This window comes from Burkholderia sp. AU44665, from assembly GCF_030504405.1.
Lineage (GTDB): Bacteria > Pseudomonadota > Gammaproteobacteria > Burkholderiales > Burkholderiaceae > Burkholderia > Burkholderia semiarida.
This window is the reverse complement of record NZ_JAUJRI010000006.1, coordinates 228,237-343,579: the sequence shown is the minus strand read 5'-3', so window position 1 is coordinate 343,579 and position 115,343 is coordinate 228,237. Positions and strand designations below refer to the sequence as shown.

Sequence of the window (115,343 nt, the reverse complement as noted above, 5' to 3'; positions counted from 1 at the left end):
CCGCGTCCCCTATCACTCCGACCGCTTCGGAAGTCTATCAAGTGGGCGGAATTCGCTGATGCGCAATTTCCAGAAGATCGCAGAGGGCGTCAATGTAACGCCCTTGCTTAACGCACTGTACCGGAAGCCTGAACTTTGGAAGGCCGACGACTTCCTGCGTAAATATCCGCAGGGGCCTTTTGGCGACACCGACACGATCTATTTGCGGTTTCAAGATCACGTTCAAGTCTCGTCTGCCGAAGAAGAAGAGTTGTACAAGCAAAACAAGCTTGCTGGTCACGACCTGCATGAATGTCCGTGGCGCCAGGAAGTAAATGAGCTTCCTGAAGCACGAGCCCACATCATGGCGCTGATGACTGCACTTGGCGGAACGCGTCTCGGTCGGTGCATGGTGAATCGCCTTAAGGCCGGAGGTCGGATCTTTCCGCATGCTGACTCTCCTTGGCACGCGGAATACTGGGATAGGTATCACCTTGTTCTGCAATCCGAGCCGGGTAACACCTTCCGCTGTGCCGATGAGCAAGTGTGGATGAGGCCAGGTGAGATCTGGTGGTTCGAAAACTCGCTAGAGCATGAAGTCGTGAACAACAGCGCAGATGATCGGATTCACCTTGTAATTGATGTGAGGTTCTAGTGATCACATTCGCGATCGAGCGTTTCAGTGATGTGTACGGCGAGCTGAAGCCGTTGCTTGAAGAGCACTATGGCGAAATTTCGACGCATATCCATCATGGGATCGCGCTGGAGCCGCAAGAAGAAGTGTATCGAGCCCGCGAGGCAGATGGCTCGTTGATGATGGTAATCGGTCGTGAGGCTGGCGAGATTGTGGCCTACTTCGTGTGCTTCATCGCGCCGGGGCTTCATTACCGCTCATGCCTCACATGCTCGCCGGACATTTTCTACGTAGCTCCGGAGCGGCGTACCGAGTTGGCCGGCATTCGAATGTTCCGGTTCGTGGAAAAGGAATTGAAGCGCCGCGGCGTTAAGAGATGGGCTGTTGGCAGCAAAGTGCAACACGATGCATCGGCTCTGTTTAAGTTTTTGAAGTTCGAGCCCGTCGAAACGACATACGAAAAGTGGCTGTAAAAGGGAGTTGATATGGTAGCGGCAGCAATCGGTGGTGCGGCGGTAGCAGGCTTGGCGGGTTCCGCCATGCAAGCCGGGGCGGCCTCGGACGCTGCTAGCTCTCAGGCAGACGCAGCAAATAACGCGGCTAATCTTCAGTGGCAGCAGTTCCAGCAGATGCAGAAGAACTTGCAGCCATACATGAACCTTGGTACTGACAATATCCAAGGGATGCAGAATCAGCTTGCTAAACTGGGAGGGATGCAGTTCAGCTTTAACCCCACGCAGGCACAGCTTGAACAAACGCCGGGATATCAGTTCACTCTGCAACAGGGGATGAAGAATACGAACAATGCCCTTGCTGCAAAAGGCCTTAACCTCTCAGGTGCTCAGGCTAAAGGGCTGGCCGACTACACAACCGGCCTTGCAGATCAGACATTCCAGCAGCAATATCAAAATGCCCTTCAGCAATTTGCGACGAATTACGGCGTGAATACCGATCAGTTCAATCGGTTGTCGGGCCTTGTCGGTCTTGGTGAGAACGCTGCGGCGGGAGTTGGCAATGCGGGGCTTCAGACTGCATCTAATGCAGGCAACATCCTTATGTCTGGCGCAAATGCTCGTGCTGCTGGTACGGTTGGTGCCGCAAATGCTATCGGAGGCGGATTATCGTCGCTTGGAGGTAATGGACTGCTCTATTCACTCATGAATAACAGTGCCGGTAGCGGTGGAGGATTCTATGGCGCGAATTTCAGCACCGGCATTAATCCTGCCGACGCTGCGACTGCCTCAATGTCCGGCCTTGGTGGCCTCGGCTATGGGTACTAGGAGATAACATGCCGCTCGATCCGAGTATCCCCCTCCAAATTCAGACTCAACAGAACCCGTTTCAGGCGATCCAACAGCCGATTCAGACTGCTGCCGGCCTACTCGCGCTTAAACAGAATTCGATGAAGTTGAACGCGAATCAGGCGATCTCGGACGCCTATTCGCAGTCTCTCAATTCGGATGGTTCCGTAGACTTCAACAAACTACAGACGCTCGCAAGCCAGAATGGCGCGGGCGCTTTCCTGCCCGAATTCATGGGGCAGATTGCACAACAGCGCAATAGCCAGCTTCAGTATGATACTGGCAAGCTCGATCTTGCATTGAAACAACAACAGGATATCCGCAACCGCATTGGATCGCTTGCGCTTGACCCAAATCTCGGGAAAGCGGACATGTCAAGTTCCATCGTGCAGCAGATTACGCAAGCCGTTCAGAACGGAACGTTGCCGCTTGACCAAGGAGTCCGAGAGATTCAGTCGATTCCTTCCGATCCTAATGCTCAAGCCGGATGGGTTCGCAATCACCTCATGAATTCGCTGTCTGGCGAGGCTAAGATCCAAGCACTTATGCCGAAGGTGCAGACGATTGATAGTGGCGCCCAGGTCAACATCGTACCGCTTAACCCGATGACTGGTGCCCCACAAGGGCAAGTCACGACTATCAGCAAGTCGCTTACTCCGGGTGAGGCAGCGCAAAACGTTGATGTCGTTGATCCAAACACGGGCGCCCATTATGCGATCACGAAGGAACAGCAGTTGGGCATGGGTGGTGCGGGCGGCTATACGGGGCGTTTCCCACGCGAAAACGGACAACAAGGCGGCGTCCCTGGTGGCCTTCAAACGTCGCTAGGACCGGGCCAGCAAACGGCTTTGGCAGCCCAGGCGGGAACATCCAACACTGCGGCCCAAACGCTTCACGATGCCGCAGCTGATGCCCCTATGCGCCTCAACCTGCTGTCGCAAGCTCGCGATGCGCTCGCCGGCATCAATACCGGACCAGGATCTGACTGGCGCAACCAAGCGAAGTCTTTTTTCAATGCTCTGGCTCCGGATACTGCGAAGGCGATCGGTTTCACTGGCGAAGTAAAGGATTACGACGAGTTCAAGAAGATCCTGACGAACTACGCGTCTTCGGTATCTGGATCGTTGGGCACTGGCACAGATGCGCGCCTGAATGCTGCCGTGACGGGTAACGCAAACCCCGGAATTTCGAAGATGGCGAACGAAGACATTCTCGCCAAGACGATGGCTGCCGAAAAGATGCGTGCTGCGCAGGACTACGCGTTCCAAAACTCGGGCTTGACGACTGACAAGTTTAACCAGTGGCAATCGCAGTGGAACAAGGCTGTTGACCCGCAGGCATTCGTCTACGACTCGATGAGCCCGAAGCAACGCCGCGCAATGCTTGAACGCATGTCGCCTCAACAGGTTCAGCAACTGCGTAGCAACTATAACTCTCTCGTCGGTCAAGGGATCATTCAACCGGGAGGCGGTCAATAATGGACCTGAGCGGCATCATCTTCGCATCTGCGCGCAAGCACAATCTTGACCCGAACTTGATCAATGCTGTTGTTCAGCAAGAGTCGAGCGGGAACCCTTCCGCATGGAATAAGAGCGGGGGCGGTCAAGGTGCGGCCGGCGCGATGCAGGTGCGTGCCCCTGCTCTCTCCGATTACAACACCGCCAATGGCACGAAATACACCATGCAAGACCTCACCAATCCCCAGGTTGGTGTCGAGGTTGGGTCGTGGTATCTCGGCCAGCAACTTGATCGATTCAATGATCCGCGTAAGGCCGTAGCAGCATACAAGGACGGTGCTGGATCGCAGCAAGCGCAAACGGGTAACAGCCCTTATGCGCAACAAGTTTTCGGACGGCTCAATATGCCTCAGAAACAGCAACAGTCATCGCTTCCGGGAATACCCGTGATGCAGGCTGCATCTTCGCAGGGCGCCGATCCGTTTTCGAGCCTGGCGGTTGATGGTCAGAATAAGGCGGCCGCCCCTGCTGCCGGTAATGATCCGTTCTCGGCGCTACCTGTTGAACCGAAGCAAGGTGCTAAACAGGCTATCCAACCGACTACTGCTCCACAACCGGCAGCATCAGGTCAGCAACCCGGCGGCCTTGAATCGTTCGCCGCTGGCTTGGGAAAGGGATTTGGCTCTACTGTTCTCGGAGCGCAACAGTTGCTTGGTCACGGGCTGCAATCGCTCGGCTCAAATTCGCAGGGCATGACGCAAAGCGGTAGCGATCTGATGGGTATGATCGGACGCGCAGGTAGCTGGCTTGTGAATGATGCGAATTCGGGCTTGAAGAATCTGAACCAGCAATATTCGCCATACTCTCAGGCTCATCCGATTGCGGCCGGCGCTGGCAATCTTGGCGGCTCGCTAGTTGCCACCGCACCGCTTGCGGCAGCCGCTCCTATCGCTCGCGGATACCTTGGTGCGACCGCAATTGGCGCGGGGCTTAGTGCGGCGACGGGGGCATTGGCACCTGTCGAAAATGACAATCCAGCCAATTTGACTTCGCTGGTTGCGGGTCAGCAACCTACCGATTTTTGGTCGGAAAAGCTGAAGCAGATCGGACTCAGTGCGGCCGCAGGTGGCGTAATGTCGCCACTTGCGATGCTCGCAGGACGAGTCGTCTCCCCGCAAATCTCTGACGATGTGCGCACTCTTCTGGATTCCGGAGTGACGCCCACCCCGGGCCAGATTATGGGCGGGGGCTTTGCTCGGACGGAAGCGAAACTGTCTAGCGTTCCGGTTCTCGGCGATCTTATCAAGAACGCTCAGCAGCGCGCTGTTGGTCAGTTCAATGAAGCGGCCTATAACCAAGCACTTGCTCCGATCGGAGAAAAGTTCGCTGGGAAGGTCGGCCAAGAGGGAATCGAACAGGTTGGGAACAAGATCGGTGCCGTCTACGACAAGATTCTGCCCCAAATGCAGATGCGCGTTGATCCTCAGTTTCAGAGCGAAGTGATAAATCTGGGTCAGATGGCACAGTCTTTGCCACAATCCCAACAGAACACATTTATGAACGTTCTGAAGACCCAGATTTTCGACAAACTTGGCCCGCAAGGGAATATGGACGGCCAAACTCTCAAAGGCGTCCAAAGCGAACTTGCGCGCACTGCCAAGGGATACCTCGGCGACCCTTCGTTCGATAATCGACAACTAGGCGCAGCCATCAGTGCTTTGCGGGATTCGGTGGACGGAAACTTGACGCGTGTGAATCCACCGGCATTGAGCCAACAACTTTCCAATGCAAACGAAGCTTGGGCAAATTTTGCTCGTCTTCGAGCTGCGGCTGCCTCGACCGGCGCAATGAACAACGAAGGAGTATTTACAGCCGCCCAACTCCAAAGTGCGGTGCGCAGCGCAGACAAGTCAGTCGGGAAGGGGGCAACAGCCACGGGTAATGCCTTAATGCAAGACCTTTCCGGGGCTGGACAGCGCGTATTGGGTTCGAAGTATCCGGACTCTGGAACGGCTGGGCGCGGTCTAATGGCGCTCTTGGCTCCGGGTGGGATAGCTGCTGGACTTACAACGGCCCCAGGCCCCACGCTCATGACTCTCGGAAGCATCGGTCTTGGCTCGCTTCCATATACGCAATTGGGGCAGCGAGCTACTGCCGCACTACTTACGTCTCGCCCACAGTTTGCCCAACCGGTAGCCAACGCGGTAACGAAGTTCGGTCCGAAAGTCGTAGCCGGGAGCTTGCCGGCGTTGCTTTCGCTCGGCCAATGAACATTTGATGCCATAAATGGCAGCTGTACCAACCGCCATTCCAATGGCGTGAAATTCTGATTCAGTCATAGGTCTAGTCGTACCTCAAATCGACGGTGGCCCGTCAAAGAGTCTCCCGAGGGCAGAGACAGGTAAGCGAACCGGAGTTCGCTTGCGTGATTCTACATCTCTGCGTTGAGACTTACATGAAAGATCCGGCCGCAATCAGCACGGCAGCATCGACGCCCGCAGTGGCAGTTACGGCGGCCCATTGGTTCGGGGCGCATATCCCTGAATACGTGATGGTCGCTACGGCCGTCCTTACAACGATCAATCTCGCAGCATGGGTCTATAAGTTGGCGCGCTGGGCTGCCGGCAAGGGGACGTTGAATGGCAACGATTGACGCCCAGGCTGCGGGTGGTAAAAACCGCGTCGCGTTGCTGGATGTGATCGCGGTCAGCGAGATTGGGACTGCGCTTCTGGCAATGCCCCAAACCGATGATGGGTATCTGGTCTTGGTCGGTGCCACGCCACAAAACCCGCTGACGTTTAGTAATTTCGCGAAGCATCCAAACATTTACAACGCGCAATGTGGGTCTACGGCAGCCGGTAGATACCAGATCCTCTATCGCTGGTGGGTGATTTATCAGAAGCGCCTTAGCTTGCCTGATTTCTCGCCATTGTCTCAGGACAAATACGCTCTTCAACAGTTCAAGGAGCGCGGCGCCCTTCCCCTGATTGACGCTGGAAATTTGCAAGGCGCTCTGGCAAAGGTCAACAACATTTGGGCTTCCCTGCCGGGTTCGCCTTACGGACAACATACCAACGAATATGCGCAGCTCGAAGCCGCATATCTGAAAGCCGGGGGCACTCTCTCAAGGTAATTGATATGGACAAAACCTCCAGCTTTGTTACTGGCGGCGTCACATTGAGCGCCGCGACCATCGAACCTCTCGTCGCGTGGGGAATGGGCGGATTCCATGCGCCGGTTCCCGCATCGGTTCCGCTCGTGGTGGCGTCCCTCGCAATCACGGGCCTACACGCCACATACAACCTCCTGCGCGCCCGATTCGCTGCGAAAGCAGCAGATAAGGCCGCGCCTCAACAGTAAGGAAAGGAAATGAAGAAGCTTCTCGCAATTGCTGCTCTCATCGCGCTTGCGGCATGCACCGCAGCCCAACAACAGAACGTCGCCACTCTGGCGGCAAATGCCCAAAAGCAAGTCGGCAATGCATGCCTGGTCGTACAGCCGACACTCGCCGATTTGAGTGCCTCGATGCCGGGTGACGAAAAGCTGGCGAAACTCACTGCCGCAAACGCCAAGATTTGCACCGCTGTTGCGTCGCTGAACGCCGCCAATGCGCAAAGTCTGATCGATACGGTTATTCCGCAGGTGATCGGCCTAGTATCGCTGCTCCCGATCGATCCCGCAACTCAGACAACGATCAAGATCGCGCTGGGGGCTGCCTCGTTGGCGCTGACCAACTGGCTGATGGTCTATGGTCAACCAGCGGCCACCGTGACTCCTGCGTCGGCATGATCGATTTCGATCAAATCCTCGCGGCGGCAGAACGTGCCAATGCAGCGTATTTGGACGCGACAGACAAGGCGCGCACCGCATTCGTCACTCTCGGCCTAGAATTTCTAGGTCAGTACCAGAATGCCTCGCACCAAGCGTGCCTGTCCCGCGATGCTGAAAACGTCTATCTGTCGATCTCCGGAACGCGCTTTAGCCAACGGAAATTTGGTGACCTGTTCAGCGATATCGACCTTGATCCGATAGACGTAGGAGAAGGCGCGAAAGTAACCGCTGGAGCCTATGAGGGTATGGCGGACATGTGGGAATGGGCGCGCGACATCGTGAATGATGATGTTGTGTGGAATGTCGAGGGGCACAGTCTAGGAGCATGGCGCGCGCGTTATACCCCGCTATTCGTCAAGCCCGAGAAGATCGGCATGCTCCATAGCTTTGAGTCTCCCAAAGGCGCGAATCGAGAATATTGGCAGAAATACGAAGGCGAACTCGCCTCGATGGTTTCTGTTGTCAACGGTCGGGATTGCTGGGTCAGTTGGCCGTTCAAAATTATCAACGATTGGGCCGTTCATCCTGATCGTGATTTTATCTGGCTGAGCTCAGACTCATTCTCGATTTCAACACCAGATGCATGGCCCGGCGGCTTTTCCGCGCGCGATCACGATATGGACTTGGTAGTGAAAAGGATTCGAGCCCTTGCGCAAAGCAGTAAGGAAGCAGCATAAGCAGTAGGTCTAGCCGACCTAATCGGCGGTAGCCCGTTAAGCAGTCTCCCTAGGGCAGAGACAACCGGATTGTCCGGCATAGGGCGCCAAGCGCCATGTTTCTGCGCAGGTAAAAAATGACGGCTACTCTGCTGCCTAACGCCAAAACACAATTTCTAGACGGGAATGGTAAGCCATTAGCCGGCGGGTCTGTGTATTTCTACATTCCGAATACATCGACCAAAAAAGATACTTATCAGGATGCGGCACAAACCATCCTGAATACCAACCCGATCATTCTCGATGCTAGCGGCGAAGCTATTATCTGGGGCGCCGGTACATATCGACAAGTAGTTTATGACCAGTACGGCAATCTCATTTGGGACCAGATCACTTCCGACGTGACGGGTGGATTGCTCGGAGATATGGTCGATGACGTGTTCATCGCCGGGGTCGATTTCACGCCGGGAACTACTACAGTTCTTAATCTTACCGCCGCTCCCGGTTCCATCCCGAACACGTGGATTTATTTCGATGCTGCGTATCAGGATGATGCGCAAGCAACAGTAGTCGGCAAGGTTCTCACATTCGCATCGCCCATCCCAGTCGGCGTCGGAAAAGTAACGGTAAAAATTGGATCTACCGTTGCAATCGGTACTCCCGGCGATGGAACCGTCACTGACGCGACTGTGGCTTCCGGCGCAGCGATTAACTCATCCAAACTTTCTTATAACGAGGGTGGCTCAGGGGCTGTAACGCGTACGGTTCGCTCTAGACTTCAGGATTTTATTAGTCTCAAGGACTTCGGCGCTAAGGGCGATGGCGTAACAGATGACTCCGCAGCAATTCAAAACGCTACAAATGAAGCCAGCACCAACGGGAAGAAATTGTTTCTTCCTGCGGGGAATTATTGCCTTAAGTCTTTTGTGACATGGCCCGCTGGAACATCATGGGTTGGTGAGCCAGGCACACAAATCTATCTTGACCCGGCGATGACGCTCGGCATCAATATAGGCGGATACAATCGTGGTCTATACAACACCGGGGCGGGGTCTCTTTCTCTTGACGGCATTGTTTTTGCAAGTTCCAAGAACGGGCTTACTCAATCTGTTTCTATAGCGTTAGATCATGCAGTAGGTGTTCGCATTACGAATTGTTCATTCCATGATTTTGGGAACGCCACTTATTATTCACAGGGGTTTATTGCATTCCAAACATCTGATATCCGTCTTCTGAATAGTCGGTTTTATAACTGTTCTGGTGACGGCGCTGCGCTTGCAAGCAACGTCGTGAACTTCAATGTCTCCGGATGTGAATTTTCGCAAAACGGCGACTGGGGACTTGCCCTTTCAGTCGGGGTTACCCAAGGCACAGTTCAAGGTAACATGTTTATCGGAAACTTTGGTACTGCCGTAGGCGCAGACCGGTGCACCGACGTAGCATTTATCGGCAACACGATGGTGAATAACGCGCATGGTGTGCGCGTATGCAAATTCGGCGCAACGCCGGATGTGAATAGAAATATTACGATCTCTGGTAACAACATCGTCAATGCAGGAAGTATCGGCATTTCTGTCGAGCAATCAGGAGATTTTAATACTGGCGCCAATGCCAACATCACAGTAACCGGGAATACGATTACCGGTTCCGGTGGTCAAGGTATCAACGTGAATGACTCGACCGATGTCGCCATCGTCGGCAATGCGGTTTTCTCGACCGTGAACGAGGGCATTCTAATTAATGCGCTTACCGCTGGGTGGGAGACTGGTCGAATCACGGTCAGCGGAAACAAAGTCGATACCTGCTCGTATGGGATTCGTCAACTGTCCGGTTCTGGTACGGCGTCGCGCTCTACTGTGGTAGGGAATGATATTACTGGCGCATCGGTTTCTGCTATCAGCTTCCCCAACCCGGCACTCGTTGATTATATCGACGGGAATAGCAATGCCGCATATTTCGATATTTCTAAAACCATAAATATCCCATCCGGGAGTATGTCTACGTCGGCATCGTCCGGCGGACTCGCGCTGCCCGCGCAAGTGTGGCAGTACTTGCCGATCTACATAGGCGGCACGCTTAAGAAAATACCCGTTTATAACGCCTAACCAAATTCCTGCATAGATCAAGGAATAGAAATGAGAAACGCTTCGGTCGTCGCATTTATTGCCGGATTGCTTTCGGCATCTGCATTCGGCGCAACATATGTGCCGCCTCAACTAATCAACCCATCAGGGTCTATCTCTGGGCAAGCCATTGTCTCCAATGGACCATCTGTCGGCCCGACGTTTGGAACGGTGGGGATTTCTGGTGGAGGCACAGGTGCTACAACTGCACTTGGGGCGACCTCCAACATTCAGTTTCAACAGAGTGGAACTGGAGCTGCGGCGCGATCTGTTCAGAGCAAGCTCTCTGATATCGTCAGTGTTTTGGATTATGGCGCAAAATGCGATGGTTCAACCGACGATACGACAAAGTTCACAAACGCTCTCAACAGTTTTGGCTCTAATGGTGGAACACTGCTTCTTCCTCCCGGGACGTGCATTGTATCCAGCATCACCGCTCCGATCGGAGTAACCATCGCAGGTTGGGGGGTTGGGGCTACTACATTAGCAACCAACAGCACCACTGGTAATATGCTGACTTTCAGCAGTACCGGTGGTGGATTACGCGATATCCAGCTTGCATCAACTGTTACCCGCACTTCGGGCGCTTACGTTACATCACAAAATGGCATCACTGTTAGAAATGTCGCATCGAAAGGGCATTTCGTTGGGTTCAATATTTCCGGTGCTTCATCTTCGTCCCTTGCAGTAAATCCTTCCTTCACGAACATCAATATGTTTCTGCCTGCAACCGGAGCCGGTTCGGCAGCGATGATTTTCCAGAATTATTCGAATGCCGTGATTAAGGGTTCTGTAATTACCGGAACTCCGTCAGGACAACAGCCTGACTATGGGATTTTGTTAAAGAATGGCGATACTGCATTCATTTCCGATACGAATGTAACCAGAAATGGTTACGCTCTTGCGGTTACCCCAGGTGCCGGAGAAAACAATTATTCTTTGAACGTTTCTAACAGCGATTTTGATAGCGCCGGCGTTATCAGTGGCAGCATTAACGCAGCATCGTGCCTAATTCAACCTATCGGTACTGGAAATATCTACGAATCGCATTTCACAAACGTCTGGTGTGGCTTGGCCGCAGGGGATGGCGCAACCATCGGTTCAACTGGGACGGGTTTTATCGATGGGATGCACTGGGTCGCGGGCCTATTTGATGGCAATGGCGGGAGCGGCTTCCACGTAACCAACAACGTCAAGAACTGGAGCACGATTGGCGGTCATGCCGCAGGCAATGGCGGAGCTGGCTATTACGTGTCGGCAGCGAGTACCGACTGGCGCATCATCGGTGTCCAAGCAGGCCCGGTATCCCAACGCGGTTCGAATACGAGCACAGGCATCAATGTGGGCGTCGCAGCCTCGAATAATTACATCATCAGCCACAACGACGTGTGCGGGAATGCAGGTGGCACGATCTTTGACGGCGGTACCGGCGCGACGAAGTACGTCACGCAGAACTCATGCTACAACCCGCTGAACGGATCGGTAACGGTCGGAGCATCGCCGTTCACATGGACGAACTCAACCGGCGCGGCAGTAACCGCGATCGTTAATGGTGGTACGGTTTCGTCGATCACGCTCGGCGGCAGTACAGTAGCCACGGCGACCAATACATCTGTTGCTGTGCCGCCGGGGCAGACTATCGTCATCACTTATTCATCTGCCCCCACGCTATCGTACAAGGGTTTCTGATTGCCGATTCGGTCGATTAACAATACATCTTGATGGACCGATGTATTTCAATAAAGAAACTGCAACCCCCACAGAACGATCGTCTGTCGAACCGCGAATCACATCAGAAATTCGAATCTGATCACACTGGATCGACAGACGCCCCGCGTCCGATGCCCCCACGATCACGGGCTGAGCGCGTCCGGCCCGGATCTTGATTTTTTCCAGACACTCGCCGCGTGCAATCGTGACATTGCGATCGATGGGCAGGAAGTTGTGAAGCGTAAGTTCGATTGATTCCGTGCGCCTGGAATCGTCAATGCCGATCGATGCTGATCCCCTCGTCCAACGAGCATTTCCCTCGCCGGGATACCACCCATCGTCTCCGGCCGACGACTCAATCACATACGACGGATCGGCAACGTTTACTGCATCGCCGTATTGTTCCGCCACGTAAATGTCGCCGCGGGCTGTTGCATGGCACTTCGTGAACTTGACGAGCCAACCGGAGCGCATCATGCGCTCGACGAAGTACTCGCGCTGGAATCCAAGTTCACACCAACCGTAATTGCGCATGGCGCGCAACGATAACCCGTCAAGCCTCGGCCCCCACGCAAACGGAACGATCTGGCGCCAGTAGTCATTCTGCGGAATGACGGGCTCCCCGGCGAGCAAAATCTTTCCGTCCGGTTTGACCACAGAGCGCAGGCGAGCCAGCACGTGGGCGTGGTCTAGGCTATGGTGGAAAGCCTCGTAGAAGAGGACGCGATCAAACTGCTTTCCATCGATGCCGTCGCCGAACAAGCCTTTGACCGTGTTGATGTTCACGCCAAGCGCTTTCGCCTGCCTTTGGATGATTTCAAGATATCGCTCATCGATGTCGATGACCCAGACATCGCACCCCATCCTGGCAAGAGCAAGAGATATCTGCCCGTCTCCGGCGCCGTACTCCAATACGCTATCGCCCTTCCGAACATTCATGATCTGCAATATCGAGCCCGCCGCGCTGAACGAATCCCCCAGCATTCGGCTGTCCTCGTACCGGTATACAGACGGAACGTAGTGATCTCCGGAGAATCCATCGAGAAAGTCAGATCGTTCGCTTACCTCCGGAGAGTAATTTTCTCCACCTGAAATAGAACCGAGAAAATCCTTGCACGCCTCTCGATAGGCAACCGAAAAAGGGTCGCCGCTGAGCAGTGACGCTGGAACCGCCTCGGGGGAAAGAACACATTCGCAGAATGCGTCTATTCGATCCATTTCTCGTGGAAATCTTTCGATCTCTGCGGCTACAACAGCGAACTCGTCAAGCGATTTTATGGCTTTTTTCATGGTCGATATGGTTATAGTTGAATAGAAAATCGCGTACCATTTTGCGATGCGCCATAACCCCTATTCTCCGGGCCACCAAGCCTTGTGCGCTTGATCAATCAAGTACGCGTCCAGATTCTTTCCCTGAAGCCATCTTGGGCGCGGCCCTTTCCCTGACCACTTCTTCCCAGACGACGGGTCGTAATACTTAGCCACGGCGCGTTTTCGAGGCTTCATGAAGCCAGCCGCGCGTAGTAGTTCGTCTTGACTGATACCGAGTGTTTGAACGCGTTCCGCGACCGTCGCGAGCCATTCCCGACGCTCTTGTGCTCGCGCCTCCGCGATCTGCACGTTCACTTCCCTGAGCTTGGCCTGTAGTTCTTTGAGTTCCATGTCTGTCTGGAATTTTGGTTGCCTGGGTGCCAATACGGTGCCACCAGAACTTCAACACCATCTAAGCACTTGATTTCTATGATGGTTTCCAGATGTGCGGATTCCATCGATGATTGTTCTCGTTGCGTTGACTGATGGTGCACGGCATCAACATAGAGGTGTCCGTCTGACAGTTCTATATTGACGGCGGCGGGTCATTCTATCACCCGCCCGTGTCGCCAAATGTCGGGAATGCCGCCCGCAGGCGCGGCGACGGCCGGTTTGCGATGCATCGCAAAAAAGTGTTGACAGGGATAATTGGGGCGCTATAATTTCGCTTCTTTGCAGCAAGCAGCTCCTGCAAAACGTGCCCAGGTGGCGGAATTGGTAGACGCACTAGGTTCAGGTCCTAGCGGTGGCAACATCGTGGAGGTTCGAGTCCTCTCCTGGGCACCATCTGTTTTTAAAAAGGTCGGCTTCTAGCCGGCCTTTTTTCATTTTCAGCCCAAGAAGCAAAGTGCTTCCGGCATTCAAAAAGGTCAGAGAAAGCCGACCTTTTTCGTTTGCCCGGCGGACGCCGCCGGCCGTACCGTGCCGTACGCGGTCCCGCCCCAGCCCTCCCTTTCACCGGCTCAGGCGGCACGCGAGCAACCTGTTGCGCGTCGACACGAAACGCCAGACATCTGGCTGGTAATGAAGTGCAGCGGAAGTGCAGCGAGAATCCGGCCACCATCGTGCACAGGATCAGGACCGCGAAGATCCAGTAGAGTGCACGGGAAAAGCAATCGTCGCTCTGGATCTTGAACTCGCCTTTGTTCGAGAGGGCCGCGGCCGGCAGCGACATCCCCGCGACACGAATCGCCTGCAGCCCGACATGCAATAGTTCGTGGTCCGAATTGCCGGTCCTGACCACGGACCGCGGGGCCGGCTCGCGTCGATACGGAACCACGGGACCGGAACCTCGCCGCAACTGGGCGCCTCCGATTCGTCGAGGTGCGAACGTGCGATCGAGCGCGACTGAATATTTTGGGGGCTTCGATGAAATTGTGTTGACAGCCACTCGGGACCAGCTATAATTGCGGTCTTTCGCATCGCAGCAAGCGTAAACGTGCCCAGGTGGCGGAATTGGTAGACGCACTAGGTTCAGGTCCTAGCGGTGGCAACATCGTGGAGGTTCGAGTCCTCTCCTGGGCACCATCTGTTTTTTAAAAGGCCGGCTTCTAGCCGGCCTTTTTCATTTCAAGCCCAGGAAGCAAAGCGCCTGCGCGCTTTGCGCGAGGACTCGAAAGGCTGCGCTTGCAAGCGCAGCCGGGGTCGCGCACGGGTGACCGAGTCCTCTCCTGGGCACCATCTGTTTTCGAAAAGGTCGGCTTCTAGCCGGCCTTTTTTCATTTCAAGCCCAGGAAGCAAAGCGCCTGTCTTCGGCCCTTATGTCGGCCGCTCCGATCGATAGCAGAATTTATCGGTTATCAATCACCCTCTCCCGTTGTTACGTTAGCCGCCTCGCTTTCAACGCATCCAACGAGGAGCCCCCTTCATGACGTCGATGAACCGCCGCGCGTTCGCACGCGCAATGCTGGCCGCAGGCCTCGCTGCCGCCGGCGTCCGCGCGCACGCCGAGAATGCGCCGGGCACATTGCGCATCGGCTACCAGAAGTCGTCGACGCTGATCACGCTGCTCAAGACGCGCGGCACGCTCGAGCAGGCGCTGACGCCGCTCGGCCTGCGCGTGTCATGGCATGAATTCGCGAGCGGATTGCCGCTGACCGAAGCGCTCAATGTCGGCGCCGTCGACTTCAGTGCCGATGTGGCCGATACGGTCCCGGTCTTCGCACAGGCCGCGCATGCGCATTTCGTGTACGTCGCGCAGGAGGCGCCTTCGCCGAAAGCGCAGGCGATCGTCGTCAAGCAGGACAGCGCGCTGCGCACGCTCGCCGATCTCAAGGGCCGGCGTATCGCGGTCACCAAGGCGGCCGGCAGCCACTACCTGCTGCTTGCCGCGCTCGCACGCGCGAAGCTCGCGCCCGCCGAGGTGGCGATCCATTACCTGACGCCCGCGGACGGCCGCGCCGCGTTCGAGCGCGGCAGCGTGGACGCATGGATCACGTGGGACCCCTATGTCGCGTCGGTCGACCGGAATCCCGACGTACGGATCCTGGCCGACGGCAACGGACTCGCGTCGTACCAGCGCTATTACCTTGCATCGAGCAGCTTTGCCGCCGCGCGCCCCGACGTCGTCCAGATTCTGTTCGACCAACTGTCGCTGGCCGGCGCGTGGCTGCGCGACCATCCGCAGGAGGCCGCGAACACGCTCGCACCGATCTGGGGGCTCGATGCCGCGACGATCGCGCGGGCGAATGCGCGACGCAGCTACCTCGTCCGCGCGGCGACCACGCAAAACTTCGGCGAACAGCAGAAGATCGCCGATACGTTCCTGGCGGCTGGACTGCTACCCGCCCGCGTCGATACGAGCCAGGCGCAGCGCTGGAATTTCGCCGCGAAGCGTGCGGAACCGGTCGGCGCGTGACGGGCTCGTGGCGCAATATTTTTATCGTCGCGAATGAAATTATGTTGACAGGCTCAGTCAGCGCGCTATAATTTCGGTCTTTCGCATCGCAGCAAGCGAAACGTGCCCAGGTGGCGGAATTGGTAGACGCACTAGGTTCAGGTCCTAGCGGTGGCAACATCGTGGAGGTTCGAGTCCTCTCCTGGGCACCATCTGTTTTTTAAAAAGGTCGGCTTCTAGCCGGCCTTTTTCATTTCAAGCCCAGGAAGCAAAGCGCCTGCGCGCTTTGCGCGAGGACTCGAAAGGCTGCGCTTGCAAGCGCAGCCGGGGTCGCGCATGGGTGACCGAGTCCTCTCCTGGGCACCATCTGTTTTCGAAAAGGTCGGCTTCTAGCCGGCCTTTTTTCATTTCAAGCCCAGGAAGCAAAGCGCCTGCGCGCTTTGCGCGAGGACTCGAAAGGCTGCGCTTGCAAGCCTGTCGCACGCAGGCCCGAGCGGCAATCGCGATGCGCACCCAGCCGCAAATTCATCCGACCAATCCGAAATTCCCGGCCTCGCGGCGAGCCGCGTGTGCCCTGCCCGGCGCGCCTTCCCGGCCGCAACCGGGATTTCCCTAGGCTGACAGGTCGCCGCTCACGCGGTTAAATAAATCAACGTGATTTATTTAATGCGCCGCCGCACGGCGCGCCATGGAAGGAGACGCCATGAGAAGCCCGCACTTCGGCCAGGGGAGCAATTCGGCCAACGTGCGCCGTTACAACGAGCGCCTGCTGCTGAAGACGCTGCGCCGCGCGGGCAGCGCATCGAAGGCCGATCTCGCCCGTCTCGCGAGCATGACGGGTACGGCGGTTGGCAGCATCATCGCATCGCTCGCCGACGCGAAGCTGATCCAGTTCGCCGGCCGCACCGAAGGCCAGCGCGGCCAACCCGCTTCGCTGATCCGTCTCGATCCGCGCGGCGCGTTCGGCATTGGCGTCCATCTCGACCGCATGCGCATCGAGACGGCGCTCGTCAACTTCGCCGGCGACGTGCTCGGCCGCCGCTCGCACGACACGCTGCTGCCCCCGCCCGCCGACGTGCTCGAAATCGTGCGTCGCGACATCGACGCGATGCAGGCCCTGCTCCCCGACCATGAACGCGCGCGCCTGACCGGCGTCGGCGTCGCGCAGCCGTACAACCTCGGCGCGTGGATGCGCGAGCTCGGTCTCGCGCCCGACACGTTTCACGCCTGGGAAGACGTCGATTTCGCGGCCAACCTCGGCCGCACGCTGTCGCTGCCCGTGTTCGGCGAAAACGACGGCAACGCGGCCGCGATCGCCGAACTGTTCTACGGATACGGCCGCCAGTGCGACGACTTCGTCTACCTGTTCATCGGGCCGGCGATCGGCGGCGGCATCGCGATCGACGGCGACTGCCTGCGTGGCGTGACCGGCAACGCGGGCGACATCGCGGTGATTCCGGTGCCGCCGAGCCGGCTGGCCTCCGCGCCGCCGCCGCGCGGCCCGTGGGACATCCTGCTCGCACGCGCATCGCTGCATGCGCTCGTGCGCCACCTGCGCCATCACGGCGAGACGGTCGAGAACCGCGCCGATCTCGAAGCATGCATCGCCCGCGGCCTGCCGGCCGTCGACGAATGGATCGACGACTGCGTCGACGCGCTCGCGCCGGCGTTGCGCGCGGTGCTGTGCGTGATCGACGCGCCGGTGGTCGTGCTCGACGCCGACACCGACGCGGGCCTGCTCGACGCGGTCACGACCCGCCTGCGCGCGGCGCTCGTGGCCACCGCGCCCGAGGCGCGCGGCACGCCGGTGCTCGTACGCGGCACGTTCGGCGCCGACGCCGGCGCGATCGGCGCCGCCACGCTGCCGATGTTTTTCAACTTCTCCCCGCGGGCCGGCATCCTCAAGGGCGCCCGCACCGATTCGCAGGAGGTCCACCATGTCGCGTTCTGAGTCGCCCCGTCCGCTGCTCGAAATGCGCGGGATCAGCAAGACGTTCCCGGCCGTACGCGCGCTCGACAACGTCAGCCTGACCGTCTATCCGGGCGAGATCCATTCGCTGATGGGCGAGAACGGCGCAGGCAAGTCGACGCTGATGAAGATCCTGTCGGGCGCATACCGCGCCGACGCCGGCGGCGAGATCCTGATCGACGGCGAACGCATCGACATCGACGGCCCGCTCGCCGCGCGCGATGCCGGCGTCGCGGTGATCTACCAGGAGCTGTGCCTGTCGCCGAACCTGACCGTCGCGGAAAACATCTACGTCGGCCGCGAACTGCGCCGCGGCAACCGGCGCTGGGGCACGATCGACCGCGCGGCGATGGCGCGCGGCTGCCAGGACGTGCTCGCGCGCCTCGGCGCCCCGTTCGGGCCCGACACGCTCGTCGACACGCTGTCGATCGCCGAACAGCAGCTCGTCGAAATCGCGCGCGCCGTGCACACCCGCGCCCGGATCCTCGTGATGGACGAGCCGACCACGCCGCTGTCGTCGCGCGAAACCGAACACCTGTTCCGACTGATCCGCCAGTTGCGCGAGGAAGGTCTCGCGATCATCTACATCAGCCACCGGATGGCGGAGATCTACGAGCTGTCCGATCGCGTGTCGGTGCTGCGCGACGGCACGTACGTCGGCACGCTGGAGCGCGAGGCGCTGTCGGCCGACCGGCTCGTCGGGATGATGGTCGGCCGCGACATCTCCGGTTTCTACAAGAAGGAACACGCACCGTACGACCCCGGCCACCTGCTGCTGTCGGTCCGCGACATCGCCGACGGCGCGCGCGTACGCGGCTGCAGCCTCGATCTGCACGCAGGCGAGGTGCTCGGCATCGCGGGGCTCGTCGGCGCGGGCCGCACCGAGCTCGCGCGGCTGATCTTCGGGGCCGAGCCGCGCGTGCGCGGCGACGTGAAGCTCGGCGAGCGCACGTTCGGCGCGCACTCGCCGCGCGACGCGATCGACGCGGGCCTCGTCTACCTGACGGAAGACCGCAAGCGCCAGGGCCTGTTCCTCGACATGAGCGTGCGCGACAACATCAACATCTCGGTGTGCAACCGCGATGCCCGGCTCGGCGCGCTCGACCTCGCGCGCGGCGCCGAACGTGCGCGCGACGCCATCGCATCGCTGTCGATCCGCGTCCCGCACGCGAACGTCAACGTCGGCGCGCTGTCGGGCGGCAACCAGCAGAAAGTGCTGCTGTCGCGCCTGCTCGAGACGAAGCCGCGCGTGCTGATCCTCGACGAACCGACACGCGGCGTGGACATCGGCGCGAAATCCGAGATCTACCGGATCATCAACGAACTGGCCCGCGCCGGCGTGGGCGTGATCGTGATCTCCAGCGAGCTGCCGGAAATCATCGGCGTCGCCGATCGCGTGCTCGTGATGCGCGAAGGCGAGATCGCGGGCGAACTCGGCGGACACACGCATACGCCGATCACGCAGGAAGCGATCATCGCGCTCGCCACCGGCTCGCAGGCCGAACTGGCCGACGCGCACTGAGCCGCCCTTTTCATTTCACTCTTACCTTCAGGCTACCGAAATGATCAACCCGACCAAGCAGCGGAACCTCGCTTCCGCGACCGCCCAGCCGGTCGCCAACCGCACGCCCCTGATGCGCGGCGCCGATCATCGCGCCCGCATGCAATCGCTGATCCGCACGGCCGGCATGCTGCCGGTGCTGCTGGTCCTGTGCGTCGGCTTCGGCTTCCTGACCGACGGCTTCTTCACGTGGCAGAACCTGTCGATCGTCACGCAGCAGGCGTCGATCAACATCGTGCTCGCCGCCGGCATGACGTTCGTGATCCTGACGGGCGGCATCGACCTGTCGGTCGGCTCGGTGCTCGCCGCCGCGGCCGTCGCGGCGCTCATCGCGTCGACCATTCCCGGCTGGGGCTGGCTCGGCGTGCCGTTCGCGCTCGCCGTCGGCCTCGTGTTCGGCGCGATCAACGGCGGGCTGATCTCGTTCCTGCGCCTGCCGCCGTTCATCGTCACGCTCGGCGCGATGACGGCCGTACGCGGCGTCGCGCGCCTGATCGGCAACGACACGACCGTGTTCAACCCGCAACTGCCGTTCGCGTTCATCGGCAACGGCTCGATCCTCGGCGTGCCGTGGCTCGTCGTGATCGCGTGCGCGGTGATCGCGATCTCGTGGTTCATCCTGCGCCGCACGGTGCTCGGGATGCGCATCTATTCGGTCGGCGGCAACCCCGAAGCCGCGCGCCTGTCGGGCATCAACGTGCGGGCGATCCAGATGTTCGTGTATGCGGCGTCGGGCCTGCTCGCGGGCCTCGGCGCGGTGATGTCGGCCGCGCGCCTGTATGCGGCCAACGGCCTGCAGCTCGGCCAGTCGTACGAGCTCGACGCGATCGCCGCGGTGATCCTCGGCGGCACGAGCTTCGTCGGCGGCGTCGGATCGATCGTCGGCACGCTGATCGGCGCGCTGATCATCGCGGTACTGACCAACGGCCTCGTGCTGCTCGGCGTGTCCGACATCTGGCAGTACATCATCAAGGGGCTGGTGATCATCGGCGCGGTCGCGCTCGACCGCTATCGCCAGCGCGACTCGGCCCGTACCTGACACGCTTGCCTCACCGCGCATTTCTTGTCGCGCATTCGTTATCGTTCAACCATCGGCGCGCAGGCAGGTCCTCCTGCGCCCGTTCGCCAACAGACCTCTCGGAGACACAACGACATGTTCAAGCACACCGCCGCCCTGACCGCCGTCGCCTGCGCACTCGCCTTCGGCGCCACCGCCGCCCAGGCAGCCGACAAGCCGCTGAAATCGATCGGCGTCACGGTCGGGTCGCTCGGCAATCCGTACTTCGTCACGATCGTGAAAGGCGCCGAAGCACGCGCGAAGCAGCTCAACCCGAATGCGAAAGTCACGGCCGTATCGGCCGATTACGACCTGAACAAGCAGTTCACGCAGATCGACAACTTCATCTCCGCGCACGTCGACATGATCCTGCTCAACGCGACCGACCCGAAGGCGATCGAGCCAGCGGTGAAGAAGGCGCAGGCGGCCGGCATCACGGTCGTCGCGGTGGACGTCGCGGCGGCCGGCGCGAACGCGACCGTGCAGACCAACAACGTGAAGGCCGGCGAACTCGCGTGCGACTACCTCGCGAAGAAGCTGAACGGCAAGGGCAACGTGATCATCGAGAACGGCCCGCAGGTGTCGGCCGTGATCGACCGCGTGAACGGCTGCAAGACCGTGCTCGCGAAGAACCCGGGCATCAAGCTGCTGTCGAGCGACCAGGACGGCAAGGGCTCGCGCGAAGGCGGGATGAATGCGATGCAGGGCTACCTGACGCGCTTTCCGAAGCTCGACGGCGTATTCACGATCAACGACCCGCAGGCGATCGGCACCGATCTCGCGGCGAAGCAGCTGAACCGCCCGAACATCGTGATCACGTCGGTCGACGGCGCACCCGACATCGAGGTGGCGCTGAAGTCGAACACGCTCGTGCAGGCGTCGTCGAGCCAGGATCCGTGGGCGATGGCGCAGCAGGCCGTCAACGTCGGCTACGGGATCATGAACGGCCAGAAGCCGGCCAATCCGATGATCCTGATCGAGCCGACACTCGTCACGCGCGACAACGTGAAGACCTACAAGGGCTGGAGCTCCCCGCGCTGATCGCGGCGCCCGCGCCCGCCCGCCCGCGAGGCCGGGCGGTGCCGGGCCGCGTCTGCGCGCGCGACGGCCGGCACTGCCCGCCTGTTCAGATCAACCGCTGTACGGCCGCATGCGATGCCGCGGCACAAGGTTTCCCCATGACGACGACGTTTCCCCGCCTGATCGTGTTCGGCGAAGCGCTGACCGACTTCATCCGCGACGACGCGCAGCACTGGCGCAGCATCGCCGGCGGCTCGTGCTGGAACGTCGCGCGCGTCGGCGCGCGGCTCGGCGCGCCGACCGCCTTTGCCGGCACGGTCAGCCGCGATACCTTCGGCGACGAGCTGATGCGCAAGAGCGCCGACGCGGGGCTCGACATGCGCTTCATCCGGCAGGTCGACCGCGCACCGCTGCTCGCGATGGTCGTGTCGAAGCAGCCGCCCCACTATTTCTTCATCGGCGAAAACAGCGCCGATCTCGCGTTCGATCCGGCCGACTTGCCGGCCGGCGCCTTCGACGCGGCCGACATCGTGCACGTCGGCTCGCTCGGCGTGGTGCGCGAGCCGCTCGCGTCGCGCCTGATCGAAGTCGCGCAGGCCGCGCGGGCGGCCGGCAAGCGGATCTCGTTCGATCCGAACTTCCGCGCGCCGATGGCCGCGCCGTCGTACCGCGACACGCTGCGCCGGCTGAGCGCGCTCGCCGACTGGATCAAGGTATCCGACGAGGACCTGCGCGGGCTCTTTCCCGAACTCGACGAAGCGGCCGCGCTCGCGCAACTGCGTGCATGGGCGCCCGACGCGACGATGCTCGTCACGCGCGGCGCAGCCGGGATGCAACTGCTGCATCGCGATACCGTGCTGTTTCAGCCCGCGTTCCCGACCGAGGTCGCCGACACGGTCGGCTGTGGCGACGCGAGCATCGGCGGCTGGCTCGCGAGCCAGCTCGCCCGGCCCGACGCGTCGGCCGCCGAGCATCTGCGCTACGCGGCCGCTTGCGCGGCCGTCGTCTGCGAGCATGCGGGCGCCTATGCGCCGACGGCCGCGGAAGTGGCCGGCATGATCGAGCGCACCGGCGCCAGCGTCGGCGCCGCGCTTTCGCAATAGACGACGCCGACGCGCGGCGCGGGCGGTGCGTCGAGCGCCGCGAAATGATCGGGCTGCGGCGAGTCGGCGTCGGGGCGGATCGTCCTCGAGCCCCGTCAGCGCCTTACGCGTGATCGCGCGAACCGTTGATCCATCACGACCGCGATACGCATCCGGTTGACGATCTCCGACATCCGCCACGTGCGCGACGCCGCGCTACGCGCGCAAATCGTCGCGTTCGAGGCGATGACGAATGTAAGGAATGCCGTCGTGCACGACGCTCACGCGCCGCATGCCGAGCTTGCGTGCCACGTTCAGCGAGCCGCTGTTGGCCTCCGCGATATCGGCGATCACGCGCGGCAGGCGCAAGGTGTCGAACGCGTGCCGCACGACGGCCGCCGCGGCTTCGCTCGCGATGCCGCGCCCCCACGTCGCCCGCACGAGCCGCCAGCCGATCTCGACGTCGCGCGAGCCGTCCTTGTAGTCGGGAATCAGCAGGATCCAGCCGACGAACACCTCGGGCGCGGCCTTCTCGAAGATCGACCAGTAACCGAGGCCCGGCGGATAATCGCGCGTGATCCGGTGCGTGACGAAGCGGCGATGCTCGACGGGGTCGTGCCACGGGCCCGCGATATGCCGCGTGACCTCGGGATCGCGATCCATCTCGAGGCATGCATCGAGATCGGCCAGCACACGTGGACGCAGCCACAGCCGCGCGGTTTCGAGCACGGGCAACGGGGCGGCGGAATGGTCGTTCATCCGGACTCCTGATTCGGTGACGATGCGCATCGAATGCATTACAGAACTGATACAAAAAGCCTTCCGGAATGATACAGGCACCTGACGCGTGCCTCGCGCGGTGCCGTTTCCGTTTCCGAAACAGTGCATTTCGTAGGGATTATTCCCGATTCGGGCGTATCGCGCCCCACGTCGCGCGGTGCGCAAGCCTACACTCGATCAGTGCGCCCGCACCGCGCGCGAGCGGGCCGGCATCCGCATGCCTGTCGCGAGCGCGCAAGCCAACGAGGAGACCCGGACATGAGCTGGACCCGCGAGCAACGCAACGTCACGATCGCCGCCTACCTGGGCTGGACGCTCGATGCGTTCGATTTTTTCCTGATGGTTTTCGTGCTGAAGGACATTGCCGCTGAATTCGCGTCGACGATCCCCGCCGTCGCGTTCGCGCTCACGCTCACGCTCGCGATGCGCCCGCTCGGCGCGCTGATCTTCGGCCGGCTCGCCGATCGCTTCGGTCGCCGCCCGACGCTGATGGTCAACATCGCGTGCTATTCGTTGCTCGAACTTGCGTCGGGTTTCGCGCCGAGCCTGACCGCGCTGCTCGTGCTGCGCGCGCTGTTCGGCATCGCGATGGGCGGCGAATGGGGCGTCGGGTCCGCACTGACCATGGAAACCGTGCCGACCCACGCGCGCGGCGTCGTGTCCGGGCTGCTGCAGGCCGGCTATCCGAGCGGCTATCTGCTCGCGTCGGTCGTGTTCGGCCTGTTCTACCAATACATCGGCTGGCGCGGGATGTTCATGGTCGGCGTGCTGCCCGCGCTGCTCGTGCTGTACGTGCGTGCGCACGTGCCCGAATCGCCGGCGTGGAAACAGATGGAGAAGCGAGCGCGCCCGAGCCTCGGCGCCACGCTGAAGCAGAACTGGAAACTCACGCTCTACGCGATCGTGCTGATGACCGCATTCAACTTCTTCTCGCACGGCACGCAGGATCTCTATCCGACCTTCCTGCGCGAACAGCATCACTTCGATCCGCATACCGTGTCGTGGATCACGATCGTGTTGAACGTCGGCGCGATCGTCGGCGGCCTGTCGTTCGGCGCGATCTCGGAGCGGATCGGCCGGCGCCGCGCGATCTTCATCGCCGCGCTGATCGCGCTGCCCGTGCTGCCGCTGTGGGCGTTCTCGAGCGGCGCGATCGCGCTCGCCGCCGGCGCGTTCCTGATGCAGATCTCGGTACAGGGCGCGTGGGGCGTGATACCGGTTCACCTGAACGAGATCTCGCCCGACGAAATCCGCGCGACCTTCCCCGGCGTCGTCTACCAGCTCGGCAACCTGCTCGCGTCGGGCAACGCGACGATGCAGGCGTCGCTCGCCGTGTCGAACGGCAACAATTACGGCTTTGCGCTCGCGCTCGTGGCCGGCATCGTCGCCGTCGCGATCGCCGTGCTGATCCTGTTCAGCCGCGAACGGCGCGGCATCGACATGACGCAATCGGTCAATACGCGTAGCACCGTCGGGTGAACCCGCGTGTTGCGGCACCGCATCATCGCTCGCGCCCCGCCCGGCCGCGAGCCGGTGCCGCGCTTTCCGCACCTGCACATCGAACTAGAGGAATTGGTCCAGATTCCGCGCTTGCCCCCTCCACCCGCGTTTTTTTATCTTAATAAAAACGACTGTTTGAATCGAACAATCAAAATCACCTGTTCGCGGCCGGGAAACCGGCATGGGAGGCGGAACATGGCAGTAAGTCAGGAGGGGCGGCCATCTTCGGGACGGCCGTCCGGGGCACGGTCATCCGGCACCCGGCAGACCGGCGGGACGAAGGCCCGCATTCTCGATGCGGCCGAGGATCTGTTCATCGAACATGGCTTCGAGGCGATGTCGATGCGGCAGATCACGTCGCGCGCGGCGGTCAATCTCGCCGCGGTCAACTACCACTTCGGCAGCAAGGAAGCGCTGATCCACGCGATGCTGTCGCGCCGGCTCGATCAGTTGAACCAGGAACGCCTCGGCATCCTCGACCGCTTCGACGCGCAACTCGGTGCGCACATCACCTGCGAGCACGTGCTCGGCGCGATGTTCATTCCGGCGCTGAAGGCGTCGCGCAACCCCGAACGCGGCGGGCCCGGGTTCCTGCGGCTGATCGGCCGCGCATACACCGACCCTTCGCCGTTCGTGCGCAACTTCCTGACCGCGCACTACGCGAGCGTCGCGGGCCGCTTCTTCGACGCCTTCCAGCGCGCGCTGCCGCACCTGCCACGCACCGAGCTCGGCTGGCGGCTGCACTTCGCGATCGGCGCGCTGTCCGGCGCGCTCGCGGGCGCCGAAACGGAAAGCCTGATCGACGAATTCTCGCAAGGCCGCACGATGAACGACGTGCAGATGATCGCGCGGCTGTCGTCGCTGATCGTCGCCGCGCTGAAGGCGCCGATGCCCGACAGCGCGCAGCTGTCGATCTTCGCGGCCGTGCTCGACGACGCGGGCGCAAGCGAAGCGTTCGGGCTGCCGCAGTCGTGCGCGGCGACGACCGCCGAGACGGCCACGCTGCATTCCACGAACTGAGCGCGCGAGGCCAACGCGCGGCTGCCTGTTCACGATTTGATTGATACGCGCGGTCAGGCGCGGCGTCGAGACGCCCGCGCCGGCCGGCCGCGAAGCACGGGGCATGGGCACGCGCCGAAGCGCGGCCCTCGCCGAGAGCCAAGACCGGAGACACGTCATGTCATCTTCCGCAGCACCCACCTCGGCCCAGCTTCCGCCGAACACCGACGGCATCTGGTACGCGTCGTACCCGCCCGGCGTCCCGCACGAGATCGACGTCACGCAATACGCGTCGCTCGTGCAGTTCTTCGACGAATGCACGACCCGCTTCGCCGAGCGCGTCGCCTACGTGAGCGCCGGCGCGTCGATGACCTACCGCACGCTCGCGCGGAAGGTCGACGCGTTCGCGTCGTATCTGCAAAGCCTCGGCGTGAAGCCCGGCGACCGCGTCGCGATCATGCTGCCGAACACGTTCCAGTATCCGGTCGCGCTGTTCGGCGCGCTGAAGGCCGGCGCGATCGTCGTCAACGTGAATCCGCTCTATACCGTGCGCGAGCTCGCGCACCAGTTGAAGGACAGCGGCGCGCAGACGATCGTCGTGTTCGAGAACTTCGCGCGCACGCTGCAGGACGCGCTGCCCGAAACGCAGGTGAAGCACATCGTCGTCACCGCGCTCGGCGACCTGCTCGCCGACGGCTTCAACGCGAAAGGACGCCTGATCAATTTCGTGCTGAAGCACGTGAAGAAGCTCGTGCCGGCCTACCACCTGCCGCAGGCGATCCGGCTGCGCTCCGCCCTCGCGCTCGGCGCGCGCGGCAAGCCGCAGCCGGTGCCGACCACGCGCGACGATCTCGCGTTCCTGCAGTACACGGGCGGCACGACCGGCGTCGCGAAAGGCGCGATGCTCACGCACGGCAACCTGATCGCGAACCTGCTGCAGGCGAAGGCCTGGATCGCCGACCAGGTGTCGGGCGACGTCGAAACCGTGCTCACGCCGCTGCCGCTCTATCACATCTATTCGCTGACGGTGAACGCGTTCATCTTCATGGGGCTCGGCGGGCGCAACATCCTGATCGCGAACCCGCGCGACATGAAGATGGTGATGAAGATCATCCGCCACGAGACGTTCACGGGAATCACCGGCATCAACACGCTGTACAACGCGTTCCTCGACAACGAGGAATTCCGCAAGCGCGACTTCTCGAAGCTCAAGCTCGCGATGGCGGGCGGGATGGCGATGCAGCGCGCGGTCGCGGAGCGCTTCCAGCAGGTGACGGGCCGGCCGGTGGTCGAAGGCTACGGCCTCACCGAATGCTCGCCGATCGTCACGATGAACCCCGTGGACCTGAACGACATGGCCGCGTTCAGCGGTTCCATCGGCCTGCCCGCGCCGTCGACCCTCGTGCGCTTTCGCCGCGAGGACGGCACCTGGGCCGCCATCGGCGAGCCCGGCGAGCTGTGCGTGCACGGCCCGCAGGTGATGCGCGGCTACTGGCAGCGCCCCGACGAGACGGCCAAGGTGCTGGATGCCGACGGCTGGCTCGCCACCGGCGACATCGGCGTGATGGACGAGCGCGGCTTCATCCGCCTGATCGACCGCAAGAAGGACATGATCCTCGTGTCGGGCTTCAACGTGTATCCGAACGAGATCGAGGAAGTGCTCGTGATGCATCCCGGCATCAGCGAGGCCGCGGCGATCGGCATTCCGGACGCGGTACAGGGCGAGCGGATCAAGGTGTTCGTCGTGCGCCGCGACCCGTCGCTGACGGCCGAGGACGTGCTCGCGCACTGCCGCAAGAACCTGACCGGCTACAAGATGCCGAAGTTCGTCGAGTTCCGCGACGCACTGCCGCAGACGAACGTCGGCAAGATCCTGCGCCGCGCGCTGCGCGACGAGGAACTCGCCAAACTCAATGCCGCGAAGCAGAGCTGAACGATCCATCGCTCCGGGAGACGCCGTCGATGAACGAAGGAATGAAACGCCGCGCGCGGCATGCCGCGGCGGCAGCCATCGCGGGCGTGCTGTCGCTCGCACAGGCAGGACTGCATGCACAGGAGACGGCAGGCGCCGCGAGCGCGGCACAGGAAGTCGCGCTGTCGGCAGACCTCGCGAAGGTCACGCACGAGCCGCTCGCGCAACAGGCGCGCTGGCTGCGCACGGCGGCCCAGCGCGGCACGCTCGCGCAACTCGACGACGCGACGCTCACGGCGCTCTTCAAGGCGCTGGACCCGCTCGCCGTGCCGCTTTACATCCGCAACGGCCCGAACGGCTATCCGTCCTACCAGTTCACGATGGTGCGCCAGGAGCGCATCGGCGGAAAATGGTCCGACACGCCCGACCGCATGCTCGTGAAGACGACCCGCGAACCGCTGCGCGTGTATGCGAAATGGCTGCCGGGCGGCGCGCATGCCGGACAGGAGACGATCTACGACACGACCCAGCGCAAGGACGAGATGTATGGCCACCTCGGCGGCCTGCTCGGCAAGATTCCGCTATGGACGGCGATCGACGGCGCGCTGGCGCGCGCCCAGTCGAATCATCAGGTGAAGGACCTCGGCACCGAATTCATCGCGAACCTGTACCTGGCCGAAGGGAAGAAATACCTGGAAGCCGGCGTGCAGCGCCCGACGGATGTCGAAGCCAAGACGATCGGCGGCGTGCGCGTCGTCGCGCTCACCTACGAAACGCCGACCGGGCGGCCGCAGTTCTATGCGAAAAAGGAAGTGCTCGGGCTCGATCTGCACGCACCCTATTTCCGGACCGTCGAGTCCTATGACAACGACGGCAGGATCTTCGAGCGGATCGTCATCGAGAAAATCGCGCCGACGCCGCTCGACGACACCGCATTCGACCCGAAAAACCCCGACTACGCGTTCTGACGCGCGCTGGCCGGCCGGTTTCGGGCTCAGTCGTCATCGTCGTCGTGGTGCCGATGCCGGTGCTTGTAGTAGTGCTTGCGCCACTTGCGGTAGCGATCGTCGTCGTCATCGCCGTAACGGCCGTACCCATAGCCCGGATAGGCGACGACGGCGGGTTGCGGCGCCACATAGACCGGCGCCGGCTCGACATAGACCGGCGCGACCGGTACGCCGATGCCGACCGACAGGTCCACATGGCCCGCCATTGCACTGCCCGAAACGAGCAACGCCATGCTCCCGATCATCCCTGCCACTTGCCTCTTGTTCATGCTCCGCATCCCTGATAAGCCGGCCCGCCCGGCTCGCGCGACCAATGTAAGCGCGGTGTGCGCGCCAAGGTGATACGGGGCGGCGAGAGTCGTAACGCGACGTAACCGAACGGCTTTCGCCGTTCGGCCGAATCGCGAAAATGCGCGGGAACGTCTATAGTGGGTTACGGTTCGACACAATCACGACTGCGCGCTTCCCTATCGAACAAGGTAGAATTCCGCCAAACACCATGTGGACGAACACGCCACACACACGCACAACATATTCTCTGACGCAGGCTCCTGCCGCACCTCAATGGCCAATCCCGCAGAATCCCATCCGCAAAACGACTTCATCAATTCGGCGCGCAAGGAACGTAAGCGTGTTGAAATCTATCTCGTCAACGGCATTCGTCTGACGGGGTGTATCGAGTCGTTCGACCAGTATCTGGTGATGCTGCGCACCCCCGTGGGTCTGCAAGGCATCTACAAGCGTGCGATTTCCACGATCCAGCTCGACACGGGCGGCTCGCGCCCGGGCGGCGGCCCCCGCGGCCCGCGCACCGGCGGTCGCCCCGGCGGCCGTGAAGGCGGCGGTCACAGCCCGTACGGCTCGCACGGCGGCCCGCGCGAATCGCGCGGCGACGGCGGCTACGGCTCCCGCGAGCCGCGTGAAGGCTACGGTTCGCGCGAACCGCGCGAGGGTTACGGCTCGCGTGAGCCGCGCGAAGGCTATGGCGCGCCGCGTGAACCGCGCGAAAGCTACGGCGCGCCGCGCGATACCGGCGACGCATCCGGCAACGCCGCACCGTCGGATTCCCGCGGCGGCAACGGGCCGGTCATCGTGACGCGCCGCCGGCGAATCGTGCCGGACGGTCAGTAAAACAAAAAGGGCAAGCCAACCGGCTTGCCCTTTTCACTTGTACGACCGGCGCGGCACGTCGCCGCACCGCCGCTACCGCGTTCAGCGTGCCGTCGTCGGCAGGCCCGCGTTGGCCTCGCGCTGCAGCGAACGCACCTGCTGCTGCAACGCCCGCAGTTGCGACTGGAGCTGGGCCTGTTGCGCCTGCAGCGCCGCCGTTTCGCTCCGCACGCTCTTCTGGCGATCCGCCACCGCCGCCTGCTGCTGCCGGGCGATCGAGATGTCCGCCTGCAGGCGCCGCGCGCGGTTCTGCGCAACTTCGATCTGCTTGTCCATCTGTGCCTTCTGCGATTCCAGCTTCGCCGCCCGCAGTTCGTCGACGGCCAGCCGCTCGGCCTGGCGCGAGAAATCGCGGTAGATCGCTTCCGCCCGTGTTTCGTCGTAAGTCTTGATCACGCGCCAGAACGCCTTCTGCTGGAACAACGCGACGAAGTACGCACCGTCCTTGACGTTGAACAGCAGGCTCGCGCCATAGCTGCCGTTGTAGCTCGTGCGCATTTCCGTCAGCGAATGCGCCTGGATCTGCCGCTGCAAGTCGTCGACCGTGCTCGGCCCCGTCGTCTCGCCGGCCTGCGGCTGCACCGACGTCTGAGCCTGCGAGTCGATCACCGGAATCGCGGCCACCGGCGCCGACGCCGGCTGCACCGCCGACGAATCGCTGCCTGCCAGCCCTTGCGCGAACGCGCCGTGCATGCCTCCCACCATCGCGAGCACCATGCTCACCCGCCCCAACCCCGTCATATGGCTCATGAAGTTTTATTCCCGCCCGAGTCGTTGTAATTCACCGCGATTTTATCTCATTAATTACTCGCTTTCGCGGGTCTCGGGCTCTTCGTCGAAGATCTGGTATTTGCGCATTTTTTCCCACAACACCTTGCGGCTGATGCCGAGCTGCTGGGCCGTGTCCTGACGCCGCCAACCATTTGCGTCGAGCGCCGCGATCACGCGATTGCGCTCGTTCATGTCCCACTTGCTGCGATCGACGAACACCTCGGCCGCGCTCTCCGCCGGCACCGGCTGGGCCGAACTACGTGCGTGCGCGATCAGCCGCTGCAGCCGCGCGGCATCCCAGCCGCCCGTCTGCCGCACCGTCACGCCGACGCGCTCGGCGAGGTTGCGCAGTTCGCGCACGTTGCCGGGGAAGTAGCTGTCCGCGACCGAATCCGTGAGCCAGTACGGCAGATCGGACAATTCGGCGAGCCGCTCCGCGCCCACGACCTGCGCGACGAACGACTTGAACAGCGCGATCTTGTCCACTGCACCACGCTCCTCCAGCGACGGAATGCTCAGCTCGATCACCGCGAGCCGGTAGTACAGATCGGCGCGGAACAGCCCATCCTTCACGAGCTGCGGCAGTTTCTTGTTGCTCGCCGCGACCAAGCGGAAATCGACCTTGACCGGCGCCGTCGCGCCGACCCGCAGCACCGCGCCGTCCTCGAGCACGCGCAGCAGCTTGACCTGCTGGTACAGCGGCAGATCGCCGACTTCGTCGAGGAACAGCGTGCCGCCGGCCGCCTGCTCGAAATAGCCTTTATGCGCAACAACCGCGCCGGTGAACGATCCTTTCGCATGGCCGAAGAACAGCGATTCGAACAGGCCGTCGGGAATCGCGCCGCAGTTCACCGGCACGAATTCGCCGTGCCGGTAGCGTGAATGCTTTTCGTGCAGCAGTTGCGCGATGCGCTCCTTGCCGACGCCGGTTTCGCCGTGCAGCAGCACGTTGGTGTCGCAGTCGGCGAACGTATCGACTTCGTGCAGCAGTGCCTGCATCGATTCGGAGTGCGCGACGAGTTCCGACGGCTGCAACGTTTCGGCCGCGTGCGCGCGCAGTTGCGTGACGAGCTTGCCGATCATGCCGCGCAGTTCGGCGCACGTGAAGTCGAGCGGCAGGATGTGCGAATACTCGGGCGGATACTGCGACGCGTCGTGGTCGCGCGCGGCGCCGACCCAGACCACCGGCATGCCGATGTTGGCCTGCCAGTCGCGCAGGAATGCCGCGCCGCCTTCGATCATCGTCACGCTGATGATCGCCAGCGACCGCCGCAACGCGGCGCGCTCGGGCGAGACCGTCGCGTTGTCGGCACGGATCACTTCGACGTCGAAGCTCGCCATGCATCGGGCGACACGGTCGACGATGTCCGCCTTGCCTTCCCAGACGTACAGGTCGAGCTCTTCGATTGCGGGCGTGGTTCTCATGTTTCGGGTGCGGCTTCAGTAATTGACGGGTTGCGTGGCGTGGCGGACCAGTAGCCGGATGCTGGCGGCGGCCACACCGCCTGCTTCGGTAACGGCACGTTCAGGTGTTCATTGAACCAGCATGGGATCGCCGCATTTGATCGAATCCGGTGTGTTGGTGACATAGGCATTCCCCAGGCTCAGGCCAAGGAGCCCCGTGACGGAAGTCAGGAGCGAATCGATCGGTTGCAGGAGCAGCGGAACGAGTGTGTTCCCGAGCGCGCTCAGAAGCGGACCTAGCAGCTTACTCAACACCTGACTCAGTACTCCGCTCAGATCGATGCCAACTGCCTTCAACGCCGCAAGCAGTCCACTGTCACCCAGCGTCAACGACACGGTCAGACCATTATTCGTGATGCCGGTCACTGCGGGCGACAGAAACTGGTCCGTTCCGACGCCCAATGTGTACGGCGCCGGCGGATTCGGCGCAGCGGACGACTGCGGCCCGGGATACGAGAACAGCAACTGCGTCGGACTTTGGTTAGCGACGGGCACCGTCGTCATTTGCCCGGGCCGCAGGCCGATGTTGACCGAAATTGCGTTCAGGTCGACGATGCCGAGCGTCAGGGTCTTGACCAAGACCGCCAGCGTGGACGATAACCCGCCAAGGTTCAGCAGATTGAGCAGGCTGCTTAGATTGACGGACACCAGTTGAATCGGAGCCGCGCTGCTGTCGGGCGAATAACCCGACGGCGCAGAGAGATTGATCTTCGTACTTGAAGAACCACCGACATAGACGGCGACGACGCCGGTCTGTACGTTCACTGTCGCGCTTTTCGTACCGTTCGCAGAACAACTGACAGACGCCAAGCCGGCCGTGGCGGGCGCCACGTATGCCGTAATCGGCAATTGAACGGCGGCAAGCGGCGTCGCGCTACCCGACGGGCAACTGCCCCCCGGAAAGACCAACCCGCCAGTAGGGCAGCTCGACAGCAGCGAGATCGACGTATTGAGGAACACGTTGCCCTGCGCGCTCGACGTGTTCGTCGTGCAATCGGATGTTCCGCAATTCGATGGCCCGGGCTGACCGCTCGCAGTGGACGGCGGATTGGCCCCCAACTTGACTGAACCCGAGACGGTCACGTTCAGCAGCGGTGACAGCACCGTAGGCGTCTGAACCGTGACGCTCGGAATGTCGACGGAATTCGTGCCGTTCGCGATCTGCAACGCCGTCGACAGCAAGCCGAGCGCATTGACGCTGGCGTTGACGGCGGAGCTTCCCGTCGCGGTCGCGGCGGAAACGAGTTGACCGAGCGCGATCTGCGGGCCGCCGCAGGCTCCGCCCGGACAAAGGGCGATGACCAGTGCGTTCAGCACCTTCAGGTTCGCCGCGGCCACGCCTTGCTGCGTCGCTGCCTGCACCGCGGCATTGGCCAGTTGACCGAGCGTCACGGTGCCGTTCAGCACGCCCGTACTGGTGCCGACCGGGAGATTGGCCAGAATGCCGGCCAGCTTCAAGTTGACTTGTGCGAGCCCCTGATAGTCGACCAGTTGAAGATTCAGCGCATTGTCGTTCGATCGGGTCAGCGCCTTGAGCAATTGGTTGGCCAATCCACCGTTCAACGCTGCAAGCGACGTGGTCAGCGTAAAAGTGTCGGTGGGTACGCTCTTGGCAATGGCAGATCCGCCAATCGTGACGCCACCGCGAAAAACCCCGTCGACCGGCTCGGTCACCGTGACGCAAACGGCGTTGATCGACTGGCCATTGACCGCTCCGGCCGATAGACCCGCGCACTGGTTTCCGCTGATCGAGTCACCCGACACCGGTGTGAACTGCGCGCTGCCACTGCCCTGGGGCGCGGTCCAGATGCCGCACGACACGGAAACTTTCGAACCCGCCGGCAATGCATTCGTCGCCGGGTTCGCGATTTGACTGGCTGCGGTCCTCGCCGCCTGACAAGTCGAGTCGGTCGTGACCTGAGAGACCGCCGACAACGCGGCCAGATCGGCCGCCGCTTGCATCCGGCGTCTTTCGGCATAGAAATGACCGACGTCGATCGCCCCCAGGATAATGATCGCGGCCAGCGCCCAGATCGTCGCCATGATCGCGACGCCACCGCGCTGGCGACTTCCGCCGGGACTGCCGGCGCTCCTCCGCCGCCCCGCGTGCGATTGATCTGCGCGCATGGTCATCCCGCTTATTGCGCGCCCTGCCCGCCGCCCGACATGCCACCCACTGCGCCGAGCTGCGAACTCATCGAATCCGGAATCTTGTTCTTGAACGAATCCAGATAGCGCTGGTACGCGAGCGACGCGACGTCGCCGAACACAGGTTGCGTCGGAGCCGCCGCGCGGTTGTCGCGTTGCATCGCGAGCCAGTCTTTGGTCGAGCGGCCGACCTCGGACGCACCCAGTGTCACGGCGTCTTGACCGTATGCGGCAGCAGAACCCGTTACGATGCAGACGATAGCGGCCAGCGCCGCCATCCGCCCCGCGCGTGCGCTTCGATTGTGTGTGTTGTCGTTCATATCGTTCCCCGATAGCTGTTCATTGCGCAAACCGTTGCAGCAGCGGCACAGTCTGGTCGTAACCGAAGTTGTTCGCCATCGGCGTGATCGCCGTCGTCGCGCCGGGCCGCGACACCACCGGCGGCGTCGCGATCGCGCGCTGCTGCGCACGCACTGCCGCGGCAATCTTCGCGGCATCACCATTGATGTCCTTGCGAATTTCCGGCGGCAGATGCTGCTGGTTCATCAGCCGTTGCGCATCCTGCGCACGTCCTGCCGCAAACAGATACAGCACAAGGTTGCTGACGATTTTTGGATTGCGCTGATCGAGTTCGGCAGCTTTCATCAGCGGCACTCGCGCGCCGACGACGTCGCCGCTGCGCAACTTCGCATAAGCAAGGTCGGACAGTAGCGACGGATCCGTCGGCGCGAGCTCCGACGCTTGCGTCAGCGCTTGCACCGCACGGTCGAAATCGCCTGCGGCGCCCGCAAGCAACCCCAGCCCGCGATAGCCGCGTGCCGCAAGCGGCGTCTTCAGCAATTGTCCATACACAGCGGCACTTGCGGCCGGCTGGTCGGTCATCCGCAGCGCGTCCGCACGCAACAGGATCGATTCCGGCATGACACCGTATGTCTTGTCATATGCATCGATGTGCGCGAGCGACGCGTAATAGAGTCCCTGCGCTTGCATGCGCTGAATCAGACCGAGATACATCCCCGGCGTATCGGGCACGGACTGCTTCTGATCTGCTGCTTGCATCAGTGCCGCACGCTCGGTCTGCGCGCCGACGCCATACCCGCTTTCCTTGGTCGCGCATGCACCGAGCAGCAGCGCCGCCGCCAGCATGCCCGCCCGGGTTACCGCTTCGCCGATTCGCTTCATCGTCTGTCCTTCCATCCTTCAATGCTGCGACGACAACGCGCGCATCACCGCCAGCATGCCCGGTCCCGCCGTCACGATCAGCAAGGCCGGCAACAGCGTCAGCACCATCACGCCCGTCATCTTTACCGTCAATCTGCCGATCCGTTCGCGCAGCATCGCACGACGCGTCTCGCGCAAACGATCGCCGAACTGCTTGAGCGGTTCCTGCACCGCACCGCCATGCTTGTCGACCTGAATCATCAATCGCACGATCGCGCGCAAATCCTCGTTGTCGAATCCACTGGACAGCCGCTGCAGCGACTGCTCGCGCGTACGGCCCGCGGCGAACTGACGCTGCGCGATTCCCACCTCCGACGACAAGACCGGCAGCATCCCCCGAAAATCGTTCGTCACGACCTGCAGGCTTTGATCGAGCGACAGGCCGACGCCTTGCAGCAAGCGCAACATGTCGACGAGTAGCGGCAATTCGTCGACGACGCTCTGTCGCCGCGACGCGGCGCGGCGCTGCACGTAGAGTTTCGGCAGCATGAAGCCGAGCCCGAAGGCAGCGCACATGCCGACCATCCAGATGCTGCCTTTCATGCGCCCGCTCGCGAAAATCGCGAACAGCAGCGGCAACACGATCCCGCATGCCACCCGCGCGCTCAGAAACAGCCCACGCGTGCGTGCATCGACATACCCGCACTGCTCCAGCAGGCGACGATCCTCTTCCGCGACGGCATATTTGCCGAATCCGGTGTCCAGCCAGCGCATGCCTGCCGCCGACAGGCGATCCAGCCAACGTTCGACGCGCCGCCCGCGACGCGCGTTGGCTTTCGCCTGCGCATCGCCATCCTGCGCGGGCCGCGCTTTCGCCGCCTCCAGTGCAGCCATTCGCCGATCCAGCGCATCGACCAATGCTCGTTCCGCCCGCGCCGCGGCATTCGCACGTAACGTCACGGCCATCCCGAGGAGCAGCACCCCGAGCGCGCCCACGGCCAACGCAATCGCCCCGATCTGAGTTGCTGTCATAGCGTCACCTGAGCCGAGCCATTCGATACAACCATATGCTGCCGACCACTTGAGCCAGGAACGCGATCATGAGCAGCGACCGCCCGCTCGGATCGCCCCACATCCCGTACAGGTACTTCGGATTGGTCATCACGACAAAGCTCCCGATTGCGATCGGCAGCATGACGAGGACGAACGCGGACAGCCGCGTCTCCGACGACATCGCGGTCAATTCACGCTCGGCCTGCTCGAGATCGCGCATGAATACGGCCATCCGCTCGAGCATCACATCCGCACGACCGCCATATTTGACCGACAAACGCAACACCGACCCGACGAGCTCAAACTCTTCGGTCCGGTAGATCTTCGCGATGTGCATCATGGCGCGGTCGATCTCGATACCGCCGCGCAGCATCCGCGACACGACGTCGAGACAGCCGCGCAGCGGCTCCTCGGTCGTCAACAGTGACGACTGGAAAGCAGCCGGTACGCTGTTGCCCAGTGTCACGAGACGCACGATCCCGTCGAGGAACGACGGGATCTGCCGGACGATCTTCAGCCGTCGCCGCTGGATCCGCGACGCGAGCCAGACACCGAGTATCGCGCTACCGCAAATGATCGCCGCGCAACACGCCAGCATGCCGCCGTGACTGCCGGCGATGACCGCAGCCGCAACGAGCGCGGCAAGCGCGACGACCGCCTTGCCGCGCGCATCGTCTATCCCCGCACGGCTTGCAAGGTTGGACAGATATTCGGATGCGGTCGCATACCAGTGCACCCAAAAGGCATCCGACGATACCTTCCGTGCCGCTCCCGGCTGCTGTACGGCACGCACTGCACCAGCCGCCGGCGCACGCTTCGCCGGTGCGTCGACACGTGCGCCAGGCTCGAGCCGGCTGTCGATGAAACGCTTCGCGTCGGTCCTTACGCGCCGGGTCTGCGCGTGATGCCACAGCATCATCGCAGCCGCGACACACAGCATCGCGAGCGCCAGCGCCCACACCATCCCGCTATACATTGAAGCCCCCGCCGCCGCGGCCGAACCCGCCACCGCCAAAGCCGCCGCCACCGAATCCGGCATCGCCGAACCCACCGCTCGTCAGCGTCTGACGGAAGCGCGCAAGCTTCGGTGAATGCGGATGAATGCCCAGGGTTTCCCAGTGATCGACTTCCTCGCCCTCCGGCGTCACACGCGCTTCATAGCGGTAAAGCTCCTGGGTCGCGATGATGTTGTCGGACAGCCCGGTCACTTCGGTGATCGACAGAATCCGTCTCCGCCCGTTCGACAGGCGTCCTATCTGCACGATGAAGTCGATGGCGTTCGCGATCTGCCGACGCAGGCTCGACTCGGTGCCCTGGAAACCTGCAAAACCGGCAAGCATCTCGAGACGGTACAGACACTCGCGTGGAGAACTCGCGTGCACCGTGCCCATCGAGCCGTCGTGGCCTGTGTTCATGGCCTGCAGCATTTCAAGCACCTCGCCGCCGCGTACTTCGCCGACGATGATCCGGTCCGGACGCATCCGCAACGTATTGCGCAGCAAGTCGCGAATCGACACGATACCGGTGCCGTCGAACCCGCCCGGACGGCTCTCGAGCCGCACGACGTGCGGGTGGTTCAGCGACAACTCGGCCGTATCCTCGATCGTCACGACACGCTCGATTTCCGGAATATGGAACGCGAGCGCGTTGAGCAGTGAGGTCTTGCCGGAACTCGTACCGCCCGACACGAGAATGTTGCAGCGCGCCTCGACCGCCGCCTGAAGCAACGTGTTGATCTCTTCGTTGAATGTCCCGTTACCAAGCAGGTCGGACGGCTTCAGCGGATCCTTGCGGAATTTCCGGATCGACACGACCGGACCATCGATCGACAGCGGCTCGATCACGACGTTCACGCGGCCGCCGTCGGGCAGCCGTGCATCGACCATCGGATTCGACTCGTCGAGCCGGCGGCCGATCGGCGCGAGTATCCGCCGCACGATGCGCAACAGGTGCGCGTTATCGGTGAAACGCACCGGCAGCTTGGCAAGAATCCCGTGACGCGACACATACACGTCGTTGTAGCCGTTGATCAGGATGTCCTCGACCGCCGGATCCGCCAGCAAATCCTCGATCGGGCCGAAACCCGCGAGTTCCTTCGTCAGCGCCTCCGCGATCGTCCGTACCTCGTTTTCGTTGAGCGGAATGCGGCGCAGTCGCACGAAGCTGTCGATCTCGAGATCGACGAACTGGTTGATCGCCTGGCGGGACCATCTGCCAAACTCGGCGCCCAATTCTTCGATGCGCGTCAGCAAGTGTTCGTGCGCGGCATTCTTGATGTCATGGAACTGCTGAGTCTGGGAGAACGGCGCTGCGCCGTCGGCAAATTGAATGTCGTGTGCCATCGCTTACGACCGCTTGGACAAGGGTTGAATGAAACGCTTCAGCGCGGACAGTCCAGACGCCGGACCGGGTGCAGCCGGACGAATCGACACGCCCGGCAGCCGCGCGGCGAGCGACTCGAGCGCGCGCACGTACGGATCGCGCTCCGCCATATCGACGATGAGTCGCCCCTGGTTTGCCGCATGACCGATCGCGACGCGGCGCGACGGCAACGTGCCGGCCAGCGACAGCCCGAGCCGCTCCGCGATCTGCCCGGGCGTCAGATCGAGCGCGGGGTCGTACTGGTTGACGACGAGCCGCATGCGATCGGTCTCGACACCCGCATCGCGCAGCCCGGTGAGCAAATCGGCCGCCGATACGATCGACGCGACGCCCTGATCGCAGACGAGCCATGCTTCGTCGGCGGAGCTCGTGATTTGTGCCACGAATTCGCGGTTCGAAAAACCGCCGAGGTCGACGATCTGCTGATCGAAGAATGCGCGAAACCGGTTCAGCAAACCGGCGCACGACGCGTACGACACGTCGCGCAGCGCGCCAAGATCCGCCGGCAGCGTCGTCAACGCAACGCCGCTCTCGTGCCGGGTCAGCGCGGTATTCACGAAGGTCCTGTCGATGCGGCGCAAGTTGTGAACCGCATCGATGAAATGGAATTCACAGCGGGTATTCAGGAACAACGCGCCATCACCCGCTGGCAACCCGAGGTCGACGAGCGCGGTCTGGCGACCGGCCGGCGTCCCGCCGTTCGGCACGCCGCTCCCGTCCGGGCTCACCGAGCGCTTCTGCAACCATACGGCCAGATTCGCCGCGAGCGTGCTCACCCCCATGCCCGCACGCGCGCCGAGCAATGCAACGAGCTTGCCGTGGCGGCTCGCCGGCTCGCCGACGTTCTCCAGCAACCCGCGCGTGGTGCGCAAAGCATCTTCCGCCGGAGCCGACACGTCGATGAAATCGCGAACGCCGGCGCGCAAGGCAGCGAGCGTGCTCTCCGGCTGTGCGAGCGAACCCAGCGCGACGATCGGCAGCCCCGGATGCGTGGCGCGAATCGCAGCCGCGGCAATGCTCGCCGCCGTGCTGCCGTCGGAGAAATCGATAAAAACGAGCGTCGGATTGAGGCCCGTAATGCGTTGCGCCAGCACACCCGGATCGAGCGATGCGGCCTCGACCGCGCCGGCCGATACGAGCGTATCGGCCAGCCAGCGGACATGTGCCTCATGCTGCGACGCACAAACGAAATAGTCGGTCACGGCGGGTTCACACAAGGATTGAATTCGCGCATTCATGTCGAACACCCCCGATTACACAAGGCGTGGCGTTGCATCGCAAGCCGCGAGACATTCCACTCATTTCGAAAATCCGGGAGCAGCGTCGGGCGACGCAACTCCGCCCAGATACGATTTCCAGACCGGCCCGTCGCGCTGCTCGGACAACTCGCCGGGCGTCGCGGGCAACACTGCACCCTTGGCAATCGGCGCAACGAGATGCGGCGTCACGATGATCAGCAGTTCCTTGTCGTTCTGCTGATAGCTCAGATTCTTGAAGAAGGACCCGATGATCGGCAGATCGCCGAGCAACGGCACCTTGCTCACGTTCGACATCGTCTGGCGATCGATCAGCCCGCCAATCACGAAGCTCTCGCCGTCGCCCAGTTCGACGGTCGTATCCGCGCGGCGCGTCGTAATGCCGGGCACTGCGACGCCGCTGATCGTCACGCTGTTCACGAAGTCGAGCTGACTCGATTCGGGCGCGACCTTCAGCGCGATCCGGCTCGGACTCAAGACCGTCGGCGTCAACGAGAGCCCGACGCCGTATTGCTTCCACTGGATCGCCGTCGAACCGAGCCCCTGCGGCGATGGCACCGGAATCTCGCCTCCCGCGAGGAAGCTCGCGCTCTGCCCGGACAGCGCGACCAGTGTCGGCTCGGCCAACACGCGCGCGAGATTGTTCGCCTCCAGCAGAGACAGGTCGGCAAAGATGCCGCGTCCGGCCGCGTTCACGACCAGGTTGAATGCGGACGCGACTGGCGATCCGAGCGTCGGAACGTATCCCCCGGTCCCCGGGCCCGACCCGCCGCTATAGGATTGCACGCCGCCCGGCGAAAACGATCCGAACGAAAAGCCGTTGCTTTGCTTGAAGAAATTGAACCCGACCTGCTTGAGCACCGAACGGCTGAATTCGACGACCCGCACATCGACTTGCACGACGCTCTTGCCGGGCACCGTCGAGCGGTCGATCACGGCGCCCTTGCCGCTCATGTTCTTGCCGACCGCGGCCGCACGCGCATGTGCCTCGAGCGACGCGGCCGAGCCTTGCAGCACGGCCGTGCCGCCGTATGCATTCACGCGCGGCGTAGCGCCGTCGAGCACGGCTTGCGCGGCCGCGTCGACCACCGCGACGTTCCAGATCCTTGGTTCATCGTGCCCGCGCTCCCACAGCATCACGTTGGTTGCGCCGGGAGCCTTCGCAGTGAGCAGCACGGAACCGGAGCGGCTACCCTTCATGATCAGCACGTCGGCAATTGCCGGATCACCGACTGCGACGCGCTGCAGCGTGCGGCCCGCCGAAATCTGCCGTTGTGCGCCGACGGCGAGTTCGATCGTAGCGCTCGCGCTTGCGAGCGAAGCGAAGGTCATGATGCAGATGGCAATCGCGAATGCAATCAGAGTGTTTTTCATCGTTTGGTAGACCGGCGCGCGGCCTTTTGCTTGTCGTCGCTGGTATCGATGGCCGTCGACCTGGTTCAATAAGCAACCGTTTCCGACCGGCCGCCGCGAATCACTTCGATGCCGCCCCCCCCGCTCGGCCGTACAGGCGGCGGCAGGTGCGACGGCAACGGAGGCAGGTTCGTACTGGCTACGGGCGTTCTCGGTGTGCCCGACAGTTGCTGCAGCGAGACGCCTGCTGCGGCCAGCGCCGACGGCGACAGCTTGTTATCCGTACGTACTGCGACCGTCTGCAGCGCAAGATCGTCGTCACGCGGGTTGCGCAATGCCAAGGTCAGGCGGCCGGTCGCCTCGCCGAGCGTCAGCGCATCGACCTGCGCGGTCGGCACCGCGAGCACCGCGATGCGGGCGCCGGTCGGTTGCCCATTACCACCGTTGTTGTTGCCGCTGTCGCGCTCGGCGGTCGCATCGCCGAACGACAGCACCCTGACCTTCGACAACAGAAGCCGCGCCTGTGTCTGCGAAACCTCGCCGTCAAGCATCGTGCTGCCGACTTCGCGTTTCAGGTTCAGGAACACGTCGACGAAATTTCCGGGCCGCAGGCGGTTGCCGACCGCGTTCGTTTCGTCGACCCGAACCGCAACCGCGCGCTCGCCGGGCTGCACGTCCTCGGCAAGCCCCGACACGAGTGCATCCGCAACGACCGGGGTCGAGGCCGGAATGTCGCGAATCGGCACGCGGCCAGCCAGCGCAGCGGGGTCGCTGAAAGCGCCTGCCGGTGCCGGCACCGTCGCCTGGATCTTCAGCGCATCGGCCGGGATCGGCTGTCCACCGGACAAAGCACGCGTTGCAATGACGATCGGCACCGCCGTTGCCGCCACCATCGGCTGTGCCGGCGTGGGACTTGACACGCTGCGTCCAAGCACCCATGCATAGATTCCGAGCAGAACCGCGATCGCAATCAGCAGCCCCGCGATGATCTTCGTTATGTTGTTGGCCATGTTGTCGTATGGATGCCGGATTGAATCCAATCAGTTTCTTCTTGTCGCGCGATTTGCACGTGACAGATCTATCGCATCATGATGCCCAACTCACAGCATCGACTGCGGAATTTGCACCACTGCCGTACCCGTCAGTGGTTTGGTCATGATCGTCCCGAGGAACGGCATGATCGTCATCCAGCTATCAGGCGTATAGCTCACCGTGACCGTCAGGCAGTACAGCAACGGCGTAGGCGTTCCGTTGTAGTTGCACTGCTGCGCCACCACGTTGGGCGGACTGCTGTTCAGCCAACCTAGAACGTTCTGCGTGGTCGTCTTGGCGTTCGCGACGCGCGTCGAGAGGTCCGGTGCATAAGCCAACCCAGCACGCGCGCCCTCGCTTGCAGCCAGCGTCAAGCTCTGCTGAATAAGGAAAATCATCCCGAAACTCAGAATCGCGTAAAAAATCACGAAGAACAGCGGAAACACGATTGCAAACTCCACCGCTGTCGCTCCACGTTGCCGTCGCCATCTCCGGCATGCGTTCTGTCGTTTCATCGCACGCCCCCGATTGCGACCAGATAGACCAACCAGGCGGCAGCCGGCACCGCGAGGCATGCGGCATAAGGCGTCGCGCGATACCCGCCAACTGCCAGCACTGGCGCGCGCTGCCGCCACAAGCCTCCGAGCGACGTGCGCGACAACAGCATCAGCACGAGCGCGTGCAGCCCTGCAGCCAGACTGGCAGCCACCCAGAGCCAAAGCAGCGCATGCGCACCGCACCAGATGCCGAGCACGGCGAAAATTTTGACGTCTGCTGCGCCCATGACGCGCAGAAGGAAAAACGGCATCAAACCGATCAGGCCGATCAGCATGCCGACCACTGCCTGATGCACGGAAATGCCAAATGGACTCGCGGCCACGCATGCAGCGCCGACCCCGCCGATTAATCCGGCCACGACAAGGGTGTTCGAAATACGGCGGAAACGAATATCGCTGACCACGACCGAGCCAGCCCAGGTCAGAAATATCCCGCTAAAAATGAGATGTTCCATCGCACCACGATCCGCAGCAGATGCAAGGGCGGGCGGATTACCGAGGTAGTCCGCCCGCTACTGCGCCACGACGACTTCCGGAAAAGAAGAAGTCGGCTTAGGTCGTCGGGGTTGCCCGAATCGCGGAGGCAGAACAGTTCGTAGACGAAGGAGACGACACGCACGTGCCGAGATTGGTGAACATGTTGCCGAGACTGCTGCCGATGTTCGTCACCCCGGCGACGATCGCGACAGCGATAAGACCCGCGATCAGCCCATACTCAATCGCGGTAACCCCGTCTTCTTCCTTAAGGAAACGCTTGATGATTGCTTTCATTTTATTCCTCGTGCCTGTATTTACGTTTTCTGGCCTTTTATACGTATACGTCCCCGCATATCTGGCCGTTTGCCCCGGACCGTTCGTCACATCTGCTGTAACGACAACCGGGTGCGCTTTCTTTATAGGTCGCCCCGAAGGGCATTGCTCACGATTTGATGCAAGTTAACATTCGCGATAGCGCTCCTCCTCGAACGTAGTGTACCGAACCGTACATACCCTTACATCTGCTCCGGATTCTATATCCGATCCTATTTGAATTCCAACCTCTTTTAGCCACTCTGCCGGAAAAAAATGACCAGGAGCACAACGTATTTGTACGGCGTTTCGGTACGACTTACACATAGGATTTACGATAGGTTAGATGTGCACACCTAATCCACCAGTAAAACAATTGCCGCGTCCACCAAGCCCGTGTGGGCCCCGCGTTACGCCCCACGCGTAACGCCATTGTTGTGACGTTACGTTACGAAACGGGCGAAACCGTTCTCATTCCCCTGCACTTAAACAGATTCAACAATCTTTCAATTTCCGGAACTTCCTTTTCCAACAAGGAATTGCCTCGTTTAAAACCTGTTGCCGAGCCGTTGGGCATCGAAATGGCACGACAGTTGCAGAGTAGTCCTCGCACCACTCAACACAACGCAGTTCACAACACACTTCTAATGCGAGGACGAAATGGACATTAAGGTTATCCCTCATGGCGTGTTCCGGACGACTCTGATCGCGGCCACCGTTGCAGCCATGCTTTCCCTCTCCGCGTGCGGCGGCTCCGGCTCCATCAGCCAGGGCCTCGGCGGCGGCTCGAGCTCGGGCGGCGGCGATACGATCTCCACGTCGGGCGGCAATGGCTCGAGCGGCACGTCGGGCACGAGCGGTACGTCCGGCACCAGCGGCACCTCGGGCACGAGCGGCACGTCCGGCACTAGCGGGACCTCGGGTACGAGCGGTACGTCGGGCACCAGCGGAAGTTCGGGCACGAGCGGTACGTCCGGCACGTCGGGTGTGTCGGCCAATCCAGTGGGAAATGTCCTCGCAAGCACCGGCAACATCATCACGAATGCCGGCGGCACCGTCTCCGGCCTCGGCTCCGTCATCGGCAGCCAGACGCTGCCGGGCGTCAATCCGGCCACCACGCAAGCCGCGGGCGGCATCGTACAAAGCGTGGGCGGCGCGGTTACCGCCCTGGGCAACGGCCTCGGCAGCGGTCTCGGCCAGCTCGGCGCGACGAAGGATCCGGTCGGCACCACGGTTGCCAGCACCGGCGGCGTGGTCAATCAGCTCGGCGGCGCAGTCACGCAAACGGGCAACCTGGTCACGAGCCTCGGCAGCGGCCCGCTGTCGCCGCTCGCGCCCGTCACGGGCGCCGTCGGCGGCCTCGTCTCGACGCTCGGCGGTGCCGTGTCGAACGGCGGCACCACGCTCACCAACGCGCTGTCGACCGGCCCGATCCAGCAAGTCACGCAAACGGTCAGCTCGGCCATCACGCCGATCACGACGATGGTCGGCCAGACGACCCAGACGATCGGTTCGGCAACCGGCCTCGGCGCACCGGTCAACACGCTGCTCGGCACGGTCGGCAACGGCCTGAACCAGGCCGGCGCCCTGCTCGCATCGACGGGCGGCAACCCGGTCACCACGGGCCTCGGCAACACCGTCTCGTCGACCGGCAACACCGTGAAGGCGGTCGGCGGCCTGCTCACGGGCGGCACCGGCGGCGTGACCAACCCGCTCGCTCCGCTCACCGGCATCGTCTCGACGGTCACCGGCGCCCTCGGCGGCGCAACGGGTGGCGGCAGCGGCCCGCTCGCGCCGGTCACGGGTCTCGTCTCCACGGTCACCGGTGCACTGGGTGGCGCAGCAGGCGGCAGCGGCGGCCCGCTTGCGCCGGTCACGGGTCTCGTGTCCACGGTCACCGGTGCACTGGGTGGCGCAGCAGGCGGCAGCGGTGGTCCGCTCGCGCCGGTCACGGGCCTTGTCTCGACGGTCACGGGTGCACTGGGTGGCGCAGCAGGCGGCAGCGGTGGTCCGCTCGCGCCGGTTACCGGTCTGGTCTCCACCGTGACGGGCGCGCTCGGCGGCGCAGCAGGCGGCAACGGCGGCCCGCTCGCCCCGGTTACGGGCCTCGTCTCCGCGGTCACCGGCGCACTCGGCAGCGTAGCGGGCGGCGGTAATCCGATTGCCGCTCCGGTCCCCGCTGTCACCAGCACGGTTGGCGCACCGGCACTGAGCGGCGGCACGGGTGCCGTCACGAACTCGGGTTCGTCGTCGAATCTGCTTGCGCCCGTCACGTCGCTGATCGGCGGCCTGCTCGGCGGCACGCACGGCAAGTAATCCGACATCCATTCATCGAAAAGACAGCGAGGAGTCCATCATGTCCCAGCAACGTTCCGTCACGACCGCCGCCCTGCGCCAGTGGCGCGTGCCCCTCACCGCCTTCGCCGCGGCGTGCCTGCTGGCCGCCTGCGGCGGCGGCGGCGTCAGCTCGCCGCCGACCAGCAGCAACGACAACAACAACCCGAGCACGAGCGGCACGCCGGGCACGAGCGGCACCAGCGGCTCGTCGACCGGCACCAAGGGCGTCATCAGCACGGTCGGCCAGACGGCCAGCGACCTCGGCAGCACGGTCGGCAACATCAGCCTGCCGGGCCTCGGCGACGGCGTGACGAAGGGCGTCGGCAGCACACTGGCGAGCACCGGCACGATCGTCGGCGCGGCAGCCGACGCGGTGAGCAACGGACTCGGGCAGATCGGCTCGACGAAGGACCCGGTCGGCACCACGGTGGCCGGTCTCGGCAACGTCGTCGGTGCCACCAGCAACACGGTGTCCGGCCTGAGCTCCACGGTGAAGGCGCTGGGCACGGGCCCGCTGGCACCGCTCGCGCCGGTCACGACGCCGGTCGGCACCGTGCTGGACACGGTCGCCAACGGCCTGACGGCCGCCGGCACGACGATCGGCTCGACGCTGTCGTCGGGCGCCGTGCAGCAGGTCACGCAGCCGATCAGCTCGGCGATCACGCCGCTCGTGATCACCGCCGGCCAGGTCACGCAGCAGGTCGGCACAACGACCGGCCTCGGCCAACCCGTCTCGGGCCTGCTCGGCCAGATCGGCGGCGCCATCAGCTCGGCCGGCAAGCAGGTCGGCGCAACGTCGAGCCAGCCGCTCGTCGGCGACGTCGGCCAGCTCGTGACCGCGGTCGGCAATACCGTGACCAACGCCGGCGGCCTCGTCAATCCGAACGGCCCGAACGGCGCGGCACCGATTCCCGGCCTGATCACGAGCCTCGTCGGCGGCTCGACGGCAACCGTCCAGAACGGCTCGTCATCGGGTTCCGGTTCGACGAACCCGCTCGGCGGCCTGTTGTCGGGTCTCGGCTCGACGCCGCTCGGCTCGCTCACGGGCGCGCTCGGTGGTGCAACGGGCGGCTCGGGCAGCAGCCCGCTCGCACCGGTCACGGGCCTCGTCTCGACGGTCACCGGCACGCTCGGCGGCGCAACGGGTGGCGCAGGCAGTGCAAACCCTCTCGCGCCCGTCACCGGTTTGCTGAATACTGTCACCGGAGCAGTGGGCAGTGCGGCAGGGTCCGGGGGCTCGAGCCCGCTCGCGCCCGTCACGTCGCTGGTCGGCAGCGTGTCGGGTACGGCATCGTCCGGCAGCGGTTCGACGGGCCTGCTGGCGCCGGTCACGGGGTTGCTGGGTACGCTGGGTAGCGTCGGCAAGTAAGGAGGACGGCCGCGTCATCGCAGCCGGAGCGAATGACGCGGCCGTACCAACACGCCCGGCATGGCGGCACGCGGCGCGCGACACCCTGGTGTCGCGTGCCGGCATTACAAAGAAGACGAAAAGCAAGGCCTACGAGGAAGAACAATGAAATCCAGACTCGACAGATGGATGATGCTGCTCGCCATCGCGGCAGCAGGCACGGCACAGGCACAAACGCGCGTCGGCGGTAACCCGCTCGACTCCCTCCCCCAGATCAACGCACCGAAGACGGGCCCGAACGTCACCGTTCAGGTCGCGCCGCAGGCCCCGCAATTGCAGGAGCTGCTGTCGCGGCACCTGACGCCGAAGACGTTCCAGGTCGAAGGCGTGAAGTCGATACCGTTCGAGGAAATCACGCGCCGCTTCACGCCGCTCGTCGGCAAGGACATCACGATCGGCGAGCTGATCGAAACCGCCAACGGCGTGACGAAGCTGTATCAGGAACGCGGCTACGCGCTGTCGTTCGCGTTCGTTCCCGCGCAGACGTTCGAGAACGGCGTCGTGCGCATCACGGTGGTCGAAGGGTATGTGTCGGACGTCAAGGTCACCGGCAAACCCGGCGCGATGGAACCGAAGATTCGCGCGATTGCCGCGAACATCACGGCCGATCGTCCGCTGCGCCGGGCCACGTTCGAGCGCTACGTGAACACGTTCGGCCTGCTGCCCGGCCTCACGGTGAAAGCGAACGTCCCGCCGCCGCAAACCACCGACGGCGCGACGACGCTCGAGCTCGCAGTCGATCGCAAGCCATTCAACGTCAGCACGGGGGTCGACTTCAACCACCCGGGCGTCCAGGGCCTCATCACCGCGACCGAAAACGGCCTTACGCGGTTCGGCGAGCAGTTGAGCATCTCGGCGCTCGCACCGCCGGGACGCGACAAGCAGACCTACTTCGCGTTCAGCGGCGCGCTGCCGGTCGGCAGCAGCGGCCTGATCACGCGTCTCGATGCGAGCACGTATCGCGGCAAGCCGACCGACAACCCCGGCCTGCCGTCGTCAGTCGAGCGCACGGTCAAGAACGAGAAACTCGGTCTTTCGGCGTCCTATCCGATCTTGCTGAACAACCAGCGCAGCCTGCTCGGCACCGTGTCTGGCTATGCGTCGCACAACGAAGATCGTTACCAGAGCAAGATCAACGGCAACAGCATCGACACGCGCTCGCAAGTCCGCGTGCTGCAGATGCAGCTCGACTACACGAGTGTCCAGCCGAAACAGGTGCAGAAGCTGAGCGTCAACGTCGCGAAGGGCTTCAATATCCTCGGCGCATCGAAAGCGCAGGACATTACCGTCGGTACGACGACGACCTCGGTGGACAGCCCGATCTCGCTGACTTTCGTTCGCACCGGCGCGACCTTCACGCAGACGAACGAATGGCCGTTCCGGATCGGCACGTCGGTTTCGCTGACCGGGCAATACAGTCCCGACTCGCTGCCGACGTCCGAACAGATATCGTTCGGCTCGACCCGTTACGCGCTCGGTTACCAGCCGGGCGAAACGTCGGGCGACTCGGGCTGGGGGATGTCGCTGGAAGTCAACCGCGGCTTCACGCCGGGCTGGACGTATCTGAAATCGATCACGCCGTACATCGCGTACGACATGGCCCGCGTGTATCTGCACGCGGGCACGCCATCGCCGAACCGCATGTCGTCGGTCGCCGTCGGCGTGCGGCTCACGGACAGCCGCTACTACAGCCTCGATCTGAACGTCGCGAAACCGGTGGGCGATGCGCCGGTCGAAAGCGCGTCACGCAGCCCGCGCATCAACGCCGCGTTCTCGTATCAGCTCAACTGATCGGTCACCCAAACCACGAAACGGCCGGCGCCATGCCGGCTGTTTCGATTAGAGTCCCCTCTATCAAACGTGGCGTGCTGTTTCACGTATTCTGGCGAAGCTCGCAACATGCCCGCCCCATGCAGACGGTCGTGCGAGCGAATCGACAGACATGCAAAACAAGGAGGAAGACAATGATTCAACTGACCCGCCCATTGCGTGCAATCGCCATCGCCGGCGCCCTGCTCGCGTGCGCAGCGCCCACGTTCGCGCAGGCCGACAGCCCGATCGGCATGTGGCAGACGATCGACGACAACACCCATCAACCGAAGGCACTGGTACAGATCGCCGAGGACGGCGACGGCTCGCTGACGGGCAAGGTCGTCAAGGGACTCGGCGCGAACGATACACCCGATCGCCGCTGCACCGCGTGCACGGACGAGCGCAAGGATCAGCTCATCAAGGGCATGACGATCATCAAGGCGATGAAGAAGGACGGCGACCACTGGGACGGCGGCAACATCCTCGACCCGGAGAACGGCAAGGTCTACAAGTGCAAGATGACGCTTGAAGACGGCGGCCAGAAGCTCGTGGTGCGCGGCTACATCGGCGTGTCGCTGCTGGGCCGGTCACAAACCTGGGTTCGCCAGCAATAACGCGGTACGCGCCCGAACGCGCGATTAGCAGGGCTCAATAAAAAATCGGCCTGCGACGACGTCGCCAGGCCGATTGCTTTTGGTGCGCGCACAACGGAAACCGATGGCCATCACGCTGCGTGCTTCATCGCATCCGGTGCATAGCTGCCCGGTGCGCGATATGCGGGCGCCGCGTTGCTGCGCGCCTGCGCCGCCTTCGATTGCGTGTGCTTGCGCATCCGCGCGGACAGTTCATTGCAAAGATTCATGCCGGCGTCGCCATAGAGCTCGCGCATCACGTTCATCAACGTGCCCGTTTCGTGCCATACCTTGAAGCGGCGATGACATGTTTGATACGACGGGTAACGGCGCGGCATGGCCGACCACGTTGCGCCGCTGTAGATCACCCACAGCACACCGTTCAGCACGGCGCGTGTATTGGCTAACGGCCGGCCGCGCAACTCGGTGCGCGGCTGCATTTCGGGCAGAAGCGGCGCGACGCAGCGCCATTCGTGGTCGGTCAAATCGCGATACGGTGTCATGGACATCTCCAGCCTTAATAACCATGACACCACAATATCCGCTCACCTCAACGATGAATATAAGACAAATCCGAAAATACCCGAAGATTGACGAAATTTAACCGAAATTGATGTTTAAACCCCGCCACTTCCCCGACCGGCAACCGGTTCAGGTCAACGACGTATCGACGATACGGCGCGGCGTTTCGAGATACTCCTTCGACTGCATCTCGACGATGCGCGAGACCGTACGCGCGAATTCGTTGGCCATCGGGCCTTCGACGTACAACGCCTCCGCCGGCACCGCCGCGGACATCAGCAGCTTGACCTTGTGATCGTACAGCACGTCGATGAGCCACGTGAAGCGGCGCGCTTCGGACGCCATCCGCGGCGACATCTGCGGCACCTCGGACAGCACGATCGCATGGAAGCGGCTCGCCAGTTCGAGGTAATCGTTCTGCGAACGCGGGCCGCCGCACAACGTCGCGAAATCGAACCACACGACACCGTCCGCCTTGCGCAGCGCCTTGAGCTCACGCTTCTCGATATGCAGGATCGGGCTCTCGTCGGGCACGGCCGCGAGCTTGCCGAATGCATGGCGCAATTCGCGATCGGCGTCCGCGCCGAGCGGCGTGTGATACATCTTCACCTGCGCGAGCGTGCGCTGGCGATAGTCGACGCCCGCATCGACGTTGAGCACGTCGAGCTTCTCCTTGATCAGCGCGATCGCCGGCAGCATGCGGTCGCGATGCAGGCCGTCCGGATACAGGTCGTCGGGATCGTAATTGGACGTCATCACGAACTGCACGCCGTTGTTGAACAGGCGATCGAGCAGCCGGTACAGGATCATCGCGTCGGCGATGTCCGACACGTGGAACTCGTCGAAGCAGATCAGCCGGTAGCGCTTCGCGATGCGTCGTGCGAGTTCGTCGAGCGGATCGGCCTGCCCTTTCAGCTCCTCGAGCTCGCGGTGCACTTCGCGCATGAATTCGTGGAAATGCAGGCGCGTCTTGCGCTGCACGGGCACCACCGCGTAGAAGCTATCCATCAGGAAGCTCTTGCCGCGGCCGACACCGCCCCACATGTAGACGCCGCGCGGGAGATCCGGATGATTGATCAGCTTCTTGAACGCGTTCGAGCGGCGCGCCTTGTACTCGACCCATTCGTCGAAACAGCGCTGCAGGCGATCGACGGCCGCGCGCTGAGCGGGATCGGACTGATAGCCGCGCGTGGTCAGCTCGCGCGTGTAGTATTCGGTGACGTTCATCGGGCAAACCGGAAAGGACGAAGGCGAGCGGGAAACCCCGCCCGCCTTCGTCATGAGACGGCTGCGCCGGCCGACGGCCGGCAGGCGCTACGCCGTGCTCAGCTGTTCAGCGAGCGCTTGTCGACGGCGAGCGCCGCTTCGCGCATCACTTCCGACATCGACGGGTGCGGATGGCAGATGCGGGCGATGTCTTCCGACGCCGCCTTGAATTCCATCGCCACCACGGCTTCCGCGATCAGGTCCGACGCGTTCGCGGCGATCACGTGCACGCCGAGCAGTTCGTCGGTCTTCGCATCCGCGATCATCTTCACGAAGCCGTCCGGCGCGTTCATGCCGAGCGCGCGGCCGTTGATCGAGAACGGGAACTTGCCCGTCTTGATCTCGCGGCCTTCCGCCTTCAGCTGCTGCTCCGTCTTGCCGACCCATGCGATTTCCGGGTACGTGTAGATCACCCACGGAATGCAGTTGTAGTCGATGTGCGGCTTCTGGCCGTCGATCACTTCCGCGACCAGCACGCCTTCGTCTTCCGCCTTGTGCGCGAGCATCGGGCCGCGCACCACGTCGCCGATCGCGTAGACGTTCGGCACGGCCGTACGGCAGTGGTCGTCCACATCGATGAAGCCGCGCTCGTTCGCCTTCAGGCCGATGGCCTCGAGGCCGAGGTTGTCGGTGTTCGGCACGCGGCCGACCGACACGATCAGGCGGTCGGCGTCGAGCGTCTGCGCATTGCCGTCCTTGTCCGTGTAGGCGATCGACACGCCGTTCGCGGTCGTCTTCACGTCACCGATCTTCACGCCGAGATGGATGTCGAGGCCCTGCTTCTTGAACAGCTTGGCCGCTTCCTTCGCGAGCGCTTCGTCGGCTGCGCCGAGGAATGCCGGCAGCGCTTCGAGCACCGTCACTTCGGCGCCCAGACGGCGCCACACCGAGCCGAGCTCGAGGCCGATCACGCCTGCGCCGATCACGGCGAGCTTCTTCGGCACCGAGTCGAACGTCAGCGCGCCTTCGTTGTCCGACACGATCGTGTTGTCGACCGGAATGCCCGGCAGATGACGCGCCTTCGAGCCCGTCGCGATGATCACGTTCTTCGCGGTGACGACTTCGGCTTCGCCCTCGCCGCTCACTTCGATCTGCACGCCGGCATCGGTCTTGCCGGTGAACTTGCCATGGCCCTTCAGCCAGGTGATCTTGTTCTTCTTGAACAGGAACTCGATCCCGCTCGTCATCTTCTCGACGATCGCATCCTTGCGGCCGAGCATCTTCGCGACGTCGATCTTCACGCCGTCGACGGTGATGCCGTGGTCGGCCAGGTGATGCGACGTGTTCTCGAACTCTTCCGACGAAGCCAGCAGCGCCTTCGACGGGATGCAGCCGACGTTCAGGCAGGTGCCGCCGAGCTTCAGCGCGCCGGCCGGGTTCTTCCATTTCTCGATACAGGCAACGGTCTTGCCGAGCTGCGCGGCGCGAATCGCGGCGATGTAGCCGCCAGGGCCGGCGCCGATCACGACGACGTCAAATTCCTTGGACATGACAATCCTTTCTACTTGTACGCCTGCACGTTCGCGCGTGGGCGCGAACGTGCAGAACGGGTCGATGCAGTGAGACTCGGCTTACAGGTCGAGCAGCAGGCGTGCCGGATCTTCCAGCGCGTCCTTCATCGCGACGAGCGACAGCACGGCTTCGCGGCCGTCGATGATGCGGTGGTCGTACGACAGCGCGAGGTAGTTGATCGGGCGGATCACGATCTGGCCGTTTTCGACGACCGGGCGCTCCTTCGTCGCGTGCACGCCGAGGATGGCCGACTGCGGCGGGTTGATGATCGGGGTCGAAAGCATCGAGCCGAACACACCGCCGTTCGAGATCGAGAACGTACCGCCCGTCATTTCCTCGATCGACAGCTTGCCGTCCTTCGCCTTCTGGCCGAATTCGGCGATCTTCTTCTCGATCTCGGCGAGGCTCAGCTGATCCGCGTTGCGCAGGATCGGCACGACCAGGCCGCGCGGCGAACCGACCGCGATACCGATGTCGAAGTAGCCGTGGTAGACGATGTCGTTGCCGTCGATCGACGCGTTCACCAGCGGGAACTTCTTCAGTGCATGGACGGCCGCCTTCACGAAGAACGACATGAAGCCGAGCTTCACGCCATGTTCCTTCTCGAACTTGTCCTTGTACTTGTTACGCAGCTCCATGACCGGAGCCATGTTCACTTCGTTGAACGTCGTCAGGATCGCGTTGGTCTGCTGCGACTCGAGCAGACGCTCGGCGATACGCGCACGCAGGCGCGACATCGGCACGCGCTGTTCCGGACGGTCGTTCAGCCAGGTCGCTGCCGACGCCGGCACCTTCACTTCCGGCAGCGACGGCTTCGCGGCGGCGGTCTTCGCCGGTGCGGCGGCCGGAGCAGCCTTCGGTGCGCTGCCTGCCGCCAGCGCGTCGCCCTTCGTGACGCGGCCGTCGCGGCCCGAACCCGCGACGTCGCCCGTCGACAGGCCCTTCTCGGCCAGCAGCTTGGTCGCGGCCGGCGACGCGGCCGCCGAGCTCGATGCGGTGGCGGCGGCCGGTTGCGCAGCCGGTGCGGCCGCGGCGGGCGCCGCAGCCGGCTTGACTTCGGCGGCCCCTGCCGCGGCTTCGGCGGCACCTGCCTTCGCTTCGGTGTCGATCGTCGCGATCACCTGATCGGCGACCACCGTGTCACCGTCGTCCTGCAGCACTTGCGCGAGCACGCCCGCCGCCGGCGCCGGCACTTCGAGGACGACCTTGTCGGTCTCGAGTTCGATCAGGATTTCGTCCTGCGCGACTGCTTCGCCCGGCTTTTTCTTCCACTGCAGCATGGTGGCTTCCGACACCGACTCCGACAGCTGGGGGACTTTGACTTCTACGATAGCCATGTGATTTTCCTGGATGCTTAATCTGGGGTATGACGAGGTTCGTGCGATTCCTTCGGCCGGTGCGGCGCGCCACGCGCCGGCGGGCCAAAAGGAACGGGAAAGCGCCGTGCGCCTTCCCGTTTCGCTTGACGTCGGTTATTTCGCGATCGATGCGCTCTTCAGGCGGCCGAATGCACCTTCGATCAGGGCCTTCTGCTGCTCGTAGTGCTTCGCGTAGTAGCCAACCGCCGGCGAGGCCGAAGCCGGACGGCCGCTGTACGCCAGCTTCTGCCCTTCCTTCATGCCTTCCTTCAGGTGGTGCTCGACGTAGAACCAGGGGCCCTGGTTCTGCGGCTCGTCCTGCACCCAGACCACTTCAGTCGCGTTCTCGTACTTCTTCATTTCGGCTTCGAACTGCTTGTGCGCGAACGGATACAGCTGCTCGATACGGATGATCGCGACGTCGTTCGCCTTCGCTTCGCGGCGGTGCGCGACGAGGTCGTAGTACACGCGGCCCGAGCACACCAGCACGCGCTTGACCTTCTTCGCGTCGATGCCGCCGTCGATTTCGCCCAGCACCGGCTGGAACGAGCCCTTCGCGAGTTCCGACAGGTCCGACACCGCTTCCTTGTGGCGCAGCAGCGACTTCGGCGTCGCGACGATCAGCGGCTTGCGGAACAGGCGGATCATCTGGCGGCGCAGCAGATGGAAAATCTGCGCCGGCGTCGTCGGCTGGACGACCTGCATGTTGTGATCGGCACACAGCTGCAGGAAACGCTCGATACGCGTGGACGAGTGTTCCGGACCCTGGCCTTCGTAGCCGTGCGGCAGCAGCATCGTGAGACCCGACACGCGGCCCCACTTCACTTCGCCCGACGAGATGAACTGGTCGATCACGACCTGCGCGCCGTTGACGAAGTCGCCGAACTGCGCTTCCCACAGCACGAGCGTGTTCGGCTCGGCGGTCGAGTAACCGTATTCGAAGCCCAGCACCGCTTCTTCCGACAGCACCGAGTCGATCACCGTGAACTTCGCCTGGCCTTCGGCGATGTTCTGCAGCGGCACGTACGTGCCGTCGTTCCAGCGCTCGCGGTTCTGGTCGTGCAGCACCGCGTGACGGTGCGTGAACGTGCCGCGGCCCGAGTCCTGGCCCGTCAGGCGCACCGAGTAGCCCGATGCGACGAGCGACGCGAATGCGAGATGCTCGGCCATGCCCCAGTCGAGCGGCTGGTCGCCGCGCGCCATGTTGCGGCGGTCGTTGATCACGCGCTCGACGAGCGGGTGAACCTTGAAGTTTTCCGGGACCGTCGTGATGCGTTCGCCCAGGCGCTTCAGTTCGGCGAGCGGCACGGCCGTGTCGGCCGCGTCCGTCCACTTGCGGTTCAGGAACGGCACCCAGTCGACCGCGTACTTGCTCTTGTAGTTCGACAGGACCGGGTCGACGGTGTGGTGGCCGTCGTCCATCGCCTTGCGGTACGCCTTCACGTAGTTGTCGGCGTCTTCGGCGGTGATCACGCCCTGCTGCACGAGCTTCTCGGCGTACAGCGCACGGGTGCCCGGGTGCTGCGCGATCTTCTTGTACATCAGCGGCTGCGTGACGGCCGGCGTGTCCTGCTCGTTGTGCCCCAGCTTGCGGAAGCAGACGATGTCGATCACGACATCCTTGTGGAACTGCATCCGGTAGTCGATCGCGATCTGGATCGCGAGCACGACGGCTTCCGGATCGTCGCCGTTCACGTGCAGCACCGGCGCTTCGATCATCTTGACGACGTCGGTACAGTACAGCGTCGAGCGCGCGTCGCGCGGGTCGGACGTCGTGAAGCCGATCTGGTTGTTGATGACGATGTGCAGCGTGCCGTGCGTGCCGTAACCGCGCGTCTGCGCGAGGTTCAGCGTTTCCATCACGACGCCCTGGCCGGCGAAGGCCGCGTCGCCGTGGATCTGCACCGGCAGCACTTGCAGGCCGTCCTCGTCGCCGCGGCGGTCCATCCGCGCCTTCGCGGAACCTTCGACCACCGGGTTCACGATTTCGAGGTGCGACGGGTTGAACGCGAGCGACAGGTGGACCGGGCCACCTTCCGTCGACACGTCCGACGAGAAGCCCTTGTGGTACTTCACGTCGCCGGCCGGCAGATCGTCGACGTGCTTGCCTTCGAATTCGGCGAACAGGTCGGCCGGCATCTTGCCCAGCGTGTTGACCAGCACGTTCAGACGGCCGCGGTGCGCCATGCCGATGATGATTTCCTGCACGCCGCTCTTGCCCGCGTGCTGGACGACTTCGTCCATCGCCGCGATGAAGCTTTCGCCGCCTTCGAGCGAGAAGCGCTTCTGGCCGACGTACTTGGTGTGCAGGTAGCGCTCGAGGCCTTCGGCGGCCGTCAGGCGATTCAGGATGTGCTTCTTCTTGTCGGCCGAGAACGACGGCGTCGCGCGGGTCGACTCCAGGCGCTCCTGCCACCAGCGCTTCTGTTCCGGATCGCTGATGTACATGTACTCGGCGCCGATCGTGCCGCAGTACGTGTCGCGCAGGCCCTTGACGATGTCGCGCAGCGACGCCTGGTCGAAACCGAAGTACAGGTTGCTTGCGCTGTACGTCTGGTCGAGATCGCCTTCGGAGAAGTCGTAGAAAGCCGGTTCGAGCTCGGGGATGGCGGGACGTTCGCGGCGCTTCAGCGGATCGAGATTGGCCCATTGCGAGCCGAGGAAGCGGTAGGCGCTGATCAGCGACTGGACGTGCACCTGCTTGCGTGCGGTCGCGAGGTTGCTGGTGCTTTCGCGCGGGATGAAGGCATTGGCCTTCGCACGCTCGGCGAACGATTCGACGATCGGGAAGTGAGCGACGTCATTGGCGTTCGAGCCGTCCGTTGCAGGCACGTTCTGCAGCGCGTCGAAATACTCTCGCCAGTTCTCCGGCACCGACGCCGGATTGTTGAGGTATGCATCGTACAGTTCTTCAACGTACGAAGCATTGCCGCCGAACAGATAGGAGTTCAGCTGAAACTGCTTCATTACATCTGACATTTTACGCTCACCTTTCTTCGAGCTTCTCGAGAAATAGCGGGTTACTCAACCTTCCGCGACACGGCCTGACCGTTTAGCGGATTGCGAATCAAGTCTTGCTTGGAAGGACCTAAAACTTGCGTGCGCGCAGCATATCACAGAACCGATACCGGAGTTCGCGGCGAAATGTGCGTGAAAGCACCGCGCGACGGGGTTTTGCCGGATTGCGGCGGCCCGCGGGAACAGTGTTTTGCAGGCAACCCGGCTGCACGGTGCGCGGATGCGAAAAAGGCTGCCCGAAGGCAGCCTTTTCGTCGTGCTCGGGAACGGCCGATGCTCAGTCGACCGCACCTTCGCGGCTCGCGCGGCGACGCTCGTGCTCCTTCAGGAAGCGCTTGCGCAGGCGGATCGACTGCGGCGTCACTTCGACGAGTTCGTCGTCGTCGATGAATTCGACCGCGTATTCCAGCGACATCTGGACCGGCGGCACGAGACGCACGGCTTCGTCGGTACCCGACGCACGCACGTTGGTCAGCTGCTTGCCCTTGATCGGGTTCACGACGAGGTCGTTGTCGCGGCTGTGGATGCCGATGATCATGCCCTCATACAGCGCGTCGCCCGGCTTCACGAACATGCGGCCGCGATCCTGCAGCTTCCACAGTGCGTAGGCGACCGCTGCGCCGTCGTCCTGCGAGATCAGCACGCCGTTGCGCCGCTCGAACACCGAGCCGTCCTTGACGGGCGCGTACGAGTCGAAGATGTGGCTCATCAGGCCCGTGCCGCGCGTGAGCGTCAGGAATTCGCTCTGGAAGCCGATCAGGCCGCGCGCCGAGATCTTGTATTCCAGACGCGTACGGCCGCGGCCGTCCGACGCCATGTCGAGCATTTCGCCCTTGCGGCGGCCAAGCTCTTCCATCACGCCGCCCTGGTGTTCGTCTTCGACGTCGACCGTCAGCAGCTCGTACGGCTCGTGACGCACGCCGTCGATCTCCTGCATGACCACGCGCGGACGCGACACGGCCAGCTCGTAGCCTTCGCGACGCATGTTTTCGACGAGAATCGTCAGATGCAGCTCGCCACGGCCCGACACTTCGAACACCGTTTCGTCGCCGGTGTCCTTCACGCGCAGCGCGACGTTGTGGTTCAGCTCCTTCATCAGGCGGTCGCGGATCTGGCGGCTCGTCACGAACTTGCCTTCGCGGCCGGCGAGCGGCGACGAGTTGACGAGGAAGTTCATCGTCAGCGTCGGCTCGTCGACGGTGATCATCGGCAGCGCCTCCGGCGTGTCGACCGCGCAGATCGTCGCGCCGATGCCGACGTCTTCAATGCCGTTGATCAGCACGATGTCGCCCGCTTCGGCCGACTCGACCTGCACGCGCTCCAGGCCCTTGAACGACAGCACCTGGTTGATCTTGCGGTTCAGCACTTCGCCCTCCGGGCCGAAACGCATCACGACCGGCTGGCCCGGCTTGATGCGGCCGCGCGTGATGCGGCCGACGCCGATCCGGCCGACGTACGTCGAATAGTCGAGCGACGTGATCTGGAGCTGCAGCGGGGCTTCCGGATCGGCCGGGCGAACCGGCACGTGCGCGAGGATCGCTTCGAACAGCGGGCGCATGTCGCCTTCGCGCGTGGCCGGATCGAGCGACGCATAGCCGTTCAGGCCCGACGCGTAGACGATCGGGAAGTCGAGCTGCTCTTCGGTCGCGCCGAGCTTGTCGAACAGGTCGAAGGTCTGGTTGATCACCCAGTCGATCCGCGCGCCCGGACGATCGATCTTGTTGATGACGACGATCGGCTTCAGGCCGAGCGCGAGCGCCTTCTTCGTGACGAAGCGCGTCTGCGGCATCGGGCCTTCGACCGCGTCGACGAGCAGCAGCACCGAGTCGACCATCGACAGCACGCGCTCGACTTCGCCGCCGAAGTCCGCGTGCCCCGGCGTGTCGACGATGTTGATGTGCGTGCCTTCGTACTCGACCGCGCAGTTCTTCGCGAGAATCGTGATCCCGCGCTCTTTTTCGATGTCGTTCGAGTCCATCACCCGCTCCGCAATCTGCTGGTTCTCGCGGAAGGTGCCGGACTGGCGGAGCAGTTGGTCGACGAGCGTGGTCTTGCCGTGGTCGACGTGGGCGATGATGGCGATATTGCGAAGGGCGCGGGTCATAGAAACCTGGAAATCGTTTGAACGCGCATACGCGCGCGCTCGTGTTTTTCACGGGCGCGCGCGTTGCAGCTTGGAAAGCCTCAAATTATAGCACGTGCGCGTGTCGAGAGCCGACCTGCCCGTTGCAACGCAGCAAAACGGCTGCGCCGCGCGGCGCTCCCGAACCGCTCAAAGGTCCGGCGCACCGGCACCGTGCGGCGAAGAAACCTTACCCGGACAAGGGACTCTCGCGGGACACAGCGCGCGTTTTGCCGTTCGATTAACATTTGCCGCGGCAAGCAATTGTGCCTATACTGCTGCCTAGTCAACTATTGCAGCTTCAGGGTTTTATGTCGGATTCTTCTACCCCACCGCCCGTTTCGCCGCTGTCTACGTATCAGATGAACGATAGCGTCGGTTATCTGATGTCCCGCGTGAAGTCGGTGATGACCAACCTCGTCACGCAGCGCACGCAGGAAGAACTCGGCATCACGGGCACGCAGGCGAGCATGCTGTTCATGATCGCCGTCGGCAAGTGCTCGACGGCCGCCGAACTCGCGCGCGAATACGGGATCGACGCCAGCGCGGTCACGCGTCTGCTCGACCGGGTCGAGAAACGCGGCCTGCTGTCGCGTGTGCGCAGCATCGAGGATCGTCGCGTCGTGCGCCTCGAGCTCACCGACGAAGGCCGTGCGCTGGCCGAACGGCTGCCGCCCATTTTCCGCAGCGTGCTCGACCAGGTGCTGGACGGGTTTACGCCGGAAGAAGTCGGGTTCCTGAAGAGCATGCTGCGCCGCATTCTCAGCAACTATTGCGAGACGGCCGGCGGTAGCGTCACGTAATAGTTGCCATAACAATTACTTTTGACAGATTAATGTAAGGAAATCCTTGCAGTGTCCATCATTCATTCCGAGTCAGGGGTTAGCGCGATGAAATCCTCCCCGTTGTCCGTGCGCGCCGGGTCGTGCCGCGCCGCCGTCGCCGCCGCGGTCGCCGCGCTGGCGCTCGCGGGCTGCGCGAATTACATCGGCATCAAGAGCGACAAGCAGATCGCCCCCGCGTCGCAATTCGAATCCGCCCAGAGCCTGCCGGCCCAGGGCGGCCAGTGGCCCGCGCTCGACTGGGCCAGCCAGTTCGGCGATCCGCAGTTGCCGAAGCTGATCGACGAAGCGTTGCAGGGCAACCCGTCGATCGCGCAGGCACAGGCGCGCATCGCGAAGGCCTCGTCGTACATCGAGTCGTCGCGCTCGAACCTGATGCCGAAGGCCGAAGCCAGCTATTCGTGGACGCGCGAGCTGTACTCGTCGAACGCGCTGTTCCCGCCCCCGTACGGCGGCCAGTGGTACAGCGAGAACAACGCGCTCGCGAGCGCCTCGTGGGAACTCGACCTGTGGGGCAAGAACCGCGAACGCCTGCGCACGGCCGTATCGCAGGAAAAGGCCGCCGAAGCCGACCTGCAACAGGCGCGCATCACGCTCGCGTCGTCGGTCGCGCGCACCTACAACTCGCTCGCGCAGCTCTATGCGCTGCGCGACATCGCGCAGCGCGAGATCACCAACCGCGAGACGGTCGGCAAGATCACCGACGGCCGCGTATCGGCCGGCCTCGACACCAACGTCGAGCGCCAGACGGCCCGCGGCAACATCGCGACGACGCAGGCTTCGCTGTCGGACCTCGACGGCCAGATCACGACCGTGCGCTACCAGCTCGCCGCGCTGCTCGGCAAGGGCCCGGATCGCGGGCTGCAGATCGCGGCGCCCGTGATGAACCCGAGCGGCGACGTCACGCTGCCCGGCAACCTGCCGGCCGACCTCGTGTCGCGCCGCCCCGACATCGTCGCCGCGCGCTGGCAGGTCGAAGCCGCGATGCACGACGTGAAGGAGGCGAAGGCCGAGTTCTTCCCCGACGTGAACCTCGCGGCCGGTTTCGGCTTCGATGCGTTCGGCTGGGGCAAATTCCTGAATTTCGCGAGCCGCCAGGCGCAGTTCGGGCCGGCGATCCACCTGCCGATCTTCGATGCCGGCGCGCTGCGCGCCCAGCTCAAGGGCCGCTATGCCGACTTCGACCTGTCGGTCGCGAACTACAACCAGACGCTGATCAGCGCGCTGAACGACGTCGCGACGCAGGTCGCGTCGATCCGCGCGATCGATCGCCAGATGGGCGACGCCCAACGTGCGCTCGACGCGTCGACGCGCGCGTACGATCTCGCGGTCATTCGCTACAAGGCCGGCCTGTCGCCGCAACTGCAGGTGCTGACGGCGGACAGCAACCGCCTCGCCTCGGAGCAGACGGTGACCAACCTGAAGATGCGCCGGCGCGACATGCAGCTCGCCCTGATCAAGGCGCTCGGCGGCGGGTTCGACGCGACCGGCACGCCGCTCGCCGCACCCGATGCCGCCGCGCCGACCAAACAGGCCGCCAACTGATCCGGCGCCACCACTACGCAGACACTCGAAATAACGGACGGAGAAAATCGCCATGAGCGACCAACAAAACGCCGCCAGCGCGCAGCCGCAGAATAACGGCAAGCGCAAGCGAATGATGACGCTGCTCGTCGCGGTCATCGTGATCGCGGCCATCGCATACGGCCTCTATTACTTCCTCGTCGCCCGCTTCCATGAAGACACCGACGACGCATACGTGAACGGCAACGTCGTGCAGATCACGCCGCAGGTCACCGGCACCGTGATCGCCGTGAAGGCGGACGACACGCAAACGGTCAAGGCCGGCGATCCGCTCGTCGTGCTCGACCCGGCCGATTCGCAGGTCGCGCTGCAGCAGGCGGAAGCCAACCTCGCGCAGACCGTGCGCCAGGTGCGCGGCCTGTTCGTCAACGACGATCAGTACCGCGCGCAAGTCGCGCTGCGCCAGTCCGACCTGTCGAAGGCCCAGGACGACCTGCGCCGCCGCCTGGCCGTCGCGCAAACGGGCGCCGTGTCGCAGGAAGAAATCTCGCATGCCCGCGACGCCGTGAAGGCCGCGCAGGCATCGGTCGATGCCGCGCAGCAGCAGCTCGCCTCGAATCGCGCATTGACCGCGAACACGACGATCGCATCGCACCCGAACGTGATGGCCGCAGCCGCGAAGGTGCGCGACGCCTACCTCGCGAACGCGCGCAACGTGCTGCCGGCGCCGGTCACCGGCTATGTCGCGAAGCGCTCGGTGCAGGTCGGCCAGCGCGTGTCGCCCGGCAACCCGCTGATGTCGGTGGTGCCGCTCAATGCCGTGTGGGTCGACGCGAACTTCAAGGAAGTCCAGTTGAAGCACATGCGCATCGGCCAGCCGGTCGAAATGACGGCCGACATCTACGGCTCGTCGGTCACGTACCACGGCAAGGTCGTCGGCTTCTCGGCCGGCACGGGCTCGGCGTTCTCGCTGCTGCCGGCGCAGAATGCGACCGGCAACTGGATCAAGGTCGTGCAGCGCCTGCCGGTGCGGATCGAGCTCGACCCGAAGGATCTCGACAAGCATCCGCTGCGCATCGGCCTGTCGATGCAGGTCGACGTCAACATCAAGGACGAACGCGGCGACCAGCTCGTCAACGCGCCGAACACCGTCTACGAGACCAACGTGTTCGCGAAATACGGCGACGAAGCCGACGCCGAAATCGCGCGCATCATCGCCGAGAACGCAGGCGGCAATGCATCGGCGCCGGTCGCGGCGAAGCAGAGCACCGCCGCGAAAATGATGTAACCGTTCCGACTTCGGAAAGGCAACCGACATGGCACAGGCTCCCGCCTCCTACCCGCCCCTGCAGGGCGGGCAACTCATACTCGGCACGATCGCGGTGTCGCTCGCGGTGTTCATGAACGTGCTCGACACGTCCATCGCGAACGTCGCGATCCCGACCATCTCGGGCGACCTCGGCGTGTCGTCCGACCAGGGTACGTGGGTCATCACGTCGTTCGCGGTCGCGAACGCAATCTCGGTGCCGCTGACCGGCTGGCTGACCGACCGTTTCGGGCAAGTGCGCCTGTTCCTCGCGTCGATCATCCTGTTCGTCATCTCGTCGTGGATGTGCGGGCTGTCGCCGAACCTGCCGTTCCTGCTCGGGTCGCGCGTGCTCCAGGGCGCGGTCGCGGGCCCGATGATTCCGCTGTCGCAGGCGCTCCTGCTGTCGAGCTATCCGCGCGCGAAGGCGCCGATGGCGCTCGCGCTATGGGCGATGACGACGCTGATCGCACCCGTCGCGGGCCCCATTCTCGGCGGCTGGATCTCGGACAACTATTCGTGGCCGTGGATCTTCTACGTCAACATCCCGGTCGGCGTCGCCGCCGCCGCCGCGACGTGGATGATCTATCGCAATCGGGAGTCGGCCGTGCGTCGCGCGCCGATCGACGGCGTGGGCCTCGCGCTGCTGGTCGTCTGGGTCGGCTCGCTGCAGATCATGCTCGACAAGGGCAAGGATCTCGACTGGTTCGCGTCGACGACCATCATCGTGCTCGCGCTGACCGCCGTCATCGCGTTCGCGTTCTTCGTGATCTGGGAGCTGACCGCCGAGCACCCGGTCGTCGACCTGTCGCTGTTCCGCATCCGGAACTTCACCGGCGGGACAGTCGCGCTGTCGATCGGGTACGGCCTGTACTTCGGCAATCTCGTGCTGCTACCGCTGTGGCTGCAGACCCAAATCGGCTATACCGCGACCGACGCCGGCCTCGTGATGGCGCCGGTCGGGCTGTTCGCCATCCTGTTGTCGCCACTCACCGGGAAGTATCTGCCGCGCACCGATCCACGCTTCATCTCGACGGCGTCGTTCCTGACGTTCGCGCTGTGCTTCTGGATGCGTTCGCGCTACACGACCGGCGTCGACGAATGGTCGCTGACGCTGCCGACGCTCGTGCAGGGTATCGCGATGGCGGGCTTCTTCATCCCGCTCGTGTCGATCACGTTGTCCGGCCTGCCCGGCCACCGCATTCCCGCGGCATCCGGCCTGTCGAACTTCGTGCGGATCATGTGCGGCGGCATCGGCACGTCGATCTTCCAGACCGCGTGGGACCACCGCAACAACTTCCATCACGCGCAACTGGTCGAGCAGGCGAACCCGTACAACCCGACGTTCAACCAGGCCGTCACGCAGATGGGCAATCTCGGGCTGTCGCAGAACCAGGCGCACGGGCTCATCAACAACATGGCCACGCAACAGGCCGCGCAGCTCGGCGTGAACGACCTGTTCTACATCTCGGCGGTGATCTTCGTGCTGCTGATCGCGCTCATCTGGATCACCAAGCCCGAACGCGCGGGCGGCGGCGATGCCGGTGCGGCGGCGTCGGCGGCACACTGAGCACTACCCGGCAGCGCATCACTGCGCGGTCACGCGAAACAAAAAGCCCGGTCGATTTCGACCGGGCTTTTCTTATTCCGCCGCGTGCAGTCATGCGCGCTGCTGCGTCATTGAGCCGTCACGACGAGCCGTTCCGGTGCGAGCACGCCATTCGCCTTGCGTGCCACGCCGAGCAACCGCGTTGCGTCGTACACGCGCACGCGCTCGCCCTCGGCCGCGCCGATCGGCTCCAATGCCGACAGCGGCAGGCGCTGGCCGTGCAGAAACCGCTTCGCGCACGCGTCGTCGAGCCGAACGGCGGGGAACGTCGACAGCAACGCATCGACCGGCTGCAGCCATGCATCGCGCGCCGCCTCGGCAGCGTCCGACAGCGCATCCAGCGTCACCGCATGCTCGAGCGTCAGCGCGCCGACGCCCGTGCGACGCAGCATCGTCAGATGCGCGCCGCAACCCAGCGCCTCGCCGATATCCTCCGCCAGCGTGCGCACATACGTGCCCTTGCTGCAGGTCACGCGAAACGTCACGTCGGGCAGCTCGCAGGCAAGCAGCTCGAGCGCGTGGATCGTCACGTTGCGGCCTTCCCGTTCGACCGTCTGGCCGGCCCGCGCATATTCGTACAGCGGCTTGCCGTCGCGCTTGAGCGCCGAATACATCGGCGGCACCTGCACGATGTCGCCGGTGAAGCGCACGAGCGCCGCTTCCACCGCCGCACGATCGCATTCGACGGGCCGCGTGTCGATCACGTCGCCTTCCGCGTCGCCGGTGGCCGTGCGCTGGCCGAGACGCATCGTCGCTTCATAGGTCTTGTCGGCGTCGAGCAAATCCTGCGAGAACTTGGTCGCCTCGCCGAAGCACAGCGGCAGCAGGCCCGACGCCAGCGGATCGAGCGTGCCGGTGTGACCGGCTTTCTTCGCGAGAAGCAGGCGCTTTGCGCGAATCAGCGCATCGTTGCTCGACAGGCCGACCGGCTTGTCGAGCAGGAGAACGCCGTCCAGCACGCGCCGAGGCACGCGCGGACGTTGGGGTGCTGCATTCGTCATAGGCCGGTCGAGCTCAATCGTCCTTGGCAGGCGCATCGGCCTCGTCGTCGTCCTTCGCGCGCGTCGAGTTCGCTTCCTTGATCAGGCGCGACATTTCGACGGCCTTCTCGATCGTCTGGTCGTAATGGAAATGCAGCGTCGGCACCGTATGAATGTGCAGGCGCTTGAACAGCAGGTTGTGCAGGTGGCCCGACGCATGGTTCAGCGCCTCCTGCGTCTTGTCCGGATCGCCGGTGAGCGCCGTGAAGTAGACCTTCGCGTGCGCATAGTCCGGCGTGAGTTCCACGCTCTGGATGGTCACGATACCGATGCGCGGATCTTTGACCTCGCGCATGATGAGTTCGGACAGATCGCGCTGAATCTGATCGGCGATCTGAACGTTGCGATTGGGGGAAGTACGTTTCCTGGACATGATCGATCCGTGATCCGTTTATCAGGATGAAGCGGCGGCCATTCTCGGCACGCCACCATGAAAATGGGCGGGACAGGCCCAAGCCTGCCCCGCCCATGAGCCGATACGCGACGATTACAGCGTACGCGCGACTTCGGTCACTTCGAAGACTTCGAACTGGTCGCCTTCGATGATGTCGTTGAAGTTCTTCACCGACATACCGCACTCGAAGCCTTGCTTCACTTCCTTCACATCGTCCTTGAAGCGCTTCAGCGATTCGAGTTCGCCCGTGAAGATCACGACGTTGTTGCGCAGCACGCGCACCGACGACGAGCGCTTGACGATACCGTCCGTGACCATACAGCCTGCGACCGTGCCGACCTTCGGTACCTTGAAGACCTGGCGCACCTCGACCATGCCGGTGACCACTTCGCGCTTCTCCGGCGCCAGCATGCCCGACATCGCCGCCTTCACCTCATCCACTGCGTCGTAGATGATGTTGTAGTAGCGGATATCGATGCCGTTCGCTTCGGCCAGCTTGCGCGCCTGTGCATCCGCACGCGTGTTGAAGCCGATGATGACCGCCTTCGATGCCGTCGCGAGGTTGACGTCGTTTTCGCTGATGCCGCCGACCGCGCTGTGCACGATCTGCACGCGCACTTCGTCGGTCGACAGCTTGAGCAACGACTGCACGAGCGCTTCCTGCGAACCCTGCACGTCTGCCTTGATGATGAGCGGCAGGTTCTGCACTTCGCCTTCGCCCATCTGCTCGAGCATGCTTTCCAGCTTCGCGGCCTGCTGCTTCGCGAGCTTCACGTCGCGGAACTTGCCCTGACGGAACAGCGCGATTTCACGCGCCTTGCGCTCGTCCGGCAGCACGATCACTTCCTCGCCCGCACCCGGCACCTCCGACAGACCCTGGATCTCGACCGGGATCGACGGGCCGGCTTCCTTCGTCGGCTTGCCGTTCTCGTCGAGCATCGCACGGACGCGGCCGTAGGCCGTACCCGCCAGCACGATATCGCCGCGGTTCAGCGTACCGGACTGCACGAGGATCGTCGCGACCGGGCCTTTACCCTTGTCGAGCTTCGCTTCGATCACGATGCCCTTGGCCGGCGCTTCGACCGGTGCCTTCAGTTCCAGCACTTCGGCCTGCAGCAGCACGTTCTCGAGCAGATCGTCGATACCTGCGCCCGTCTTGGCCGACACCGGCACGAACGGCGAATCGCCACCGTATTCTTCCGGCACGACGCCTTCCGCGACCAGCTCCTGCTTGACGCGATCGGGGTTTGCTTCCGGCTTGTCGATCTTGTTGATCGCGACGACGATCGGCACGCCGCCCGCCTTCGCGTGGGCGATGGCTTCCTTCGTCTGCGGCATCACGCCGTCGTCGGCCGCCACCACCAGCACCACGATGTCGGTCGCCTTCGCGCCGCGTGCACGCATTGCCGTGAACGCTTCGTGACCCGGCGTATCGAGGAACGTGATGACGCCACGCGGCGTATCGACGTGATAAGCGCCGATGTGCTGCGTAATGCCGCCCGCTTCGCCCGCGGCAACCTTCGCGCGGCGGATGTGGTCGAGCAGCGAGGTCTTGCCGTGGTCGACGTGACCCATCACCGTGACGACCGGCGGGCGCGGCAGTTGCTCCGCATCGGTACCGGTTTCGCCCTCGACGAGCAGCGCTTCCGGATCGTCCAGCTTCGCGGCGACCGCGCGGTGGCCCAGCTCCTCGACGATGATCATCGCCGTTTCCTGGTCCAGCACCTGGTTGATCGTGACCATCTGGCCCATCTTCATCATCACCTTGATGACTTCGGAGGCCTTGATCGACATCTTGTGCGCGAGATCGGCAACCGACACGGTTTCCGGCACGTGCACTTCACGGACGATCGGTTCGGTCGGCGCCTGGAACGACGATGCGCTGTCCTGGTGACGGCCGCGACCCTTCGGGCCGCCGCGCCAGCCGCGGTCGACGCCGCCGCTCGAATCGCCGCGCGTCTTGATGCCGCGACGCTTCGCTGCGTCGTCCTGCCAGCCGCCCTTGCCTGCGCCCGGCTTCTTGTTGCGGTCGCCCGCGCCTGCCGGCGCCTGCGTCGCGGCCGGTGCCGCGGCGCCGGCCGGCTTCTTCACGGCCGGACGCGCCTGCGCACCTTCCGGCTTCGCCGGCTTGTGCAGCGTGCCCTTCGCTTCGGCCGGCTTCGCCGGTTCCGCCGGCTTCGGCGGCTCGACTGCCTTGACCACGGCCTTGCGCGGCGTGTTCATCATTTCGCGGATCGCGCGTGCCTCGGCTTCGGCCGCCGCGCGGCGCTTGCTGATCTCTTCCTGCTCGGCGCGCGCCTTGTCGGCTGCCTCGCGAGCAGCGTCCTCGGCCTTCTTCGCCGCTTCGCGCTGCGCCGCACGTTCCGCGGCTGCACGCGCTTCGTCCTGCGCGGACTGCGTCGGCGCCGTTTCCTGCTCGGCCGCGGCGGCCTGCCGGGCTGCCGCCTGCTGCGCCGCGGCGGCTTCCGCCGCGGCACGCTTCGCCGCCGCTTCTTCCTCGGCGCGACGGCGCTCGGCCTCGGCCGCTTCCTCGCGGGCGCGACGCTCGGCTTCCTCGCGTTCGAGGCGTTCCTGACGCTCGCGCAGCTCCTGCGCCTGCTTCTCGAGCAGTTCGGCCTCGCGGCGCGCTTCTTCCTCGCGACGCTTCAGTTCCGCATCGTCGTCCGCTTCGGCAACCTGCGCCTGACCCTGTTCCGCACCGTCGGCCACGTCGTCGCGCTTGACGAACGTACGCTTCTTGCGAACCTCGACCTGAATGGTGCGAGCCTTGCCCGTCGCGTCAGATTGCTTGATCTCCGACGTATGCTTGCGGGTCAGCGTGATCTTGCGCTTGTCGCCGTCGGTTGCGCCATGCGACTTGCGCAAATGATCGAGCAGACGCGCCTTGTCCGCTTCGGACAGCGCATCGTCTTCACTCGCTTTCTGGACGCCCGCTGCCTGCAGCTGTTCGAGCAGCACACCAGCAGGCATTTTCAGTTCCGCGGCAAATTGGGCTACGTTGTTACTCGCCATTCATTCCTCTTAGTGCAAGGACCGATTCCTTGCGGTTAGCATCGGGTCAGGCCATACGGCCGCCATCAAATCAGTGCGCCATGGTCATTTCTCACTGGAACCAGTGTTCACGTGCTTTCATGATCAACGCCTTAGCGGCATCCTCTTCCATCCCGGTCATGTCGACCAGTTCATCCACAGCCAGCTCGGCGAGATCGTCGCGCGTCTGCACGCCATGTTCGGCCAGCTTCGCGAGCAACTCCGGCGTGATGCCGTCGAGGCTCTTGAGATCCAGCGCCGCGTTCTCGACCTTTTCTTCGTTCGCGATGGCCATCGTCAACAGCGCGTCGCGTGCGCGGTTGCGCAGTTCGTGCACGGTGTCCTCGTCGAACGCTTCGATTTCGAGCATTTCGTTGAGCGGCACGTAGGCGATCTCTTCGAGGCTCGTGAAGCCTTCGTCGATCAGGATGTCGGCAACTTCTTCGTCGACGTCGAGACGCGCCATGAACAGTGCACGCAGCCGGTCGCGTTCTTCGCCCTGCTTCAGCGCGGATTCGTCCGGCGTCATGATGTTGATCTGCCAGCCGGTCAGTTCGCCGGCAAGGCGAACGTTCTGACCGCTGCGGCCGATCGCGACAGCCAGTTCGTTCTCGTCGACGACGACGTCCATCGAATGCTTTTCTTCATCGACGACGATCGACTGGACGGCTGCCGGCGCGAGCGCGCCGATCACGAACTGGGCGGGATCCTCCGACCATAGCACGATGTCGATGTTTTCGCCACCGAGCTCGTTGCGTACGGCCTGCACGCGAGAGCCGCGGATGCCGACGCAGGTGCCGATCGGATCGATCCGCTTGTCGTAGGCGATGACGCCGATCTTCGCGCGCACGCCCGGGTCGCGGGCAGCCGCCTTGATCTCGAGCAGGCCCTGCTCGATTTCCGGCACTTCCATCTCGAACAGCTTCATCAGGAATTCGGGCGCCGTGCGCGACAGTTCGATCTGCGGGCCGCGCGCGGTGCGGTCGACCTTCGCGATATACGCACGCACGCGGTCGCCCACGCGCAGGTTTTCCTTCGGGATCAGCTGATCGCGGCGCAGCAGCGCCTCGACACGGCCCGATTCGACGATGAAGTTGCCCTTGTCGAGGCGCTTCACCGTGCCGGTCATGATCTTTTCGCCGCGCTCGAGGTAGTCGTTCAGGATCTGCTCGCGCTCGGCGTCGCGCACCTTCTGCAGGATCACCTGCTTCGCGGCCTGCGCACCGATGCGACCGAATTCGATGGACGGAACGGGTTCCTCGACATACTCGCCGACTTCGACGTCGGGATTCTGCTCACGTGCCTCGAACAGCAGGATCTCTCGATCCGGCTCCTGCAAGCCTGCCTCGTCGGGCACGACGAGCCAGCGACGGAAGGTTTCGTGCTCGCCGCTTTCGCGATCGATATGGACGCGGATTTCGGCGCCTTCGTCGAACAGCTTCTTGGAAGCGGAAGCGAGCGCGGCCTCGAGGGCGCCCAGCACCACATCCTTGTCGACGTTTTTCTCGCGCGCCAGCGCATCCACCAGCATCAACACTTCGCGACTCATTATTTGCGGCTCCTAAAGTCAACTTGCGGAATCAGGCGGGCTTTGTCGATATCGGCCAGCGTGAAATCCAGCATGGCTGCCTCGCCCTTCTTCCCCTCAAATTCCAAACCGATCGTTTCGCCATTCGGCGCGTGCAGAATGCCCCGGTACGTCTTGCGCCCGTCCAGCGGCTTTTTCAAGGTCACGGAAGCTTCGCTGCCGGCGAAGCGCTCGAAGTCGGCCAGCTTCTTCAACGGGCGGTCGAGCCCCGGGGACGAGACTTCGAGCCGTTCGTAATCGATGTTTTCGACCGTCAAGACGTGCTGGAGCTGACGTGTGACCTTTTCGCAATCTTCGAGCGAGATGCCGGCAGGCTGATCGATATAGATGCAAAGCATGCCGCGCCCGGTGCGCTCGAGATCCACCAGCTCGTAGCCGAGCCCGGTGACCGTGGTTTCTATCAGTTCCGTCAGTTGCACAGTGTCCTCTCAGGTGTTCGCGCCCGCCGCTCGCGATTCACCCGCGGGCGCGCGCCTTAGCCGGCGCAGGAAGCGCTACCCGAGATGCCTAACCGTTTCAGCAAAAAAAAATGGGCGGAACGCCCATCTTCTTACTGGTGGTCGCACCTGAGCCGCACATTGAATCCGTACGCCCAGCGACTCCGCGATTATAGCGATTTTTGGCGCAAACGCCAAGCCAGCCGGTAAAAGCAGCGCGTCGGCTGCCTTTACGGACCGAAAATGCGAAATCGGGCTGCCCGATCGACCGATATCACCCTGCCGTACCGGTGATCGCCGTTGTCGCGGCACGCGACATCGATGCAGCCGAACCCCGTCAATACAATGCGTCGCGTCGACACAACCGGCCGGATGCCGGCCAGACCGACGAGCCGGCGGCTTTACGCCGCCGTACGACGCCAATCGACAGCGACTTAACGGCTGCGCGTGCGGCTGCGCTGCGGACGCTGGCCGCCGCGCGGGCCGCCGTTGCCTGCGCCGTCGGCACGATTGCCGCCCGGATTGCGATTGCCGCCGCCCTTGCCACCGCCGCGCTTGCCGCCCGCGCCATCGCGCTTGGGACCGGCGCCATACGACGCGCGATTGCCGTCGACATCGCGACCGCCGCCGGCGCGGTTGCCGTCACGCCCCATGCGGTTGCCGTCGCGGCCGCCGCCCGTGCGATTGCCGTAGCCCGACGGCGCAACCGGCAGGCTGCCGTAGCCGCTCAGGCCCGGCAACCCCGGGCCGCCGCGCCGGCCACCGCCGCGACGCGGCTGGTCGAGTTGCCCGTGCGTCGTCAGCACCGGCTCGCGGCTGATGAAGCCCATCGACGTCTGCATCGGATCGGGCTGGCGACGCTCGGCCGGACCGGCAGCGCCGCGCTTGCCCTTCTCCTCGGACGGCGCCTTCAGCCCGACGGTCGCCATCAGCTTGCGCACCTGCGCGTCGTCGAGCTCTTCCCAACGGCCACGCTTCAAGCCGCGCGGCAGCGGAATCGGGCCGTGACGCGTACGGATCAGCCGGCTCACCATCAGGCCGACCGCCTCGAACATCCGGCGCACTTCGCGATTGCGGCCTTCGGCCAGCGCGACGTGATACCAATGATTCGTGCCTTCGCCGCCGCCATCGCGGATCCGCAGGAAATTCGCCGGACCGTCGTCGAGCTCGACGCCGTGCAGCAACTTCTGCCGCATGCCTTCGGACAGCTCGCCGACGACGCGCACCGCATACTCACGCTCGACGCTGTAACGCGGATGCATGAAGCGGTTCGCGAGGTCGCCGGAAGTCGTCAGCATCAGCAGACCTTCGGTATTGAAGTCGAGGCGCCCCACCGCAAGCCATTTCGCCGTCTTCATCGGCGGCAGGCGGTCGAACACCGACGGACGGCCTTCCGGATCCGCGTGGCTGACGATTTCGCCGGTCGGCTTGTGATACAGCAGCACGCGCGGCGGCTTGTTCGGCAGCTTGCGCTTGACCGGCTTGCCGTTGATCCGCACCTGGTCGGTCGGCATGATCCGCTGGCCGATGTGCGCGGGCTCGCCGTTCACCGACACGCGGCCGGCGACGATCAGCTCTTCCATTTCGCGGCGCGAACCCATGCCTGCTTCCGCCAGCACCTTGTGGAGCTTCGGCGCGTCGTCGTCCGGCGACAGCACGCGCTTGTTCGCCGGCTGGTTGCGCCCGCGGCGCAGCATCGGCGCACGTACGCCGCTACCGCCCGCGGAGTTGTCCGCATCGAAGGCGGGCGACGTCACGTACGCAAACAGTTCGTCCTGGGACGCATCGCCTTCAACGGGTTTCGCCGAGCCACCTTCTGCCTTCGATGCCCCGCGACGGCCCTGGCCGCCCTTGGCCGCGCCTTCGCGCTTGCCGGCCGGCTTGCGAGTGCCCTTGGCCGCGCCTTCCTTGCGCGGCGCACGCGCCGGCTGCGCATCGGCAGCCTCGACCGGCTGCGCATCCGCGCCCTCGGCGCCCTGCTGCTCGCCTTCGGCGCCCTTCGACTTGGCCGCCGCGCGACGCCGCGCGATCAGGCTGCGCGGACCGCGCCGCAGACCGCGGCGGGGACGCTCGTCGCCACCCGCGGCCGAAGCATCCTGCTCCGGCGCATCGTCGGCACGCGCTGCCTGCACGGCAGGCGCGGACGATTCAATATCGTGGATATCTGTCAAAACAACCTCAAAATGTCAGGTCTCGCGCCCGGCGCGGGCGCGGCAAGAAGTTGGCCGCGATCAGGCGCGACGCTGTTCGGGTTCTGCTTCGTCGTCCGGCAGCGCGTCGGCGCCGATGGGCGCACTGGCGCTTCGTACGGCATCCGCGAGACTGTCGGACGTGTCGTCCAGCGTCTCGTCGTCCGCAGGACGGGAGCGGGGGGCGTCGGCCTGATCGGCCTCGCCGGGCGTGTCGCCGGCCGCTTCCGCTCCGTCTCCGGCAGCCGCTTCGGCGGCCGGCTTGCGATCTTCCTCGCTCGAATCCGCACGCTGCGGCTCGGGCTGCACATCGGTCGACACGGCTTCGGCGCCGACCTGTTCCGTCCGTTCCGCGTGCCCACGATCAGCATCGAGCGTATCGCGACTCGGGAATTCCTGCGTCGACGCGACGTCGGCCACGGCATCGCCCGGCACCTCGGCCGACTCGCCGGCGGGCACGTCATCCGCCTGCGCCTGCGGCACGTCGGCCGCAGCCTCGTCGGTCACCGGCACGTCGCCGTCGAAATCCATGGCCTGCTGCGCGAGCAGCGCGGCCTCGATGTTCGCGGCCGGCTCTTCGAGCGCCGGCAGGTCGTCGAGCGCCTTCAGGCCGAGATCGTCGAGGAATTGCTTGGTCGTCGCATACAGCGCCGGACGCCCCGGCACGTCGCGATGACCGATCACCTCGATCCAGCCGCGATCCTCGAGTTGCTTGACCACCTGCGTATTGACCGTGACGCCGCGAATCTCTTCGATGTCGCCGCGCGTGACGGGCTGCCGGTACGCGATGATCGCGAGCGTTTCGAGTACCGCGCGCGAATATTTCGGCGGCTTCTCGGGATGCAGGCGATCGAGATAATGACGCATCGCCGGCTTGCTCTGAAAGCGCCACCCGGTCGCCAGCGCCACCAGTTCGACACCGCGACCGGACCAATCCTGTTTCAGATCTTCGAGCAACGTGCGGACCGTGTCAGCCGACACGCCGTCGGCAAAGAGCTTGCGCAAATCGCCGAGCTTCAGCGGCTCCTGCGCACAGATCAAAGCAGTCTCGAGGACGATCTTCGCCTCTTGGGTATTCATGCAGCTAGGCCAGACCCTGTGGTCAAACGAACCGGATCAACAAACAGACGAAAGGAACGGAAGACGCGCTCGCCCGATTCTGATCGGTCATATTGATGGGAGCACGAACCGGGGGCGGCGAACCAACTTCAGGCCAGGCCCAAACCGGACGGAACAGCACGGCTCAACGACGGAACCGCGTGACTGAACGCCATATTACGCAAAATTGCCCGGTGCGTAAAGATGAGCGGAACAGGCCGCCGCCCGGGCCGCATGCCCGCTCCGGCCCCGCTTCAGCGAGCGCCGGCGCCGCGTGCCAGGAACCGGCGCAGCCGCTCCACGCCCGCGTCGAGTCGCGCCGGATCGCACGCATAGCACCAGCGCACGAACCCCTCCCCCTCGGGGCCGAACGCGCGCCCGGGCGCAAGGCCGAGCCCTGCCTCGCGCACCAGCGTCGTGCAGAACGCCAGGCTATCGGCCGCGCCCGGCAGCCGCAGGAACAGGTACATCGCGCCCGGCGGCGGCGGCACCTCGACGCCCGGCAACGTCCGCAGCGCGGCGACCAGATGGTCGCGCGCGTCGCGCAGCGCCGAGACGAACGACCGCACGAACGGCTCGCCGTCGCGCAACGCGACCACGGCCGCGGCCTGCACGAAGCCCGGCGCACACGACGTGTTGTATTCGACGAGCTTCGACAGCTCGCCCATCACCGACGTCGGCGCAACCAGCCATCCGAGCCGCCAGCCCGTCATCGCCCATGCCTTCGAGAAGGAATTCACGACCACGACGCGCTCGTCGCGCGACGCGATATCGAGGAACGACGGCGCACCGCCCTCGCCGAATGCAAGCCGCTCGTACACCTCGTCGGCGACCAGCCAGATGCCGTGACGACGGCAATGGGCGAGCACGGCCTGCTGATCGTCGCGCGACATCGTCCAGCCGGTCGGGTTGTTCGGCGAATTGATCAACAGCATCCGCGTATCGGGCGTCAGCGCCGCGAGCAACCGGCCGACGTCGAGCTGCCAGCCCGCGTCGCCGTAATCGAGCGGCACGCAGTCGACCCGCGCGCCGAGAATCTTCGGAATCTCGACGAGATTCGGCCACAACGGCGTGACCGCGACGACACGCTCGCCCAGCCCGACGAGCATCTGCGCAGCCAGCATCAGCGCATTCACGCCCGAACTCGTCACGGCGACCGTGCCGGCCGCCGTCGCGCCGTGACGCGCGCTGACATAGGCCGCGATCGCGTCGCGCAGCGGCGCCGTGCCGAGATTGTGCGTGTAGAAGGTCGCGCCCTCGCGCAGCGCCGCCGCTGCGGCGTCACGGATGAAATCCGGCGTCACGCGATCGGATTCGCCGAACCAGAACGGCAGCACGTCCGGCACGCCGAAGCCGGCGTTCGCGACTTCGCGGATCAGCGACGGGCGCAGCGCGTGCACCGCGGCGCGCGCCGCAGGCTCATCGTTCACCGGGAAAAAACCTGCGGAATGCGTCATCGAGAACCACCGCCAACGAACACGATCCACGTAGTGTACCGGCCGGCAAGCCGGGCCGGCTCACGCCGATGCACATCAATCGAGGTCCTCGGCCCGCGCCGGCATCTGCCGCACGAGCTCCCAGATCGCCTGCGCGGCGGGCGACAACGACCGGTCGCGGCGGCGCACCAGCTCGACGGTGCGTTCGGTGCGCGGCGTGAGCGGCCGCGCGACGAGCGTCGAGCCGGCGGGCAGCGGCAGCGACAGCCATGGCTGCACGCTCACGCCGACACCGGCCTCGACCAGCCCGAACACGGTCGCCGAATGCCCGAGTTCCTGCATGACCGTCGCGTTGACGCGATGCGTGGCCAGCGCCGCATCGATCAGCGGCCGGCTGCCCGACGCATGGTCGAGCAGCACGAGGCGCTCGCCGTCCAGCGCCGCCCACGGCACCTCGGACCGCGCCGCGAGCGGATGGTCGGCGCGCGCGACAAGGCAGAACGAATCGGTCATCAACGGTTCGCAGACGAGATCGGCGACCGTCAGCGGCCCGATCACGACGCCGAAATCGACTTCGCTCGACTTCACCTTGCGCAACACGTCGCTCTGTACGTCGTCGCGCAGGCCGAGCGTCACGAACGGGAACTGCCGCTCGCACGACGCCACCACGCGCGGCATCAGCCTGCATGCGATCGTCGGGCTTGCCGCGACGATCACGCGCCCGCGGCGCTGCTCGCCGATCTCGCGGATCTCGCGCAGCGTATCGTCGAGATCGTCGAGCAGGCGCGACACGCTCGCGATCAGATTCGCCCCGACGTCGGTCAGTTGCACGTCCCGCGTCGTGCGGTCGATCAGCTTCAGCCCGAGTTCGGCCTCGAGCTCGCGCACGCAGCGGCTGACCGCGGACTGCGTGAGCCCGATCTCGTCACCCGCCCGGCTGAAGCTCTTGAGCCGCGCGACTTCGATGAACACGCGAAGCTGGCGCAGCGTAACGTTCATCCCCTGACCTCATCAATCGTCGATATCGATGCGCGATTTTAATGCGCGAAACCGGCTTCGGTGACGAATCCGGCGTCCCTCGCCCATGTTTCGCTGCGGTGCAATACGTTCGCAAACGCACGTGACATGGGCGAATTGCACAAGATTGGTGATTGTCCCGATTTGCTCACGGGTTATTTTGGCGTCTTATACGCCCCTAGCTGACTTAGCCGTTAGCTCGCTGCCAAGCGGCTCTCGAAGGATTCACCTCCGACATGGCACGCTTCGTGCATTACCTTGCGCACAGGGTGCAGGTTTCGTCGGACGGAAGAGCAGAAACACCGCTGCCGGCCAACCGGACGCCCCCACCCGGCACTCGACGATCGAGTGCTTGAAGAGTGCGCGGCGCAGGGCAGCGCACCGGAGTTAGCTTCGCTGAGGTGAGGACATGATGCTGTTCGACGATTTGAGAGATAACGAATGGGCGCTGGTCGAGGGTCTGTTTTGCTCGGAACCCGCACGGAGTGAGCGGCGCGGCCGTCCTCGCGTGGAGGCTCGTTCGGTGGTCAACGCCGTGCTGTGGGTGCTGTCGACGGGCGAAGGCTGGTCCAAACTGCCGGGCCGCTATCCGTCCCCGCCGACCTGCCGCCGCCGCTTCGACGAATGGCAGGCGGACGGTACGCTCGCCGAAATCGTGAAGCGACTCGGCACGAGCGGCCGGCAGATTTCGCTGCGTGGACGCATCGGCGCAAGCGCGGCGAAGCCACCCGCGCCGCCGAGCCGCGATCGGTTGCGCGGCGCCTTCTGGACCAATCCGGAATCCTGGCGCGCGCCCGTCAAGATGGCGTAACGAATGCTCGATCGGGCGGCTTCGGCCGCCCGGTTTCTTTCTGCGACGCGATCTTGTTGCGCCGCATGCATTGCAGTCGATTACCGTTGTCGTGCCGCGAAACATCTATTTACCAATATTTACAGCAAGCCTGCACTCCCACGCTTACCTTAGCGACATATCAACAGGCCGCACGGACGGCTTGAAGGGAGCCCCGCCATGAAAACAATGTCACTGCTCGTTGCATGCGGCATTGTCGTTTCCGTGGCGCTCGCAGCTCCGGCCCATGCCGACGATCGCGTGAAGCCGCCCCATCGCCAGCAGGATCACCGCAATACCCTCCGCCAGCCGCCGTCCGCCAACCCGTCCAGCCGGCAAACCGTGCCGCGCGGCGACTTGCGCGGCGACATCGCCAGCAACGCGCGGGCGCGGATCGGCTCTCAGTCGCCCGGCGTGCCACGCCATCCGTAGACGTCCTGCCGATTTCGAGATTTCGCGAAAGAAAATGTCCGCATCCGGGAACTGCGCCGCATGCGGCGGGTCAACATCGTTGCCATGAGCACAGCGTGGCAGCAGCAAAAGTATCCGGTACGCCCGTATCTTCGCGATACGGGCTTTTTTTGCGTCGCGGGCCCGCGTGGCGATGCATGGGGCGGGATGGAATACCGCTACAGACGGCTTTCGAGAATCGCCACGGCGCTCGCTTCGCTCAACGCGTAGTCGTCCATGCGGCGATCCGTCCAGGAAAGTAATTTCTCTTCGCGCTCGAGGCGCGAGAATTCGGCTCGACCGCTGTCGGTCAGTACGGCAATGTCGACCGGTGCATGGAAGCCCGGTGCGGGGGCAACGGTCTTCTGCCGGACCGTGTCCATCAGCCCGAGCGAACGGAGATACTCGAACACGCCCGGGCGGCGTGCCCACGGTACCTGGCGGTACTGCACTCGTCTCAATGCGTCGAGCACCGCTTCGTTGGAATACGTGGCCATCTCGATTCTTTCTTAAAGTGCAGCGACAATGCGAAGCGGCGCGCCGGGCGGGGTCTCCGCCCGCCCCAACCGCCACCGATTCTGGAGGCCGACGTTCTCCGGCGTCGCGTCAGGGCCAGATCGTCAGTCCTCCATAAAAAGACACCATACCCCAATCAAATTGATTCTGTTCGATTCATTTGTACTTCTCTTCATCGGTTTCATGCTCTGCCGCAAGCAGCGTAGAACCATTTCGATCGCCGCCGTCGCGCTGTTCTGGCTGCTGGCGACGGGCTGGCTTGCGGCGCCGCTGATCGCCTGGACCGAGGCCGGCGTCACGCCGGTCGAACATCCCGACATGCACGGGCGAACCACGCTGATCCTGATCGGCGCCGGCACGCGCCGCACCGACACCGGATTGCAGCCGCCGCCCGATGGCGTCGCGCGCATCCGCAAGGTTGCGGCGCTCTACCGCACGTGCCGGCAACAGGCCGAACGCTGCACCGTGGTGATGTCGGGCGGCGACCCGCAGCATCACGGCGACACCGAGGCGGCCGTCTACGGGCGCCAGCTCGTCGCGCAAGGCGTGGCGCCGGCCGATCTCGTGCTCGAACCGAACAGCCGCACAACCTACGAAAACGCGAAATTCACTGCGTCTATACTACGCCCACAGTGTGACGACGCGCGCATTCTCGTCACGTCGTCGTACCAGATGCGCCGGGCCCTGCTCGACTTCCGCCATTTCGGCATCGATCCGCAACCTGTTTATGCGAATCTCCGACGCGCGCAAACGGGCTGGCTGCCGCGCTGGCGCAACGTGGCCAACGCCGAGCAGGCGTTGCACGAACTGGTCGGGATCGCGCAATTCCACGTATATCGTTGGCTCGGCTGGTTTTGACGACGTCGTGAAAATCGGCGCGAAAATCGCGGCTCCACCCTCGATGGCCGACGCGTGACGAACTGCGCGGAGTGTTGCGCGACTTCAACGGGGCCTTGCATCGTGCGACGATCCGGTGCACATTGATCCGTCACTTTTGTTACACTCGACACGCACTCGATTGCAGTCGCCAGACAAAACGGCAACACTCGGGTTCATCACCACTTAGCGGAGGTAAAGCAATGAAGAAGACGTCCCTGGCTATCCTGGTAGCGATGTCGGCGCTGACTGGCGCAGCGTATGCGCAAGAGAGCACGCAGATCCAGACCATCACCGATCCGGCCAAGATCGCCGAGATCGAGCAGCGCGCCCAAGCGCTGCAACAGCAACAAGCGGCCGAAGCGGCTCAGCCGGCGGCGCAGGAAGAGCATCACCACGGCAAGAAGGCTGCGCATCACAAGGCAGCAGCGAAGAAGGCCGCCAAGAAGGCGAAGGCTGCAGACGCTGCCAGCCAGTAAGTTCGGCGGCACCGCTCCAGCGAAAAGCCGAATCCGGGCAACCGGGTTCGGCTTTTTTGGTTGCGGCGCCCGCGCGCTGTGCTAAAGTCGCGCACCGAAATTTTCCACCCGTGCGCACCCCGGTGCGGAGGACAGCATGAGCAACATTCAACTCGACATCGAGTGGACCGAAGCCGCCACTCGCAAGATCAAGCAACTGATGCCCCGCGGCTCGGACGACGCGTTCCTCGCGCTGCCGCCGATCGAGTGTCTGCCGATGGAGGGCGACGTGCTGTTCCTCGGCCCGCAAGGCAAGCAGCAGCCGTTCATCGTTGCCGAGCGCCAGTATCACCACGACGGCGACGCCGACTGGACCATCATCCTGATCCTCGACGTACCCAGCGCGTCGCACTGACGCGCCGCCGCGACCGGACACGTCCGGTCGCCGCACTCCGCTCGACTCCGGCTCAGACGAGTTTCGACAGCACGCGGATTTCGGAACGCTCGATCCAGTCCGCGGCCGCTTCGCGATAGGCGAGAATGTGCGCGGAACGCGCATGAGCGGCCAGCGCCTCCTCGCTCTCCCAACGCTCGACGAATACGAATCGCGCGGGCTCCCTCAGATCCCGGTGCAGGTCATACTGCAACGCACCGGCTTCGTTGCGGGTTGGTTCGACGATTCCCTCGAGCACGACGCGCAGTTTTTCCTCGGCGCCCGGCTTCGCCACGATCAGCGCCACGACTGCGATTTCCGCCATTCCCGCCTCCCTCATTCAAAAAGTCCGAGAATACGCGCATCGCGCACCGGCGACGCCGATAAGGCATGACGACGCCACAAAAAAAATAGCCCGCGCTTCAGAGAAGCGCGGGCGAAACCGTCGCCCTACGAGGATAGGCGACGGGGCCATCGAGATCCGCACGCTGGCGCGGATCGTCATCTGTTGACCGACGCTCGTCGCGACGGCATTTGAAAGGCGTCGATACCGTTGTTCAGGCGCTCGCGGCGCATTCCGGACTCTGACGCCATCCTCCCTGCTCTAACGATTCGAACATATAAAGCAGGTTGCGTGCCAAGCGCCCAATCCACCTTCACCCCATTGATTCATAAGGATAATTTTTATATCGGCGACAATGTGACACGTGTTCCGTCGTCGTAACGCGACGGATGTTACGTAACGTCACGAGGCGGGGCCGAACCACCCGAACGCGCGCCCGCGCCGGCGAGCGGCCATGAAAAAAGCCCGCCGAATGGCGGGCTTTTCAAGGGTGCGGGAAACGCCGGAATCAGCGAAGCTGATTCACGAGCAACCCCATGATCTGGCGAGCCGCCGACGACGTGTCGATCGCCCCCGCATCGTCGACGACCGCGACGCGCGTCTGATCGGCCGTGAGCGCCTTCACGTTGACGCGATACTGCTTCGCCTGCTTCTCCTTCTTGCCGTGGAACAGTTGGCTCCAGAAGCCCTGCTCGGCCGAGCTCAAATCCTTCGGATCGACATAGCGCACGAAATACAGGCCCTTCGAGCGATCGCGATCGTCGACCGTGAAGTTCGCGCGATCGAGCGCGAGACCGACGTGCAGCCACGATCGGTCGTACGGCTCGCCGAGCGTGACTTCGGACGGCACGGCTGCTTCCGCCGCGTCGTTGCCTTGCGCCGACGTGCGCGAGACGTTCTGCGCCGCAATCGCCGCGGCAGCCTTCGACGACGCGTCGGTATCCGCCTTCTTGTCCTTCGGTACCACGTTGTCCTTGATGTTCGCGATCGGAGCCTCGCCGTTCTTCGCGCGCTGCTCGTTCTGCGCGAGGACAGCCATCAACCGCTTCAGGTATTCCGTCTCGAGCGCCGGATCGTTCGGCTTCGGTTCCCACTTGCTCGAATCGTTGTTCGCGCCGGTGATCGCCTCGCGCATGCCCTTCTGGCTGATGAACACATAGGTGCCGCCGTTCGGCGCCGAATCGAGACGCGTGCGGTACTTGTTGCGCTCGGCCGTCACGTACGAATTGCCCATCGCCTTCGAGATCACGCTGCGGATCAGGCCGTCGTTGATCTGCGGATGGGTTTCGTTCCAGTCGGTTTCCATCACGCCCTTGTCGCGCTGGTCGACCACGAGCAGGAAGCCCTGCTCCTGCCAGAAACGGCGAACCTGCGGCCAGATCGCGGCCGGCTGCTTGCCGTCGATCACGAGCCAGCTTTCCGTGCCGTCGCGCTGGATATGCATGCCGGCCACGGCCGGCGCGACGGTGTCCAGCGCAGGCGCGGCCTGCTGGACCTGCTGGAGCGCGGACAGGGAAGTCGCGCCGCCCTGGGGCGGCAGCGAACGCTGATCGGCCGTCTCGTCGAGCATGTTGGGCGGCACTGCGAGCGACGCTTCCTTCGATTTCGAATCGCTCTTGTAGTCCACTTTCGTGGGCGACGACGTACCGCAACCGGCGACGAGCGCGCCGGTGGCGAGCACTGCAGCGAACCGCATGGTAAGACGAAGATCAGTCATGTTCGGGGAATCCTCTTCCGCTAAATCACGGCGCTTTCCGTGGATCAACCTTGCATTTTACCGGGGCCGCGCTGCGATGTGCAAAAAAGCGGCGGCCAAGAAAAAACCCGCGTCAGCCTGAGCTGACGCGGGTTCTTGTCTGGTCGGGGCGAGAGGATTTGAACCTCCGACCACCTGCACCCCATGCAGGTACGCTACCAGGCTGCGCTACGCCCCGAAAGAAAAAAATTATAACAGACAGTTTCCCGATTTAGAACGGGTCGCATGCATTTTGTCCGTGTTCTCGTGAAATTTTTTGGCGCGATGGCGTCGACGCGAGCAATCTACGGCGCCGCCCCCGTCGCCGTCACCGCTTGCGCGCGACACAGATGACCGTCAGGCCGGCAACGCGATTGAAGCGGAACATCGGCAACTCGATGCGGCAGATCGTCTTGAGCAAGCCGTTGACGAACGGATGATGACGACGCAATTGCGACGCGGGATCGCGCGGATGCGAACGTGCCCGCTCGCCGAGCCGCAATGCGGCCGCGAGCGGAAACGTGAGGCCGAAATAATAGGCGCCGCGCTCGACGTCGAGCCCTGCACGCCGGACCACGTTCTCCAGCCCGCCGAGCGTATACCTGCGCTTGTGCTCGAGGAAATCGTCGTGGCCGCTCCACAGGAACTGGAACGCGGGCACCGTGATCAGGAACCGGCTGCCCGAAGGCGCGCCCTGCACATACTGCGTCAGCAGTCCGACGTCGTCGTCCACATGTTCGAGCACGTCCATCAGCAACACGAGATCGGCATCGAATCGATCGACGGAGCGCCGAAAGTGAATGGGCTTGCCGGCCGCCTCGCCGTCGCTGTCGTCGGCATAGCTCGTATCGACACACCATGCTTCCGTCGCCTGCGTGCGTTCGAGCAGATGCTTCGAGAAAAAACCGGAGCCCGCCCCGACGTCGAGTATCCGGTTCGTGCCTGACGCGCCGAGGAACCGGCGAATCGCGCTCGCCTTCGACGCGTAGTACCAGTGATCGCCCACCCCCGCACCCAGTACGTCGACTTCCTTCAGGTCCATGGCGCTTCCCCGTGATGGCTGCCGTGTTGTGATGTCGAACCCGCCACTGATACCGATCTTACCCCGCCGCCGTCGCCGATCGTATCCGTCGATGCCCGGGGCCGCGCCGCCTCTGCATCGGGCGAAACCCGTGCCGCCCAACGCGGGCCGCGAGTTTTCAGGATCGCTTCGAACGATAGCCACCGGCGGCCCGCACAAACCAAACGACCGTTTGATCCGGCCGTACCCCCGGCGCGAATCCGTTGTCTGGCCGCCCGCGGGCGCGGCGCGCCGGGGCGGCGGTTGTTTGGTGACGCCGCTCTAGCGCGCTATGACACACTGCACGGCATCGACGCTCGCGCCGGGCACTGGCGCGCCGCCGTCGATCAAGACAAGACATGGAGACAGACGATGCGGAATGCGGTCCGGCGCGGCCATCGCTCGCCTTTGGCAATTTTCGACTGGTTTTCCGGCCGGCGACGCACGGCCGCCCCGCGGTCGCACACGACATCCCGCCTGTTCGGCTGCGGCGCGCTGGCGCTCGCGCTGCTCTGCGCGGGCTGCGCGGAATCCGCCGCGCAGCGCGACAGCAACACATCCATCGCATCCACGAAGATCGAACGCGCCAAGGCCGAGCGCCTTGCGCGCGAACGGCAGCTCGCGCGCACCGTGCCGTCGCTCGCGTCGATCAGCCTCACGCAGCCGCGCCCGTTCACGCTGCGCGACTCGGGCCAGAACGGCGCGATGACGTTCCTGCGCGACGTCGATTTCCGCGTCGTCAACAATCTCGGCTTCTTCATCCACCAGTTGTCGGCCACGCTCGTGCCGACGCAAGCCGGCGCGCCGATCGTATTCGACGATCCGACGAGCTTCGAGATCGACGTGCACGGAGGCACGGTCACGCTCGACAACGCGAAGCTGACCGCCCTCTTCAATACCTACATCTTCGGCTATCGCAACGCGCCGCTGCGCAAGCTCGCGGTGTCGGCCGGCGACGGCGTGATCCATCTGCAAGGCGAGATGCGGCGCGACGGCTGGGTACCGTTCTCGCTGACTGGCACGCTCGCGGTCCGCGACGGCAGCCAGCTCGTGTTCCACCCGACCGGCGTACGCGTGTCGGGCCTCGACGCGCAGCCGGTGATGCGCGCGGCCAACGTGAAAATGGCCGACCTGTTGAAGGTGCAGACACCGATCGCGCAACTCGCCGGCGACGATCTCGTGATGGCCGTCGACAAGCTGATGCCGCCGCCGCGCCTGAAACTCACGATCACCGCCGTGCGCGTGACGCCGGCCGGCCTCGACCTGAAGCTCGACGACGGCACGCATGCCGGCTTCGCGATGCCCGCGAACGCGCCGCAGCAGGCGATGGTCATCCGCGGCGGCGACGTGAAATTCATGCGCTCGATGCCGATGAACGCGGACATCCTGATCGGGCCGGTCGACCCGTCGAAGCGCGACCAGACGTTCGTGTTCGACCTGTATCACTATCGCGACCAGGTATCGGCCGGCTACTTCAACTTCGACGAAAGCGGCGCGATGACGATCCGGATGCCTTCGTATACGGGCCCGGGCAGCGGCGCGGCGCTCGGCAACGCGGCCGCGCGCCTGAACGACAGCTTTCTCGCCGCGCAGCAGAATGCGCTACGCGACGTGCGCCAGCACTGGGAAGCGTCCGCGCTCGCGGCGGACGCGATGCGGCCCGGCATGCAGAAGGTCGCGATGCGACGCACGTCGTCGACGCCGTTCAACGAACGGTACGTGTCGAACCGCAACCCGACGATCCATCTGCGCAACGTCGATTTCAACCTGTCCGGTGACATCGGCTTTCATGTCGACGATCTCGACGTGGAACTCGTGTCGAAGCGCCCGGGCGAACCCGTCGATCTCGACGACCCGAACCAGTACGACATCCGCATTCTCGGCGGCACGGTCGTCGAGTCGTGGAAGGCGATGTCGGCGCTGTTCAACGACTACCTGCTCGACTATTCGCCGCGCTCGCTGAACGACCTCCAACTGAGCGCGGACGGCCAGGACCTGCGCGTCCAGGGCGGCATCAAGCTGTGGAATCACGTACCGGGTGTCTGGCTGCCGACCGACATGAAGGGCTCGCTGACGGTGCTCGACGACCGGCATCTCGCCTTCACGCCGTCGCAGGTGTCGGTGCTCGGCATCCCGCAGGCCACGCTGCTGCGCTCGCTCGGCATCGAGCTCGCATCGCTGACGCCGTTGCGGCGACGCGGCGCGGAACTGCGCGGCGACACGCTCGTGCTCGACCAGTACACCGTGTTCCCGCCGCCCGTGCTGAACGGCAAGCTCGCCCAGGCCACCGTCGAGCGCGATGGACTGCGTCTCACGTTCCGGCGCGCGGCGGGCGCGCCCGTGCCGAAGCGGCCGCAGATCGACGCGCCGAGCTACATGTGGATGGAAGGCGGCGACATGAAGATGTTCAACGTCCTCGAACTGAACGTGCGCGCGCTGATCCGGAATTCGGCCGAGGCCGGGCCGATGCGGTTCGACCTGTACGACTATCGCAGCCAGGTCGCGCAGGGCTCGGTGCGGATGCTGCCGGACGGCACGCTGGTCGTCGACATCGGACAGAAGAATCCGCTTGCGTCGCGCTGATCCGCAAGCAAGCACGGCCCGCATGAAAAAAGCCCGGTGGCAGATCGCCAACCGGGCTTTCCAATGCATCCTGCGCGGCGCGCACTCAGTCGTGTTTCAGTCCGTCGATCACGTCGAGCAACGCCTGCCGCAACGCGATGACGTCGACGTTTTCGCCGGGCTTGCCCGCCCCACGCGCATCGTTTGCCTGCGCGTCGGATTCGACTGGCTCCGCCGCGGCCCGCTCGCTGCCCGGCGAATCGAGCCGGTTGCGCGCGCCGTTGATCGTGAAGCCCTGCTCGTACAGCAACTCGCGAATCCGCCGGATCAGCAGCACCTCGTGATGCTGGTAATACCGCCGGTTGCCGCGCCGCTTCACCGGCCGCAACTGAGTGAATTCCTGTTCCCAGTAACGCAGCACATGTGGCTTGACCCCGCACAGCTCGCTGACTTCGCCGATCGTGAAGTAGCGCTTCGCGGGAATCGGAGGCAAAACGACTTTCTCAACCGTGGTGGTCATCGTCGGTTAACCGTCGGTAAGGGATGCGCGGGGCCGCGCAGGGGCGCCGGCGCGTGTTACTCCGCGCCGTTTTCGACCAGCGCCTTCAGTTTCTGGCTCGCGTGGAAGGTTACCACCCGGCGGGCCGCGATCGGAATCGCCTCGCCCGTCTTCGGATTGCGGCCCGGACGCTGCGGCTTGTCGCGCAACTGGAAATTGCCGAACCCCGACAGCTTGACGCTTTCACCGTTTTCGAGCGCGTCGCGGATCACTTCGAAAAACGCCTCGACCATGTCCTTCGCTTCACGCTTGTTCAGCCCGACGCTGTCGAACAACAGCTCCGCCAGTTCCGCCTTCGTCAGCGTCGGCGTCTCGGTGGACGTCGGCGCCGAAGCGTCGCGGTTCATCGCGCTGCGTTGCGCCGTCAGGAGGGCTTCGAATTCACTCGAGGTCATGTCGTTCATATCTGCCATACAGCGCGTTGAATCAAAACTTACGATGGAAAAAAGCCGCCCGCGAACGGGCGGGCCCTCTCCTTAGCCGCGCAGACGCGCACCGGCACGCGCCATCCGCTCGACCAGCGTCTGGATCGCCTGATCGACGACCTCGTCCTGCAGCGTGCCAGCCGCGTCCTGCAGCGTCACGCGGAATGCAAGGCTCTTCTCGTTCGCGGCAAGGCCACCGGAAGTATTTGATTTTGCACGAAATTCGTCGAAGAGTACAACCTTCTGAACGAATCGGCAGGCGTCTTCCGCAAGCGCCTTCTTCATTTCGTCGAAAAGGGCCTGTACCTCGACCGCCTGATCGACGACAACGGCGATATCGCGACGGACCGGCGGGAATTTCGACACGTCGGTCGGCGCGGGCAGCGCACGTGCGATCAGCGCGTCCGCGTCGATCTCGAACATCACCGGCGCGTGCGACAGCTCGTACTTCTGCATCAGACGCGGATGCAGTTCGCCGATCCAGCCGACCGCGCGGCCGTCGACCTCGATGCGTGCGCTGCGGCCCGGATGAAGGGCCGGATGCTCGGCCTTCACGAAGCGTGCCACCGCCGGCGCGAGCAGCGCTTCGAGATCGCCCTTCACGTCGAAGAAATCGACCGCGCGGGTCGCCACGCCCCACTGCTCGTCGAGTGCCGGACCGTACGCAAGCGCACCGACGCGCTTCGGCTGCGCATGACCCTCGACCGCCAGCTCGCCGGCCTTCACCGACGGATCGGCGACGAACACGCGGCCCGACTCGAACACGCGCACGCGATCGGCGCGACGGTTCAGGTTGTGGCGCAGCACGGCGATCAGGCTGCCGAACAGCGTCGTGCGCATCACCGAAAGCTGGCTCGCGATCGGATTCAGCAGACGAATCGGGTTGTCGTTGCCCGCGAAATCGCGCTCCCACTCCGCATCGACGAAGCTGAAGTTGACGGTTTCCGCGTAGTCGCGCGCGGCCAGCGCGTGACGGATGTCGTGGATCGAACGCCGCGTTTCGTGGGTCGCGCGCATTTCGCTCGTCGCGACCGGCGGCCGCGCGGGGATCTTCTCGAAGCCGTAGATGCGCGCCACTTCCTCGATCAGGTCTTCCTCGATCTCGATGTCGAAGCGGTGCGACGGCGGCGTGACGAGGAACGCGTCGTCTTCACGCTCGAACGGCAGGCCGAGGCGCGTGAAGATGTTCGCGATCTCGTCGGCGCCGATCTTCACGCCGATGATGCGGTTCGCGCGCGACACGCGCATCTTCACCGGCGCGCGCTGCGGCAGGTTCACCGCCTGATCGTCGACCGGGCCGGCCTTGCCGCCGCAGATCTCGAGGATCAGTTGCGTGATGCGCTCGACGTGTTCGACGGTCGTCGCGTAATCGACGCCGCGCTCGAAGCGATGGGCCGCATCGGTCGAGAAGTTGTACTTGCGCGCGCGGCCGCGGATGCTGTCCGGCCACCAGAACGCGGCTTCCAGGTAGATGTTGGTCGTATCGAGCGTGACGGCCGTGCTGTCGCCGCCCATGATGCCGGCCAGGCTTTCGACCTGACGGTCGTCCGCAATCACGCCGACCGTTTCGTCGAGTTCGACCGTGTTGCCGTTGAGCAGCTTCAGCGATTCGCCGCGCTTGCCCCAGCGAACCTCGATGCCGCCGTGGATCTTGTCGAGATCGAACACGTGCGACGGGCGGCCGAGTTCGAACATCACGTAGTTCGAGATGTCGACGAGCGCGGACACGCTGCGCTGGCCCGAACGCTCGAGGCGCTCGACCATCCACTGCGGCGTCTTCGCGCGCGCGTTCACGCCGCGGATCACGCGGCCCGAAAAACGGCCGCACAGATCCGGCGCGGCGATGCGCACCGGCAACGTTTCGTCGAGCTCGACGTTCACCGGGCGGATGTCGACCGGCGTCAGCGGCGCGCCGGTGATCGCGGCCGTCTCGCGCGCGATGCCGAACACCGACAGGCAGTCGGCCTTGTTCGGCGTCAGCTTGATTTCGAAGATCGTGTCGTCGAGATTGAGGGTCTCGCGGATGTCCTGGCCGATCGGCGTGTCTTCCGGCAGGATCAGCAGCCCGCTGTGGTCTTCCGACAGCTTCAGCTCGCGCGCCGAGCACAGCATCCCCTGGCTCTCCACGCCGCGCAGCTTCGACAGCTTGATCGCGAACGGCTTGCCGCCCTCTTCCGCCGGCGGCAGTTCCGCGCCCACCAGCGCGACCGGCACCTTGATGCCGGGCGCCACGTTCGGCGCGCCGCAGACGATGTTCAGCGTCGCGCCGGTGCCGGCGTCGACCTGGCAGACATTGAGCTTGTCCGCATCCGGATGCTTGACGACTTCGAGCACGCGGCCGACGACGATCTTCGACGTCGGCGGCGCCGCCTTGCTCAGCGATTCGACTTCGAGCCCCGCCATCGTCAGCGCGTGCGACAGCTCGTCGGTCGTCAGCTGCGGGTCGACAAAGGTTCTCAACCAGGATTCAGGGAATTGCATGGATGTCTACGTTCGAAACGGGTTAGATCGGCGCCCGGGCCCCTTCGGAAACGTCCGGCGGGGGCATGCACGGGCACATGTCGGCGCGGCGAGCAGCGTTACGCGAACTGGCGCAGGAAACGCAGATCGTTCTCGAAGAACAGCCGCAGATCCTGCACGCCGTAGCGCAGCATCGTCAGGCGCTCGAGGCCGCTGCCGAACGCGAAACCGATGTAGCGCTCGGGGTCGAGGCCCATGTTGCGGATCACGGTCGGATGCACCTGGCCCGACCCGGAAATTTCGAGCCACTTGCCGGCGTTCTTGCCTTGCTCGAACATCATGTCGATCTCGGCCGACGGTTCCGTGAACGGGAAATACGACGGACGGAAGCGCACGAGGATGTCGTCGCGCTCGAAGAATTTTTTCAGGAAGTCGGTATAGACGCCCTTGAGATCGGCGAAGCTGATGTTTTCGTCGATCCACAGCCCCTCGACCTGATTGAACATCGGCGAGTGGGTCGCATCGCTGTCGACGCGATACGTGCGGCCCGGTGCGATCACCTTGATCGGCGGATGGTTCATGCGCGCATAACGCACCTGCATCGGGCTCGTGTGCGTGCGCAGCAGCAGCTGGCGGCCGTCGGCATCCTTGCCTTCGACGTAGAAGGTGTCCTGCATCGAACGCGCCGGATGGTTCTCCGGGCTGTTCAGCGACGTGAAGTTGTACCAGTCGGTCTCGATTTCGGGGCCGTCGGCCACGTCGAAACCGATCGAGCCGAAAATCCGTTCGACCCGCTCCCACGTGCGCATCACCGGGTGCAGGCTGCCTGTGCCGGCGCCGCGGCCCGGCAGCGTCACGTCGATCGCTTCGGCGGTGAGGCGCTGATTCAGCAGCGCGTCGGCCAGTGCCTGGCGACGGGCGGTGAGCGCGGCTTCAACCTGCTGCTTCGCGACGTTGATGCGTGCGCCTTCGGTCTTGCGTGCTTCGGGATCGAGCTTGCCGAGGCCCTTGAGCAACTCGGTCAGCGCACCCGATTTACCGAGAAATCGAGCTTTCTCGTTTTCGAGCGTGGTGATGTCGGCAGCCTGTTCGAAGGACTGCTGCGCGTCGGCGACAATCTGGTCCAGATCCATAGATCCCATCATTTCCAACGTCATTCGGTCTTGGCGAGAAAATCTACTCACCAAACAAAAAAGGGGCTCGGAAGAGCCCCGTTTTCGCTGCAGCGGCCGAGACTACCGGAACCTCGCTGCAACTAACCACGCAGTGCTAATTTCGCAATTAGGCTGCAACGGCGGCTTTCACCTGCTTGACGATCGCAGCAAAAGCAGCCTTGTCGAACACCGCCATGTCGGCCAGCACCTTACGGTCGAGTTCGATCGACGCCTTCTTCAGGCCGTTGATGAACACGCTGTAGGTCATGTCGTGCTGGCGAACTGCCGCGTTGATACGCGTGATCCACAGTGCGCGGAACACACGCTTCTTGTTGCGGCGATCGCGGTACGCGTACTGACCAGCGCGCATCACCGCCTGCTTGGCGATGCGGTAGACGTTATTGCGACGGCCGCGATAACCCTTGGCCAGGTTGATGATCTTCTTGTGGCGGGCCCGTGCGGTTACCCCACGTTTGACTCGAGGCATGTTTCTCTCCTTGGAGTATCAGTTGAGGGGTTACGCGAACGGGAGCATCGCGCGGACGGAGTTCAGATCGGAATCGTGAACTGCCGTTGCGCCGCGCAGATGGCGCTTGTTCTTCGTGGTTTTCTTGGTCAGGATGTGGCGCTTGAAGGCTTGACCGCGCTTGACGGTACCGCCCGGACGCACCACGAAGCGCTTTGCAGCGCTCTTCTTGGTCTTCATCTTAGGCATGACGAACAACTCCAGTTTATTAGATGGCGATGGGTGTGCGGTTGGCTTGCGCCCTTGACCCGCCCTTCGAAACCCAGTCCACTTGTGTACGGCGAACCGCTTGCGCAGCCGCCGTCGTTGCTGGCGCGCCGCCCTGACCGGGCAACGCGCCGAACCACTGTCGAACCTGCGCGCGATGCGCGCGGGCCCGTTACTTCTTTTTCTTCGGCGAGAGCACCATGATCATCTGGCGCCCTTCCATCTTCGGCATCTGCTCGACCTGGCCGACTTCGTCGAGATCCGTGCGCAGACGCTCGAGCATCCGCATACCGATTTCCTGGTGAGCCATTTCGCGGCCGCGGAAACGCAACGTGATCTTCGTCTTGTCGCCCTCTTCGAGGAAGCGCACGAGATTGCGGAGCTTGACGTTGTAATCCCCGTCATCGGTACCCGGACGGAACTTGACTTCCTTGACCTGGATGACCTTCTGCTTCAGCTTCGCTTCGTGCTGCTTCTTCGATTCCTGGTACTTGAACTTGCCGTAATCCATCAGACGGCAAACCGGCGGCACCGCTTGCGGCGCGATTTCCACCAGGTCAACATCCAGTTCTTCCGATTTACGGAAAGCGTCAGCGAGTTTTACGATACCGAGCGGTTCATTCTCGATCCCGACCAGGCGCACTTCCGGCGCAGTGATTTCACCGTTGATGCGGTGCGACGACTTATCAGTAGCGATGTTACGTTTCCTCTAAAAATTAAAAAAACGAGCCGCGCTGCCAGGGCGGTTACTTGAACGAGCGCAGGTCTTCCTGCAGACGCTCAACGAAGGCTTCGACCGGCATAACGCCAAGGTCGACGCCGCCACGGGCACGCACGGCTACCGTTTGCGCATCACGCTCCTTATCGCCCACGACGAGGAGATAAGGCACCTTTTCCAGCGTGTGCTCGCGTATTTTATAGCTAATCTTCTCGTTGCGCAAATCGGCCGCCACTCTAACCCCTTGTTTTTGCAACGATTGGGCCAGAGACTGCGCATATTCGGCCTGACTTTCGGCGATATTGAGCACAATTGCCTGGTACGGCGCGAGCCAAACCGGCATTGCACCAGCATGGTGCTCGATCAAAATGCCAAGGAAACGCTCCATCGAACCGACGATCGCACGGTGCAGCATCACCGGCCGGCGGCGGCTGTTGTCTTCCGCCACGTACTCGGCGCCCAGGCGCTCCGGCAGCACCATGTCGAGCTGCAGCGTGCCGCACTGCCACGAGCGGCCGAGCGCATCCTTGATGTGGTACTCGATCTTCGGGCCGTAGAACGCACCCTCGCCCGGCAACTCTTCCCACGTGAGGCCACAGGCCGTCAGTGCATCGCGCAGACCCTGCTCGGCGCGATCCCACGTCTCGTCCGTACCCGCACGCTGGTCGGGGCGCAGCGACAGCTTGATGTCGATGTGATCGAAACCGAAATCCTTGTACACGCTCATGGCCAGCGTGTTGAACGCGATCGATTCCGAGATGAACTGGTCTTCCGTACAGAAGATGTGCGCATCGTCCTGCACGAAGCCGCGCACGCGCATCAGGCCGTGCAGCGCACCCGACGCCTCGTTGCGGTGGCACGAGCCGAATTCCGCGTAGCGCAGCGGGAGATCGCGGTACGAGCGCAGGCCGTGCTTGAACACCTGGACGTGGCCCGGGCAGTTCATCGGCTTGATCGCGTAGTCGCGCTTCTCCGACTCCGTCGTGAACATGTTCTCGCGATAGTTCTGCCAGTGGCCCGACGCTTCCCACAGCGAGCGGTCCATGATCATCGGCGTCTTGATCTCGAGATAGCCGGCTTCGTTGACGCGGCGGCGCATGTACTGCTCGACCTGCTGCCACAGCGCCCAGCCCTTCGGATGCCAGAACACCATGCCCGGCGACTCTTCCTGCATGTGGAACAGGTCGAGCTGCTTGCCCAGCTTGCGGTGGTCGCGCTTTTCCGCTTCCTCGAGCATGTGCAGGTACTGGTCCTGGTCTTCCTTCTTCGTCCAGGCCGTGCCGTAGATCCGCTGCAGCTGCTCGTTCTTCGAATCGCCGCGCCAGTACGCGCCGGCGACCTTCATCAGCTTGAAGACCTTCAGCTTGCCGGTGGACGGCACGTGCGGGCCGCGACACAGATCGGTGAAGCCGCCGTGCGAGTACAGCTTGATTTCGTCGCTTTGCGGAATCGATTCGATGATCTCGGCCTTGTACTTCTCGCCGATGCTGCGGAAGTAACCGGCGGCCTCGTCGCGCGACACGACACGGCGCGTGACCGGCTCGTCCTTCTTCGCGAGTTCCTGCATGCGCTTTTCGATCTTTTCCAGATCTTCCGGCGTAAACGGGCGGTTGTACGAGAAGTCGTAATAGAAACCGTTGTCGATCACCGGGCCGATCGTCACTTGCGCGTCCGGATACAGTTCCTTCACCGCATACGCGAGCAAGTGGGCGGTCGAATGGCGGATGATGTCGAGGCCGTCGGCATCCTTGTCGGTGACGATCGCGAGCGACGCGTCGCGGTCGATCACCGTCGACGTATCCACGAGCTCGCCATCGAGCTTGCCACCAAGCGCAGCCTTCGCAAGACCGGGACCGATCGAGGCCGCAACCTCGGCGACTGTCACCGGATGCTCGTATTGTCGAACTGAGCCGTCAGGCAAGCGTATCGAAACCATAGCACTCTCCGTGATGCCGACAGTGGGCGGCAGACCAGGTACGCGAGATCGAACTCACGCATGAAAATTTCGCGACAAAAAAAATGCGGCCCCGCTTTCGAGGGGCCGCATTCGATACTTCACTCAAACTGAAAGGGCGAAAACGTTCCTCGACTAGCGTCGCTCCGAAGTGGTTTCGGTCAACGTTCGCGGTGTCATAACCGTATTCGCCTTGTTCGCGTTGAGTTGTGTACTGCTTCGAACACCCGGAGGCCGGGCATTCTCAATTCGTTGGTAGGCTCGATTGGACTCGAACCAACGACCCCCACCATGTCAAGGTGGTGCTCTAACCAGCTGAGCTACGAGCCTAGAGAAGCTGAGATTATATGGGGCGGCGGCCGGCTTGGCAAGTGTTTTATGCGGCCGCAGCAAAATGACGCCGTTCCAACCCCATTACGACTTCCGCCCCGCCCGCACGACGCCCTGCACCTCGCCGAGCAGCGTGCACGCGCGCTGCACCTGCGCCGAATTCGATACCTCGACCGTGAACTGCATGAACGCCGCATTGCGGCGGCTCTGGGTCTTCACGCCCACGACGTTGATCTTTTCGCGCGCGAACACTTCGGAGATATCGCGCAGCAACCCTTGCCGGTCGCTCGCCTCGATCATCAGGTCGACCGGATAGACGGACGCGCCGCGCCCGCCCAGCACGTCGGCCGACCAGGTCGTCTGCAGCACGCGCTCCGGCGCGCGCTCGACCATCCGGCGAAACGTCGGGCAGTCGCTGCGGTGGATCGACATTCCCTTGCCGCGCGTGACGAAACCGCTGATCGGATCGGGCGGCGCCGGACGGCAGCAGCGCGCCAGTTGCGTCAGCAGCGCGTCGACGCCCACCACCAGCACGCCGGTCGACGCGCCGTGCGCGACGCTCGCACCGCTGCTGCGCTTCTCGAAATCGGCCGGCGCCTCGGGCGCCGGTTCCGGCGGCGGCGCATCGGACAGCGCGTGCTCGACGTTGCGCAGGCTGAACTCTTCCTTGCCGACGACCGAGAACAGTTCCTCGGGCGACTTGAAGCCGAGCTTCGCGGCGAGGTTGTCCAGGTTGACCGACGTCTTGCCCTCGCGCTGCAGCGTCTTTTCGACGAGCGCGCGGCCGTGCGCGACGTTTTCTTCCTGCTCGATCGAGTTGAACCACGCACGCACCTTCTGCCGCGCGCGCGAACTCTTCAGGTAACCGAGCTGCAGGTTCAGCCAGTCGCGCGACGGCCCGCCTTCCTTCACCGCAACGATCTCGACCGTCTGGCCGTTGGCGAGCGGCGTGTTCAGCGGCACCATCGCCCCGTCGACGCGCGCGCCACGGCAGCGATGGCCGAGCTCGCTGTGCAGGTGGTACGCGAAATCGACCGGCGTCGCGCCCTGCGGCAGCGCGATCACGCGCGCCTGCGGCGTCAGCACGTAGATGTGGTCGTCGTCGAGCGACGTCTCGCGCAATTGCGCCCACGCCTGATCGCCCGACACTTCGGCGCCGTCCTCGACGTCGTCCTTCCATGCGAGCAACTGGCGCAGCCACGCGATCTTCTCGTCGTACTTGTCGCTCGCCGAGAACTGGCCGCCATAGCCGCGCGCGCCGGCCTCCTTGTAGCGCCAGTGCGCGGCGACGCCATACTCCGCGAAACGATGCATCTCCTGCGTGCGGATCTGCACTTCGAACGCGCGGCCGTCGTCGCCGATCACGACCGTATGCAGCGACTTGTAGCCGTTCGGCTTCGGCCGCGAGATGTAGTCGTCGAATTCCTTCGGCACCGGCTGCCACAGGTGATGCACGATGCCGAGCACCGCGTAGCAATCCTTGATGTCGGGCACGATCACGCGAAACGCGCGCACGTCGTACAGCTCGGAGAAATCGAGCTCCTTGCCGCGCATCTTGCGCCAGATGCTATAGATATGCTTCGGCCGGCCGCTCACGTCGGCCTGGATGTGCGCCTGCGCGAGCTCGTGCTGCAGCCGCGCGATCGCCTGCGTGACGTACGCCTCGCGCTCGATGCGCTTTTCGTCGAGCAGCTTCGCGATCCGCTTGTAGGTGACGGGATCCTCGAAGCGGAACGCGAGATCCTCGAGTTCCCACTTCAGTTGCCAGATACCGAGACGGTTCGCGAGCGGCGCATAGATCTCGAGCGTCTCGCGCGCGACGTCGGGCGGCGGATCGAGCTTCGCGGCCGCGTAGTAGCGCAGCGACTGCAACCGCGACGCGAGCCGGATCAGCACCACGCGGATGTCCTGCGCGAAGGCGAGCAGCATCTTGCGCAGCGCCTCGATCTGCGTGCGCCGCTCCTCCGCCGCGTCCCGCCCGGCGTCGGGCTTCGCGTTCTGCGCGGCGCGCAGGCTGACGGTACCGAGCCGCAACAGCTTGCGCACGTCGGCCACGAGCCGCGCGACCTCGTCGCCGAAACGCTCGGTCAGCTCGCGCTCGGGGTCGCTCAGGTGCGGCGTCAGCACGAACAGCGCGGCGGCCTGCATCGCGTGCGGATCGACGTTCAGCGTGCGCATGATCGCCGCCGTGCCCGCCGAGTGATCGGCGAGCAGCTCGCCCGACGACAGGCGCGCGTCGCCGGCCCGCTCGCGCACGAACGCGAGCACGTCGTCGAACGACGGCGCCGCGACGGGAGAAGCGGAAACGGATTCGGTCATGGCACGGCCTGCCGGAATACGGTCATCGTCGGATAACGCTCAGCTCCGCTGCGCGGCGACGACCACGATCTCGACGAGCAGCGCCGGATCGGCGAGCTTCGCCTCGACGGTCGCGCGCGGCGGCGTGTTGCCCGGTGCGACCCATGCGTCCCACTCCGCATTCATGCCTTCGAAGTTCGCGAGATCCGAGATGTAGATCTGCACCGACAGCAGATGCGCCTTGTCGCTGTTCGCTTCGGCGAGCAGGCGATCGATGTGGCCGAGCACTTCGCGCGTCTGGCCGCGGATGTCCTGCGTGGTGTCTTCGGCGATCTGGCCGGCCAGATACACGGTACCGTTGTGGATCGCGGTTTCGGAGAGACGGGCCCCGACGTGGTGACGAATGACTGCCATGAAATGTTCCGGTCGTGATGGGTAAGGAATCGGGCGGCGGCACGGCCCACGTGCCGCCGAACCGCATATTATGACGCGTTTATGCGTCGCCTTCGACGAAAAACCGCCGCGCGAGCGCAATCTGGTCGGCGCTGACGAACGCCGGCGCGTGGCCCGCGCCCGGAATCTCGACCTGCGTCACATGCCGGCCGCGACGCACCATTTCATCCGCCGTCTCGCGCGACAGCAGGTCGGACGTCTCGCCGCGCACGACGAGCAGCGTCGCGTCCGTCGTCTCGATCGCGCGCCACAGCGCGGCCTCGCCGAGCGCGGCCAGCTCGGGCGTCGTCGCCTTGAACGGCTCGGCGATGCGCGGGTCGTAGCGCATCGTCCAGCCGCCTTCGGGCAATTCGTGCAGCAGCGGCCCGTTGATCTCGCGCCACTCGTCGGCGCTCAGCGCACCGAACGGCAGCGACAGCGACGTCAGATAGTCGATTCCCTCCTGCTCGGTCGCAAAGCGCGGCTGCACGCCGAGGTACTCGCCGATGCGCGTCAGCGAATCGGGCTCGATGCGCGGGCCGACGTCGTTGACGATCATCCGGCGAAGCGGCGAACCCGGCAGCCCGGCGAGCGCCATGCCGATCAGCCCGCCCATCGACGTGCCGAACCAGTCGACCGATTCGACGTCGAGCCGTGCAATCAGCGTCACCATGTCGGCCACGTACTGCGGAATCGCATAGAGCCGCGGATCGGCCAGCCGATCGGACCGGCCACGCCCGACGACATCGGGGCAGACGACGCGATACGTATCCGACAGCGCAGCGGCAAGCCGGTCGAAATCGCGCCCGGAGCGCGTCAGGCCGTGCACGCAGACGAGCACGCGCGGATTCGCGGGATCGCCCCACTCGGTATAGGCGACATGGTGAAGGCCGGCCGCGCTCGCGCACTGCACGCGCCGCTGGCGGGGAACCGCGGGATTCGCTGGGGTCGTTGGCATCGTTGGCATCCTGTCGAACGGGGGCGACGCGCAGGGCAACGCTTGCGGCGCCCGATGCAAACGATTGTAAACCGCTTCGGAATCACGAGGCGCCACGCGCCCGGCGCACCGCCCGGGACGGGTTCAAGCGTCGCGGCGCCACGCGTGACGCAACTGCTCGCGCAGGAAATCGACGAACGTCCGCACGCGCAACGGCACATGGCGGCCGCCGGGATAGACGGCATGCAGCGGCGCCGCGGGCGCCTCGAAGGCCGGCAGCACGCGCACGAGCCGACCGGCATCGAGATCGGCGCCGACGTCCCAGATCGACTTCAATGCAATGCCCGCGCCTTCGAGCGCCAGCGTGCGCGCCGCGCCGCCGTCGTTCGTCAGCAGCGCGGCCGTGACCTCGACCGCCACGTCGCCTTGCGCGCCGTCGAACCGCCATTCGGCACGCGGCTGGTCGCCCATCACGATGCATCGGTGCGCGCGGAGCTCGGCCGGATGAGCCGGCCGCCCGTGCGCCGCGAGATAGCCCGGTGACGCGCACAGCACGCGATGATTCGGCGCCAGCTCGCGCGCGATCATCGTCGAATCGGCAAGATTGCCGATTCGCACGGCGACGTCGATGTCGGCTGCGAGCAGATCGACGACCGCATCGGTCAGCACCAGCTGCACGGTCAATTGCGGATGTCGCTGCTGAAAGGCCGCCACGAGCGGCGCGATGCGCAGGCGGCCGAGCTCGCCGGGCGCCGTCACGCGCAGCACGCCGCTGACCGTGCCGCGACGATCGCGCATCAGCGTTTCGGCATGCTCGACCTCGGCCAGGATGCGCAGCACCTGCGCGTGAAACTGCGCGCCGTCGTCGGTGAGCGTTTGCTGCCGCGTCGTCCGGTGCAGCAGGCGCACGCCGAGCCGCGACTCGAGATGCGCGAGCCGCTTGCTGACGACGGACAACGACAGGTCGAGCTCGCGCGCCGCCGCCGACAGGCTGCCGGCCGACACGATCCGCGCGAAGGTATCGAGCGCCGGAAAATCGTCGATGAGCGTCATGGTGCCAGCCTCGCTTCAATCTTTCCTTTTTTCGAAGAATCCATTCGCCTTTTGCCCGTATTTGCATGTAGAACGGAAACCTACCATACCTGTTCCGCGTCGTCGCATGACGCTCTTCACAGGACCCTCGAAATCATGTCGATCCGCCTTCGTTCGGCCGCCCGCCCCGTCGCGCACGCATTCGCGGCAGCCGCTTGCGTCGTGGCACTCTGGCCCGCCGCGTCCCAGGCCGCCGATCTCGTCTCGCCGCACAGCCTGACCGTCGCGGCAGGCTTGCCGGCCGCGCAGGCTCGCGCGCAAATCCTGGCCGCGCGCCGCTACGGCAGCTTCTGGAACACCGGCGACCCCGCCCTCGCCCGCGCGGCGCTCGCAGACGACTTCACCGACCAAACCCTGCCGCCCGGCCGCGAACAAGGCATAGCGGGGCCGATCGCGGCCTCCGGCACGATGCGCGGCGCGATCCCGGACCTGCGCTGCGACATCGAACAGATGATCGTGGCTGGCGACCGGGTCGTCGTGCACCTGCATTTCCGCGGGCATTTCACCGGCGCATTCAACGGAACGGCCGGGCGCGGACAGACAATCGACTTCATCGCGACCGATATCTACCGGATCGATCACGGCCGGATCGCGGAAAACTGGCACATCGAGGACAACCTGACGCTGATGCGTCAGCTCGGGCTCGTCGGCTGACGGAGGGGACGATGACTCACGATAACGACACGCCCGCGACACCCCTGCCGCGCCGCACGTTCCTGGCCCAGGCCGGCGCCGGGCTCGCCGCCGGCGTCGTGCTGGCCGCAGGCACGCCCCTGCCTGCCACCGCCGCGCCGACGCCGGCGCCCGCGGCGCCGGGCGCTACGCCGTTCTGGCCCGACGGCGCGCGGCTCGTGATCTCGATCTCGATGCAGTTCGAGGCGGGCGGACAACCGTCGACCGGCGCGGACAGCCCGTTTCCGGCCGTCGCGTTTCCGCCGTCGGTGCCGATCGATCTCGCGTCGGCCACCTGGTTCGCGTATGGGTACCGGGAGGGCATTCCGCGCCTGCTCGATCTGTGGGATCGACACGGCGTGAAAGTGACGTCGCACATGATTGGGGAAGCCGCGCGCCGGCACCCCGAACTGGCGCGCGAGATCGTGTCGCGCGGCCACGAAGCCGCCGCGCACGGCCCGACGTGGCGCGCGCAATTCGCGATGAGCCGTGACGACGAGCGCCGCTTCCTGACCGAAGCGCGCGACATGGTCGAAGCGGTGACCGGCCAGCGCCCGACCGGCTACAACTGCAACTGGCTGCGGCGCGGGCCGCATACGTTGTCGCTGCTGCAGGAACTCGGCTACGTGTATCACATCGACGACGTCAGTCGCGACGAACCGTTCATCGAGACCGTCGATGGTCGCGATTTCGCGGTGGTTCCGTACACGCTGCGCAACAACGACATCCTGCTGATCGAAGGCCGCAACTACTCGCCGACGATGTTCGTCGAGCAGATCAAGCTCGATTTCGACCAGTTGTACGCGGAAGCCGGCCACAGGCGGCGGCTGATGTCGATCAGTGCGCACGACCGGATCAGCGGCACGCCGCAGATGGTCCGTGCGTGGGACGATTTCCTGCACTACGCGCGATCACACCCGGGTGTCGCTTTCATGCGCAAGGACGACATTGCACGCTTCGCGCTGCATAGCCCGTCGACGCTGCGCGAGACCGAAACGATCTGACCGGATGCCGTTCAACTCATCACCCAGGAAAGACCTTCATGAATGATCCGCTCCACGGAAAGAAAGTACTCGTCGTCGGAGGAAGCTCCGGCATCGGCGCCGCCACCGCGACGGCATTCGCGCAACGCGGCGCGCGCGTGACGATCGCGTCGCGCGATCCGGGCAGGTTCGATATCGACGCCATACCGGGCGAGCACGTGCGAACCGAAACGCTCGACATCACCGATACGGCGAACGTCGATGCATTCTGCGCCCGCGCCGGCCAGTTCGACCACGTCGTGATTTCGGCCGCGAAGACGGCCACGGGCCCGGTCCGCGCGCTGCCGCTTGACGACGCGCAGGCGGCGATGGACAGCAAGTTCTGGGGCGCCTACCGCATCGCCCGCGCGATCGATATCGCGCCCGGCGGTTCGCTGACGTTCGTGTCGGGCTACCTCAGCGTGCGGCCGAGCGCGTCGTCGGTCCTGCAAGGCGCGATCAACGCGGCGCTCGAGGCGCTCGCCCGCGGGCTGGCGCTGGAGCTCGCGCCGGTGCGTGTGAATACCGTGTCGCCGGGCCTGATCGCGACGCCGCTGTGGGACAAGCTCGCTCCCGACGCACGCGACGCGATGTATGCGGGCGCCGCGCAGCGGCTGCCGGCACGCAGGGTCGGTCAGCCGGAGGATGTCGCGAATGCGATCGTGTACCTGGCGGCAACGCCTTATGCGACTGGCTCGACGGTGCTGATCGACGGCGGCGGCGCGATCGCGTGACACATGCGGTCATGACAAAACGCCCCGCGTTCCGTCGGGAACGCGGGGCGTCGAGGATGACGCAACGAGGTAATGTCAGGCCACGGCACTGACGTCGAGCGGTGCGCCCGTCTTCGCCTGGATCTCGTCGACGCTCACGCCGTCGGCGAGCTCGAGCACCTTCAGCCCGGCCGGCGTCACCTCGATCACGCCGAGATCGGTGATGATCAGGTCGACCACGCCGACGCCCGTGAGCGGCAGGTTGCATTCGTCGAGGATCTTGTGCTGATCGCCCTTCGCGACATGCTCCATCAGCACGACGACGCGCTTCACGCCCGCGACGAGGTCCATCGCACCGCCCATCCCCTTGATCATCTTGCCGGGGATCATCCAGTTCGCGAGGTCGCCCTGCTTGCTGACCTGCATCGCGCCGAGGATCGCGAGGTTGATGTGACCGCCGCGGATCATCGCGAACGAATCGGCCGACGAGAAGATCGACGAACCCGGCAGCGTCGTGACGGTCTGCTTGCCGGCGTTGATGAGATCGGCGTCGACTTCGTCCTCGGTCGGCGACGGGCCGATGCCGAGCAGGCCATTCTCCGACTGCAGCCACACCTCGACGCCTTCCGGCACGTGGTTCGCGACGAGCGTCGGCAGGCCGATGCCGAGGTTCACGTAGAAGCCGTCCTGCAGTTCCTTCGCCGCGCGCGCGGCCATCTGGTCACGATTCCAGGCCATGTCAGTCTCCTTTCCCGCGTACGACGCGTTGTTCGATGCGTTTCTCAGGCGTCGCGTTCAGCACGATACGCTGCACGAAGATGCCAGGCGTATGGATGTGGTCCGGATCGAGCGCGCCGTTCTCGACGATCTCCTCGACCTCGGCCACGGTGATCTTGCCGGCCATCGCGCACATCGGGTTGAAGTTGCGCGCGGTGCGGCGGTAGATCAGGTTGCCGGACTTGTCGGCCTTCCACGCCTTGACGAGCGCGACGTCGGCAGTCAGCGACGGTTCGAGCACGTAGTGGCGATCGCCGAACTGGCGCGTTTCCTTGCCTTCCGCGATCACGGTGCCGTAGCCGGTATTCGTGAAGAACGCGGGAATGCCCGCGCCGCCCGCGCGCAGCTTTTCGGCGAGCGTACCCTGCGGCGTGAATTCGAGCTCGAGCTCGCCGGCCAGATACTGGCGCTCGAACTCCTTGTTCTCGCCGACGTACGACGAGATCATCTTCTTGATCTGGCGCGTTTCCAGCAGCAGGCCAAGGCCGAAACCGTCGACGCCCGCGTTGTTGCTGATGCAGGTGATGCCCTTGACGGCCGAATCGCGCAACGCCGCGATCAGCGCCTCGGGAATGCCGCACAGGCCGAAGCCGCCCACCGCGAAGGTCTGTCCGTCGCGGACGATCCCCTCCAGCGCGGCAGCCGCGCTTGGATAGACTTTGTTCATCTGTTGTCCCTTCCTCTATGGAAACCAGCAAAACCGGTTCACGCGCCACGTGGCGCAAGCCCGCCGCACCATTCTATGCATGCGCGGCAATGCCTGCGTCGAAGCGCGCTGTTTTTATGTCGCGAACACCGCCGCGAGATGCCTGAAAGGGTACGATGTGACGCCGATGCGGCACAATACGCAAAAATACATAAGCATTTGCCTCCGCTTGCCTGCGCCATGCCCGAGCTCGATTACCAGACCGCCTTCCACCTCGCGCCGCTCGGCCTCGTGCTGTCGCGCGACCGGGTGATCGAGGATTGCAACGACGCGCTCGCGTCGATCTTCCGCTGCGCGCGGGCCGACCTGATCGGGAAATCGTACGCGGTGCTCTACCCGTCGACGGACGAATTCCAGCGCATCGGCGAGCGCATCGCCCGCGTGATGGTCGCGAACGGCGTCTACTCGGATGACAGAATCATGAAACGCGCGGACGGCGAGCTGTTCTGGTGCCACGTGACGGGCCGCGCGCTCGACCGCACCGCGCCGCTCTCGGCGGGCGTCTGGACCTTCGAGGATTTGAGCGCGACGCGCCGCGTCGCGGTCGAGCTGACCCCGCGCGAGCGCGAGATCGCCGCCCAGCTCGCGACCGGCAAGACCAGCAAGCAGATCGGGCGCGTGCTCGACATCAGCTCACGCACGGTCGACATCTATCGCGCGCGGCTGATGCGCAAATACGGGACGAACAACACGCCGGAACTGCTGCAGCGCCTGCTCGGGCAGTAAACGCGCATTGCATAGCATCGCGACGCGCGAATGACGATCGGCCGCGCGCGGCGGCCGATCCGGGGAAACATCGGGCACGGCGCGCCACCGGCGGCCTTGCGCCGGCCTGCCGGTATCCGCGCTCAGCCGACTTTCGTCGCGAGCGCGCGCTCGATCGTGTCGCGCAGCAGTGGCGGCAGCGGCACCGACTTGCCGAGCGCGTAGTCGACCCACACGCAGCGCGCGTTGCCGCGTGCATAGACATGCTGCGGATCGTCCGCGCGCGTGAGCTCGAAGCCGGTGTCGAAACTGCTTCGGCCGGGCTTTGCAGCCGACATCTTCGCGATCACGTCACCCGGATAGTGCAGTTGCTTCAGGAACTCCATCGACGCGGTGACGATGACGGGCCCCTGCCCCTCGCCGTTGCCGCCCGCAATGCCGAGCTGCTCGAACCACGAGATCCGCGCCTGCTCCATGTAGCGGAAATAGACCGTGTTGTTCACATGGCCGAACGCGTCCATGTCGCCCCAGCGGATCGGCATCGACATCTCAAAAACGGGAGAGTAATCGCTTGTTGCGTTCATTGCAGTCTTCTTTGTTGCGAAATGTCATCCGCTCACGCGAGGCCGAAGCCGTCGTCCGCGGAGATGATCGAGCCATTGATGAACTGCGACTCGTCGGCCGCGAGCAGCAACAACAGCCCGTCGAGATCCTGCGGCTTGCCGACGCGCCGGCGCGGCAGCATCGACTGCAGCTTCTGGCCCTGCTCGGTTTCCCACAGGTAATGATTGATTTCGGTATCGATATAGCCGGGACAGATCGCGTTCACGTTGATGCCGTGGCGGCCCCACTCCAGCGCCATCGCGCGCGTCATCTGCACGACCGCCGCCTTGCTCATCGCGTACAGCCCGATCTGCGGAAACACGCGCAGCCCGGCCACCGACGCGATGTTGATGATCCGGCACGGCGGCTTGCCGTTGCCGCCGCCGTTCGCGCGCATGATCATCCGCTTCGCGACTTCCTGCGCGACGAAGAACGCGCCGCGCGTGTTCGTATCGAACACGAATTCGAAATCCGCCGGGGTGACGTCGACGAGCTTCTGCATCGTCGACACGCCCGAATTGTTCACGAGGATGTCGATCGTGCCGGCTTCCGTCTCCGCATGCGCGACGGCCGCCTTGATGCTCTGGACGTCGGTCACGTCGAGCGACACGACGTGCGCGGCACCGCCCGCCGCCTCGATCTCCGCACGCAGCTCCTTCAGGCGCTCGACGCGGCGGCTCGCGAGCACGACCTTCGCGCCGGCCTGCGACAGCACCTGCGCAAAACGCTGCCCGAGGCCGCTCGACGCGCCCGTGACCAGCGCAACCTTGCCTTCCAGATTGATCGATCGACCCATTTGCACATCCCCTTTCGATGTCGTTGCGCCAGCCCAGGCTGGCACAGCCCGAGCGGCATTACCCTAGCACAAAAAATAGAACGATCGTGCTAATCTACCTGCATGTTGTTGCGGCAAGCGTTTCGTTTCGCAGACAATACGCTCCCGAATAAAAGCATTCTAACGGTTAGAGGAACGCCAATGACCCCCGCAAGCCTCATCGAGCAATACGGCCCGCGCGAATCGATGGAATACGACGTCGTGATCGTCGGCGGCGGCCCCGCCGGGCTGTCGGCGGCGATCCGGCTCAAGCAGCTGGCCGCCGAGAAAGGCGCCGAGATCGGCGTGTGCGTGCTCGAGAAAGGTTCCGAGATCGGCGCGCACATCCTGTCGGGTGCGGTGATGGACCCGCGCGCGATCACCGAGCTGTTTCCCGACTGGAAGGAACGCGGCGCGCCGCTCGACGTCGAGGTGACGGAAGACCGTTTCCTGTTCCTGTCCGAGAAGAGCGCGGTCACGACGCCGAACTGGGCGCTGCCCGACAACTTCAAGAATCACGGCAACTACGTGATCTCGCTGGGCAACGTCACGCGCTGGCTCGGCCAGCAGGCCGAGGCGCTGGGCGTGGAAATCTTCCCGGGCTTCCCCGCCGCGGAGATCCTGTACAACGACGACGGTTCGGTCAAAGGCGTCGCCACCGGCAACATGGGCGTGGGCAAGGACGGCGAGCCGACCGAGAACTTCCAGCTCGGCATGGAGCTGCACGCGAAGTACACGCTGTTCGCCGAAGGCTGTCGCGGCCACCTCGGCCGCCAGTTGATCGCGAAGTTCAAGCTCGACGCGAACGCGGATCCGCAGGCGTACGGGATCGGCATCAAGGAACTGTGGGAAATCGATCCGGCCAAGCACAAGCCGGGCCTCGTGATCCACACGGCCGGCTGGCCGCTGAAGTCCGATACGTACGGCGGCTCGTTCCTGTATCACATGGACAACAACCAGGTGGTGGTCGGCTTCGTCGTGGGCCTCGGCTACACGAACCCGTACCTGTCGCCGTTCGAGGAATTCCAGCGCTACAAGACGCATCCGTCGATCCGCGCGTTCCTCGAAGGCGGCAAGCGCGTGTCGTACGGCGCGCGCGCGATCACGGCCGGCGGCCTGCTGTCGCTGCCGAAGACGGTGTTCCCGGGCGGCGCGCTGATCGGCGACGACGCGGGCTTTTTGAACGCATCGCGGATCAAGGGCAGCCACGCGGCGATCAAGACCGGGATGCTGGCGGCCGATGCGGCATTCGACGCGGTGCAGGCCGGGCGTCAGTCGGACGAGCTCAACGCGTACCCGGACGCGTTCAAGCAATCGTGGCTGTACACGGAGCTGTACCGCGCGCGCAACTTCAAGCAGTGGATGGCCAAGGGCCTGTACCTAGGCACGCTGATGGTCGGGATCGAGCAGAAGGTAATGGGCGGCAACGTGCCGTGGACGCTGCATCACCAGCACGCGGACCACGAGATGCTGAAGCCGGCGTCGCAATGCGAGCCGATCGACTATCCGAAGCCGGACGGCAAGCTGACGTTCGATCGCCTCTCGTCGGTGTTCATCTCGAACACGAACCACGAGGAGAACCAGCCGGCGCACCTGACGCTGAAGGACGCGAGCGTGCCGGTGAACGTGAACCTGCGCACGTACGCGGGGCCGGAGGCGCGTTTCTGCCCGGCGGCGGTGTACGAGTTCGTGAAGAACGACGACGGCGGCGATCGGCTCGTGATCAACGCGCAGAACTGCGTGCACTGCAAGACCTGCGACATCAAGGACCCGACGCAGAACATCGTGTGGGTCACGCCCGAAGGCGGCGGCGGGCCGAATTACCCGAACATGTAACGACCGGAACGCGCCGCCACGAGCGGCGCGTTTTGCGTGCGTCACGGCACACCGCCGCAAACGAAACGGGGCGCTGCATCACGCAGCGCCCCGCTTGCATTCATCGTTTGCCGGACGAGGCGACACGCGCCGCGCCCCCACCTGCTTTGTATCAGGTCGCGCTGCCGGCGATCTTCGGCGTCGACGTCTCGACGTCGCCGCACTGCGCACGATGGCGCAGCGCATGGTCGATCAGCACCAGTGCGAGCATCGATTCGGCGATCGGCGTCGCACGAATGCCGACGCACGGATCGTGGCGGCCAAAGGTTTCGACCGTCGCCTCTTCGCCGGACTTCGTGATCGAGCGGCGCGGCGTGCGGATGCTCGACGTCGGCTTGATCGCGATCGACACGGTGATGTCCTGGCCCGTCGAAATCCCGCCGAGCACGCCGCCCGCGTGGTTGCCGACGAAGCCGGCCGGCGTCAGTTCGTCGCCATGCACCGAGCCGCGCTGCGCGACGCTGTCGAAGCCCGCGCCGATCTCGACGCCCTTCACCGCGTTGATGCTCATCATCGCCTTCGCGATATCGGCATCGAGCCGGTCGAACACCGGTTCGCCCCAGCCGACCGGCACGCCCGACGCGACGACGTCGATGCGCGCGCCGATCGAATCGCCGTCCTTGCGCAGCGCGTCCATGTAGGCTTCGAGCTCCGGCACGACCGCCGCGTTCGGCGAGAAGAACGGGTTCTCGTGCACATGCGACCAGTCGACGAACGGCACGTCGATCTCGCCGAGGGCGCTCATGTAGCCGCGCACCTCGACTCCGAAGCGCTCGCGCAGCCACTTCTTCGCGACCGCGCCGGCGCCGACGATCGGCGCCGTCAGGCGCGCGGACGAGCGGCCACCGCCGCGGTAGTCGCGAATGCCGTATTTCTGCCAGTAGGTGTAGTCGGCGTGGCCGGGACGGAACGTCTCGACGATGTTGCCGTAATCCTTGCTGCGCTGGTCGGTATTGCGGATCAGCAGCGCGATCGGCGTGCCGGTCGTCACGCCTTCGAACACGCCCGACAGGATCTCGACCTCGTCGGCCTCCTGCCGTTGCGTCACGTGCCGCGACGTGCCCGGCTTGCGGCGATCGAGTTCGACCTGGATGTCGGCTTCGGTCAACCCCATCCCCGGCGGGCAGCCGTCGATCACGCATCCGATCGCGGGACCGTGCGATTCGCCGAAGGTCGTGACAGTGAAAAGCGTGCCGAGGGTATTGCCGGACATGATGGAACCGCCCAAAGAGAAATGGGCAAACCGATGCGCTGCCGGGGCCGCGGGCAGGTCGATCGTTTGCCGGTCGAAAAAAGAGGTAAACCGCTATTATGCCAGCCGTCCCGGGCCCGCGGGCCGTGTGAACCGTTCAGATCACCGGGGCCGGCCGTGGCCGCGGCGTGGCCTGCCGTCGCTCGGCCGCACCGGGGCCGGGCGGGCCGTGCGGCTCGCCGCGCTCGTCGCTGCGCGGCAACCGGCAACCCGCACCCGGCCGCCCCGCCTACTTCCGCGCGCCGCGCAGCTCGGTCACTGCCGCCTGCAGCGCTTCGGGCGTCGCCATCGACGCCGGGATCGGCTCGCCGACCGCCAGCGTCAGCCGGCTCATCACGCCGCGCTTGATCGGCCGCGGCATCCGCGCATCGGCATGCCGCGAAAAATAGCTGCCCCACAGCCCGCGCAACGCCATCGGGATCACCGGCGCCGGCGTGCGGCTCAGGATCTCGGTGATGCCGTGGTGAAACGTGTTGATGTCGCCCGTCTTCGTCAGCTTGCCCTCGGGGAAGATGCACACGAGTTCGCCGTCCTTCAGTGCTGCCTCGCACAGGTCGTACGCACGCGCGAGCATCGCGGGATCCTCGTGGCGCGGCGCGATCGGGATCGCCTTCGCGTGCCGGAATACCCAGCTCGCGAAACGCGTCTTGAAGATCCGGTGATCCATCACGAAACGAATCGGCCGGGGGCTCGCGGCGGCCAGCACGAGCGCATCGACGTAGCTCACGTGATTGCACACGAGCACCGCCGCGCCTTCCGCCGGAATCCGCTCCGCGTGCACGAGGCGGATCCGGTAGAACGTATGCACGAGCACCCACGCGACGAAGCGCAGCAGGAACTCGGGCACGAGCAGGTAGATATACGTCGCGACGACCACGTTCAGCAGCGCGGTGACGAGGAACAGCCCCGGGATGTCGACGCCGGCCTTGGTCAACCCCATCGCCATCACGGCCGACAGGATCATGAACAGCGCGTTCAGGATATTGTTCGCGGCGATGATCCGCGCGCGGTGAGTCGGCGCGCTGCGGCTCTGGATCAGCGCGTACAGCGGCACGCTGTAGAAGCCGCCGAACATCGCGAGCAGGAACAGGTCGGCGAGAATGCGCCAGTGGCGCGCACCGGCCAGGAATTCGCCGACCGACAGCAGATGGCCGGGCGACGGCAGCGCGTGGCTCGCGAAATACAACTCGATGGCGAACACGCTGATGCCGATCGAGCCGAGCGGCACGAGGCCGATCTCGACGCGCCGCTGCGACAGCCGCTCGCACAGCAGCGAGCCGAGGCCGATGCCGACAGAGAAGGTCGCGAGCAGGATCGTGACGACGTCGGGGCTGGCGGACAGCACGTCCTTCGCGAAATTGAAGAACGACGTGAGGAACGTCGCGCCGACGAACCACAGCCACGAGATGCCGAGCAGGCTCAGGAACACCGTGCGGTTCTGGCGCGCGAGCTTCAGGTTGCGCCAGGTCTCGCTGACCGGGTTCCAGTTGATCACGAGGTCGGGCTGCGGCGCGGGCGTGGGCGGCACGCGCTGCGCGACGAGCCGCCCCGCCAGCGCGATGACGACGACGCTCACCGCGAGCACGCGTTCGCCGCTGCCTTCGATGCCGGCCGCCGCGCCGCCGATGATCGTGCCGATCAGGATCGCGATGAACGTGCCCATCTCGACGAGCCCGTTGCCGCCGACCAGCTCATGTTCGCCGAGATGCTGCGGCAGGTACGAATACTTGACGGGCCCGAACAGCGTCGAGTGCATGCCCATCATGAACGTGCACAGATACAGCAGCGTCGCGCTGTGCGTGACGAAGCCGGCCGCGCCGACCAACATCAGCACGATCTCGAACGATTTCACGAAGCGCGTGAGAGTCGCCTTGTCGTATTTGTCGGCGATCTGGCCGGAGGTGGCCGAGAACAGCACGAACGGCAGAATGAAGATCGCGGAAATCAGGAACGCGGCCGTCTTCGCATCGACGCCGGAAAACCGTGCGGTGTGATACGTGACGAGCGACGTGAAGCCGATCTTGAAGACGTTGTCGTTCAGCGCGCCGAGGAACTGGGTCGTGAAGAACGGCGCGAAGCGGCGCTCGCGCAGCAGGTCGAACTGCGATGCGTGGGCGCGCCGTTCGTCGCGCCGCCCCGAAGTGGCTTGCGTGTGATCGCTCATGCGGAATACGCGCGCATCGTCTGGGCGAAGCTGCGCGGGCCTCGTGTCGTTGTTGAAAAAAAAGCGGCGCAGGCCATGCCTGCGCCGCCGCGTGCCGGATGGCGGCGCCCATGCATCGACGTGCCGGGCGCGGCGCGATTCACGGCTTGTGCGCTTCGGCTTCCGATTCCGGCCAGTCGCGGATGTATGCCTTCAGCATCCGGTTCTCGAAGCTCTGCGCCTCGACGACCGTCTTCGCGACGTCGTAGAACGAAATGACGCCCATCAGCACCTTCTTGTCGAGCACCGGCATGTAGCGTGCGTGACGCTCGAGCATCATCCGGCGCACTTCGTTGACGTCCGTTTCCGGCGTGCACGTGAGCGGCTCGTCCATCACCTTGCGCACCTGCACGTCGCCGATCGCGCCGCCATTTTCGCGCAGGCGCAGGATGATCTCGCGGAACGTCAGCATCCCGACGAGATCGCCGTACTCCATCACGACGAGCGAACCGATGTCGTGTTCGGCCATCGTATCGACCGCTTCGCGCAGCGGCTTATCGGGCGTCACGGTAAACAACGTGTTGCCCTTCACTTTCAGAATATCGCTGACGCGCATCGTAGTCCCCTCATGCTTGAATGCAAAATCTCTTTCGATCCTATCGGAAAGCCTGTCAAAAGGAAAGCACGGGCCCGCGCGGCGGCCCGCCGCCGCTTGCGGACGCCGGCCGCCGGCCGCACAATGGCCTTGTGAACGGCGGCCAGAGGAGACGGCCATGGCGCATACGCATACGGAGCAATTCGCCAGCTTCGCTGACTTCTACCCGTATTACCTGAACGAGCACCGGAACCTGACGTCGCGGCGGCTGCACTTCATCGGCTCGCTCGGCGTGATCGGCTGCGTCGCGATGGCGGTCGCGACCGGCCACTGGCCCTGGCTGCCGGCTGCGGTCGTGTGCGGCTACGGGTTCGCGTGGGTCGGGCACTTCTTCTTCGAGAAGAACCGTCCGGCCACGTTCCGACACCCGATCTACAGCCTGATGGGCGACTGGGTGATGTTCAAGGACATCTGCACCGGCAAGATCCCGCTGTAGCCGCCCGCCCCGCCTTCAGGCAGGCCGCGGCGGCCGCGCGTGCGGATCGTCCACGCGCGGCGCCGCGCCGGCGTTCCCGGCCGGCTGCCCGCCCGCGAGCCGGTGCGCGGCGATCAGCGATGCGAGCGTCACGTCGAACCGGTCGCTCGACAGTACCGCGAGCAGCGCCGCGCCTTCGACGTGGCTGCGGCGCCGCTCCAGTTGGTAGGTCAACTCCGCGCGGTCGATCACCAGCACGTCGAACAGTTGCGCGAGCGTCAGTTGCTCCGGGTTCGCGAGCAGGATGTAGCGCGGCGTGGCCTCGTCGCCGCCCTCGAGCCGCGCGACCCATTCCCGCTCCTCCATCGTCGTCAGCAAGCGCTGCGCGGTTTCCATGTCGCAGCGCAGCATCGTCGCGAGCCGCATCGCCGTGTAGCCGCGCTTGCCGGCCGCGCGCGCTTCGGCGAGCCGTGCGAGCAGTTCGAGCGCGTCGAGCAGGTCGCTCCCCGGATAATGGATGCGGTGGAACTGGCCCACCCGAATCGCCGGCAGCGCCGACGCGACCATCGCGCCGAGCAGCGCGATGAACCAGCTCAAATACACCCACAGCAGGAACACCGGCAGCGCCGCGAACGCACCGTAGACAGCCGTATATGTCGGAATGCGCCTGACGTAGTAGCCGAAGCCGCGCTTCGCGAGCTCGAACGCGACGGCCGCGAACAGCCCGCCGATCACTGCATCGCGCCATGCGACCGTGCAGTTCGGCAGGTACACGTACAGCAGCGTGAACGCGAGCACCGTCAACGGCAACGACGCGAGCGCGAGCAGCCACTCGACGATCGACGTGGACGGCCCCGCGCCGGTGAACGCGAGCGATTGCGTGAACAGATACGACGAGATCGACAGGCTCACGCCGAACAGCAACGGCCCGAGCGTGATCAGCGCCCAGTACGCGAGCACGCGCTGCGCGAACGGCCGCGGCTTGCGCACGCGCCAGATCAGGTTGAACGCCGATTCGATCGTCATCATCGTCATCACCGACGTGACGACGAGCACGATCAGGCCGGCCGTCGTCAGCCCCTTGGCCTTCGATGCGAACTGGTTCAGGTACTTGAAGATCTGGATGTTGAACTGCGCGGGCATCAGGTGATCGGCGAGGAACCCCTGCAGCGAGATCTGGAACGACGCGAACATCGGGAACGCGGTGAACAACGCGAACGCGACCGTCAGCAGCGGCACGAGCGCCAGCAGCGTCGTGAAGGTCAGGCTGCCCGCCACCTGCGGGATGCGATCCTCGGCGCTGCGCCGGGCCGCGAACTGCGCGAGGCGCTTGATGGTATCGAGATCAACGCTCAACTTCGGCAAACGGCTTCTCCTTCTTGATGCCGCGCGCGTCACGGCGCGCCGCCGCCGCGCTGCGCGACGGCTTCAGCCCCTATAATAGCCGCTCGATTCCAGCAGGGGCCGACTGCACCGGGCATGCGCGCGGCCGCACGCGGCTCCGTCGCCCATGAAAGACATTCTCGTCCTCTATTACAGCCGCCACGGCGCCACGCGCGATCTCGCGCTCGCGATCGCGAACGGCATCGACAGCGTGCCTGGCATGCAGGCGCGCATCCGCACCGTGCCGCCCGTGTCGGCCGTCTGCGAAGCCACCGCCCCCGACATCCCGGCCGACGGCCCGCCGTACGCGGAACTGCGCGACCTCGAGGAATGCGCGGGCCTCGCGCTCGGCTCGCCGACCCGCTTCGGCAACATGGCCGCGCCGCTCAAGTATTTCCTCGACGGCACGACGCCGCAATGGCTGTCGGGCGCGCTGACCGGCAAGCCCGCGAGCGTGTTCACGTCGACGGGCAGCCTGCACGGCGGCCAGGAATCGACGCTGCTGTCGATGATGCTGCCGCTGCTGCATCACGGGATGATGATCGTCGGGATCCCGTACACCGAATCCGCCCTCAGCACGACACGTACCGGCGGCACACCGTACGGCGCGTCGCACGTCGCGCAGCACGATCGGTCGTCACCCGGCGGACTGTCCGCGGACGAGAAGGCGCTCGCGGCCGCGCTCGGCGTACGGCTCGCGCGCGCCGCCGCGGCCCTTTCCAGCGCCCAGGCCGCCGAGGCGGCATGAACGCCCCCGCCCGCTCCGCCGTCGCGGCCCGGCCGCACTACGCGCTGGCCGCCGCCGCGTGTCTCGTCGCGCTGATCGCGCTGTCGCTCGCGTGGGAGCTGTGGCTCGCGCCGCTGCGCCCCGGCGGCTCCGCGCTGATGCTCAAGGCCGTGCCGCTCGCGCTCGCGCTGCCCGGCGTCTGGCGGCGTAACATCTATACGATGCAGTGGGCGAGCATGCTGATCCTCGTCTATCTTGCCGAAGGCATCGTGCGCGGCATGTCCGATCGCGGGCTGTCCGCGACGCTGGGCTGGTGCGAGACCGCGCTTGCCGTCGGCTTCTTCGTCGCGGCGCTGGCTTACGTCGCGCCGTTCAAGCGCGCGGCGAAAAAGCCGCGCGCCACGTCCTGACCCTTACGCGACAAGGTGATGATGTCCTCCGAAGCTTTCGTTTCCGCGTGCCGCGACGCGATCGGCGCCGACCACGTGCTGACCGATCCGCACGATACCGAACCGTTTCTCACCGACTGGCGCCGCCGCTACAAGGGCGCGGCGTGCGCGGTGCTGAAGCCCGCGAACACGGCCGAAGTCGCCGCACTCGTGAAGCTGGCCAACGCGCACGGCATCGCGCTCGTGCCGCAGGGCGGCAACACGGGGCTCGCGGGCGGCGCGACGCCCGATGCGAGCGGCAGCCAGGCCGTGCTGAGCGTCGCGCGCCTGAACCGCGTGCGCGCGCTCGATCCGCACAACAACACGATCACCGTCGAAGCCGGCGTGATCCTCGCCGACGTGCAGGCGCGCGCCCGCGAGGGCGGCCGGCTGTTCGCGCTGAGCCTCGCGGCGGAAGGCAGCTGCACGATCGGCGGCAACCTGTCGACCAATGCGGGCGGCACCGCGGTGCTGCGCTACGGCAACGCGCGCGAGCTGTGCCTCGGGCTCGAGGTCGTGACGCCCCAGGGCGAAATCTGGGACGGGCTGCGCGGGTTGCGCAAGGACAACACGGGCTACGACCTGCGCGACCTGTTCATCGGCGCCGAAGGCACGCTCGGGATCATCACGGCGGCCGTGATGAAGCTGCATCCGCTGCCGGCCGCGCAGGTCACGGCACTGGCCGCGCTCGAATCGCCGCACGCGGCGCTCGATTTCCTCGCGCTCGCGCAGCGCGCGGC

The 115,343-nt window shown here is 64.3% G+C and carries 103 protein-coding genes, 5 tRNA genes and 1 pseudogene (2 of these 109 cut by a window edge); 50 read left to right on the top strand and 59 right to left on the bottom strand.

The features are described 5' to 3' along the window. The 13 genes from QZM15_RS16195 to QZM15_RS16135 form a co-directional block, all read left to right on the top strand. Nucleotides 1–59, top strand: partial view of a hypothetical protein gene (locus tag QZM15_RS16195; protein ID WP_302106735.1) — the end only. Its footprint begins 283 nt before the window's first position; 59 of the gene's 342 nt are visible here — the last part of the coding sequence; its start codon lies beyond the left edge, outside the window; it ends in the stop codon at nt 57–59. Then, a complete protein-coding gene (locus QZM15_RS16190) occupies nt 59–634 on the top strand; it encodes an aspartyl/asparaginyl beta-hydroxylase domain-containing protein (protein WP_302106734.1) in 576 nt (191 codons plus the stop codon). The genes QZM15_RS16195 and QZM15_RS16190 overlap by 1 nt, the downstream gene beginning before the upstream one ends. Next, nucleotides 634–1,086, top strand: coding sequence for a hypothetical protein (locus QZM15_RS16185; RefSeq protein WP_060176662.1), 453 nt, complete (start codon nt 634–636; stop codon nt 1,084–1,086). Before QZM15_RS16190 ends, QZM15_RS16185 begins: the two co-directional genes overlap by 1 nt. A 12-nt stretch (nt 1,087–1,098) precedes the next feature. Beyond that, the gene (locus QZM15_RS16180) at nt 1,099–1,893 is read left to right on the top strand and encodes a hypothetical protein (RefSeq protein ID WP_302106733.1); all 795 of its coding nucleotides are present in this window, start codon (nt 1,099–1,101) and stop codon (nt 1,891–1,893) included. A gap of 8 nt (nt 1,894–1,901) precedes the next feature. Beyond that, complete coding sequence (locus tag QZM15_RS16175; protein WP_302106732.1) at nt 1,902–3,392, top strand: hypothetical protein; 1,491 nt, start codon at nt 1,902–1,904, stop codon at nt 3,390–3,392. Continuing rightward, nucleotides 3,392–5,641, top strand: a complete 2,250-nt coding sequence (locus QZM15_RS16170) for a transglycosylase SLT domain-containing protein (protein WP_302106731.1) — start codon at nt 3,392–3,394, stop codon at nt 5,639–5,641. The genes QZM15_RS16175 and QZM15_RS16170 overlap by 1 nt, the downstream gene beginning before the upstream one ends. A 185-nt stretch (nt 5,642–5,826) precedes the next feature. Next, nucleotides 5,827–6,024, top strand: a complete 198-nt coding sequence (locus QZM15_RS16165) for a hypothetical protein (protein WP_302106730.1) — start codon at nt 5,827–5,829, stop codon at nt 6,022–6,024. Beyond that, entirely contained in the window at nt 6,011–6,505 is a 495-nt protein-coding gene (locus QZM15_RS16160; RefSeq protein ID WP_302106729.1) for a glycoside hydrolase family 104 protein, read from the top strand. The genes QZM15_RS16165 and QZM15_RS16160 overlap by 14 nt, the downstream gene beginning before the upstream one ends. Nucleotides 6,506–6,510: 5 nt before the next feature. Next, nucleotides 6,511–6,732 carry a hypothetical protein gene (locus QZM15_RS16155; RefSeq protein WP_302106728.1) on the top strand — a complete coding sequence of 74 codons (222 nt, stop codon included), beginning with the start codon at nt 6,511–6,513 and terminating at the stop codon, nt 6,730–6,732. Nucleotides 6,733–6,741: 9 nt separating this feature from the next. After that, nucleotides 6,742–7,161 carry a hypothetical protein gene (locus QZM15_RS16150; protein WP_302106727.1) on the top strand — a complete coding sequence of 140 codons (420 nt, stop codon included), beginning with the start codon at nt 6,742–6,744 and terminating at the stop codon, nt 7,159–7,161. Then, a complete protein-coding gene (locus QZM15_RS16145; protein ID WP_302106726.1) occupies nt 7,158–7,880 on the top strand; it encodes a hypothetical protein in 723 nt (240 codons plus the stop codon). The genes QZM15_RS16150 and QZM15_RS16145 overlap by 4 nt, the downstream gene beginning before the upstream one ends. A gap of 116 nt (nt 7,881–7,996) precedes the next feature. After that, a complete protein-coding gene (locus QZM15_RS16140; protein ID WP_302106725.1) occupies nt 7,997–9,964 on the top strand; it encodes a right-handed parallel beta-helix repeat-containing protein in 1,968 nt (655 codons plus the stop codon). Nucleotides 9,965–9,994: 30 nt separating this feature from the next. Then, entirely contained in the window at nt 9,995–11,671 is a 1,677-nt protein-coding gene (locus tag QZM15_RS16135; RefSeq protein ID WP_302106724.1) for a glycosyl hydrolase family 28-related protein, read from the top strand. On the opposite strand, the gene QZM15_RS16130 is transcribed toward QZM15_RS16135, so the two are convergent. Both QZM15_RS16130 and QZM15_RS16125 read right to left on the bottom strand, forming a co-directional pair. Beyond that, nucleotides 11,651–12,982: a class I SAM-dependent methyltransferase gene (locus QZM15_RS16130; protein ID WP_302106723.1), complete on the bottom strand. Its 1,332-nt coding sequence runs from the start codon at nt 12,980–12,982 to the stop codon at nt 11,651–11,653. The two genes, QZM15_RS16135 and QZM15_RS16130, sit on opposite strands and share 21 nt — an antisense overlap. Nucleotides 12,983–13,042: 60 nt before the next feature. Next, nucleotides 13,043–13,354 carry an H-NS histone family protein gene (locus QZM15_RS16125; protein ID WP_302106722.1) on the bottom strand — a complete coding sequence of 104 codons (312 nt, stop codon included), beginning with the start codon at nt 13,352–13,354 and terminating at the stop codon, nt 13,043–13,045. Nucleotides 13,355–13,702: 348 nt separating this feature from the next. On the opposite strand from QZM15_RS16125, the gene QZM15_RS16120 reads away from it, so the two are divergent. The 9 genes from QZM15_RS16120 (at nt 13,703) to QZM15_RS16080 (ending at nt 22,549) form a co-directional block, all read left to right on the top strand. Then, nucleotides 13,703–13,789: transfer RNA gene (locus QZM15_RS16120), tRNA-Leu, on the top strand. 654 nt (nt 13,790–14,443) lie between these two features. Then, a tRNA-Leu gene (locus QZM15_RS16115) sits at nt 14,444–14,530 on the top strand. Between the two features lie 340 nt (nt 14,531–14,870). Beyond that, a complete protein-coding gene (locus QZM15_RS16110) occupies nt 14,871–15,860 on the top strand; it encodes an aliphatic sulfonate ABC transporter substrate-binding protein (RefSeq protein ID WP_302106721.1) in 990 nt (329 codons plus the stop codon). Between the two features lie 104 nt (nt 15,861–15,964). Then, nucleotides 15,965–16,051: transfer RNA gene (locus QZM15_RS16105), tRNA-Leu, on the top strand. Between the two features lie 491 nt (nt 16,052–16,542). After that, nucleotides 16,543–17,790 carry an ROK family protein gene (locus tag QZM15_RS16100; RefSeq protein WP_302106720.1) on the top strand — a complete coding sequence of 416 codons (1,248 nt, stop codon included), beginning with the start codon at nt 16,543–16,545 and terminating at the stop codon, nt 17,788–17,790. Further along, a complete protein-coding gene (locus tag QZM15_RS16095) occupies nt 17,777–19,330 on the top strand; it encodes a sugar ABC transporter ATP-binding protein (protein ID WP_059575699.1) in 1,554 nt (517 codons plus the stop codon). The genes QZM15_RS16100 and QZM15_RS16095 overlap by 14 nt, the downstream gene beginning before the upstream one ends. Nucleotides 19,331–19,370: 40 nt before the next feature. After that, nucleotides 19,371–20,408, top strand: coding sequence for a ribose ABC transporter permease (locus QZM15_RS16090; RefSeq protein ID WP_059575701.1), 1,038 nt, complete (start codon nt 19,371–19,373; stop codon nt 20,406–20,408). A gap of 114 nt (nt 20,409–20,522) precedes the next feature. Continuing rightward, the gene (locus tag QZM15_RS16085) at nt 20,523–21,467 is read left to right on the top strand and encodes an ABC transporter substrate-binding protein (RefSeq protein WP_059575703.1); all 945 of its coding nucleotides are present in this window, start codon (nt 20,523–20,525) and stop codon (nt 21,465–21,467) included. A gap of 137 nt (nt 21,468–21,604) precedes the next feature. Beyond that, a complete protein-coding gene (locus QZM15_RS16080; RefSeq protein WP_275906173.1) occupies nt 21,605–22,549 on the top strand; it encodes a carbohydrate kinase in 945 nt (314 codons plus the stop codon). A 195-nt stretch (nt 22,550–22,744) separates the two neighbouring features. Here the strand turns inward: QZM15_RS16080 and QZM15_RS16075 are convergent, their stop codons facing one another. Continuing rightward, nucleotides 22,745–23,287, bottom strand: coding sequence for a GNAT family N-acetyltransferase (locus QZM15_RS16075; protein WP_059638781.1), 543 nt, complete (start codon nt 23,285–23,287; stop codon nt 22,745–22,747). Nucleotides 23,288–23,566: 279 nt separating this feature from the next. On the opposite strand from QZM15_RS16075, the gene QZM15_RS16070 reads away from it, so the two are divergent. The 4 genes from QZM15_RS16070 to QZM15_RS16055 all read left to right on the top strand — a co-directional run bounded on the left by QZM15_RS16070 (nt 23,567) and on the right by QZM15_RS16055 (nt 28,687). Then, nucleotides 23,567–24,787, top strand: a complete 1,221-nt coding sequence (locus tag QZM15_RS16070; protein ID WP_302106719.1) for an MFS transporter — start codon at nt 23,567–23,569, stop codon at nt 24,785–24,787. A 216-nt stretch (nt 24,788–25,003) separates the two neighbouring features. Further along, nucleotides 25,004–25,828 (top strand): TetR/AcrR family transcriptional regulator, encoded by an 825-nt coding sequence (locus QZM15_RS16065; protein WP_059575710.1) that lies wholly within the window; start codon nt 25,004–25,006, stop codon nt 25,826–25,828. 157 nt (nt 25,829–25,985) lie between these two features. Further along, nucleotides 25,986–27,740, top strand: coding sequence for an AMP-binding protein (locus tag QZM15_RS16060; RefSeq protein ID WP_060010068.1), 1,755 nt, complete (start codon nt 25,986–25,988; stop codon nt 27,738–27,740). A 29-nt stretch (nt 27,741–27,769) separates the two neighbouring features. Next, a complete protein-coding gene (locus tag QZM15_RS16055; protein WP_302106718.1) occupies nt 27,770–28,687 on the top strand; it encodes a DUF1571 domain-containing protein in 918 nt (305 codons plus the stop codon). Nucleotides 28,688–28,713: 26 nt separating this feature from the next. Here the strand turns inward: QZM15_RS16055 and QZM15_RS16050 are convergent, their stop codons facing one another. Further along, nucleotides 28,714–28,995 carry a hypothetical protein gene (locus QZM15_RS16050; protein ID WP_302106717.1) on the bottom strand — a complete coding sequence of 94 codons (282 nt, stop codon included), beginning with the start codon at nt 28,993–28,995 and terminating at the stop codon, nt 28,714–28,716. A 295-nt stretch (nt 28,996–29,290) separates the two neighbouring features. Here QZM15_RS16050 and hfq point away from each other — a divergent pair, with 295 nt between their 5' ends. Next, nucleotides 29,291–29,857: an RNA chaperone Hfq gene (gene hfq, locus QZM15_RS16045; RefSeq protein ID WP_012492570.1), complete on the top strand. Its 567-nt coding sequence runs from the start codon at nt 29,291–29,293 to the stop codon at nt 29,855–29,857. Nucleotides 29,858–29,938: 81 nt separating this feature from the next. Here the strand turns inward: hfq and QZM15_RS16040 are convergent, their stop codons facing one another. The 14 genes from QZM15_RS16040 to QZM15_RS15975 form a co-directional block, all read right to left on the bottom strand. Continuing rightward, a complete protein-coding gene (locus QZM15_RS16040) occupies nt 29,939–30,646 on the bottom strand; it encodes a DUF2968 domain-containing protein (RefSeq protein ID WP_059575718.1) in 708 nt (235 codons plus the stop codon). Nucleotides 30,647–30,700: 54 nt separating this feature from the next. Further along, nucleotides 30,701–32,092, bottom strand: coding sequence for a sigma 54-interacting transcriptional regulator (locus QZM15_RS16035; protein ID WP_059575720.1), 1,392 nt, complete (start codon nt 32,090–32,092; stop codon nt 30,701–30,703). 108 nt (nt 32,093–32,200) lie between these two features. Continuing rightward, nucleotides 32,201–34,258 (bottom strand): pilus assembly protein TadG-related protein, encoded by a 2,058-nt coding sequence (locus QZM15_RS16030; protein WP_302106783.1) that lies wholly within the window; start codon nt 34,256–34,258, stop codon nt 32,201–32,203. A gap of 11 nt (nt 34,259–34,269) precedes the next feature. Then, nucleotides 34,270–34,599: a DUF3613 domain-containing protein gene (locus tag QZM15_RS16025; protein ID WP_059575722.1), complete on the bottom strand. Its 330-nt coding sequence runs from the start codon at nt 34,597–34,599 to the stop codon at nt 34,270–34,272. 19 nt (nt 34,600–34,618) lie between these two features. After that, complete coding sequence (locus tag QZM15_RS16020; RefSeq protein WP_060318757.1) at nt 34,619–35,461, bottom strand: tetratricopeptide repeat protein; 843 nt, start codon at nt 35,459–35,461, stop codon at nt 34,619–34,621. A gap of 18 nt (nt 35,462–35,479) precedes the next feature. Beyond that, complete coding sequence (locus tag QZM15_RS16015; protein WP_060318302.1) at nt 35,480–36,472, bottom strand: type II secretion system F family protein; 993 nt, start codon at nt 36,470–36,472, stop codon at nt 35,480–35,482. A 4-nt stretch (nt 36,473–36,476) separates the two neighbouring features. Next, nucleotides 36,477–37,469 carry a type II secretion system F family protein gene (locus QZM15_RS16010; protein WP_060318298.1) on the bottom strand — a complete coding sequence of 331 codons (993 nt, stop codon included), beginning with the start codon at nt 37,467–37,469 and terminating at the stop codon, nt 36,477–36,479. After that, a complete protein-coding gene (locus tag QZM15_RS16005) occupies nt 37,462–38,835 on the bottom strand; it encodes a CpaF family protein (RefSeq protein ID WP_059575728.1) in 1,374 nt (457 codons plus the stop codon). Before QZM15_RS16005 ends, QZM15_RS16010 begins: the two co-directional genes overlap by 8 nt. A gap of 3 nt (nt 38,836–38,838) precedes the next feature. Beyond that, complete coding sequence (locus QZM15_RS16000; RefSeq protein ID WP_060965980.1) at nt 38,839–40,113, bottom strand: fimbrial protein; 1,275 nt, start codon at nt 40,111–40,113, stop codon at nt 38,839–38,841. Nucleotides 40,114–40,173: 60 nt separating this feature from the next. Next, nucleotides 40,174–41,505, bottom strand: a complete 1,332-nt coding sequence (locus QZM15_RS15995; protein WP_104012257.1) for a type II and III secretion system protein family protein — start codon at nt 41,503–41,505, stop codon at nt 40,174–40,176. A gap of 65 nt (nt 41,506–41,570) precedes the next feature. After that, the gene (gene cpaB / locus QZM15_RS15990) at nt 41,571–42,494 is read right to left on the bottom strand and encodes a Flp pilus assembly protein CpaB (protein WP_059575732.1); all 924 of its coding nucleotides are present in this window, start codon (nt 42,492–42,494) and stop codon (nt 41,571–41,573) included. 90 nt (nt 42,495–42,584) lie between these two features. After that, nucleotides 42,585–43,031, bottom strand: coding sequence for a TadE/TadG family type IV pilus assembly protein (locus QZM15_RS15985; protein WP_059575733.1), 447 nt, complete (start codon nt 43,029–43,031; stop codon nt 42,585–42,587). Then, complete coding sequence (locus QZM15_RS15980) at nt 43,028–43,528, bottom strand: prepilin peptidase (RefSeq protein ID WP_059575735.1); 501 nt, start codon at nt 43,526–43,528, stop codon at nt 43,028–43,030. Before QZM15_RS15980 ends, QZM15_RS15985 begins: the two co-directional genes overlap by 4 nt. Nucleotides 43,529–43,625: 97 nt before the next feature. Then, complete coding sequence (locus QZM15_RS15975; protein WP_059575738.1) at nt 43,626–43,844, bottom strand: Flp family type IVb pilin; 219 nt, start codon at nt 43,842–43,844, stop codon at nt 43,626–43,628. A gap of 678 nt (nt 43,845–44,522) precedes the next feature. Between QZM15_RS15975 and QZM15_RS15970 the strand changes: the two genes are divergently transcribed. The 4 genes from QZM15_RS15970 (at nt 44,523) to QZM15_RS15955 (ending at nt 50,033) form a co-directional block, all read left to right on the top strand. Beyond that, nucleotides 44,523–46,178, top strand: coding sequence for a collagen-like triple helix repeat-containing protein (locus QZM15_RS15970; RefSeq protein WP_302106716.1), 1,656 nt, complete (start codon nt 44,523–44,525; stop codon nt 46,176–46,178). 40 nt (nt 46,179–46,218) lie between these two features. Then, entirely contained in the window at nt 46,219–47,568 is a 1,350-nt protein-coding gene (locus tag QZM15_RS15965) for a collagen-like triple helix repeat-containing protein (protein WP_060965975.1), read from the top strand. Between the two features lie 144 nt (nt 47,569–47,712). Then, a complete protein-coding gene (locus QZM15_RS15960; RefSeq protein ID WP_060318285.1) occupies nt 47,713–49,398 on the top strand; it encodes a ShlB/FhaC/HecB family hemolysin secretion/activation protein in 1,686 nt (561 codons plus the stop codon). A gap of 173 nt (nt 49,399–49,571) precedes the next feature. Beyond that, complete coding sequence (locus QZM15_RS15955) at nt 49,572–50,033, top strand: DUF2147 domain-containing protein (RefSeq protein WP_006483501.1); 462 nt, start codon at nt 49,572–49,574, stop codon at nt 50,031–50,033. Between the two features lie 110 nt (nt 50,034–50,143). On the opposite strand, the gene QZM15_RS15950 is transcribed toward QZM15_RS15955, so the two are convergent. The 6 genes from QZM15_RS15950 to typA form a co-directional block, all read right to left on the bottom strand. Further along, nucleotides 50,144–50,554 carry a transposase gene (locus QZM15_RS15950; RefSeq protein ID WP_059575747.1) on the bottom strand — a complete coding sequence of 137 codons (411 nt, stop codon included), beginning with the start codon at nt 50,552–50,554 and terminating at the stop codon, nt 50,144–50,146. Nucleotides 50,555–50,702: 148 nt separating this feature from the next. Further along, entirely contained in the window at nt 50,703–51,800 is a 1,098-nt protein-coding gene (gene zapE, locus QZM15_RS15945) for a cell division protein ZapE (RefSeq protein ID WP_059575749.1), read from the bottom strand. 98 nt (nt 51,801–51,898) lie between these two features. Then, a complete protein-coding gene (lpdA, locus tag QZM15_RS15940; protein ID WP_302106715.1) occupies nt 51,899–53,329 on the bottom strand; it encodes a dihydrolipoyl dehydrogenase in 1,431 nt (476 codons plus the stop codon). Nucleotides 53,330–53,410: 81 nt separating this feature from the next. After that, a complete protein-coding gene (odhB, locus tag QZM15_RS15935; protein WP_302106714.1) occupies nt 53,411–54,688 on the bottom strand; it encodes a 2-oxoglutarate dehydrogenase complex dihydrolipoyllysine-residue succinyltransferase in 1,278 nt (425 codons plus the stop codon). Between the two features lie 135 nt (nt 54,689–54,823). Next, nucleotides 54,824–57,688: a 2-oxoglutarate dehydrogenase E1 component gene (locus QZM15_RS15930; RefSeq protein ID WP_059575755.1), complete on the bottom strand. Its 2,865-nt coding sequence runs from the start codon at nt 57,686–57,688 to the stop codon at nt 54,824–54,826. Nucleotides 57,689–58,004: 316 nt separating this feature from the next. Further along, nucleotides 58,005–59,831 (bottom strand): translational GTPase TypA, encoded by a 1,827-nt coding sequence (gene typA, locus QZM15_RS15925; RefSeq protein ID WP_059638803.1) that lies wholly within the window; start codon nt 59,829–59,831, stop codon nt 58,005–58,007. 329 nt (nt 59,832–60,160) lie between these two features. Between typA and QZM15_RS15920 the strand changes: the two genes are divergently transcribed. The 4 genes from QZM15_RS15920 (at nt 60,161) to QZM15_RS15905 (ending at nt 65,091) form a co-directional block, all read left to right on the top strand. Further along, nucleotides 60,161–60,652: a MarR family winged helix-turn-helix transcriptional regulator gene (locus QZM15_RS15920; protein ID WP_059575757.1), complete on the top strand. Its 492-nt coding sequence runs from the start codon at nt 60,161–60,163 to the stop codon at nt 60,650–60,652. Between the two features lie 87 nt (nt 60,653–60,739). Then, nucleotides 60,740–62,236: an efflux transporter outer membrane subunit gene (locus QZM15_RS15915; protein ID WP_059638804.1), complete on the top strand. Its 1,497-nt coding sequence runs from the start codon at nt 60,740–60,742 to the stop codon at nt 62,234–62,236. A gap of 52 nt (nt 62,237–62,288) precedes the next feature. Next, nucleotides 62,289–63,503, top strand: coding sequence for an HlyD family secretion protein (locus tag QZM15_RS15910; protein ID WP_059575761.1), 1,215 nt, complete (start codon nt 62,289–62,291; stop codon nt 63,501–63,503). A 28-nt stretch (nt 63,504–63,531) separates the two neighbouring features. Further along, on the top strand, nt 63,532–65,091 hold the full coding sequence (locus tag QZM15_RS15905; RefSeq protein WP_059575763.1) for a DHA2 family efflux MFS transporter permease subunit: 1,560 nt from the start codon (nt 63,532–63,534) through the stop codon (nt 65,089–65,091). A gap of 107 nt (nt 65,092–65,198) precedes the next feature. Here the strand turns inward: QZM15_RS15905 and truB are convergent, their stop codons facing one another. The 9 genes from truB to QZM15_RS15860 all read right to left on the bottom strand — a co-directional run bounded on the left by truB (nt 65,199) and on the right by QZM15_RS15860 (nt 77,341). Continuing rightward, entirely contained in the window at nt 65,199–66,131 is a 933-nt protein-coding gene (gene truB / locus QZM15_RS15900) for a tRNA pseudouridine(55) synthase TruB (RefSeq protein ID WP_059638807.1), read from the bottom strand. A 13-nt stretch (nt 66,132–66,144) separates the two neighbouring features. After that, complete coding sequence (gene rbfA / locus QZM15_RS15895; RefSeq protein ID WP_006495346.1) at nt 66,145–66,543, bottom strand: 30S ribosome-binding factor RbfA; 399 nt, start codon at nt 66,541–66,543, stop codon at nt 66,145–66,147. Nucleotides 66,544–66,657: 114 nt separating this feature from the next. Beyond that, entirely contained in the window at nt 66,658–69,576 is a 2,919-nt protein-coding gene (infB, locus tag QZM15_RS15890; RefSeq protein WP_059575770.1) for a translation initiation factor IF-2, read from the bottom strand. 91 nt (nt 69,577–69,667) lie between these two features. Next, on the bottom strand, nt 69,668–71,143 hold the full coding sequence (nusA, locus tag QZM15_RS15885; protein WP_059499058.1) for a transcription termination factor NusA: 1,476 nt from the start codon (nt 71,141–71,143) through the stop codon (nt 69,668–69,670). Continuing rightward, on the bottom strand, nt 71,143–71,601 hold the full coding sequence (gene rimP / locus QZM15_RS15880; protein ID WP_059575772.1) for a ribosome maturation factor RimP: 459 nt from the start codon (nt 71,599–71,601) through the stop codon (nt 71,143–71,145). The genes nusA and rimP overlap by 1 nt, the downstream gene beginning before the upstream one ends. A gap of 452 nt (nt 71,602–72,053) precedes the next feature. Next, entirely contained in the window at nt 72,054–73,790 is a 1,737-nt protein-coding gene (rluB, locus tag QZM15_RS15875; protein WP_226290945.1) for a 23S rRNA pseudouridine(2605) synthase RluB, read from the bottom strand. Nucleotides 73,791–73,850: 60 nt separating this feature from the next. Beyond that, the gene (gene scpB / locus QZM15_RS15870) at nt 73,851–74,888 is read right to left on the bottom strand and encodes an SMC-Scp complex subunit ScpB (RefSeq protein WP_059575776.1); all 1,038 of its coding nucleotides are present in this window, start codon (nt 74,886–74,888) and stop codon (nt 73,851–73,853) included. A 272-nt stretch (nt 74,889–75,160) separates the two neighbouring features. Beyond that, on the bottom strand, nt 75,161–76,363 hold the full coding sequence (locus QZM15_RS15865; RefSeq protein WP_099316349.1) for a pyridoxal phosphate-dependent aminotransferase: 1,203 nt from the start codon (nt 76,361–76,363) through the stop codon (nt 75,161–75,163). Between the two features lie 75 nt (nt 76,364–76,438). Next, nucleotides 76,439–77,341, bottom strand: a complete 903-nt coding sequence (locus tag QZM15_RS15860; protein WP_060318259.1) for a LysR family transcriptional regulator — start codon at nt 77,339–77,341, stop codon at nt 76,439–76,441. Nucleotides 77,342–77,771: 430 nt separating this feature from the next. Between QZM15_RS15860 and QZM15_RS15855 the strand changes: the two are divergent. Both QZM15_RS15855 and QZM15_RS15850 read left to right on the top strand, forming a co-directional pair. After that, nucleotides 77,772–78,158, top strand: a pseudogene (locus QZM15_RS15855) (transposase); the annotation flags it as partial. A 210-nt stretch (nt 78,159–78,368) separates the two neighbouring features. Further along, nucleotides 78,369–78,620, top strand: a complete 252-nt coding sequence (locus tag QZM15_RS15850) for a hypothetical protein (RefSeq protein WP_060965968.1) — start codon at nt 78,369–78,371, stop codon at nt 78,618–78,620. 197 nt (nt 78,621–78,817) lie between these two features. Here the strand turns inward: QZM15_RS15850 and QZM15_RS15845 are convergent, their stop codons facing one another. Further along, on the bottom strand, nt 78,818–79,135 hold the full coding sequence (locus QZM15_RS15845; RefSeq protein ID WP_059575782.1) for a hypothetical protein: 318 nt from the start codon (nt 79,133–79,135) through the stop codon (nt 78,818–78,820). Nucleotides 79,136–79,295: 160 nt separating this feature from the next. Here QZM15_RS15845 and QZM15_RS15840 point away from each other — a divergent pair, with 160 nt between their 5' ends. The 3 genes from QZM15_RS15840 (at nt 79,296) to QZM15_RS15830 (ending at nt 80,903) form a co-directional block, all read left to right on the top strand. Next, on the top strand, nt 79,296–80,012 hold the full coding sequence (locus QZM15_RS15840) for a YdcF family protein (protein WP_302106782.1): 717 nt from the start codon (nt 79,296–79,298) through the stop codon (nt 80,010–80,012). Nucleotides 80,013–80,233: 221 nt separating this feature from the next. Next, complete coding sequence (locus QZM15_RS15835) at nt 80,234–80,509, top strand: hypothetical protein (RefSeq protein WP_059575785.1); 276 nt, start codon at nt 80,234–80,236, stop codon at nt 80,507–80,509. 136 nt (nt 80,510–80,645) lie between these two features. After that, nucleotides 80,646–80,903 (top strand): hypothetical protein, encoded by a 258-nt coding sequence (locus QZM15_RS15830; RefSeq protein WP_006486090.1) that lies wholly within the window; start codon nt 80,646–80,648, stop codon nt 80,901–80,903. A gap of 52 nt (nt 80,904–80,955) precedes the next feature. Here the strand turns inward: QZM15_RS15830 and QZM15_RS15825 are convergent, their stop codons facing one another. From QZM15_RS15825 to QZM15_RS15810, 4 genes are all read right to left on the bottom strand, one after another. Further along, complete coding sequence (locus QZM15_RS15825) at nt 80,956–81,246, bottom strand: putative quinol monooxygenase (RefSeq protein ID WP_226232030.1); 291 nt, start codon at nt 81,244–81,246, stop codon at nt 80,956–80,958. A 526-nt stretch (nt 81,247–81,772) separates the two neighbouring features. Then, entirely contained in the window at nt 81,773–82,981 is a 1,209-nt protein-coding gene (gene bamC, locus QZM15_RS15820) for an outer membrane protein assembly factor BamC (RefSeq protein ID WP_302106713.1), read from the bottom strand. A 140-nt stretch (nt 82,982–83,121) separates the two neighbouring features. Continuing rightward, nucleotides 83,122–83,198: transfer RNA gene (locus QZM15_RS15815), tRNA-Pro, on the bottom strand. 129 nt (nt 83,199–83,327) lie between these two features. Next, nucleotides 83,328–84,041, bottom strand: coding sequence for a bifunctional 2-polyprenyl-6-hydroxyphenol methylase/3-demethylubiquinol 3-O-methyltransferase UbiG (locus QZM15_RS15810; protein ID WP_302106712.1), 714 nt, complete (start codon nt 84,039–84,041; stop codon nt 83,328–83,330). Between the two features lie 390 nt (nt 84,042–84,431). Here QZM15_RS15810 and QZM15_RS15805 point away from each other — a divergent pair, with 390 nt between their 5' ends. After that, entirely contained in the window at nt 84,432–86,642 is a 2,211-nt protein-coding gene (locus tag QZM15_RS15805) for a hypothetical protein (protein ID WP_302106711.1), read from the top strand. An 85-nt stretch (nt 86,643–86,727) separates the two neighbouring features. Here the strand turns inward: QZM15_RS15805 and QZM15_RS15800 are convergent, their stop codons facing one another. The 13 genes from QZM15_RS15800 to QZM15_RS15740 all read right to left on the bottom strand — a co-directional run bounded on the left by QZM15_RS15800 (nt 86,728) and on the right by QZM15_RS15740 (nt 99,674). Beyond that, nucleotides 86,728–87,141: a MerR family transcriptional regulator gene (locus QZM15_RS15800; protein ID WP_059638816.1), complete on the bottom strand. Its 414-nt coding sequence runs from the start codon at nt 87,139–87,141 to the stop codon at nt 86,728–86,730. A gap of 56 nt (nt 87,142–87,197) precedes the next feature. Continuing rightward, nucleotides 87,198–87,584 (bottom strand): integration host factor subunit alpha, encoded by a 387-nt coding sequence (locus QZM15_RS15795; protein WP_302106710.1) that lies wholly within the window; start codon nt 87,582–87,584, stop codon nt 87,198–87,200. Between the two features lie 72 nt (nt 87,585–87,656). Further along, complete coding sequence (pheT, locus tag QZM15_RS15790) at nt 87,657–90,086, bottom strand: phenylalanine--tRNA ligase subunit beta (protein ID WP_302106709.1); 2,430 nt, start codon at nt 90,084–90,086, stop codon at nt 87,657–87,659. Nucleotides 90,087–90,184: 98 nt separating this feature from the next. Then, nucleotides 90,185–91,198, bottom strand: coding sequence for a phenylalanine--tRNA ligase subunit alpha (gene pheS, locus QZM15_RS15785; protein ID WP_302106781.1), 1,014 nt, complete (start codon nt 91,196–91,198; stop codon nt 90,185–90,187). A 148-nt stretch (nt 91,199–91,346) separates the two neighbouring features. Then, nucleotides 91,347–91,706 carry a 50S ribosomal protein L20 gene (gene rplT, locus QZM15_RS15780; protein ID WP_004192938.1) on the bottom strand — a complete coding sequence of 120 codons (360 nt, stop codon included), beginning with the start codon at nt 91,704–91,706 and terminating at the stop codon, nt 91,347–91,349. Nucleotides 91,707–91,736: 30 nt separating this feature from the next. Further along, a complete protein-coding gene (gene rpmI / locus QZM15_RS15775; protein ID WP_004191477.1) occupies nt 91,737–91,934 on the bottom strand; it encodes a 50S ribosomal protein L35 in 198 nt (65 codons plus the stop codon). Between the two features lie 190 nt (nt 91,935–92,124). Then, nucleotides 92,125–92,649 (bottom strand): translation initiation factor IF-3, encoded by a 525-nt coding sequence (infC, locus tag QZM15_RS15770; protein ID WP_081066449.1) that lies wholly within the window; start codon nt 92,647–92,649, stop codon nt 92,125–92,127. A 49-nt stretch (nt 92,650–92,698) separates the two neighbouring features. After that, a complete protein-coding gene (gene thrS / locus QZM15_RS15765) occupies nt 92,699–94,606 on the bottom strand; it encodes a threonine--tRNA ligase (protein WP_006486105.1) in 1,908 nt (635 codons plus the stop codon). A gap of 271 nt (nt 94,607–94,877) precedes the next feature. Continuing rightward, nucleotides 94,878–94,954 (bottom strand) — tRNA-Val (locus tag QZM15_RS15760). A gap of 84 nt (nt 94,955–95,038) precedes the next feature. Beyond that, a complete protein-coding gene (locus QZM15_RS15755; protein ID WP_059575806.1) occupies nt 95,039–97,273 on the bottom strand; it encodes a bifunctional (p)ppGpp synthetase/guanosine-3',5'-bis(diphosphate) 3'-pyrophosphohydrolase in 2,235 nt (744 codons plus the stop codon). A 39-nt stretch (nt 97,274–97,312) separates the two neighbouring features. Next, on the bottom strand, nt 97,313–97,666 hold the full coding sequence (locus QZM15_RS15750; protein ID WP_006486103.1) for a RidA family protein: 354 nt from the start codon (nt 97,664–97,666) through the stop codon (nt 97,313–97,315). Nucleotides 97,667–97,745: 79 nt separating this feature from the next. After that, nucleotides 97,746–98,642 carry an alpha/beta fold hydrolase gene (locus QZM15_RS15745; RefSeq protein ID WP_060318229.1) on the bottom strand — a complete coding sequence of 299 codons (897 nt, stop codon included), beginning with the start codon at nt 98,640–98,642 and terminating at the stop codon, nt 97,746–97,748. Between the two features lie 123 nt (nt 98,643–98,765). Further along, complete coding sequence (locus tag QZM15_RS15740; protein ID WP_099316343.1) at nt 98,766–99,674, bottom strand: LysR family transcriptional regulator; 909 nt, start codon at nt 99,672–99,674, stop codon at nt 98,766–98,768. A 135-nt stretch (nt 99,675–99,809) separates the two neighbouring features. On the opposite strand from QZM15_RS15740, the gene QZM15_RS15735 reads away from it, so the two are divergent. From QZM15_RS15735 to QZM15_RS15725, 3 genes are read left to right on the top strand one after another with little or no spacing between them, the layout of a single operon-like run. Then, nucleotides 99,810–100,367, top strand: coding sequence for an ester cyclase (locus QZM15_RS15735; protein WP_302106780.1), 558 nt, complete (start codon nt 99,810–99,812; stop codon nt 100,365–100,367). Nucleotides 100,368–100,378: 11 nt separating this feature from the next. Then, a complete protein-coding gene (locus QZM15_RS15730) occupies nt 100,379–101,389 on the top strand; it encodes a polysaccharide deacetylase family protein (RefSeq protein WP_302106708.1) in 1,011 nt (336 codons plus the stop codon). Between the two features lie 38 nt (nt 101,390–101,427). Then, on the top strand, nt 101,428–102,141 hold the full coding sequence (locus QZM15_RS15725) for an SDR family oxidoreductase (RefSeq protein WP_302106707.1): 714 nt from the start codon (nt 101,428–101,430) through the stop codon (nt 102,139–102,141). 75 nt (nt 102,142–102,216) lie between these two features. On the opposite strand, the gene QZM15_RS15720 is transcribed toward QZM15_RS15725, so the two are convergent. Together QZM15_RS15720 and QZM15_RS15715 are read right to left on the bottom strand one after the other, a co-directional pair. Next, nucleotides 102,217–102,858, bottom strand: coding sequence for a CoA transferase subunit B (locus QZM15_RS15720; protein ID WP_059575820.1), 642 nt, complete (start codon nt 102,856–102,858; stop codon nt 102,217–102,219). A 1-nt stretch (nt 102,859) separates the two neighbouring features. Continuing rightward, nucleotides 102,860–103,564 (bottom strand): CoA transferase subunit A, encoded by a 705-nt coding sequence (locus QZM15_RS15715; RefSeq protein ID WP_302106706.1) that lies wholly within the window; start codon nt 103,562–103,564, stop codon nt 102,860–102,862. Nucleotides 103,565–103,783: 219 nt separating this feature from the next. On the opposite strand from QZM15_RS15715, the gene QZM15_RS15710 reads away from it, so the two are divergent. After that, complete coding sequence (locus QZM15_RS15710; RefSeq protein ID WP_059575823.1) at nt 103,784–104,329, top strand: LuxR C-terminal-related transcriptional regulator; 546 nt, start codon at nt 103,784–103,786, stop codon at nt 104,327–104,329. Between the two features lie 122 nt (nt 104,330–104,451). On the opposite strand, the gene QZM15_RS15705 is transcribed toward QZM15_RS15710, so the two are convergent. Then, complete coding sequence (locus tag QZM15_RS15705; RefSeq protein WP_302106705.1) at nt 104,452–104,892, bottom strand: thioesterase family protein; 441 nt, start codon at nt 104,890–104,892, stop codon at nt 104,452–104,454. 32 nt (nt 104,893–104,924) lie between these two features. Next, entirely contained in the window at nt 104,925–105,707 is a 783-nt protein-coding gene (locus QZM15_RS15700) for an SDR family oxidoreductase (protein ID WP_011545236.1), read from the bottom strand. Nucleotides 105,708–105,887: 180 nt separating this feature from the next. On the opposite strand from QZM15_RS15700, the gene QZM15_RS15695 reads away from it, so the two are divergent. Continuing rightward, nucleotides 105,888–107,561 (top strand): electron transfer flavoprotein-ubiquinone oxidoreductase, encoded by a 1,674-nt coding sequence (locus tag QZM15_RS15695; RefSeq protein ID WP_089464717.1) that lies wholly within the window; start codon nt 105,888–105,890, stop codon nt 107,559–107,561. A 151-nt stretch (nt 107,562–107,712) separates the two neighbouring features. Here QZM15_RS15695 and aroC read toward each other — a convergent pair whose 3' ends face one another. From aroC to QZM15_RS15680, 3 genes are all read right to left on the bottom strand, one after another. Continuing rightward, nucleotides 107,713–108,813, bottom strand: coding sequence for a chorismate synthase (aroC, locus tag QZM15_RS15690; RefSeq protein WP_059575828.1), 1,101 nt, complete (start codon nt 108,811–108,813; stop codon nt 107,713–107,715). A gap of 268 nt (nt 108,814–109,081) precedes the next feature. Next, on the bottom strand, nt 109,082–111,016 hold the full coding sequence (locus QZM15_RS15685) for an MFS transporter (RefSeq protein WP_124658959.1): 1,935 nt from the start codon (nt 111,014–111,016) through the stop codon (nt 109,082–109,084). A 139-nt stretch (nt 111,017–111,155) separates the two neighbouring features. Next, entirely contained in the window at nt 111,156–111,611 is a 456-nt protein-coding gene (locus QZM15_RS15680) for a CBS domain-containing protein (RefSeq protein WP_034207093.1), read from the bottom strand. A gap of 157 nt (nt 111,612–111,768) precedes the next feature. Between QZM15_RS15680 and QZM15_RS15675 the strand changes: the two genes are divergently transcribed. After that, the gene (locus QZM15_RS15675; RefSeq protein ID WP_059640702.1) at nt 111,769–112,086 is read left to right on the top strand and encodes an Mpo1-like protein; all 318 of its coding nucleotides are present in this window, start codon (nt 111,769–111,771) and stop codon (nt 112,084–112,086) included. Nucleotides 112,087–112,101: 15 nt separating this feature from the next. Here the strand turns inward: QZM15_RS15675 and QZM15_RS15670 are convergent, their stop codons facing one another. Beyond that, the gene (locus QZM15_RS15670; protein ID WP_302106704.1) at nt 112,102–113,430 is read right to left on the bottom strand and encodes a YihY family inner membrane protein; all 1,329 of its coding nucleotides are present in this window, start codon (nt 113,428–113,430) and stop codon (nt 112,102–112,104) included. Nucleotides 113,431–113,575: 145 nt separating this feature from the next. Between QZM15_RS15670 and wrbA the strand changes: the two genes are divergently transcribed. The 3 genes in view from wrbA to QZM15_RS15655 are tightly spaced (at most 18 nt apart) and all read left to right on the top strand, a layout consistent with a single transcriptional unit that may run on beyond the window. After that, nucleotides 113,576–114,196, top strand: a complete 621-nt coding sequence (gene wrbA / locus QZM15_RS15665; protein WP_059640698.1) for an NAD(P)H:quinone oxidoreductase — start codon at nt 113,576–113,578, stop codon at nt 114,194–114,196. Further along, the gene (locus QZM15_RS15660) at nt 114,193–114,585 is read left to right on the top strand and encodes a DUF2069 domain-containing protein (protein WP_059575836.1); all 393 of its coding nucleotides are present in this window, start codon (nt 114,193–114,195) and stop codon (nt 114,583–114,585) included. Before wrbA ends, QZM15_RS15660 begins: the two co-directional genes overlap by 4 nt. 18 nt (nt 114,586–114,603) lie before the next feature. Then, on the top strand, nt 114,604–115,343 hold the 5' portion of the coding sequence (locus QZM15_RS15655; RefSeq protein ID WP_059640694.1) for an FAD-binding oxidoreductase. Its footprint extends 682 nt past the window's final position; 740 of the gene's 1,422 nt are visible here — the first part of the coding sequence; its start codon is at nt 114,604–114,606; the stop codon falls past the right edge of the window.

Coding starts and splice junctions, on each gene's coding strand:
- QZM15_RS15725 (WP_302106707.1), top strand. CDS start 101,428: ATGAATGATCCGCTCCACGGAAAGAAAGTACTCGTCGTCGGAGGAAGC.
- QZM15_RS16040 (WP_059575718.1), bottom strand. CDS start 30,646: ATGAGCCATATGACGGGGTTGGGGCGGGTGAGCATGGTGCTCGCGATG.
- QZM15_RS15715 (WP_302106706.1), bottom strand. CDS start 103,564: ATGAACAAAGTCTATCCAAGCGCGGCTGCCGCGCTGGAGGGGATCGTC.
- scpB (WP_059575776.1), bottom strand. CDS start 74,888: ATGAATACCCAAGAGGCGAAGATCGTCCTCGAGACTGCTTTGATCTGT.
- QZM15_RS16100 (WP_302106720.1), top strand. CDS start 16,543: ATGAGAAGCCCGCACTTCGGCCAGGGGAGCAATTCGGCCAACGTGCGC.
- QZM15_RS16070 (WP_302106719.1), top strand. CDS start 23,567: ATGAGCTGGACCCGCGAGCAACGCAACGTCACGATCGCCGCCTACCTG.
- QZM15_RS15730 (WP_302106708.1), top strand. CDS start 100,379: ATGACTCACGATAACGACACGCCCGCGACACCCCTGCCGCGCCGCACG.
- truB (WP_059638807.1), bottom strand. CDS start 66,131: ATGACGAATGCAGCACCCCAACGTCCGCGCGTGCCTCGGCGCGTGCTG.
- QZM15_RS15795 (WP_302106710.1), bottom strand. CDS start 87,584: ATGAACGACATGACCTCGAGTGAATTCGAAGCCCTCCTGACGGCGCAA.
- QZM15_RS15960 (WP_060318285.1), top strand. CDS start 47,713: ATGAAATCCAGACTCGACAGATGGATGATGCTGCTCGCCATCGCGGCA.
- pheT (WP_302106709.1), bottom strand. CDS start 90,086: ATGCAATTCCCTGAATCCTGGTTGAGAACCTTTGTCGACCCGCAGCTG.
- QZM15_RS16130 (WP_302106723.1), bottom strand. CDS start 12,982: ATGAAAAAAGCCATAAAATCGCTTGACGAGTTCGCTGTTGTAGCCGCA.
- rplT (WP_004192938.1), bottom strand. CDS start 91,706: ATGCCTCGAGTCAAACGTGGGGTAACCGCACGGGCCCGCCACAAGAAG.
- QZM15_RS16090 (WP_059575701.1), top strand. CDS start 19,371: ATGATCAACCCGACCAAGCAGCGGAACCTCGCTTCCGCGACCGCCCAG.
- QZM15_RS16180 (WP_302106733.1), top strand. CDS start 1,099: ATGGTAGCGGCAGCAATCGGTGGTGCGGCGGTAGCAGGCTTGGCGGGT.
- QZM15_RS15920 (WP_059575757.1), top strand. CDS start 60,161: ATGTCGGATTCTTCTACCCCACCGCCCGTTTCGCCGCTGTCTACGTAT.
- QZM15_RS15910 (WP_059575761.1), top strand. CDS start 62,289: ATGAGCGACCAACAAAACGCCGCCAGCGCGCAGCCGCAGAATAACGGC.
- QZM15_RS15850 (WP_060965968.1), top strand. CDS start 78,369: ATGAAAACAATGTCACTGCTCGTTGCATGCGGCATTGTCGTTTCCGTG.
- QZM15_RS15955 (WP_006483501.1), top strand. CDS start 49,572: ATGATTCAACTGACCCGCCCATTGCGTGCAATCGCCATCGCCGGCGCC.
- QZM15_RS15995 (WP_104012257.1), bottom strand. CDS start 41,505: ATGAAAAACACTCTGATTGCATTCGCGATTGCCATCTGCATCATGACC.
- QZM15_RS16170 (WP_302106731.1), top strand. CDS start 3,392: ATGGACCTGAGCGGCATCATCTTCGCATCTGCGCGCAAGCACAATCTT.
- pheS (WP_302106781.1), bottom strand. CDS start 91,198: ATGGATCTGGACCAGATTGTCGCCGACGCGCAGCAGTCCTTCGAACAG.
- QZM15_RS15835 (WP_059575785.1), top strand. CDS start 80,234: ATGAAGAAGACGTCCCTGGCTATCCTGGTAGCGATGTCGGCGCTGACT.
- QZM15_RS16125 (WP_302106722.1), bottom strand. CDS start 13,354: ATGGAACTCAAAGAACTACAGGCCAAGCTCAGGGAAGTGAACGTGCAG.
- rpmI (WP_004191477.1), bottom strand. CDS start 91,934: ATGCCTAAGATGAAGACCAAGAAGAGCGCTGCAAAGCGCTTCGTGGTG.
- QZM15_RS15740 (WP_099316343.1), bottom strand. CDS start 99,674: ATGACGCTCATCGACGATTTTCCGGCGCTCGATACCTTCGCGCGGATC.
- QZM15_RS16155 (WP_302106728.1), top strand. CDS start 6,511: ATGGACAAAACCTCCAGCTTTGTTACTGGCGGCGTCACATTGAGCGCC.
- QZM15_RS16095 (WP_059575699.1), top strand. CDS start 17,777: ATGTCGCGTTCTGAGTCGCCCCGTCCGCTGCTCGAAATGCGCGGGATC.
- QZM15_RS16010 (WP_060318298.1), bottom strand. CDS start 37,469: ATGTATAGCGGGATGGTGTGGGCGCTGGCGCTCGCGATGCTGTGTGTC.
- QZM15_RS16135 (WP_302106724.1), top strand. CDS start 9,995: ATGAGAAACGCTTCGGTCGTCGCATTTATTGCCGGATTGCTTTCGGCA.
- QZM15_RS15750 (WP_006486103.1), bottom strand. CDS start 97,666: ATGGCAGTCATTCGTCACCACGTCGGGGCCCGTCTCTCCGAAACCGCG.
- nusA (WP_059499058.1), bottom strand. CDS start 71,143: ATGAGTCGCGAAGTGTTGATGCTGGTGGATGCGCTGGCGCGCGAGAAA.
- QZM15_RS15950 (WP_059575747.1), bottom strand. CDS start 50,554: ATGACACCGTATCGCGATTTGACCGACCACGAATGGCGCTGCGTCGCG.
- QZM15_RS16145 (WP_302106726.1), top strand. CDS start 7,158: ATGATCGATTTCGATCAAATCCTCGCGGCGGCAGAACGTGCCAATGCA.
- QZM15_RS15810 (WP_302106712.1), bottom strand. CDS start 84,041: ATGGACCTGAAGGAAGTCGACGTACTGGGTGCGGGGGTGGGCGATCAC.
- QZM15_RS15985 (WP_059575733.1), bottom strand. CDS start 43,031: ATGAAACGACAGAACGCATGCCGGAGATGGCGACGGCAACGTGGAGCG.
- rbfA (WP_006495346.1), bottom strand. CDS start 66,543: ATGTCCAGGAAACGTACTTCCCCCAATCGCAACGTTCAGATCGCCGAT.
- QZM15_RS15970 (WP_302106716.1), top strand. CDS start 44,523: ATGGACATTAAGGTTATCCCTCATGGCGTGTTCCGGACGACTCTGATC.
- QZM15_RS15930 (WP_059575755.1), bottom strand. CDS start 57,688: ATGTCAGATGTAATGAAGCAGTTTCAGCTGAACTCCTATCTGTTCGGC.
- aroC (WP_059575828.1), bottom strand. CDS start 108,813: ATGTCCGGCAATACCCTCGGCACGCTTTTCACTGTCACGACCTTCGGC.
- QZM15_RS16085 (WP_059575703.1), top strand. CDS start 20,523: ATGTTCAAGCACACCGCCGCCCTGACCGCCGTCGCCTGCGCACTCGCC.
- QZM15_RS15755 (WP_059575806.1), bottom strand. CDS start 97,273: ATGACCGAATCCGTTTCCGCTTCTCCCGTCGCGGCGCCGTCGTTCGAC.
- QZM15_RS15980 (WP_059575735.1), bottom strand. CDS start 43,528: ATGGAACATCTCATTTTTAGCGGGATATTTCTGACCTGGGCTGGCTCG.
- hfq (WP_012492570.1), top strand. CDS start 29,291: ATGGCCAATCCCGCAGAATCCCATCCGCAAAACGACTTCATCAATTCG.
- QZM15_RS16005 (WP_059575728.1), bottom strand. CDS start 38,835: ATGGCACACGACATTCAATTTGCCGACGGCGCAGCGCCGTTCTCCCAG.
- QZM15_RS16065 (WP_059575710.1), top strand. CDS start 25,004: ATGGCAGTAAGTCAGGAGGGGCGGCCATCTTCGGGACGGCCGTCCGGG.
- QZM15_RS16110 (WP_302106721.1), top strand. CDS start 14,871: ATGACGTCGATGAACCGCCGCGCGTTCGCACGCGCAATGCTGGCCGCA.
- QZM15_RS15680 (WP_034207093.1), bottom strand. CDS start 111,611: ATGCGCGTCAGCGATATTCTGAAAGTGAAGGGCAACACGTTGTTTACC.
- QZM15_RS16140 (WP_302106725.1), top strand. CDS start 7,997: ATGACGGCTACTCTGCTGCCTAACGCCAAAACACAATTTCTAGACGGG.
- QZM15_RS16165 (WP_302106730.1), top strand. CDS start 5,827: ATGAAAGATCCGGCCGCAATCAGCACGGCAGCATCGACGCCCGCAGTG.
- zapE (WP_059575749.1), bottom strand. CDS start 51,800: ATGAACGTCACCGAATACTACACGCGCGAGCTGACCACGCGCGGCTAT.
- QZM15_RS15745 (WP_060318229.1), bottom strand. CDS start 98,642: ATGCCAACGACCCCAGCGAATCCCGCGGTTCCCCGCCAGCGGCGCGTG.
- QZM15_RS15695 (WP_089464717.1), top strand. CDS start 105,888: ATGACCCCCGCAAGCCTCATCGAGCAATACGGCCCGCGCGAATCGATG.
- QZM15_RS15905 (WP_059575763.1), top strand. CDS start 63,532: ATGGCACAGGCTCCCGCCTCCTACCCGCCCCTGCAGGGCGGGCAACTC.
- infB (WP_059575770.1), bottom strand. CDS start 69,576: ATGGCGAGTAACAACGTAGCCCAATTTGCCGCGGAACTGAAAATGCCT.
- QZM15_RS16025 (WP_059575722.1), bottom strand. CDS start 34,599: ATGAACGACAACACACACAATCGAAGCGCACGCGCGGGGCGGATGGCG.
- QZM15_RS16020 (WP_060318757.1), bottom strand. CDS start 35,461: ATGAAGCGAATCGGCGAAGCGGTAACCCGGGCGGGCATGCTGGCGGCG.
- QZM15_RS16080 (WP_275906173.1), top strand. CDS start 21,605: ATGACGACGACGTTTCCCCGCCTGATCGTGTTCGGCGAAGCGCTGACC.
- QZM15_RS16055 (WP_302106718.1), top strand. CDS start 27,770: ATGAACGAAGGAATGAAACGCCGCGCGCGGCATGCCGCGGCGGCAGCC.
- QZM15_RS15800 (WP_059638816.1), bottom strand. CDS start 87,141: ATGACCACCACGGTTGAGAAAGTCGTTTTGCCTCCGATTCCCGCGAAG.
- QZM15_RS16030 (WP_302106783.1), bottom strand. CDS start 34,258: ATGCGCGCAGATCAATCGCACGCGGGGCGGCGGAGGAGCGCCGGCAGT.
- QZM15_RS15860 (WP_060318259.1), bottom strand. CDS start 77,341: ATGAACGTTACGCTGCGCCAGCTTCGCGTGTTCATCGAAGTCGCGCGG.
- cpaB (WP_059575732.1), bottom strand. CDS start 42,494: ATGGCCAACAACATAACGAAGATCATCGCGGGGCTGCTGATTGCGATC.
- QZM15_RS15660 (WP_059575836.1), top strand. CDS start 114,193: ATGAACGCCCCCGCCCGCTCCGCCGTCGCGGCCCGGCCGCACTACGCG.
- QZM15_RS15805 (WP_302106711.1), top strand. CDS start 84,432: ATGCGGAATGCGGTCCGGCGCGGCCATCGCTCGCCTTTGGCAATTTTC.
- QZM15_RS16075 (WP_059638781.1), bottom strand. CDS start 23,287: ATGAACGACCATTCCGCCGCCCCGTTGCCCGTGCTCGAAACCGCGCGG.
- thrS (WP_006486105.1), bottom strand. CDS start 94,606: ATGGTTTCGATACGCTTGCCTGACGGCTCAGTTCGACAATACGAGCAT.
- QZM15_RS15720 (WP_059575820.1), bottom strand. CDS start 102,858: ATGGCCTGGAATCGTGACCAGATGGCCGCGCGCGCGGCGAAGGAACTG.
- odhB (WP_302106714.1), bottom strand. CDS start 54,688: ATGGCTATCGTAGAAGTCAAAGTCCCCCAGCTGTCGGAGTCGGTGTCG.
- QZM15_RS15865 (WP_099316349.1), bottom strand. CDS start 76,363: ATGACGCATTCCGCAGGTTTTTTCCCGGTGAACGATGAGCCTGCGGCG.
- QZM15_RS15735 (WP_302106780.1), top strand. CDS start 99,810: ATGTCGATCCGCCTTCGTTCGGCCGCCCGCCCCGTCGCGCACGCATTC.
- wrbA (WP_059640698.1), top strand. CDS start 113,576: ATGAAAGACATTCTCGTCCTCTATTACAGCCGCCACGGCGCCACGCGC.
- QZM15_RS15685 (WP_124658959.1), bottom strand. CDS start 111,016: ATGAGCGATCACACGCAAGCCACTTCGGGGCGGCGCGACGAACGGCGC.
- QZM15_RS15915 (WP_059638804.1), top strand. CDS start 60,740: ATGAAATCCTCCCCGTTGTCCGTGCGCGCCGGGTCGTGCCGCGCCGCC.
- typA (WP_059638803.1), bottom strand. CDS start 59,831: ATGACCCGCGCCCTTCGCAATATCGCCATCATCGCCCACGTCGACCAC.
- QZM15_RS15845 (WP_059575782.1), bottom strand. CDS start 79,135: ATGGCCACGTATTCCAACGAAGCGGTGCTCGACGCATTGAGACGAGTG.
- QZM15_RS16150 (WP_302106727.1), top strand. CDS start 6,742: ATGAAGAAGCTTCTCGCAATTGCTGCTCTCATCGCGCTTGCGGCATGC.
- QZM15_RS15965 (WP_060965975.1), top strand. CDS start 46,219: ATGTCCCAGCAACGTTCCGTCACGACCGCCGCCCTGCGCCAGTGGCGC.
- QZM15_RS15710 (WP_059575823.1), top strand. CDS start 103,784: ATGCCCGAGCTCGATTACCAGACCGCCTTCCACCTCGCGCCGCTCGGC.
- QZM15_RS16000 (WP_060965980.1), bottom strand. CDS start 40,113: ATGAATGCGCGAATTCAATCCTTGTGTGAACCCGCCGTGACCGACTAT.
- QZM15_RS16050 (WP_302106717.1), bottom strand. CDS start 28,995: ATGAACAAGAGGCAAGTGGCAGGGATGATCGGGAGCATGGCGTTGCTC.
- QZM15_RS15975 (WP_059575738.1), bottom strand. CDS start 43,844: ATGAAAGCAATCATCAAGCGTTTCCTTAAGGAAGAAGACGGGGTTACC.
- QZM15_RS16035 (WP_059575720.1), bottom strand. CDS start 32,092: ATGAGAACCACGCCCGCAATCGAAGAGCTCGACCTGTACGTCTGGGAA.
- QZM15_RS15675 (WP_059640702.1), top strand. CDS start 111,769: ATGGCGCATACGCATACGGAGCAATTCGCCAGCTTCGCTGACTTCTAC.
- QZM15_RS15705 (WP_302106705.1), bottom strand. CDS start 104,892: ATGAACGCAACAAGCGATTACTCTCCCGTTTTTGAGATGTCGATGCCG.
- QZM15_RS16175 (WP_302106732.1), top strand. CDS start 1,902: ATGCCGCTCGATCCGAGTATCCCCCTCCAAATTCAGACTCAACAGAAC.
- bamC (WP_302106713.1), bottom strand. CDS start 82,981: ATGACTGATCTTCGTCTTACCATGCGGTTCGCTGCAGTGCTCGCCACC.
- QZM15_RS15830 (WP_006486090.1), top strand. CDS start 80,646: ATGAGCAACATTCAACTCGACATCGAGTGGACCGAAGCCGCCACTCGC.
- lpdA (WP_302106715.1), bottom strand. CDS start 53,329: ATGTCCAAGGAATTTGACGTCGTCGTGATCGGCGCCGGCCCTGGCGGC.
- QZM15_RS15825 (WP_226232030.1), bottom strand. CDS start 81,246: ATGGCGGAAATCGCAGTCGTGGCGCTGATCGTGGCGAAGCCGGGCGCC.
- QZM15_RS16190 (WP_302106734.1), top strand. CDS start 59: ATGCGCAATTTCCAGAAGATCGCAGAGGGCGTCAATGTAACGCCCTTG.
- QZM15_RS16160 (WP_302106729.1), top strand. CDS start 6,011: ATGGCAACGATTGACGCCCAGGCTGCGGGTGGTAAAAACCGCGTCGCG.
- QZM15_RS16015 (WP_060318302.1), bottom strand. CDS start 36,472: ATGACAGCAACTCAGATCGGGGCGATTGCGTTGGCCGTGGGCGCGCTC.
- QZM15_RS16060 (WP_060010068.1), top strand. CDS start 25,986: ATGTCATCTTCCGCAGCACCCACCTCGGCCCAGCTTCCGCCGAACACC.
- QZM15_RS15700 (WP_011545236.1), bottom strand. CDS start 105,707: ATGGGTCGATCGATCAATCTGGAAGGCAAGGTTGCGCTGGTCACGGGC.